Raw genomic sequence first — 115343 nt, 5'->3', positions numbered from 1 at the left:
TCCAGATCTGAACTGCAGTAGAGAGAAAACGGTGATGGCGGCAGTACCGATTATGGCCAGTGTTATCAATGCCCAAAGCCGGTGGGTGATATTCAGGCGGCGTAAGATGTTCATGGACGCTCCTTCTGACTACTGTTCCAGAACTCCCCGTTGTGGGGTGGTTAAAGCTACACGATTGCAGCCCCGGGATCTAAGATCCTAGGACTGTGTCGACTGGCTTTCGCGGAACTTGAGCGAAAAATGATACGCCGCAGCAAAAAGTTCTCAGGACTCCTTTTTACCTGTTCTGGGCAAAATCGAGCATGCGCTGAATCGGCTTGACCGCCTGTTCCCGGATGTCCGGGTCGATCAAAATTTCATTGTTCTGATTTTCCAGAACTTCGGCCAGATTCTGCAGTGCATTCATTCCCATCCAGGGGCAGTGAGCACAGCTCTCGCAAGTGGCCCCTTCACCGGCTGTGGGCGCCGCAATCAGTTTCTTGTTGGGCGCCAGCTGTTTCATCTTGTGGAAGATGCCGCCATCGGTGGCGACGATAAACTCGCTGTTCTCCATCTCCACAACCGCATTGATCAATGCCGTGGTTGAACCCACAACATCGGCCTGCTCGATCACATCTTCCGGGGACTCCGGGTGCACCAGCACGGCTGCATCCGGGTGCAGGCGGCGAATCCGTTCCAGTGCCACGGACTTGAACTCTTCGTGGACTACGCAGGAGCCATTCCAGAGCAGCATGTCGGCGCCGGTCATCCTCTGTACGTAATGCCCCAGGTGTTTGTCCGGTGCCCAGAGGATCTTTTCTCCCCGGGCCGCGAGGTGCTCGATAATCGGCAACGCAATGCCGGAGGTGACCACCCAGTCAGAGCGAGCCTTTACCCGGGCGCTGGTATTGGCGTATACCACCACCGTGTGGTCAGGGTGCTGATCACAGAATTCGCTGAATTCATCGGCCGGGCAGCCTTCGTCCAGGGAGCAGGTGGCATTCAGATCCGGCATCAGGATGCGTTTTTCGGGATTGAGTATCTTGGCGGTTTCGCCCATGAACCGGACACCGCAGACCACCAGGGTCTGGGCCTCCTGGCGGCTGCCAAAGCGGGCCATCTCCAGCGAGTCGGCCACGCAGCCGCCGGTCTCTTCCGCCAGTTCCTGGAGATCGCCGTCGGTGTAGTAATGGGCCACAAGTACCGCATTGCGCTGTTTCAGTAGTGCTTTGATCCGCTCTTTCAAGGCCTGCTTCTGTTCGGCGCTGAGCGCGGGCCAGTGAGGATGGGCAGGGACAACGACGGGGTGTGGCTTGATCTCTACGGGGGTGATTGTCTGCGTCATGATAGTTTCTCTATGGTTTATCCGGCTCAGCGTATGATGTGGACCCGGTCGGGGTCGGTCAGTCGGTAAATCTTAGCGGGTCGGTGGTTGCCGTTTCTGCGTTTCCCGCCGGTCTCTTCCAGCAGTTGGAGGGACAGGACCCATTTTCGAAAATTCCGTTTATCCAGTTTTTCATTACGCAGAATTTCATACACGGTTTGCAGTTCGCTCAGGGTGAAGGTCTCCGGCATGAGCTGAAAGGCAATCGTCGAGTAGTGTGTCTTGGCTGCGAGTCGCTCCCGGGCCAGCAGAATAATCTCTGCATGATCGAAGGCCAGATCTGGAAGCGCCTGCAGTGGAAACCAGGATGCCTCCGCTGCGTCGCTGCCGGCGGACAGGTTGAGCTTATCCGCAGGCACCAGGGCGTAATAGGTGACACTGATGACCCGCTCCCGGGGGTCCCGGTCAGGACGGCCAAAGGTGTACAGCTGTTCCAGATAAAGATCGTCAACGCCGGTCTCCTCTTTCAGCTCCCGCTTGGCGCAACTGTCCAGATCCTCATCGATCTCCAGAAAACCGCCTGGCAGCGCCCAGTGTCCCTTATAGGGTTCCTCCCCCCGGCGTATCAACAGCAGTTGCAGTTGTTGATCCAGCAGGGTAAACACGGCTACGTCCGTAGTCACCGCCGGGTGGGGGTATTGATATTCAAAAGTCACTGACTATCCGCTACTAAGTGTGATTTGTACACTATATTGATCATTGCGCTGCAGCATGTCAAGTCGTCTATGGGATGGGAGATAGACAATCCGGAGCTTATTGGAGACAAGGGATAAAACTCTGCTAGGTTATGAAGGGTGAATAAAAACCGGAGAAACTATGGATAGGGATAGAAGCACTGCCTTGCATGACAAGCTCCAGGTCAGGTACTTACCGCCCCTCTCGCCGACGGCGGCACAGTTACTGGAAGCGCTCTCCGATGAAGATGTCGATCTGAAGGCCCTGTCTGCCATTATCAAGCGGGATCCGGGCTTGGCCGCCCGCATAGTGGGGTTGGCCAACTCGGCCTATTTTGCCCAACCCTCGCCTGTCTACAGTGTGGAGGAGGCGATTATCCGCGTACTGGGGCTTGATCTGGTAAAAAGTCTGGCGCTGGGCATCAGTGTGGCCGGTGTTTTCAATCTGGAAAAGTGTCCGGCATTTGATCTGGGGGGATACTGGTTTAAAGCGCTGGCCTGCAGTCAGTTAATTGTTGATCTGGCGGACCTGGTTCCTGCGGGGCAGCGGCCGGATCTTTCCGGGCTGCATCTGGGGGCCCTGCTGCACAATCTTGGCGGGTTGCTGTTGGGGCATGCTCTCGGTGAAGCGTACCAGGAGGTGTTGGTAAGCGCGGGGCAGGAATCGAATGCCCGGCTTCTGGAGATCGAGCGGGAAAAGCTGGGGTTTGATCATCAGGAGGCGGGGCTCCTGCTGGCTGGACGTTGGCACCTGCCGGCCCTCATTGTCACTATGATGGGCCAGTTGGGCAGGAATGATTATCGCGGGACTTACCAGACGGAGGTGATCCTGTTGAACTGCAGCGTTGAACGGGTGGACAGCATCCGTGCAGGGAGTGCTCAGCCGTTGGATGGGTGTCCCTGGCTGCAGCGGATTGACGGTTTTGAGCGGCAACGGATTCCCGAGGTGGAGTTGGCATTTCTGCAACAGGTGGACGATCTGGAACTGGTTGCCAGGCAGTTCGCTTGAGTTGCTGACTCAACGGACATTCGGACTGATCTTGGGGTAGGGGCCACGGACCTGGCGACTAGCCTGACCCGTCTCGGTAGCCGCCGCGTTTTTTAGTTCCCGGTACCCGGGATCCGGGTACCAGGGGAATTCTGATCAGCTGCTGGCGGGATCGGGGTTTGGCACAGTCTCACTATCCGTAACAGTTGTACTGGCCAGTTCTGGCTGGTTTTCCAACTGTACCGCGGCGTCCCCCGACGGATTGGTAAAACGATCGTTGAGGGTCTGTACATAGTTGTCCGCATCTTCCTTGACCTGGGCGAGTCGTTTTCTGGCTCCCCGTCCCCAGCCTGCCGGTGAGCTGCTGAAGATACTGCGCCAGGGCTTGGTGTTGCGCAGGAAAGCGTTTGCCAGATTGCCCCGGATGGCCAGTTTCTCTCCCTGGTTTTTCAGTTGCCGCAGCAGGCTGCGGGCCGCCAGGGAGCGTATCAGGAAGTGCAGGCCCAGCACCACCGCTACCGCTGTGCCGGCCAGTCCGAACTGCAACGCCGGACTGTTGATTACTGACTCCAGCCAGGGTGGCGCAAAATGGAATCCCTGCCAGTAGCCCTGTTTCAGAGTGATGCTGAACAGTCCGGCCAACAGTAGTCCAAAAGCCAGGGCGTCACCCCAGAGGACGCGCCGTTTCCAGCGTCCTACAGCCTCCCTGATGGCGGGGATGGCCCGTTCCTCGATGTCCCGGGCGGTGCGCTCCAGTACCCCGACAATACGATAGGCCCGCTCCACCTCCACTTCGTGCATGCGGTTATGGATCTCTTCCAGATCGGCGTCCCGCTTGCGTTCAAAACGCTCCCGCAGATTTTCGTCATCAATGGGCAGGGCTACATCGGGATTATAAATGGTGTAGAAACGGCCGGCAGTCAGGCCCCGTTCTCCCAACGCCCGTTGCCAGGCGGCTACCACCTCTTCCGGATTGTCCTCCCGGGCGGCGGAGTCGATCTGGTTGAGGATATAGAGAAACTTGCCCGCGTCATTGCGACTGATGGTGTTGCTCACCAGGTGGTCGAGGGTGTCTTTCATCGCCCCCGGCTCCGGGTGGCGGGCATCGAAGAAGACCAACACCAGGTCAGACAGATCAATAATGTGATCGGTAATACGCAGGGTTGAGGTGCGCTGGGCATCAGCATCGAATCCCGGAGAGTCGATCAGGATCTTGCCGCGCAATCGTTCGCTGGGGCAGGTCTTCAGTTGCAGATAGGAGTCTATCCGGTCGCCCTCGCCCTTGGCGACCCGTTCGATATCCTCGCTCATCTGGTAGAACGGAAAACGCGGATCCGAGTCCAGAGCGACGCCGGGCAGGGCATGGGCACTCTTCTCCCGGCTGTAGCAGGTGACCGTGAATTTGTCATCGACTGCCTGATTGCCGGTACGCTGCAACTTATAGTTGAGATAGTGATTGATGAAGGTGGATTTGCCGGATGAGAAAGTGCCGAGCACGGCGATCAATGGCCACCAGGGGATCTGGGTGGCGTAGGACTCATCCGTATCAAGCAGGCCTGTCCGGTAGGCGATGCGATCCAGTTTCTTGAAGCTCTGCACCGTTTTCAGCAGTACGGGATTCTCTTGTTCGAGATGGGCTTCAAGATGCTTCAGGCGTCCTTCGATGAGTCTTCCTGCCGTGTTCATTTACAACTCCTGATATGGAATAGGGAATTTTTGCCCGATGGCTGTTTTTATTTGTTTCTGATCACTGTTACCCTAAATTTGTCTCCCGGACATACTAACGCGACGAACCGCTTGGTGGTAGTCTGGAGGAGTGGGCAGTGGAGCTGGACGGCGACAGAAAGATAAAAATTACTAATTTGCCCAAATACTTATGGTCGAAATGATTGCCCTTGTTTATGCTATGGGTATTGCATTATATTAGTATATAAGAGAAAATTAATATGTTTTGTCGCCGATAACCGGCCAGTCGGTTTTCATCGGATACTGGATCAAGTTACTAAGAGTTACTAAGGGAGTGAGGATATGTCTGAGCTATTTTCAGAAGCGTGGATGCAGAGTTTCATGGAACAGTGGAATGCGGAGTCCGAATTAGTGGATGCGCTGGCGCAGATCGGATTCAGCAGTGTGATCGGCTACGGATTTGAGGGGGAGGAACAACCCCGCGGAGTGATCAGTGTGGAAAACGGCCAGGCTACTGCGGCCGGCTCTTTCAGCGGACAGGCGCTGAACTGGGATATCCGCTGCAGCGAGGCGCAGTGGAAGAAGTGGATTGCCAAGCCGCCCGGCATGATGGGGCTTGGTATGGCGTTTACCTCGGGAAAAATGAAATTCAAGGTAGGCGATTACGCCTCCATGCTGAAAGACCCCCGAATGGCGGCTCCCTTTATAAAAAGTTTTTCTGTCATGGGTAAGGCCTGAGGTTGCCAGTCCGGCAGACTTCGGGTCTGCCGGATGACCAGCAAGGAGCATGTTTTACGGCCCCTGATTATAGCGATCCAGGGGGCGGTTTGCTGCGGTTGGACTCGATCTGTTTCAGACGTTTTGCGGTGAAAAACGTCTGTATATTAGGAAGTACCCCGGGCTTTGCCGGCGTGGTAAAGTCAATGGGGTGGTATATCAATAGCAGTTCTAGATCAGCGGGATAACTATAACAATGGAAATACAGATCCATGCGGTTGTGCTGGCTGCGGCCTTGGCTGTCGCGGCAGGTCTGCCTCTACAGGGTGTGGCACAGGAGGGTGGCGAGTACTTCGTCGTTCAGCAGGCTCAGGGCGCTTCAACAGTCTCGTTGGGCGGGACCGTTATACCCTATAAAGAGGTAACCCTTTCGGCACAACTTCCCGGACGGGTAAAACACCTTGCCGGTATCGAAGGCGATACTTTCGAGAAGGGCACGCTGCTGGTTGCCCTGGATGATTCGGAACTCCTGGCCAAACGCAATGCGGCCCTGGCCCAACTGGCCAATGCGGATGCACAGTTGCGCGCAGCGGGTGTGCAGTACAATCGGGAGCTCTGGTCGCCGCAGTCGAAACAGACCATGGGTGGTATGGGGTTACCCAACCTGTTTGACCAGATGTTCACCCGCCCCATGGAGGGCATGGCCGGTACGCGTAACCAGAATGTGGAGCGGCGGGCTGATCTCTATGCGTCCGGCGTGCAGATCACCCAGGCCCAGAACGCCATCCTGTCAGCCCAGTCCCAGATCCAGGCGATCGATGCCAAACTGCGGGATGCCATCAGTCTGGCACCCTTCGATGGCGTGATTCTGAAAAAGTTTGTCGAGGTGGGGGATACCATGCAACCGGGTCAGCCCTTGCTGGTCTATGCCGACGTGGAGTATCTGCAGATCATGGTGGATGTACCGGCCAGGCTGCGCCCCGCCCTCTACGAGCAGATGATGTTGCAGGCGGAACTGGACGTGACCGGACAGGTGGTGCCGGTACGGGTAGCGCAGATATTTCCGACGGCCGATTCGCAGCGCCATACCGTCAAGGTGAAGTTTGACCTGCCCCAGGGCGTCTCCGCACCCGGTATGTATGTCAAGGTCCGGGTGCCGGATCTCACCGCACCGGTGCGCAATCAACCGGTGATCCCCTCCACGGCCATACGCTACAACGGCAGTCTGCCGGGCGTCTATGTCGAGGGTAAGGGTGGACGACCGGAGTTACGACTGATTCGAGTTGGCGAAAGTCTGGATAACGGTTACGTCAGCGTACTGTCCGGGTTGAGTTCGGGGGAACGCATTTTGCGCAATCCCAGCAACGGAATCGCTTCCGGTTGGATCAGGCGGGCAGAGGAGCGTTGAAACGCGCTGCTTTGTCCAGCCATATCCGTGATTACCCATCACTCCCGTCAGACCGCTGCAACCAAGTGTGAAAACGATGAATCAGGAAGATGCCAATAAAACCGGATTGAAGGATGCGCCACTGACCGACGAGCAATTGGGGCTTGCCGGGCGTACCGCGAGATTCTTCATCAACTCACCGCTCTCACCGCTGTTTTTTATCTCCATGATGTTGATGGGGCTGCTGGGCTTGATGATGACGCCCCGGCAGGAGGATCCCCAGATCTCCGTGCCGATGGTGGATATCTTCGTCCAGTACACTGGTGCTTCTGCCGACCAGGTATCCAATCTCGCCATCGAACCGCTGGAGCGGATTATGAGTGAGATCGATGGGGTTAAGCATGTCTACTCTGCCTCGCAACGGGGCATGGGCATGGTCACCATCGAATTTGACGTGGGCGAGCAGATGGGCCCGTCTCTGGTCAAGGTAAACGACAAACTCGACTCCAACATGGACAAGATTCCGCCGGGAGTGTCGCCACCCCTGGTGAAGGCGAAGGGGATCGACGACGTGCCGGTGGTCAATATCACCCTCTGGTCGAAGGATCTGGACGGTAACGGCGCCCCGGACGTGGATGATGGTCAGTTGCGCATGCTGGCCCACGATGTTCTGCAGAGTATCAAGGAGATCCCGGATACCGGGAACGGCTTCGTGGTGGGCGGACGTGCCGAGCAGGTCACTATCGAGGTATCACCGGAACGGCTGTCCGGCTATGGCATCAGCCTGGATCAGGTGGCCAACCGTATCCAGACCTCCAACAGTGAACAGCAGGCGGGTGGGGTGGAATCGGGCAACACCCGATTCACGGTAATGACCGGCGCCTTTCTCAAGACCACTGACGACATCAGCCAGTTAGTGATCGGCACCCACAATGACGTGCCGGTCTATGTACATGATGTGGCCCGGGTAGTACAGGGGCCGGAGGATGCCAAGCAGCTGGTGGCTTACTACACGGGGCCGGCCGGCGATCATGAACAGCCGGCCAGCGGCATCCCCGCCGTGACCATTGCGGTGGCGAAAAAACCGGGCGTCAACGGGGTTACCGTGGCCAGCGCCATAATTGAGCGGGTGGAGCATCTGAAAGGACTGCGTATCCCCTCCAATGTGGGCGTCAGTATTACCCGCAACTATGGTGAAACGGCTGAGGACAAGGTCAACGAACTGATCTTCAAACTGTTCGTCGCTACCGGGTTTGTATTCCTGTTGGTGCTGTTCGCCTTCCGCGCCCTGCGCCCGGCCATGGTGGTGGTGCTGGTGATCCCGGTGGTGCTGTTGATGACCATCTTCTACGCCTGGGTCACCGGCTACACTATTGACCGGGTCAGCCTGTTTGCCCTGATATTCTCCATCGGTATCCTGGTGGATGACGCGATTGTGGTGGTGGAAAACATCTACCGGCGCTGGCTGGAAACCGGTTCCACCGATGCCCACACCGCGGTCGACGCGGTGCGGGAAGTGGGCAATCCCACCATCCTGGCTACCTTCACGGTCATCGCCGCGCTGCTGCCGATGGGTTTTGTCACCGGCATGATGGGACCCTACATGGAGCCGATTCCCGCGCTCGGCTCGGCGGCCATGCTGATCTCCCTGTTTGCCGCATTCGTGTTTACCCCCTGGCTGGCCATTTCCCGCTGGCTGCGCCCCAGCATGAACTATCTGGAAGTGGCCGAAGAGCGGGAAAGAGTGGGCACGGAGCGGCTGGCGCGCTTTTACGAAAGGGTCCTCACGCCGCTGATCCGCTCCCGTAAAAAGCGCATCATTTTCCGCATCATATTGTGGGGCGCTTTCTTCTTTGCCTGCTCCATGTTCTATACCAAGTGGGTGGCGGTGAAGATGTTGCCGCTGGACAACAAACCGGAGTTTTCGGTAGTTCTGGATATGCCGGAGGGTACGGCGTTGCCGGTCACTGCCAACCTGGCTCACCAGATTGCCGACAGCCTGCGCCAGATGCCTGAAGTCACGGCCCTGCAGGTGTACGCCGGTACTGCCCGACCATTCGATTTCAACGGCATGGTCCGGCACTACTATCTGCGTCAGGATCCCTGGCAGGCGGAGATTCAGGTACAACTGCTGCACAAGAGCAAACGGGATCGCAGCAGTCATGAGCTGGCAGTCGCTGCCCGTGAAATGGTCAAGGAGATCACCCGGGAATCCGGTGCCAAGTTTGCCGTGGTGGAGATGCCGCCCGGCCCGCCAGTGTTGCAGTCCGTGGTGGCTGAAGTGCATGGGCCCGGACCTGAAGTACGGCGCCAGCTGGCGGCGGATCTGACCGATATATTCGAGCAGACCGAGAGCCTGGTGGATGTGGATAACTATCTCCGGGGCAGCTATGACTACTGGCTGTTCAAGGTGGATACGGAGAAGGCGGTCCGACGCGGAGTCTCGGTGGACACCATCAACCGGAATCTCTCCATGGCACTTGGCGGCATGCGCCTGGGTGATGTGAAGCAGAAGGCCGGGCATGAACCGATCAATATTGTCATCCAGGTACCCCTGGCAGAGCGTTCCCAGATAAATCGGCTGGGGGATCTGCCGATCCAGTCCACCAGTGGGGTGGTACTGCCACTGCGTGAGCTGGGTTCTTTCGAGATGATGCAGGAAGAGCCCATCATCTATCACAAGGATTTGCGGCCGGTGGAGTATGTGGTGGCTGATGTGGGTGGTGAACTGGCTGCCCCGGTGTACGGCATGTTCCAGGTGCAGGATCTGCTGGAGGATTACACTGCTCCGGACGGATCGAAAGTGGACGCCTTCTGGTTCAAGCCGCCGGCAGATGATACGCGCTCCAGTATCCAGTGGACCGGTGAATGGACCGTCACTTTTGAGACCTTCCGAGACATGGGTGCGGCCTTCATGGTGGCGCTGGTGCTGATCTATATCCTGGTGGTGTGGGAGTTCGGCAACTTCCGTATCCCGGCACTGATCATGGCGCCTATCCCCCTGACCCTGCTGGGCATCATTCCCATGCACGCCATTATGGGGGCGGAGTTTACCGCCACCTCCATGATCGGCTGGATCGCCCTGGCCGGTATTATTGTGCGTAACTCGATCCTGTTGGTGGACTTCTCCATTCATGAGATCCAGCGGGGTGTGCCGGTGGAGCAGGCGGTGGTGCGTGCCTGTACCACCCGTACCCGGCCCATCATGATTACCGCACTGGCCCTGGTATGTGGCTCCAGTGTGATCTTCACTGATCCGATCTTCCAGGGCATGGCTATTTCACTGGCTTCGGGGGTAATGGTCTCCACTATCCTGACCCTGATCGTGATCCCGCTGGGATGTATGAAGGCCAGCGCGGCGCTATGTGAGGTGGCGGCCGCCGGCTATGACGATGGCACTACGCTGTTGCCGGAAGCGTCCGAGACACCGCCTGCGGCTGTCAAGGGATCTGCACCCCGCCAGTCGTTCCTGATGATGTTATGGGGCAAGATTGCGGCACTGCTATTGGGACTCTTTTATGCGGTGCGGGGGATTTTCCTCCTGCTCGGGCAGTTGATCCCCAGGCAGAAAGCGCCCCCCCCAACTCCTGTTGTTGCGCCGTCGGCAACGGCGGCTGCCGCACCCGGGCAAGCCGGCGGCGGGACAGGGGCAGCTTCATCCGTAGCGGATGAGCAGTCGCCGGATGGCGGCACTGTTTCCAGTCCGGCACCTGCCGCCCGGATGCAACCGCAGGCGTCGGACAAGTCGGTTGAACAGATCACGAGCGTCCCGCCAGTTGTCACGGATAGCGAACCGGAAACCCGGACCCCGGATCTGCCGGTCGGGGAGAAGCCGGCGGCGGCCAAACCGGCAGCCAGGAAGAAATCGGCCCGGAAGAAGAAGGCGCCGGTGAAAAAGGCGGCCACCCGGACAAAGGGCGGCGTCAGGAAAAAAGCTGTCAAGCGCGCCGATCCAGCCGGCGCGAAAACTGAAACTGCCGCTCCGGCGCAGACCAAAGCGACAACGGCGAAAGGTGGGGGAAAGCCTGCTGCCGGGCGCAAAGGGGGGCGGCGTGGTATTCGGCTGAAACTTGATAACGACAATGGCATCGAGTGATCCGGAGGGCATCATGATCAAACGACTGTCAGGTGTGATCTTTGTACTGATGATCTCTCACCTGGCAATGGCTGAAGAATCGGGGGCATTTTATGGCAAGTTTCGTCCGCTGGATCGAGCATCCGATGCCTCGTCAAACAGTATGAGCAAGGGCCGATATTCCGGTGCGGCTGGTTATTACCCGCCGCAATCCCGTTCCGGTTCCGCGGTGATGGGCCCCGGCTACCCGGCAGCCGGTTATTCCGCTGACTCGTCGCAACAGCAACGCTGGCAGAAGCCGCGATTCAGACCCGATACACGGTATCGCAAAGGTCCGGCGGCGGCGCAGCACTATCGTCCGCACTCCGGTCAGACGGATCCCGGCTATCGTTTTCGTCCCCAGGGGGGTGGCAATCGGGGCTACGGCAGGTTTCCCGGCGAAACCCACATAATAAAACGACAACCCTCATGACTGTTGATCAGTTGGCAGGAGTTGGAAGGAGAGCGCCGCTCCGGGAGTCAGCCGGGTGTGGTGATGAGGAGGTGAAGATGTCAATCCGCGGTCAAATCCTGGTCTTGGGCCTCTGCCTGTTGTTGACCGGGATACCCCAGGTCCGGGCGGCCTCGCCGGCGGCAGTGGAGTTTTCTGCCGATACCGTTCAGACTGATCCGCAGAAGAATCAGCGGGTCGGCCACATCTTCGTCGGCAAGAACAGGGTGCGCAGCGAGTCGGAGCAGAATGGCCAGCCGGTGGTCAGTATTGTCGATACCGACAGTGGAGTGACCTGGGTGCTCTATCCCCGGCAGGGCAGCTATATTGAATACCGTATGGGTTCCGGGCAACCCGTGGCGGAAGCGGGTAGTCCCTGCGCAGGTGTACCGGGTGCCCGGTGCAAAAAACTGGGTGATGAAACCCTGCATGGCCGGCCGGCCACCAAATGGCAGGTGAGCATGCCGTCGCAAAAGGGGGCCGTTCAGAGTACCCAGTGGATCGGCAAACAGCATTCGATCCTGTTGCGACAGGAGGTCAAGGATGGCCCGGTTATGGAGCAGCGCATGCTGCAGGTAGAGCAGTTCGACGGGCGCACAGTAGAGAAGTGGGAGATGACTGTCAGCCAGGGCGATCAGCCGGTACAGCGCTCTCTGCGCTGGTTTGATCCGCAGCTTAACCTGGCCATCAGGGAGGAGAGCCCGCTCGGTTATGTGCGGGAATTGCGTAATATTACCATTGCGCCGCAGAACCCCGGTCTGTTCCAGGTGCCTGCGGAGTTCAGGAAAATCGTACCCCAGCAGCAGAGCCAGAAGAGATAGTCGGTGGTCTGTTGCGGGTAAATATACTGAATGATCAGATGATCATGGGGTGAAACTAATGAAGATCAGACTCAGATGGATTTTAACGGCACCGTCCGTTCTGCTGCTTGTTTCGGCAGCAGGCGCTGTGTTCGCCTCACCGGTTGGCGTGCCGCAACAGATGATGCCCAACTATGTGCCGGCATCGCCTTCACAGGGAGTAGCCAGTTTCAGACCCCATTTCCGAGCCCAGCCGCTCCGGCCAGCGGCCCGATTCGCTCCTCCGGGGCGTGTTCCGCCAGCCCATGCACCGGTACGGCGCGCGGGTAACTGGCCATTGCCGGTCAGCTATCGTCCCATGCTGCCGCCAGCCCCCCGTTATGCACCACCCTATGGTTATCGTGGACCGGCGCCACGCTGGGCCGGTTACCGACCCCCAATGCGCAATTATGCTGTGCCGGCCGCACCCCGTATGGTTTACGGTTACCCCGCCCGACCTCCGGTTGGCGTGCAGGGTTATCCCCAGGTTCGACAATACCGACCCCGGCTTCCCTATCCGCCCATGGTCCCGGTGCGATACCGTCAGCCGAACTGGACAGTGCCGGGACGTGCATCCATGCCGCGAGCCTATCACGGCTATCCCCAACGACAGGCCTATCCGGCTGGACCAATACCGGGGCCCCGGGCGCTGCCGGGGCGGTTTGCCGGTCGTTACCAACCCTACTCAAGGGTGCCGACCGGACGGTCGAACTACCAATTCCGACCCATGCCGCGACCGGCCGCTTACCGGGGATACCCGATGCCGCAACGTTATGGTGCGGCACCGTTTGCAGCGCCGAACTATCGGTCCCGGCCTGACCCCCGCCAGGCTGGGCAGGTGAGGCGTCCCATGGGCTCTTATCAGGCGCAACAAATGCGGGACCGGCCCATGAGCCGGGGCGAGTTACTGGCCTGGCGCAATACGGCCCAGCGCTTTCCCGGGTCGGTCTACTAGGAGCGGCGGCTTTTCCGGTTTCCAGGTATCTGAATTTAGCGCAAAGGTACGGGTATGATCACTGTTGTGGGTAGTCTGAAAGGCGGGTCAGGGAAGAGTACCGTGACCTTCAATCTGGCCATCTGGCTGGCAATGGCGGATACAGATGTGCAGCTGATAGATCTGGATCCCCAGGCGACGCTGCGGGATGTGGCGGAAGTGCGTGATGAAGAGGGTTATCGGCCGCAAATCACCGTGCAGGACAAAAAACAGTTGGATAGTGATGAACTTCGGCAGTGCGATGAGGTGTTGATCGATATCGGCACGGCGGATCTGGAGATGATGAAACGTGCTATCCGACTGGCTGATCGCATACTGGTGCCGGTGCCTCCCTCCCAGGCGGATATCTGGTCGACCCAGCGATTCATTCAGTTTGTCAATGCCACCACCGAAGGTGATGTCCCTGAGATCATCGGTTTTATCAATCGGGGGGATACCCATCACGCGGTACGGGAGACGGATGAAGCGGCTGCGGCACTGGTCTCCCTGCCCGGGATCAGGTTCATCAAACCGCGACTGTCACAACGTACTATTTTTCGCCGCTCTTTCAGTGAAGGACTGGCGGTGTTTGAACTGAATCCGAAAGGCAAGGGTAGCAAGGAGTTAAATGCACTCTGCGCCAAACTATATCCCGACGTATTGAAGTGACGACTGCGAGCCGGCACGGCGGTTCGGCAACAGGGATTTGACAACTCCGGTTAACCCCATGGGACCGGAATACCAGGAGGGTGCAATATGCGTGTGATCAAAAATCTCTTTACCCTGATCGGTTTTCTGACCGTACTCGCCGCTGGTGTGCTGGTCTACAAGGTTTACCCGATAGTGGATGGTTTTGACCCGGATGCTCCAGGGGTCTATGGGGAGCTGCTTGAAAAGGTGCTCGACACCCGCAACGCCGCGGACGCAGTAGTCTGGAAGATGCCGGTGGAGGAGGGGCTGACTGCAGAAGATGTGGAGCAATCGATGAAGCTGGTCGCCAATGAGCTCAACATTTCGAACGTGGGTGAGCTGCCTCTCTCCAAGGATGTGGCGGCGAAAAGCGGGAAACCGTACCGGTTTGTCAAGATCTACATGTTCTGTAACTCCCTGACTGCGGCACAAATGCTCGATTACAGTGATGCATTCTCCGCCTACCTGCCGTGCCGGATAACCCTGGTCGAGGACAAGCAGGGTAAGCTCTGGCTCTATACCCTGAACATGGACCTGATGATCCATGGTGGTGAACCGCTGCCACCAGCCCTGAAGGAGGAGGCGTTGCATGTGAAGCGGGTGATTCTGGAGATCATGCAGCGTGGTGCCGCGGGCGATTTCTGACCGGGGTGGGGGAGATGGATATAAATCCCTGCTATGCCCCCTATAAATAAAAAAACGACATTGGTCGGATTGCTTCTGTGTTAAGATATATTAGATAATTAAAATATTAGCAATAAATTAATTAGCTATGTGAACAGGCATGGTTTCGAGGATAGGGTAGATGGTCCAGGAAAAAGAGCGTGTGGATCAGAAGCAGACTCCAGATGAGGGGCAGGGTGACTCCATGGATCGTCTTTCAGAAGCGTTTGAGACCAGTGCCCGGCGCTGGGAGCTGATTGTCTATCCATCCCTGTTCGCGTTCATTATCCTGGCTGCCTATGGTTTTTTTCTGGTCTACAGCCTGGCCAGGGATGTGCATTATCTGGCTGTGAGTGTTGATTCCAATATGACGGTGCTGGCGGATAACATGCGCTCTGTGTCGGATAACATGAACAACATGACGGCCAATATCAGAACCATGTCCGGTTATATGTCCGAAATAAACGACAAGGTCAGTGCCCTGGAGCCCATGCTGGAAACCATTGGCTCCATGGACAAGTCGATCCAGTCCATGACCGTCTCCACCTATATCATGCGCCAGGATATGTCCCGCATGAATCAAAGTATCTCCCGCCCCATGACTTTTATGAATGGCTTTATGCCCTGGTAGGGTATGCCGTCGCAGTGCCCTGGCTGGTCGGTTTCATCGGCCACCGCCCCTGTCACGGGGGCGTTTCCGACCGGCAAGTGATCATCCGCTCCGGTGTTGCTGAAGCTGTAGCTGAACTGCTCCGCCCTTATCGCTATACGTCCCATCGCCTCTTTTGAACCTGTTGGATTGGTTTCCCCGGGTGACCCCGTTTTAGCGTTTCGCGTTACCGATCTACACACCGTCTGTTACCGCTGCCTGTGTGTTTCGGTAACACCGCTTGCGTGATCTGCTCCTAGACGCTTGATTCTAGGCGTTGTGGTTGTCGGCACGGTATTTGCTCCTGGTTTGTGGTCGGGGATAGCTTCGGCACACCGAATGCTGCTAAAGCAGGGGCAGACAGTTTTTGTTAGAAAACCGAATAAAAGAAGAAAAGAGTGATCCCTGCTGTTAGTTAATTGATTGGCTGTTCATTGCAATGTTTCGCCAGCTGGAAACGATGAATCGAGACCGGTCGTATTCGGTTGCCGCTATCCCGGCACTCAGTCAGTTTTACAAAAGACGCACTGGGAGCCATTCAGCACCTGTTGCACGTGCATAATAATCGGGCATGCAGCTCGAAATGGAGAGAGGAAAAATAGTAATGAGTGATGACAAGTCCAAGACCAGCGAACTTTCCCGTCGTGGTTTTATCAAGGTAGGTGCAGCGGCTATGACCGCGGCCAATATGCCCATGTTCTTCGTCAAGGATGCCTGGGCAGCCAAGGATTTCCGCAACAACCCGGGTAACGCCGGTTCCGTCAAGTTCGGTTTCAACGTTCCCCAGACCGGCGCCTATGCCGATGAGGGTGCGGATGAGCTGCGTGCCTACAAGCTGGCGGTAAAACACATCAATGGTGAAGGTGACGGCGGTATGCTGAACACCATGAAACCGCTTTCACTGAAAGGTAACGGTATCCTCGGCAAGAAGGTCGAGTATGTGACCGGTGACACCCAGACCAAGTCCGATGCCGCTCGTGCTTCCGCCAAACGTATGATTGAGAAGGATGGCGTGATCATGGTAACCGGTGGTTCCTCCTCCGGTGTGGCGGTGGCTGTCCAGGGTCTGTGTCAGGAGATGGGCGTCATCTTCATGGCGGGTCTGACCCACTCCAATGACACCACCGGTAAGGACAAACGTCGTTACGGCTTCCGTCATTTCTTTAACGCCTACATGTCCGGTGCTGCGCTGGGCCCGGTGCTGAAGGATGAGATGGGCACCGAGCGTAAAGCCTACCATCTGACCGCTGACTACACCTGGGGTTGGACCCAGGAAGAGTCGATCAAAAACACCACCGAAGCCCTGGGCTGGCAGACGGTTGCGACCGTCAAGACCCCGGTGGGTGCCGGTGACTTCTCCCAGTACATCACCCCGGTGCTGAACTCCGGAGCAGACGTGTTGATCCTGAACCACTACGGTAAGGATATGATCAACTCCCTGACCCAGGCGGTTCAGTTCGGACTGCGCGACAAGCAGGTCAACGGCAAGAACTTCGAGATCGTGGTGCCGCTGTTCTCCCGTCTGATGGCACAGGGTGCCGGTGAGAACATCAAAGGTATCCTGGGAACCACCAACTGGAACTGGTCGCTGCAGGATGAAGGCTCCAAGGCCTTTGTTAAGTCTTTCGGCCAGGAGTATGGCTTCCCGCCCTCAATGGCGGCTCACACCACCTACGTTCAGGCCCTGCTGTACGCCAACGCGGTAGAGTCTGCCGGCACCTTCTATCCGCCTGAGGTGATCAAGCAGCTGGAAGGGTTCCAGTTCGATGGCATGGGTAACGGTCCGACCGAATACCGTGCAGAGGATCACCAGTGCTTCAAGGATGTACTGGTGGTGCGTGGGAATCAGAACCCGACCTCTCAGTTTGACCTGTTGACGGTTCAGCAGGTTGTGCCGCGTGCACAGGTTGAGTACGACGCCAAGATCTTTGGTGGCGAACTCGGTCCCTACGAGGTCTGATCCACTCTAGCCTGTCTGCCGGCTGCCTTCGGGCAGCCGGCGCCTGTTTTTATCTAATTTCAGTGGTGTGTAGACAGTAATGGATGCGATCCTTCTTCAGATCTTAAACGGCCTTGATAAGGGCGGTGCCTACGCACTGATTGCCCTCGGCCTGACACTCGTGTTCGGAACCCTGGGCGTGGTGAATTTCGCCCACGGCGCCTTGTTTATGCTGGGTGCGTTCTGCGCGGTTACGGTAGAAAAAATATTGACGCTCTCCGTGAAGGTAAAGGACGAAAGCATTACCTTCTTTGACGCCTACAAAGAGCAAGCCTATCTGGAAATCTGGTTTGGCGACTTCGGTAAAACCATTATCGATTGGTCGGTACCCATATCGATCCTGCTGGCCATACCGGTGATGTTGCTGATCGGCCTGATCATGGAACGAGGCTTGATCAAGCATTTTTATAAACGTTCACATGCGGAGCAGATCCTGGTCACCTTCGGCCTGGCGATTGTGTTGCAGGAGATCGTTAAATCCTTCTTTGGGGCTAACCCGATCCCTTCACCCGCTCCGGAGATCGTTGCCGGTAGTGCACCTATCGGTGTTCTGTTCGGGTTGGGCGAGTCCGTGGTTTACCCCTGGTGGCGATTGATCTACCTGCTATTCTCGGGCATTGTCATTTTTGCTGTGTTCGCGTTCCTGCAGTTCACCACGTTCGGTATGGTGGTGCGGGCCGGTATGCATGACCGGGAGACGGTGGGCCTGTTGGGTATCAATGTGGAGCACCGCTTTACTATTGTATTCGGCATTGCTGCCGTGGTGGCCGGTCTGGCCGGTGTCATGTACGCGCCGATTCTACCGCCTGATTACCACATGGGGATGGACTTCCTGGTGCTCTCCTTCGTGGTGGTGGTTGTAGGAGGTATGGGGTCGCTGGGCGGCGCCGTGGCAGCGGGCTTCCTGCTGGGAATTCTGCAATCCTTCGCCTCCATGAATGAAGTGAAAAACATCATTCCTGGTATTGATCAGATCATCATCTATCTGGTCGCTGTAGTCATTATCCTGGTCAGGCCCCGTGGTCTGATGGGACGCAAAGGCGTGATGGAGGATTGATATGAATATGCCATTGTTACGAAATGACTGGGTTGTCATGGCCATATTCACTTTGGTCGTCCTGACAGCACCGGTCTGGTTGACCCCGGTTGGTGCAGGTTATCCTGACCTGCTGCAGAAGTTTGCGATCTTTGGGATTTTTGCCATCGGCTTCAACCTGCTGTTCGGCCTGACCGGGTATCTCTCCTTTGGTCATGCCGTGTTCCTGGGGGTCGGTTCCTATACGGCGGTCTGGTCATTCAAGCTGTTGACCATGAACGTGATACCGGCAGTGATCTTTTCCGTTCTGGTGGCCGGTCTGTTTGCTGTCGTGATCGGGTTTCTCAGTCTGCGGCGCTCGGGTATCTACTTCTCGATCCTGACCCTGGCTTTTGCCCAGATGTCCTACAACCTGGCCTACTCCGTACTGACACCATTGACCAACGGTGAGACCGGTCTGCAGTTGACCATGAATGATCCACGGGTTCTGGATGGTCCGGTCGGTGAGGGATTGCCCTCCACTCAGCTGTTCGGTCTGGAGATGAGCGGCTACAGCGGATTCTACTTTTGTGCGGTGATGCTGATTATCGGCTTCTTTATCTCGCTGCGCATCTTCCGTTCGCCGTTCGGCCTCAAGCTGTTGGCCATCAAGTCCAACCAGACTCGTATGAAGTACACCGGTTTCAATACCCGGCCCTACCTGCTAACGGCATTTGTCATCTCCGGCATGTACGCCGGGCTGGCCGGTTCACTGATGGCGGTGACCGATCCGCTGGCGGGTGCCGAACGCATGCAGTGGACCGCGTCTGGCGAGGTGGTATTGATGACCATCCTGGGTGGTGCCGGAACCCTGCTTGGCCCGCTGTTTGGCGCCGGCATTATCAAGTATTTCGAAAACATCTTCTCTGCCATGAACGATATGCGACTGCATGAGATTTTTGCCTTCCTGCCTGATTGGCTGGAGAACATCGTGGTCGCCATCACCAGCGAGTTCGTGGGCGAAGGTTGGCACCTGACCCTCGGCTTGTTGTTCATGATCGTGGTGATCTTCCTGCCGGGTGGCGTAATGGAAGGTATTCGCCACGCCAATACCTATATACGGCGGCTTTTCAGCATGATCGGAAACCGCGATGTTGCCGTGCCGGCAGAGAAGGAGTGATGTGATGAGTATTGTTTTAAGCATCAAGAATGTGGATAAAACCTTCGGCGGTCTGCACGCGTTGGGTGACATCAACCTGGATATTGAAGAGGGTAAGACTCACGCCATTATCGGCCCCAACGGGGCTGGTAAATCCACGCTGCTCAACTGCTGTATCGGACGCCTGATTCCGGACAGCGGAACGGTGGAGTTCGATGGCAAGAATATGATCGGGCTGCAGCCGCACGAGATCAATCACGCCGGGATGGTGCGGGTGTTCCAGACGCCGGAGATCTTTCCCGATCTCACCGTCTTGCAGAATGTGATGATTCCGGCACTGGCGAAACGGGATGGCACGTTCAAGTTCAATGCCTTCAGCAGTCTCGCCTCAGAGCGGGAGATTGAGGCCGATGCCGTGCATATCCTGGAAGATATGGGACTGGGCGAGCACATCCACAAACACTCCGGCAGTATGTCCCGGGGTGACAAGCGACGTCTGGAACTGGCAATGGGTCTGGTGCAGCATCCGCGACTGCTGCTGCTGGATGAACCCACTGCCGGTATGGCGCGACATGACACCAACCGGACCATCGATCTGCTGAAGCGAATTAAAGAGCGGGGCATGACCAAGATCATTATTGAACACGATATGCACGTGGTGTTCAGTCTGGCTGATACCATCAGTGTATTGGCTCAGGGTCGGATTATTGCCACCGGTACACCGGATGAGATCCGCGGCAATCCTAAGGTTCAGGAAGCTTACCTGGGAGGGGCTGAACTATGAGCAAGAAGAGTGCAACCCAGCGCGTCACGCCGGTCAACCGGGCCGGTTCCGATCCAGCGTTTTTCTCCTGTTGGGATATCCACTCCTATTACGGGGAGAGCTATATCGTACAGGGGGTCAGTTTCGATATCCGTGAGGGTGAGGTACTGGCTCTGTTGGGGCGAAATGGTGCCGGTAAAACCTCCACCTTGCGATCCATCGCCCGGGTGGACAGCCCCCAGGTGACCCATGGCGAGATCTGGCTGGATCATAAACCGCTGCACAGTATGAAGTCCCATGAGGCGGCTCAGAACGGCGTGGCACTGGTGCCGGAGGATCGGCGTATCATCGCCGGTATGACGGTGGAGGAGAACCTCATCCTGTCCCAGATTGCGCCGCCCATCGGTTGGAGTATTGAGCGTATTTACGAGCACTTCCCCCGACTGGCGGAACGTCGTGACCAGGAGGCGACCACCCTGTCCGGTGGTGAGCAGCAGATGCTGGCGGTAGCCCGGGCACTGGCCAGGGATATCAAACTGTTGCTGCTGGATGAGCCCTATGAGGGATTAGCACCGGTGATTGTGCATGAGATCGAACGGATCGTGGACGGCATCAAGAAGCTCGGTATCACAACCATTATCGTGGAGCAGAATGCGGTGGCGGCACTGCGGCTTGCAGATCGGGCTATTATCCTCGATATGGGACAGGTGGTGTTTGATGGGCTGGCCCAGGAAGTGCTGGATAACGAGGAGTTGCGCCAGCAGTACCTGGCTATCTGAACCACTACCATCGGTACTACAGGGCCCGTGATATCCGATCGGACATCACGGGCTTTTTTTTCAGACGCCTTTATACGCCGTTTGTGGTTACCTCCCGGACGATCCGAAAACCGACCCGAAGATAGTGATAGTCCGGTCTCAGTTTGTTGCGGGATGCGCTGCGTAATCCACTCGGTACATTGTGCCAGGAACCGCCCCGTACCACCCGTTCCCGGTGGTCCTCATAGTCGAAACCGGCATCCTGAAGTTCCAGGCCGCTGTAGGTCTCGTCGTAGATCGACGCACACCATTCCCACACATTGCCATGCATGTCATGCAGTCCCCAGGGATTGGCAGGGAATTGATCTACCGGTGTGGTCTGGCCGCGGGAGAGCCCCTTCTCACTGCCGCCATAGGTGTAGTTACCGTCAAAATTTGCTTGATCCGGCGAGATAGATTGACCGGTCCAGAACGGTGTATCAGTGCCCGCGCGACAGGCATATTCCCACTCCGCCTCGGTGGGCAGGCGGATTGGGGCATCAATTTTTTCACCGAGCCATTGGCAGTACTCCAGGGCAGACCAATAGCTGACATTGATGACTGGCCGATTGCCCCGGCCCCAGGTTTCATCACCCGGGAAAGAGCTTTGTATCGCTTTACAGTAGATGTCGAACATGGCAAAGGTGACCGGCGTCTTGAGTATTTCAAACTGTTTCACCTCTACCTCATGTTGACGTTCATTTTCGAAGCGATTTTTTTCCCCGGACGGAGAACCCATCAGGAAGCTGCCACCGGCAATGCTTATCCAGTCGTTCTCCCTAAGCCCGTACTTGAGCAACCTGGCGGCCTGGTGCGCTTTTTCCCGCTGGATTTTCCGCTCTACGGTGCGTTTTGCCTGCGCCTGTTCAACATGGTGTCGGACTTCCGCTTGAACCCCTCCCCGGAATGGGGTGGCTGGCGGGGAGATGACCTTGAGGGATTCCATGATGGGCATGGAAGGGGTCGTTGGTTCGACTGCTACCGGTGCGCCACAGCGATCGCAGAAGTTGGCGTTGGGCTGCAAACGTTTTCCACAGCAGCAGCAATGTCCTTCAATGCAGAGGGACTGCCCGCACTGGGCACAGAAGAGCGCTTCCGGGTCTTCAATCTGATGATGACAGTTGCTGCACTGCATGCGCGCGTGGTAACTCCGGTGATCCGTGCCAAAGTGTGGGTGCATGATATGGGAAAAACCTTCTCCGGGTCTTTGTCCTGCTGTCAAAAATGGTGTGCAGATGTCCCGACCTAAGGTGGTCCGGGGCTTCAGTAATCAGGTTGGACGGGGAAACAGTGCCGCCCCGAAAACCGCTTGCGGCTTCCGGGGAGCGGGTTGGGCGATCACTATGCGGAGCTGAACTCATAGGAGATGTTTTCAGATGGTTCCTGAAGAAAATAGCCCTGAATGTAGTTAACCCCGACAGTCCAGAGAATCGCCAGGCTATTGGCATCTTCCACACCCATGGCCACTGTCTTGATATTGTGTTCCTTGGCCAGGGCATTCAGCTCGTTCAAGTGGTCCTGTTGCTCCTGGTTGGACGCCAGGTCCTGCATCAGTTCGAAATCGAACTTGACGAAATCCACCGGCAGATGTTTCAGCAGTGTGTCCGCTTTCGGGTTAGAGCCGAACTGGTCAATAGCCAACTGGCATTTGATCTTCTTCAGGCCTTCGATCAGTTTCTTGGCGTTCTGAATATGGTTGCGCAGATCCTTGTCCTGAATCTGGAAAGTGATCCAGGGACCCTTGGCGCTGTATTTGCGCAGGCAGTCGCAGATCCAGAGCAGCATGCCCTCATCTTCCAGTCCGGAGCTTGAGATGCTGATAAAGAAGTTGACCTTTTTACCCTCTTTACGCTGTTCGGAGAGCTCTTCAATGGCCTTGTCGATTACCCAGCGGTCCACTTTGGCCATCTGCTCACCCTGCTTGGCGTAGCGGATAAAGTGGTCGGGGAGAATCTCTTCATTGTTGTTGTCCAGCAGCCGGGTTAACACCGCATAGTGTTCCCGGCTATCGCCCTGCAGGCTGACGATCGGCTGGTAGACCAGCCGGAAGCGGTCATGTTCCAGGGCGTGCTCAATCAGTTCGTTGATCCGCGCTTCGTCACCAGTGTTATCTTCACCGTAGCTGGCCTGCATCTCACTGGCGTCGTAACAGGAGTAGCGATTGCCACCGCCATTACGGGCCGCCTCGTAGGCATGGTAGGCGCGATTGATGAAATCCTGACTTCCCGGGCTGTCGGGATCGAACAGACTGACACCGATGCTGCAGGTGACGTTGATCTCCTGGTAGATATACTCTTCCACCAGCAGGCGCAGTCGCTCCGCCATAGTCTCCACATCGATGCTATTATGCTTGGGGCTCAGGATGGTAAATGAGTGATCGCCGAAACGGGCCAGCAGCTCCTCTTTATCGATATTTTCGCTGAGCAGGTCGGCCAGCTCCTTGAGCAGGTTGTCACTCGCGGTGATGCCGATGTGGCTCCTGATTTCCCGGAAGTCATCGATGACTATGTAGAACAGGGAGCAGCCGGTGTCAGTTTCACTCGACGTGGCAATCTGCTGCTCCATTTTCGCCATGAAATATTGACGATTGGCCAGGCCGGTTTGGGCATCCTGGTTGCTCAGCAGTTCGATGGTCTGCTCAAGCTCCTTGTTCTGTGCTTCATTGCGGATGATCAACTGGGTGCATGGCTCGCCGTCAAAGGTGGCCGGCGAGAACTCCAACTTGGCATCAAAAACCTCCCCGGCACTGTTCTGGCAGGCGATGTTGAGCTCGGTATGCTCCCGGCCCAGGGTCCTGAGAAAGGATTTGATCGTTTTGTGATCCTTGGCCGGGATCAGGTCAAGGATAGGCAAACCTTCCAGCTCATCCATATCCACAAAACCGAACATCTCCAGATAGGCCGGGTTGGCCTGCATGTGCATCCCTTCATGGATGTAGGCAATGGCGTCCTGGGAGCTTTCGATGAGGGTGCTGCAGAGGGCTTCCGCCTCTTTTAACTTTTCCCGGGTCTCTGCCAGCTCTTTGCGCAGGTAGATCTCCTCGGACTCCCGCATGACAACCAGCTGCAGATGGTCCGGGTCGTTTGCACAGACCACATCCCGGGCGCCATCGCGCATGGTTTGAATCAGGGTGGCGGGATCGGTTGCCGGATCCTTATAGATAATGACGTAGGGTGTGTCAGCAAAGGCCGCCTTACAGAGCTTGAGAATGGCCGTCAGTTTGTCCAACGGTTCCGGCAGGGAAAGCAGTATCAGTTCGGGTTTTTCATCATCGGCGATATCCAGTAACGCCTCATCATCCACGGCAACGGTCGGATGAATTATCAGGCCGGCGTTGCGTAACGTACTGATATGGGCCTCTGCCTCATTGAGGGACGACTCTATTACCAGAAGCCTGATTGAAATATCAGTTTCGGGATTTCCATTCATGGCTGGCAGTTGTCCAGTGTCATTGAAATACCTGTTTGGAATAACATTAATTCTGCATCATTACAGCATGGGCCAGATGTTGTCAAAATCGGCAGGGTCTTCGTTGGAGTGACTCTCCCTGTCGCCTGTCTGTCCATCCAGATAGGTAAACTGGAAGCGGGCAAAAGCGCCGGTTGTTTCCATCAGTTGGGTCAGTTTGGCCTTCCTCTCCATGCCGTTGTGCTCAATCATAATGGCATCGCCGGGCTTGAACGGCAGGGTCGGTAGAATCAGGCTGGCCGGAAGTTCAGATGCCTTCAGTTCCGGCAGCAGCAGGCACTGTTTGGGATGGCTGGTAGGGTTGTTGGTCTCCAGGTCGTGAACCGTTACAGCGGTCGCGTTTGGAGCAATCATCTGCATGCCCAGTTGCAAGCCCTGGCCGGGCAGGTTTTTCATCCAGCGGCTGATGCCAATGGCAAACTGATTCTTGACGGTGGCCGACTGTATGCCGATCACTTCGCCGATTTTTACCTTGGGCGCATTGGCTCCCTGCCAGTTGATGCAGTAGCCGCCGGCACTCTCGTTGTCTGTTTTGCAGGCGAAGGTTTCGTATTGTTTATCAGTCGAGTGGCTGGCCCAGATCGGGGTGCCGTCCTCTCTGCAGCCGGATTCGCCAAAGCCACTGGCGAGAATAGTCTCGTGTATGGCGTCATCCTCGCCCTCCAGGGTCAACTTGTTGCCGGACAGGGTGTAGAGGGATTGGTCGGGTGTGCTGTCGGATGATTGGTCACCCCAGCTCCCACCGCGCGATGCGCCGGTGTCACGGGCATCGCTCCCCTGTGTCTGGAGACTGTAGATAGCATTGATGCCCACGGCCACTTTCAGTTCGAAATTGAGCCTGGTGCGTACGAACTCCCGCTTCGGTTCGGAGCTCAGGACCTGGACCAGCTGCCGCAGCAACTGCTTTGAGAGTTTCTGACCTGTTTGTGCTCCTTCGCTGTTGCCACTGTCCTGGGGTAGCTGATCGAAGGTTTCCCGTAACATCTTCACCAGCGGTTGGGTGTTGAGTACCCGGCGCAGCCTATTCTCCTGCCCGGTTTCCAGCGAGCTGTGGCGCGGTGGCAGGTCGCTGGCCAGGTTGACGACAAAGTCAAACTGGCCCGGAGCTCCTCCGGTGCTCATATTCAGGGTGGTGAGCAGGCTCCACTGTTCCAGAGACTGCATGACGTTTTCAATTTTACGGGGCCGCAGTCGATAGGGTGAGCAGATGGAGAACAGCAGTATCTGTTTATACAGGGATCCGATGCTGCTGACCGAATCGCTCTTCTTGCCATCTTTCACTGCCAACTCTTCGATACCGTTCTGCTCGGCATAGGCGTACAGCAGGTGGATCTCTTTCCAGACCTTGGGTGGCACCGGGTCATAGACGAGGGCAGATTGATAGATCACCGTGGAGAGAAAACGCATCGCCCGGTGAATGGCAATGATCAGCATTTTTCGATCAAACTTGCCACTTTCCCCGGTGAGCATGGTCTCGATAAAGATCTTGTAGGAGAGGGCCAGCTCGGTATACAGCTCCCGGTTGAGTACGGCGATTTTTCGGTTCTTGGCCGACAGGGGGAAAGGGGAGTCGTAGTAGTACTTTCGCAGGTTGTCGGAGATGTAGCCGATCGGGCGGCGCAGCAGTTCAGCGATCTTTATTCGATCGAGATGGGGGATGTTAATCCTGTTGAACTCAACAAGGGTTTTAAATACCTGCCGCGAGGTCTCTCCCACGTTGGCCATAGGTAAACCACTCACCCAGGACGAAACTTCCTTGGGATTCAGGAGCATTGAATCGGTGGGCGCATTGGAGCGCTCAGGCGTAGTAAAACCGAGTGTTTTCTGTATCTCCATGAAATCTTTACTATTTTGGTTAGTGAGATTCATTGGCCGCCTGGCCGTACGTAGTTTACAGTGTTTTATCGGCAGGTTCAGGTTCTACTGCAATAAAAATTTAGCATCTACCGGGTGATGGTATCGCCCTCCGGCCCCTCCGGGGCCACCGTTGGTCAGATTACCGGTTGTTTGGCGGGGGCACCGGCGACTTCCCTGACCACTCGTGGCATCAGATACCCTGGCAGACGGGCCCGCAGCTCATCCTGTAGTTGCCGAATCCGTTCAGCCTTGACCTCAAAGTGAGCTGCTCCGGCCACCCGGTCCAGTAGATGGAGATAGTAGGGGAGAATGCCGGCTTCGAACAGTCCTGAACTCAAGGCGACCAGGGTATCTGCGTTGTCGTTGACCCCCTTCAGCAGCACCGACTGGTTGAGCAGGCTGATACCGGCCCGTTTCATTGGCTGCAGCCCCTCCACCAGCCCGGGTGATAGTTCCCGTGGGTGATTTATATGTAATACCAGCACGGATTGCAGCCGACCGCTACCCAACAGAGCGGTCAGTTCGTTGGTCAGCCGTGAGGGGATCACCACCGGCAGCCGGGTGTGTATCCGCAGCCGTTTCAGGTGGGGGATCCCTTCCAGCCGGCTGATCAGGGCGGCGAGTTTACTGTCGGTCAGGGTCAGCGGATCACCACCACTCAGAATGATCTCCTCAATATCCCCATGCTGATGAATATGTTCCACTGCCTGGGTCCAGCCGTGCCGGTAGGCGGCCGCCTCCTGATAGGGGTAGTGGCGCCGGAAACAGTAGCGGCAGTTGACGGCGCAGCTGCCACTGGCAATCAGCAGTAACCGTCCCTGGTATTTATGCAGCATGCCGGGGCCGACCGCTTTGTCCAGATCGCCCACCGGATCAGGGCCGAAGCCGGCCGAAGGCAACTGTTCAGCCCCGATCGGCAGCACCTGCCGCAGCAGCGGATCATCCGGGTCTCCGGGCGTGATCAGCTCGGCGAACTCCCTGGGGACTTTCAGGCCAAACTGTCTGGCTGCGGTACGTGCTGCGGGTAACAGGGCCCGGTCCAGTTGCAGGTATCGGAGAAACGCTTCGGGTTCCCGAAAGGCGCCGGCGAGAGACTGCTGCCATGGGGGAGTCTGACATGCAGGCTCTATTCGATGTATCATGCGCGTTTTCAAGTCGGTTGTTTGGTGAGGACAAGATGGCAACTTATAGTACCAATGAGTTTAAGGGTGGTCTAAAAATAATGCTGGATGGTGACCCTTGCTCCATTATTGAGAACGAATTTGTGAAGCCAGGCAAAGGCCAGGCGTTTAATCGGGTCAAAATCCGCAACTTGAAGACCGGGCGTGTCATAGAACGCACCTTTAAATCGGGTGAGAGCGTAGTAGCCGCTGACGTCATGGAGATGGAGCTGCAGTACCTCTATTCGGACGGTGAGTTCTGGCACTTTATGGACCCGGACAGCTTCGAGCAGGTGAGCGCTGATGCGGCTGCCGTGGGTGATTCAGTGAAGTGGCTGAAAGATCAGGATATGTGTACGGTTACCCTGTGGAACGGCGCGCCGATCATTGTGGAAGCCCCCAACTTTGTCAATCTGACCATCACCGAGACCGACCCCGGCCTTAAAGGCGATACCTCCGGTGGTGGCGGTAAACCGGCCACACTGGAGACGGGTGCCGTGGTCCGGGTGCCCCTGTTTGTGCAGACCGGCGAGCTGATCAAGGTCGACACCCGTTCCGGCGAGTACGTGTCGCGGGCCAAGGAAGAGTGAGCTGGTCGAGCTGTTGAATCCTGGTCAGAATTTGGGCGGGGCTTTCCCCGCCGCCTCCATGGAGACTCTCAGGATGCGTGCCCGGATGATGGCGCGGATCCGGGAGTTTTTTCAACAGCAGGGGGTGATGGAGGTGGAGACGCCGATCTGTTCCCGCCATGCCACCACCGATCCCTCGATCCACTCCCTGGTGACCTGTTACACCGGTCCGGGAGCCCCCGACGGTGTGCCGCTCTACCTGCATACCTCGCCCGAGTTTCCCATGAAGCGGTTGCTGGCCGCCGGATCGGGATCGATCTACCAGCTCTGCAAGGTGTTCCGGGATGGTGAGTCGGGCCGTCTGCATAACCCGGAATTTACCCTGCTGGAGTGGTACCGTCCCGGTTTTGATCACCACCGCCTGATGGAGGAAGTGGAACAACTGGTGCAGCGGGTGCTGCCGGAACCCGGGCCTGTGCGCCGTATCAGTTACCGGACGCTGTTTGAGCAGCTACTGGGAGTGGACCCCCATCGGGCCACTGCCGGACAATTGCGCCAGCTGGCACTGCAGAAAGGTGTGCCGGGAATTGAGCAGCTGGATCTGCCACACCGGGATGCCTGGCTGGATCTGCTGATGACACACTGCATTGAGCCGGCCATGGGGGCAGGGCTCTGTTTCGTCTATGACTATCCGGCCAGCCAGGCTGCCTTGGCACGGGTACGGCCGGATGATCCCCCGGTTGCAGAACGGTTTGAGCTCTACATAGATGGAGTGGAGGTGGCCAACGGTTTCCATGAACTGGCCGACGCCGCTGAACAGCGCCGCCGTTTCGAACAGGATCTGCAGGCGCGCTCCAATGCCAACCTGCCGCTGCCGCCCATGGATGAGTGGTTGCTCGAAGCACTGGCCCGGGGATTACCGGACTGTGCGGGGGTGGCACTGGGTGTCGATCGTCTGTTTATGCGCTCGATCGGGGCTGATCACATCGACCGGGTTATAGCTTTTCCTCTGGAGCGGGCGTGACCTCATTCGGGCTGGTCAGGGTGGCGATCCGCTGGCCCATCTGAACCTGGCTGCCGGCTGACAGTGTCTCATCCCACCGGATGCTGTTTTTCGGAAACAGCAGCACCACGGTAGATCCCATGTTGAATCGTCCCATCTCTTCACCCTTCTCCAGGGTGATGGGTTGATCCGGTTGCTGCGGGCCGTAGTGCCACTGGCTGATGCGTCGCGTGGCGGGCGCCACCGTGCCGGCCCAGACCGTATCCATGCTGGCCACGAAAATAGCACCCACCATGACCACCGCCATGGGCCCTTGCCCGGTTTCAAACAGGTTGACCAGGCGTTCGTTGCGACTGAACAGACGGGGCACCACCCGGGTGGTTGAAGGGCTGACACTGAACAGCCGGCCGGGGATGTGCAGCATCTTTTTCAGTTCCCCTCCCTGCGGCATATGGATTCGGTGGTAGTCCCTCGGGGAGAGGTAGAGAGTAGCGAAATAGCCGTCTGCAAACTGCGCACAGTCGGCTTCGTCACCGCCCAGCAGTTCCTCCACTGTATAGCTCTGTCCCTTGGCCTGAAAAATACGGCCGTTCTCTATGGTACCGATCTGACTGATGGTGCCATCAACCGGTGAGACAATAGCGGCCGGATCATTCGCCAGCGGGCGGGCATCGGCGCGCAGCGCCCGGGTAAAGAAAGCGTTGAAACTGCTGTAAGCCGTGGGGTTCTGTTCAACCGCAACGCGCATATCGATCCTGTAGAGTCGGATGGCGCCCCGGATCAGACGATCCTTCAGCGGCGGCCACTCAATACGGGTCAACCAGTGCATGGCCTGGGAGAGCAGATGGTGGGGCAGCAGGTAAAGCAGCAGGGCGAACAGCTTGTCGGCCAGTCCGGCTTCCCTGGCCGGGCTCTCGGAATTGTGATGGTTCATGTACAGCGGTTCCGTTGAATGGCGGGTGATGGATGGATACTACCGGTATCCACCCATCAGGTAAACGCAGCGTATCAGGCGATTGGTGTATCTGGTCGATTGCCCCAGTCGGACCAGGAGCCCGGGTAGCCCTTTACCCTAGGGAAGCCCAACGATTTCAGCATGATATAGCTGAGGGATGAACGATGATGGGTGTGGCAGTAGGTGATCACCTGCTGACTATCCCTGATACCCAGATGATCCAGCAGTTGCCTGAGCTGGTCGGCGGGTTTCAGACGCAGGTTATGCTGCGGGTCGAGCGCCAGCAGCCAATCCATGTTGATCGCCCCGGGGATATGTCCGGCTTTTTCCGCAAAGCGTTTCACGCCGTTGTACTCCTCCCGGCTGCGGGCGTCGAGCAGGGCATAACCCTCCTCTCCCAGGTGCTGCCTGATATAGTCAGTATCAGCCACCGGGGTATCAGTCGGTTGGGCGTGGAACTGCCTGGGGGTCGGGTTGTTCACCGTCTGCTCCATGGGGTGGCCCTCGTTGGCCCAGGCGTGCAGACCGCCGTTCAGTAGCGAGAAACGATCATGTCCCATCGCTTCCAGGGTCCAGAGCAGTCGGCTGGCCTTGCCGCCGCCCTCATCATCATAGGCTATAACGTGAACCTTGTTGTCGATGCCAAGGGAGGAAAAGCACTGTTCCAGTGCGCCGGATTTCGGTAGCAGACCCATGGCGGGTGGACGCGCAGTGACGATCTGGTCGTAATCCAGGAAGACCGCGCCCGGGATGTGATATTGGGCGTAGCTGGCGGGTTTGGTCAGATCCACCAATAGCAGGTCACTGTCACCCAACAGGGGCTCAAGCGCGTCGGGTTCAATAATCAAGGGTATATCGGATGTAGTCATGGTCGCTCGTCAGGTCATCGACTTCCAGAGCCGGATAGTGGTGGCAGATCGGCAACTTTCAAGCTCTGCTTGCACGGGTACCGGATGGGACGTCGTAAGGAAGATACACAGCAGTCTAACGTTTTTTCGTCCCCTCCGTTTGCCGGCCCTGTAACCAAGCATAGTCTCCGTGACGCACTATGCAGGACCGAAGTGATATCTTCAGGATTCCACCCCTATGACCGATATGAAATTAAGACGAAGCGTCGGGTTGTTATGCCATGGCCGCGGCGTTTGCGGGCGTAAGGCGTATCAACCTGTTCAGAAGCCCGTGGATTGATCGGGTGAGTAAAACCACAACGAATTGCCGTTAATAGGAAAAGGGTAACCGCCCTGAGTCGGGAGCGGTGGTGCTGCTGCCCCGGGCAACTGGACCGGCTTCTCATTTAATAGGGGCTAATATGGCCATATGCCAATATTGTGACTATGGTTAAGCTATTTCAGTGAGGATTTTTCAGGGGGGAGATCTATACAAATGTTGACTGTCCTGGGGCAAGACAAAATTGTCCCACAAATAATAAGAGAAAAACTCCGCATTATGAGCCACGGGATAAATCTGCATAGGTGGCCGGAACGATGCGAAAAACAGTGGAGGTATGGAGATGAGAACAACGGGATCCCGTTGCAGGTTTGTTTTGTATACATTTCTGATTTTGTTGAGCGTGGCTTCCAGCGGAATCGCAGCTGAGAAGCTCAAGCCCTATATTCTGGCCACCGGTTCGACGAGTGATTTTCCAACCACCGTTGAGCAGGTAAAACAGGCCCTGCAAAGGCAGCAGTTCAGAGTCATCGGAGAATATACGCCTTATGAACAGGCCCATATTATCGTAGTGACCAACGATGACCTGATTGCGCTGGCTGAGCGAGAACCCAATGCCGCATACCTGTCGGCCCAGCGTGTCTCCGTTACCCAGACCCGGTCCGGTCTGCAGGTCGCCTACACCAACCCGCTCTACTATGCCCATGCTTACCGGGTATCGGGTGACGTACAGTCTGTTAGCGAAAAATTGGCGGCCGCCCTGGGGGCCGTGGAGTCTTTCGGATCGAAGGGGATGACGCCGGATAAACTGCGTAAATATCACTACAGTTTCGGTATGGAGTACTTCGATGATCCACTGGAACTGGCACGTTACAACAGTCACCAGGAGGCGCTCCGCGCGGTCACCGGTTCCCTTGCTGAAGGGCGCGGTGGTACCGGCAAGGTCTATCGGATTGATATACCCCGTGCGGATATTGCGGTATTTGGCGTCGCGTTGTCTGACGGGATGGCAAATGACAAGCGGGTAATGGACGTGATTGATCACAAGGAGCTTAAGCAGACGCCCCATCTGCCTTATGAACTGCTGGTGGTAGGCCGGAAAGTGGTGGCACTGGCGCCGCGATTCCGTATCGCGATTGATTTTCCTGATCTGAGAATGATGGGCGAGAATGGCTTCACCCAGATTATGGCCACACCGGAGGCGATCCAGAAATCGCTGGTTCTGGCTGCGGGTGGCGAGTGGAAGGATCCCAGTTTCGCCGCGATGAATCCGGATCGCTGAGGCAACCGCTCTACCGATTCCCAGGCGGTTGTCCCGCCTGGGAATACTTTTTTACGGATGTCAGGTTGCGGAAAAACCGCTGCTGGCCTGTCCTGTCCTGCTTGTTATCACCCTTTTAACAGACAGAATATCGGTGTTAATATGTGATCGACTTCACAAAAAAACAGGGAGTATGAAGAGTGATGTGGCTCAGAAGTAGGCGAGTGGCCGCTTTTTTAGTTGTGCTGTTTATACCCCTGTGTGCTTCCGCTGCCGGCAAGATTGTAGTGGGAAGCGGGATCAGTCCTCCACTGGTAGCTACCGATTACTCCCCTGGTTTCATTGAATCCCTTGTCACTGAGGCGTTTGCCCGTCTTGGTATTGAGTTCGAAGTCATCAATCTACCCGCAGAGCGTGCCCTGGTGAATGCTAATAGAGGCATTGAGGACGGTAATCTGCTGCGCATCGCTGGCCTGGAAAAATACTACCCGAATCTGATGCGTGTGCCCGAGAAGTTAATGGACACCGAATTTGTCGGCTACTCCATGAAGGATATCCCCGCCGGAGAGGGCTGGCAGCGGCTGCAATGTTGTACGGTGGCTTATGTTACGGGCTGGAAAATATTCGAAAACAATACCCGGAGCGCCGCTGCAGTCAGCGTGGTGGGGGAACCTACGCAACTGTTTCGCCTGATAAAAGAGGGCCGGGTGGACGTCGGGTTGTACGAAAAGTGGCAGGGAATACTGCTGGCTAGAAAAGTGGGGTTGAAAAACTACCATGTACTGGAGCCGCCATTTACCACCAAAGAGCAGTTTATGTATCTGCACAAAAAACATGCGGCGCTGGTGCCGGAGGTGGCACGGGTTCTGCGCGAGATGAAGCAGGATGGTACTTACCAGAAAATCTTCGACCAGACCTTGGGCATACTTCAACCCTAAAGCGGTATGACTGTGGAATCGGGGCAGGTCACAAAAGTAGCACGGAGTCCGCTGGCCCGGCGATTGGTTGTTGCGATTGTACTGTTCAGTTCCATCATCACCCTGGTGATTACGGCCATCCAGATCCGCGTCGATTATGAACAGGAACTGTCCGACATTGATGCCGAGTTTGAGCAGATTCGTCACAGCAGCCTGCATAGTGTGTCACAGAGTGTCTGGGTTCTGGATGAGCTGCAGGTGAGAAATCAACTGAAAGGATTGACAAAGCTTTCCAGTATTGAGTTTGCCGCTGTCAACGTGGAGGGGAAGCAGCGCTGGGCGGTCGGCCAACAGCCGGACCGTGATCAAGTATCGGCCCGATTCCCACTCACCTATCAACACCGAGGAGAGACGCTGGAGATCGGGGAGCTGGTTATTATCGGGACACTGGACAATGTTTATCACCGTCTCATGGATCGGGTCCTGTTTATCCTGTTTGGTAACGGTTTAAAGACCTCCCTGGTGGCGCTGTTCAGCCTGTTTCTTTTTTATCATCTGTTGGGGCGATACATACTGGATCTGAAGCAGTTTGCTGACCGGTTCGGTGAGGAACAGGATCTTCCGCTTTTCAGCCTGAATCGAAAGCGCTCGGCCAGGCATCAACCAGATGAGCTGGACAGCCTGGCGGCATCGATCAACCACATGGTTAAAACGCTGCGGAACCGGGAGGATGATCTGCGGGTTTTTGCGACGACAGTGGAACAGAGCCCGAGTTCAGTGCTGCTCACCGATGCGGATGGCAATATCGTATATGTCAATCCAACGTTTACCGAAATATCCGGCTACACCCTTGATGACGTGTATGGCAAAAAACCGGCTCAGCTTACGGCTGGCCTGACTGCGGATGAGGTGAGTGAACAGATCTGGGAAACCATCCGTAGCGGCGGCGTCTGGGCGGGGGAGTTAAAAAGCAGAAGCAAGTCCGGCACCATCTATTGGGAGAGCGTAAAGATCGGTCCGGTGCTGGATAAAAACGGGGAGATTATTCGCTATATCCTGGTCAATGAGGATATTACGCTCAGAAAATCCTATGAAGAGCAACTGCTGCATCAGGCCAACTATGATGGCCTGACCAATCTCCCCAATCGCCTGTTGGCCTTTGATCGCATAGCACAAGCGATGGTAACCGCCCAGCGGGAAAAGTGCCACGTCGTGGTGATGTTCCTGGATCTGGACCGGTTTAAGAATGTCAACGATACCCTGGGACATGCCCTCGGCGATGAGTTGCTGGTCGAAGCGGCCAAGCGTCTCAGGAGCTGTATTCGGGTGGAGGATACCGTCGCCCGGCTGGGTGGCGATGAGTTTCTGATTATTCTGCCCGGTATCCAGAAGACACAGAATGCTGAACTGATAGCCCGGAAGGTGCTACAAGCCATGGCGGCGCCGTTTTTTCTGAATGGCCGGGAGCTCTATATCACCGCCAGTATCGGCATCACCATCTATCCGGAGGACAGTGACAGCCCGGAGATTTTGCTGCGGAACGCTGATGTGGCCATGTATCAGGCGAAAGCACAAGGCAGCAACAGCTTCTGCTTTTTCACCCAGACCATGAATAACCAGGCCAGGGCGCGGCTGGAGATCGAGTCCGAACTGCGGCATGCCCAGGAGAACCGTGAACTGGAGCTCCACTTCCAACCGATCGTGGATGCCCGCTCAGGACAGATCGTGGCCGCAGAGGGTTTGCTGCGCTGGAATAATCCGACGCTCGGTCGTGTATCGCCTGATACTTTTGTTCCGCTGGCGGAGGATATCGGGCTGATCCTGCCGATTGGTGACTGGGTGCTGCGGACCGCCTGTCATACCGCAATGACCTGGCAGCAGAGTGGCAGAACACCAGTCCGGGTTTGTGTCAACGCCTCAGTGCGTCAATTCAGAAACGGTAATATTGTTCAAACCATCGCTTCCGTACTCGAAGAGAGTGGCCTTCCCGCGCATTGCCTGGAAGTGGAGATAACCGAGGGGCTGTTACTGGACGATGCGCCCGAGATTCAGGAGATACTGAATAAACTGCACCGGATGGGAGTTCGTATCAGTATTGATGATTTTGGTACTGGCTACTCATCTCTCTGCTACCTGAAAAAATTTCCCTTTGATGTGCTGAAGATTGACCAGTCATTTGTACGTGATGTGATCAATGATCCTGACGATGCTGCGCTGGCCGCCGCCATTATTCATATGGCCCACCAGTTGAAGCTGGAAGTGGTGGGTGAGGGAGTGGAGACCACCGCACAACTGCACTACCTACAGGATAACGGTCTCGATATGGTACAGGGCTACCTGTTTAGCAAGCCGGTAACAGCAGAGGGATTTAAGCGATTGCTGGACCAGAAAAAGTCTCATGGATCGTTATCGGGCGTGGTTAAAAAAACAGATAGTCATACCCTGACTGAGCATTGATCACAGGCGGTTCCCGATTATTCATTACGCGGCCTCGGAGTGTGTAACGTCAACTTCCTGCCGGTGGAGTGGAACATCTTTTTTTCGATCACTCCTGACGGGTCGATGCCAGCCGGCGGCCACCTACCTGCTATCAGGAAAGTGCGTCTCTTCATCTGTAACATCAGCGTCACTGTTCAGGCAGACTGTCATGTAACTAGAGCAACATGTTCGTTACTGCGGTGCACAATGCTGCAACTGCAAAAACACGTCATATAGCCCGAATTATCAGTGATTCATGTAATTGAAAAAATAATTGTGCATACCCCTTCTCGTTGGCATGGATTCTGCCTCCGTGCATAGCGCGCTTGCAACGGCACGACGATCGTAGTGTAGTGGGCCGGCGTGAGCTGACAGTGTCCATATGATCGCTCTGCTGCCGTTCCGTAGCCTGATTTGGACTAAATAGATTAAAAGCATTTTTTGTGTACCTGGTTCGGCAAGGTGATAAGCCAGTGCCGGTAGGTCATGCACAAAACTGGCTGGAGATGGCAACATGCTTTCCAATCACAGCAGGTCAGGAACGGAGTTCGGATATCCTCAGGATCTGGAATCGATCCTGGAACGGGTGCAGGAGATTGCAAAAGATGTGGTGGCGCCGAATGCGTCGGCTGTTGATCAGGAAGGGCGTTGGCCGGAATCGGGTGTTCGCGCTTTACTGGATGCCGGCCTCGGCGGGCTGACGGTACCCCAGGAGCTGGGTGGTCTGGGCCAGGGATCGTTCGGCGTCGCCCAGGTCTGTGAAATCCTGGGTCAGGCGTGTGCCTCCACAGCCATGTGTTTCGGTATGCACTGCGTGGGATCGGCGGTGTTGTCGGCCAAGGCGACCCCCGATCAACGGGAGCGTTACCTGCTGCCGATTATCGAGGGACGGCATCTCACCACTTTGTCGTTGAGTGAGGCCGGCACCGGCTCCCACTTTTATATCCCCAATACCAAACTTGAAGCGGTGTCGCCGGATTTTTATCGGGTGACGGGCAAGAAGACCTTCGTTACCAACGCAGCCTATGCGGACTCCTATGTGATTTCCACCGTGGCGGCTGATCCGGACGCCCCCACCGGGCAGTTCTCCTGCATTGTGATCCGTAATCATGCGGAGGGCCTCCGTTGGGGGCCGCCCTGGGACGGGTTGGGCATGCGTGGAAACTCGTCCCGGGCGCTGCATCTGGATCAGGTGATGGTGCCCCGCAATGACCTGCTGGGGGAAGAGGGCGATCAGATCTGGTATGTGTTCCAGGTGGTGGCGCCCTATTTCCTGATGGCCATGTCCGGTACCTACCTGGGAATCGCCAGTGCCGCGCTGGAGATAGCGCGCAATCACCTGATCAAACGGCACTATTCAGAAAGTGGTTCCAGCCTGGCGGAGTTGCCGGTCCTGCAACATCGCCTGGGGACTTTGTGGGGCATGCTGGAACGCACCCGGCGACTGGCCTATCACGCCGCGGCCAGTTTTGATGCCGGTGATCCGGACGCCCTGCCGGCGGTGTTCACCACCAAAGCTGAGGTGGCCGAATGCGCGGTTGAAATGGTCAATGAAGTGATGACCCTGACCGGTGGCATGGCCTATCGGGAGGGATCCAAGTTGCATCAGCTGCTGCGCGATGCCCGCGCCGCCCATGTGATGGCACCAACCACCGACCTGTTGCGTGTATGGACCGGGCGTACGTTGCTGGGTCGACCGATACTGGGAGCCTGATGTGACAGGGAAAAACCCAACCGGAAAGCTTTCGTCAGTCCAGTCAACTGGTGCAGAGGCGGTCGATCCCGCTGTGTCGATGTCCGGCGCCGGTCGTGTCATTTTGCTGAACGTCGACCTCAACGTGAGGCATCTGTTATCCGACAAGGGTGGTGAACAGCTCTGCTTCGATGACATGGCCAGCGCCGGCCAGTTGTTCGTTGAACTGGAGCAGATGAATTATCAGGTCGATGCCATGCTGCTCGGCGTACAGTTGAAAGAGCCGGTACGTATCGCGCAGCGCATCCACTCCATGGGCAGGGATATCCCCCTGTTGATACTGACGGAACCGGCGCGCTACGAACAGCTCCGGCAGGCGCTCAAGTTTGCCCCTTTTCTTGGTAATCATGTGGTGCCCTGGTCCACCGGGGAACTGGGGAAGTTGCCTGGCATACTGATAGAGACGGTGATCCGGACGCAAAAGCGTCGTGCCTACCGTGGTTCGATTGCCGCGGCGCAAAAACGCCTGGGCGACGTGCAGCGGGAACGGCCTCAGGTCACCCACTATCTCGATCGACTGCTGGATCATGCCCCGATTGGTGTGCTCAATGTTGATATCCAGGGCGCGGTTTTGGGCCTCAACCGACGGGCAAGCCAGATCCTCCGGCTGACCGAACGGGAGGCATTGGGAACCTCACTGTTTGATTTTTTCCCGGAGCCGGATCGGGAGAAGCTGCGCAACATGATCGCCCAATGTGTGGCACCGACCCGGATGCGGCGGCCAAAAGTGTTCGACATCAGCAGCAGTGTGGGCACGGTCTGTTTTATCGAAGTGATGGCCTCTTCCCTGGTAGACCGTTCCGGCCAACTGGGTGCCACAGTGATTCTTCAGGATGTGAGCGGACGGGTACGGGCCGAGCAGGAGCGGCGTGAGGCGGAGGAGGCCTTGCGAATCAGCGAGCGGCGTTACCGGGAGCTGGTACAGACCATGAGCGAGGCGTTGGCCCTGACCGATGAGCAGCATTTTATTACCTATGTCAACGAGAGCTTCTGTGACATGTTCGGTTATTCAAGTGACGAGGTGATTGGTAAAAACCTGCTCAATTTTGTTCATCAGGATGACTACGACATCATGCGTCAACGCATGTCCAAGCCGGTTCGGATCAGCGGCGTACAGCGCTATGAAACCGCCTGGGTCACCAAGCAGGGGGAGAAGATTTATACCCTCACCTCACCGAAACGGATCTTTGATACCGACAACCAATATGTGGGTTGCCTGGGGGTGTTTACTGATATTACGGAACGGAAGCAGGTGGAGGAGCGTGAAAAGAAACACATGGTGGAACTGGCCCATGTGTCCCGGGTAACCACCATTGGTGAAATGAGTAGTCAGATCGCCCATGAACTGGCCCAGCCCCTGACTGCGATTGCCGGCTTGAGCACCGGTTGTGTAAAGATGTTGCGTGCCGGAACCGGTGACCGGGAAGAGATACTGGAGTCACTTACCGATATCAACCAACAGGCCAACCGCGCCCGGGAGATTGTGGTTCGCCTGCGTAACTTCGTGCGTAATGAGGAGATGCGTTATGCACCTATTGAACTGAATGAACTGGTACGAACAGTTGTAAACCTGGTGGAGGTGGAGGCGCGCTGGAACCAGTTACCGGTCAGTCTGCAACTATCGGAGCCCCTGTCCGCTACCTGTGGTGACCGGATACTGATCGAGCAAGTGGTGCTGAATCTGGTACGTAACGGTATAGAGGCGATGCACCACACCGAGAAAGAGCGGCGTCGTTTAACCATACGCACTTCACAGCCGCAAGCAGACAAACTTTTAGTTGAGGTGATTGATACCGGTAGTGGTATTACAGAGGAGAATCTGAAGCAGATATTCGAGCCCTTTTTTACCACTAAATCTGATGGCATGGGCATGGGGCTCGTGATCTCCCGTTCCATTATTGACGCCCACGGTGGCTGCCTGTCGGCCCGATCGAACAAGCAGGGCGGTGCCACCTTCAGTTTTACTTTACCGACGGGGGGTAGTGATTCAGACCATGCAATCGGTTGAACAGACTGTTTATATCGTTGATGACGAAGAGCCGGTGCGTAAGGCGCTGCGCTTTCTTACCAAGTCGGACGGCATCAGGTCCGAAAGCTTTGCAACCGGCCAGGCGTTTCTGGATTCGCTTGATCGAATCGGACCGGGCTGCCTGCTACTGGATGTCTGTATGCCGGATATGAGCGGGTTGGAGTTGCAGGAAGCCCTGCGAGAACGGGACTTTGAAATACCGGTAATTGTGCTCACCGGGCATGCCGATGTGCCCACGGCGGTCAGGGCTATGAAAGGGGGTGCCAGCGACTTTGTCGAAAAACCGTTTGACGGTGAAGAACTGCTGGCGCGTATTCACCAGTGTCTGAGCGGCGAAGCCAAGCGACGACGCACCATCGAATGGCGTAAACAGGCGGCCGAACGTCTGGCGCGCCTGACGCGCCGTGAGCGTGAGGTGATGGAAGGGCTGGTGGCGGGCAAACGCAACAAGCAGATTGCGGAAGAGCTGTTTATCAGTTTTCGTACCGTGGAATTACATCGTTCCAGCATCATGGCAAAGTTCGAGGCAAATTCCCTGTCGGACGTGGTGCGAATAGCGCTCCTTGCGGAGTCTGATGAGGAGTTCGTATCCCCCCCTGGTGCGGGAAATTGATACACTCTCCAGTGTCGATAGATCCGGTCACGATGAGTGGCATCTATGCGGGTCGTTGGCCATTAAGCAGAGCCTTTTCACCTGTAGCGGGGAAGCTTTGATTCCCCGCCGTTGATAACAAAGTGGCAGTTCCCTATCTCTCCCCGGATCGCTCTTTTTATCGCCTCAGTTTTCATCTTTCAACATCCTGACGGCAGGCGTGTTAATCACTTTCCTGATCCCCTTTTTGAGCGCAGCTCAATTCACGTAGTTATGCGTATTTACCACCCCCGGCAGGGGCTGTAATTTAAATTTCACTGACAGAAAAACTGATCTGCTGGCCAGCCAGACTGGTGGAGGCCAGTGTAGGTAATCAGGCGGTCGGTGTGTCACTGCGGCCGGGCATGAGGATCTAAATCGCCAATCAATGTCACGGCCTTTAATCATCAGAGTGGGAGGAGATAATAATGTCAAATACTCAAGCAAGCCTGTACGAACGTCTTGGCGGCCAGAGCGGAATCGCCGCCATTGTGGAGGATATCTGGGCCAACCACACCAGCAATCCGGTAGTTAAGCAGCGTTATATCGACTCCGATCCGGAGAACGTCAAACGACTGGTGCGGGAGATGTTCTGCGCCGGCACCGGTGGACCTGAGACCTATACCGGCCGGGATATGTTGAGCGCGCACCGTGGCATGAATATCAATGATCAGGAGTTTAACTCGGTTATTGATGATGTGCTGGATGCCATGACTAAAAATGATGCTGGTCAGCAGGAGAAGGATGAGGTGCTGGCTATTCTCTACTCGCTGAAAGGCGAGATCGTACACGTCTGATTAATCTTCTAACCCGCTATTGCGCAGCGTCAGACGAGATCTGGCAACAACAGGAGAGATGCATATGAGCAGAGTGACATGGGATGCGGAGGTTTGTACTCACGCAGGAAAGTGCGTAGCGGGTTTGCCGCAGGTATTCAAGATCGAAGACGGCAGTTTCGTCATAAATGAGCAGGCGGCAAGTGAAGAAGAGATTAAGCGTGTTGCAGCTCAATGCCCTTCCGGTGCACTGCGATATCAGGAGTAGGGCCAAGCGCGATCTGTAAAAAAATAATATTGGAGGATTGAGTATGTCTGTAGGCGATCATCTGAGTAGCAAAATGAAACTGTATGGTGTTCCTTCTGACCCCGATACCTTGAAGTGTCTGATGGCGGCGGGTGAGAAAGGTGTGGATATTGACAGTATCGCAGTAAGCGACACTGCCACCCAGGAGATCAGCAGCATGTCTCCCTTTGGCACCATCCCCTGTCTGCGCGATGTGGACTTTACCCTGTGCGGTACACCGGCCATCATGTCCTACCTGGACGACAAAGGATTTGGCCCCTCACTGGTGCCGCGTAATGGTGTGGTGCGGGCGCTGCATTATCAATGTATCCATATTGCCAACGAAACGGTGGCGCCGGCGGTTAACCAACTGCTGACCAACGAAGGTGTCGATGATGCGGTAGCCACTCTGAATGCGGCATTCGATGTAATGGAGAATACCCTGAAGAGCAAGAAGCATCGTGGCGACTTCCTGGTTGGCGAGTTTTCCATGGCGGATCTGCACTGGGCGCCCTATGTGCATGCCTGCATGATCACCGGCCATGGGGATCTGATCCAATCACGAGAGGCGGTGTTGACCTGGTGGGAAAAAATCAAGGCGCACAAGAGTACCAGTAAGGAGAACTTCATCGCTTCCACTATTCTGCCCAGTATGGATGAGATTAAAAATAATCGGCTGAAATCCGTCACCATCAATGTCTGAATGTGACTGGAATAGTGCGGTTTTAACGCAACTCTGAGTGGTGGTTGGTAATCATGTTTGGTTTTCTGAAAAAGAAGCAGCAGGACTTCACGGCGGAGGTTCTCCCGGCTGGAGAAAGGGTACAGATCAAGGCGGGAGATAATCTCCTCAAAGCGGCATTGGCCGCCGGCCTGAACTGGCCCCATGATTGCCGGGTCGGAAGTTGCGGCTCCTGCCGCTGCCAGCTGAAACAGGGCAAAATCAAGGAGCTGTCTGATTTCTCCTATGTCCTGGATGGGGATCAACTCAGGGAAGGGATGATCCTGGCCTGTCAGACGCAGCTCAAAAGTGATGTGATTGTGGAGGTGGCGCTGGCCTCCAATCAGGATGCCGGGGGCGCAGTCTCATCGGTTACGGGTGTGCTGGCAGGTACACGTCTGCTTACCCATGACATTATGGAGTTGACCATCAAGCTCGACGGGCCGTTTCCACATGCTGCCGAGCCCGGTGGTGATGGATATGGTTACCGGGCCGGCCAGTACGCCGATATCTCCTTTCCGGGCATTGAAAAACCCCGATCTTACTCATTTGCCCGGGCACCGGAGAATGAGCGGGAGAATGAACTCACCTTCTTTGTTCGTAAAGTCCCCAACGGTGAGTTAACCGGCTGGCTGTTCGCCGAGAACCGGGTGGGAAGCCGGGTCACGGTGGAGGGGCCGTACGGTTCATTCTGGATGCGGGAGGGTGAAGGACCGGTTATCTGCATTGCCGGTGGTAGCGGCATGAGTTCGATCATGGCCCTGCTGGAACAGGCCAACAACAGTGGTAGCCAACGTGAGACCGTCTATCTGTTCGGTGCCCGAACCCAGCAGGATCTCTACTGTCTGGACGAACTGAAGGCACTGGAGGCGGCGCGCAACGGCAGTGGCAGTTTGCGTTTCCTGCCGGTGCTGTCCGAAGAGCCCGAGCATAGTGACTGGACCGGCTTGCGCGGGATGGTGACTGATGAGGTTGCCAGTCAGTCCCTCGACTGGGTCAACACCCAGGCCTACCTATGTGGGCCGCCGCCAATGATTGATGCGGCCATAGAGGTGCTCAAGCAACAAGGTGTTGATGAATCCAATATCTATTTCGACAAATTCCTTGACGCCAGCAGTATGCCGGGTGGGCGTGCCTGATATAGATCCGCTGATGCATTTTTATTAGCACAAAACAGCGCTATTTTTTTCCTCCATCGGGGCATCCGTCGAAACCATGTTTCGACAGATGCCCTTTGCTTATTAACCGCATGATAGAAATTCTCCGGAAATGATAATTTTTTAAATAAATCATGTGGTATTACGTATAGGTATGACCGCCATCCTCTTGTAACTTTTTAGATGCCAATAAATATAGAGGAGGTGGATAAATGAAAAAATTCTTCGTCAATCTAAGATACTTTATGACGCCGGCGCTGATTATCGGCGCCATGCTCGGTATCGTAGCTGGCGGTACCTGGGTGTGGCTCGGCGTAGCCATGTTTGGTGCTGCGATAATTCTCGACTGGCTGCTCAGTGTATTACCGGTGCATGCGGAACCGGCTGGGGTGGATGAGAATGGCGAGCTGAATGGTATACCCTGGTTGCTGAACACCATGATGTACGCCCAGTATCCGGTGTTTGTGCTGTTACAAGTGTCACTGGTGTGGCGAGTCTACGAGTACGTTTCCGGTGTACCGTTCGGTACCATGGAAGTGATGGGGCTTACCATCCAGACCGGCATCAGCGGCGTCAACCTGATTGGTGCGTCAATCTCCGCCGGTATGTTCCTGGGCCTGGGTATCATGTTCGGTCATGAGCTGTCCCATACCAAGGGGCCGACCTTTATCCTGTCGCGTTGGATGATGGCCCTCAGCGGGATTGCCCACTTCTGCTATGCCCATGTCTACAACCATCATCTGGAACTGGCACATGAGGATGACCCCGCAACCTGCCCGCGGGGACGTAACATCTACAAGCATTACCTGTTGTCCCACTTTGGTCAGTCGCGCTTCCTGTTCAAGATGGAACAGCAGCGTCTGCAGCGTCGTGGTATTCCCTTTATCTCACCGCAGAATCGCTGGATCCGCGGTTACATGATGAGCCTGCCAACGGTGTTCATGTTCTGGTATGCCGGTGGCTGGACCGGCCTGGGCATCATGGCCATCACCTGGATCATCTCAGGCTTTGAACTTGAGGTGCTGAACTTCCTGGAGCACTACGGCCTGATCCGTGAAAAAGGTCAACCGATCGAGTACCGCCACTCCTGGGATGTGGGTGAGTCACCGTTCACCCAGTTCGGTTTCATCGAAATCGGTCGCCAGGGTGATCACCATGATCGGGGAGAGACCCACTTCTGGGAACTGGAAGAGGTGGGCGCGCCAGATACCGGCATCGGTTACTTTGCCATGTTCTCCATGTTGTTGGTGCCGCCCATGTGGGAAGCATTCATCAAGCCGAAACTGGCGAAATGGGATGAGGAGATGGCCAGTGAAGGCGAACGTCGCATTGCTGAGCGGATGAACCGTAAAGCCGGCTGGGTGGATATGCCAACCGCCGCCCAGACTGCGTAACGGCAATGGGTAATGGCGAGGGTGCAGGGATGCATGGGCCGGCCAGGATGGCCCCATCGCCGCAGATCAGAAAAGAGGAGAGAGAGATGAGTTCATTCAAAGGTATTCTGGCGGTAGCCATACTGACTGCAATCGTGGCCTGGGGTGCGCTGGAGCTTAATGTCGGGGAGTACCACCGGGATCCACTCTGGGCACTGGGTACTTCAGTAGCTTTCCTGACGCTGCTGATCACCGATGTCTGGCTGTTTTTTGCCATCGCAAAAGACGAACCCTTTAAGTGGGAATAGACAGGTGCCGTGACGAACCCGACCAGTAAGTCGGGTTCGTCGTATAGCGACAGATCAGATAATGAGAGAGAGACAGAAAGAGGTCCGGAGTCAGGGTTAATGCAGTAACCAACCTCCGAACTGTGCACATGATTATAAAGAGGTGAGGAAATGTTTTTTTTCGGAAAGAAAAAAAAGGCCAACAGACAAACACGTATGCAGTTGCGTGGCTTTCCCGGTGATATCAACACCGACCAGTGTCTGCTGATGGCCGCGGAGAAGGGGATACAGCTTGATGTGGAGCTGCTGGACGTGATGGATGGTGCCTGCGACCAGCAGGACTACCGCTCCATCTCACCATTCGGCAAGTGTCCCTGTCTGAAGGAGGGCGGATTCGTAACTTCCGGTGCGCCAGCCGTCCTGGCTTACCTGGACATTCGTGGCCAGGGTGGTTCCCTGAACCCCAAGAAAGCAGCGTTCCTCGGTGAGCAGAATCACTGGGTGCAGGTCGCGGAGGAGATCGCGGGGCCGGCGGTGAATGTACTGATGCAGGAGAAGGTGTGTGGTCCCATGAACAGCAGCGGCTTTAGTGCCGATGCCGGGCGAGTCTACGCTGCCCGCACAACCCTGTCAGAGACTATGGAGGTACTGGACAGGCAGTTGGCCGGGAAAAACTTTATCGTCCGGGATTACTCCTTTGCCGATATCTACTGGACCGCTATTGCCCATCTCTGCATGCTGATGGATGAGGGAGCACTGATCGAATCCCATTCCAATCTCAAGGCATGGTACGGAAGGATGCAGGCGCGCAACAGCTTTGCCAGTCTGCCGTCACTGGACGACGTCAAACAGAAGCAGCTCAAGTCGGTTGCCTGAATAGAGAATCCGGGAGGAATAACAGCATGACAGATCTATTTGCCTTCGGGTCCGGCGCCACCAACCTGGACTCCGATCAGCGTTACGGCAGTACCGGCGATATGAAAAAGACCCAATACGTGATGCAGTTGCTCGGGTTCCCCGGCGATGCGGATACGCTCAAGTGCCTGCTGGTTGCTGCGGAGAAGGGTATCGAGGTGGAGAGTGGCGTACTGGATATTACCGAGGCCCAGCAGAAGAGTGAGGCGTATCGCAAGCTCTCCCCACTGGGCATTATTCCGGCATTGAAAGAGGCGCACTACACCGTGACCGGCGACCTGGGGATTGTCACCTTTATCGAGGGTCGTGGGCTGGGTAATCGTCTCGCCCCACGCAATGCCGCCAGACTGGCGGAGCAGACCTACTGGATCGACATAGCCCGTTCCAATGTGGCACCCCATGTTGAGCTGCTGATGCAGGAACAGGTGCTCGGTCCGATGGCTAATACCGCCTATGGCACGGACCGAGCAGCGGTGGAGGCTGCACGGGAAGCGCTTCGCGGCCCACTGGATGCCATTGATGCGCAACTCGATGGCAAGACGTTTGTAGTCGGTGACTACTCCTACGCGGATATCCACTGGACCGCTTACATACACCTGTTGACCCTGTTGGGAGAAGCAGACCTGGTTGAGCAGCGGCCGAATCTGAACGCCTGGTTTGAGCGGATCAAGACCCATAAGAGCTTCTCCGGGCAGAACGTGGTGGCCTACGAGTTGATGCCCACACTGGAGGACATCCGGGGCAAGCGGCTGAAAGACGTGGTAATCACCGACTATTAATCAGCGTACCTCGGGGAGGAGATGGGATGACGTCCACCAGTACTGAATTGGTTCACCTTATGCAGGATATGCACTTGAACGAGGCGGATGTGGCACGACACCTGGATGTACCACTGGACGTCGTCAATCGCTGGATGATGGCCACGGCTGACCAGCCAGACAGCTGCATGCCCGAATCTGAATTGCGCTTGTTGAAGTTTGCCCTGATGAGCGACAACAAGCGCGCGCACCTGTTTTAGGGATGCCTTTGGGTGTTTCAGGCTCGGGGCTTGAAATCAGGCCTGTTATCTGAAAATGAAAAAGGCCCGACAGCCTGGTTTAATACCGGCTGTCGGTCTTGGTCTAGATTGTTGTATACCCGGCAGGTATCTCGGTGGGTTGGGTAAAGGATATCACCGAAGCCCTGTGGACTACTTAAGGCTGGCAGTTACAGGACTGTCAACAACACTAACGGTAATGCTTAGACTCTCATGGCTAGTCAACAAAGGCACATGATCCCCATTCACAACTAATTATCTTTAAGCCGTTTTGACAGTTAGCGCTGTAAAAGTCTTTTGTAGAATCCTTAACCATAAAATCCACAGGAGTACATTCTCTATCCACAGCAAGCTGCTCTGCTTGATAGAGATGTTTACCTGATTCTTTTGGCGTGTCTTTTTTAGCGGTAGTATCAATTGCTTTCTGCATGAGCGGATAGTCTGCAGAATTGCTATAGGTGGACTCAGTGTGAGACATATACTTCTCTTCACTTTGGTCGTTTCCGATACGATCAAGAATGTTTTTCTTTTTAATTATATATTCTTCTTTTGACAGTACTCCGGATTTATATAACGAGTTAAGTTGCCGTAACTGGTTAGCAACCTCTAAGTCTGCTCCATCAGCCCTCCCCGTTTTACTTGATCCTGCTATGTTGTCGCGGCAGCCTTGTTGTACTTCTAGTAGTGTTAAGTGTTCAATTCTACCTTCAGCTGCTTTTATGGCGCTTGAGTAGTTCGATTGCTTGGCAATAACGTTGAATGGAAACCATAAAAGACCATCAATTACATCATCACCCGTCATATCCTCTTTATCTTGTTCTACTCCACGGATAACAATCCGGGCTTTTCGTATTTCTCTGTCTATTTCCCGACATGTAAGGTATTCATCTCCAGCTTTCTCCTTTTTCATCACTTGATGACTAGCACTGTTTGCGCAACCGTAAAGCGTCAATACTGACATTGCGTAAAAGGAAATTTTAAATAAGGGTTGGCTGAACATATTATTAAGTCTGTATTTCACTGGTTGAATTCCTGATTTATTGATTATCTATTCAATACAAAGGCAAGTCGTTTGATGCACGCAGATCAACTATTTGTAATCAGGCTGGGTTAATATTCAGTGCGACGGAAATATTAACTAGTCCCTAGGCCTTCTAACGTTATTATTCCTGATCTTTATAGACGGCCGCTCGATTGGTGTCTGATTAAGTTGGCTAGTCAGGTTCAATTGAGGCTGGCTGGTTGCAGATCTGCTTTAGGCGTCTGTCTAAATCTTTCTCTGCTTTCTTCAGAGTATCTATAGGGGAGCATCGTTAGCACTTTCCTTGTCCTAATATGGTGTAGTTATTGTGGGATGTAGATTACATTAACCTCAACATTATAATCAAATTGTTCCTTTTAGTGGTTACAGAAAGAAGTTTATTGTCATAAAGGTAACCATCACGAGAAAAGATACAGGAGATGGGTGGGTTAGTGTCGAAGCTATCCCTTCAGGAAAAGGGAAGTGGGAGGAATTTAACAGCCTAGACTACTGCTTCAGCTGAGGTAATGTTCGAAATGATTGATCAAGTGAAGAAGTGGAGCTAAGTCAGGTGGTAGTGGTGGGGAGCAGGGTTGAATCCAGAGTAAGCATGATTTATCGACCTGCTTGCAACTGTTAGGCAGATGCATAGCGGATGACAACAATAAACAGCGTGTACCACAAGCGTATAAAAATCCGCTAAATCTCAATGGTTTAGCGGATTTTTCATGATTGGTACCGAGGGTCGGACTCGAACCGACAAGGGGTTGCCCCCGGGGGATTTTGAATCCCCTGTGTCTACCAATTTCACCACCCCGGCAGATCAAAGACCGGTAGTATAATCGTTTCATGGGGCAGTGCAATCCCCAGGGGTGACAGAACGCTTTGCGCTTTGCCAGTCTATGTTAAGATGCGCCCCCCATGCAGAGAAGCGACTTCCATTACGATCTCCCCGAAGAGCTGATTGCCCAGTTTCCCACCGGAAACCGGCGGGACAGCCGTTTGCTCCACCTGCCGGCTGGCGATGCGTCTCCGATGGACCGGTTGTTTGTTGATCTGCCCTCGTTGCTTAATCCAGGCGATCTGCTGGTCTTCAACGATACCCGGGTGATGCGGGCCCGACTGTTTGGTGCCAAGGAGAGCGGCGGCAAGGTTGAACTGTTGATTGAACGGGTGCTGGAGCCGAACCGGGGTCTGGCCCATATCCGGGCCAGCAAGTCACCCAGGGCGGGTAGCCGCATACTGCTGGAAGGTGGCGGTGTGCTGGAGATCCTGGGGCGTCAGGATGATCTGTTTATTATCTCCTCCGGTGACGTGGAGTTGCCGGATCTGATGCGCCAGGCTGGGCATATACCGTTGCCCCCCTATATCAGTCGCGCCGATCAGGCGATAGATGAGGAGCGTTATCAGACGGTCTACTCCCGGCAGGAGGGGGCGGTGGCCGCGCCCACCGCAGGCCTGCATTTCGATCAGGCCATGCTGGCCCGGCTCGACGCCATGGGAATCCAGCGCGCCTGTGTCACCCTGCATGTGGGAGCGGGTACTTTTCGGCCGGTCCGGGTTGATCGTCTGGAAGATCACGTGATGCATAGTGAGTATGCGGAAGTGAGCGAGGCGGTATGCAACCAGGTGCGGGCGACCCGGGAGCGGGGTGGACGGGTGGTTGCTGTGGGTACCACCAGTGTGCGCAGCCTGGAGTCCGCCTCCCGGAACGGGGCGATTGAGCCATTCCGTGGCGACACACGGCTGTTTATCACCCCCGGCTACCGCTTCCGCAGCGTGGATGCCCTGCTAACCAATTTCCATCTGCCGGAATCCACCCTGCTGATGCTGGTGGCGGCCTTCTCCGGCTATGAGCGGATTATGGCGGCTTACCGTCATGCGGTGGATCAACGCTACCGTTTTTTCAGTTATGGAGACGCGATGTTTCTGGAGCGCCCGGAAGATTCGTGAGCCGTTTGGTTGATTGACCATTTATTCCGGGCAAAAAAAACGCGGCAAGTGGATTGCCGCGTAAATTGATCCACCAAAGGAGGATGGAGGAGTGTGTACTGCTTGTGTTTCAGTACTTGCGTAGTTTCTAATATATGCTGCGGTGTGTCAAGAAATTAAAAACCATTTATGTTGATATAAATCATGCTTTTTGAAGTCTCAAAGATCGATGGTATTGCCCGCCGGGGGCAACTCACTTTCCCCCGGGGAACCATACAGACACCCGCTTTCATGCCGGTGGGGACCTATGGCACCGTGAAGGCGATGACGCCGGAGGAACTGGATGCCTGCGGCGCTGAAATCATCCTGGGCAATACCTTCCATCTCATGTTGCGGCCGGGTACCGAGATAATCTCGGCCCATGGCGATCTGCATGATTTTATGCACTGGGAGCGCCCCATCCTGACCGATTCCGGTGGTTTCCAGGTGTTCAGTCTGGGGGCGATGCGCAAGATTACCGAGGCCGGGGTCCATTTTCGCTCGCCCATCGATGGCAGCCGTATCTTCATGGGGCCGGAGGAGTCGATGGCGGTGCAGCGCCAGCTCGGCTCGGATATCGTGATGATCTTCGATGAGTGCACGCCCTATCCGGCCACGGAAGCGGAGGCCCGGGCCTCCATGGAGCTCTCCCTGCGCTGGGCGGAACGTAGTCGCCAGGCGCATGGGGATAACCCGTCGGCCCTGTTTGGTATTGTTCAGGGTGGCGTCTATGAATCCCTGCGTGGACGGTCCCTGGAAGGGCTGATGGAGATCGGTTTCGATGGTTACGCCGTGGGTGGGCTCTCGGTGGGGGAGCCGCCCGCCGACCGCTGGCGGGTGCTGGATTACCTCGCCTCCCGGTTACCGGCGGATAAGCCCCACTACCTGATGGGGGTGGGTACGCCGGAAGATATCGTGGAGGCTGTGCGGCGTGGCATCGATATGTTCGACTGCGTCATGCCCACCCGCAATGCGCGCAATGGCCACCTGTTCACCCATGAAGGTGTGGTGCGCATCCGTAACGCGGTACACGCGCATGATACCGGTCCCCTGGATCCCCATTGTGACTGCTACACCTGCCAGAATTACAGTCGTAGCTACCTGCGCCATCTGGCCCGCTGCAATGAAATTCTCGGCGCCCGATTGAATACTATCCACAACCTTCATTATTACCAGTCGTTGATGCGGGATATACGTCAGGCCATTTCTGAAGGCCGATTTGAGGCGTTCGCGCAGGATTTTTACGCCATGCGCAGTTGAAATCCCTGTTGCCGGGCCTCAGGTAGTGGTCTTGGCATCAACTCTGGTAGGCAGGTGTGGCGCCATAAATTCTTTAATCCCAACAAGTGTGGCATAATGCCCGGCTTGTGATTCCTGTACAGGCCCGGTTTGTACGGAGTCGATACATTTTTGACCATTATTAATAAGGTAAGAAAACCATGAGTTTCTTTATTTCAGATGCCATGGCTCAGGCTGCTGGCGACGGTGCGGGCGCACCTGGATTGGAAGGCCTGATCCTGCCGGTCGGCCTGATCATCATGCTCTATTTTCTGATGATCCGTCCCCAGATGAAGCGTCAGAAAGAGCACAAGAAGCTGATCGAGGCCCTGGCCAAAGGGGATGAAGTGCAGACCGAAGGCGGATTGATGGGGCGGATTTCAGATCTGGGTGAGAACTTCGTCAAAGTTGAGATCGCCGAAGGTGTCGAGGTCAAGATTCGCCGACAGGCGGTGGCCGCCATCATGCCGAAAGGCACCCTGAAAGAGCTTTAATCACTGGCCGGCCCTTGTGGCCGGCTGTTTTATCGGTGACGCCAGCCATTCCTGGTCCACCCCGTAGCGCTTACACAACAACAAGCAACGATGAACCGATATCCTCTCTGGAAGAACATCCTCGTAGTGGTGCTGGTACTGTTAGGTCTGGTCTATGCCTTGCCGAACGTGTTTGATCAGGACCCCTCCCTGGAAATCAGCGGCAGTCGCCGGGCAGTGGTTGATTCAACAACCGAGCAGGCCGTTCGTGAAGCCCTTGATAAGGCAAATGTCGAAATAAAGTCGATGGAAGCCGGCAAGGATCGGTTACTGGTCAGGTTTCCTGACTCAGAAAGCCAGCTGAAGGCCAAAGAGGTCCTGGCGACGGCGCTTGGCGCTGATTATCCCCAGGCCCTGACGCTCTCTACTGACGTGCCGGGCTGGCTGCAGAGCATGGGCGCTCTGCCCATGTACCTGGGTCTGGATCTGCGGGGCGGTATCCACGTGCTGATCGATGTGGATATGGATGCGGCGGTGGCACAGGCGATCGAGCGCTATAACGGTGATATCCGTACCCTGCTCCGGAATGAGAAGCTCCGTTACAGCCGGGTGATCAACCGGGCGGATGCCATCCTGGTGACCTTTAAGGATGCAGCCCTGCGTGATCAGGCACTGGAGGCGATCGGTGATGAGTATCGCGATCTGCAGCTAACGGCCCTGGACGAGGGGGGTGAATTCCTGGTCCAGGCCAAGATGAGTGCCACCGAGCAGCGTGCGGTGAAGAAGTTCGCCCTGGACCAGAATATCACCACGCTGCGGAACCGGGTCAATGCACTGGGTGTTTCTGAACCGGTGATTCAACAGCAGGGCGAGCGGCGCATCGTGGTACAACTGCCCGGTGTACAGGATCCTTCCAAACTGAAAGAGCTGCTGGGTGCTACTGCAACCCTGGAGTACCGGCTGCAGGATACGGAACACAGTGTGGAGGATGCCCTTGCCGGGCGTGTGCCAGCTGGATCCAAGCTCTACTACACCCGGGACGGACAACCCATTCTGCTGAAGAAGCGCGTGATCGTCACCGGCAACCAGATCACCGATGCTTCATCCGGATTCGATTCCCGCAATGGCAGCCCGATGGTGTCGGTGAGCCTGGACAGCCAGGGTGCCCGGCGCATGCGCAACGTGACCACGGAGAACGTGAACAAGCCGATGGCGGTGGTCTTTATCGAGTCCCGTAAAGAGACCCGCATGGTGGATGGCAAACCGGTCACCCGCAAGGTTCAGGTGGAGGAGGTGATCAGCGTCGCCAATATCCTCGAACCCTTTGGTCGTCGCTTCCAGACCACCGGTCTGGACTCCCCGGAGGAGGCCCATGATCTGGCCTTGCTGTTGCGAGCGGGCGCACTGGCCGCGCCAATCGATATTGTGGAGGAACGTACTATCGGCCCGAGCCTGGGGCAGGATAATATCGACCAGGGTTTTGCCTCGGTCGTGATTGGCCTGGCTGTAGTGATGGTCTTCATGGTGGTTTATTACAAGGTATTTGGCCTGGTGGCGAATCTGGCCCTGTTGATGAACCTGGTCTTTATCGTGGCGATACTCTCCATGCTGCAGGCGACCCTGACCCTGCCGGGTATCGCCGGTATCGTACTCACGGTAGGTATGGCCGTGGATGCCAATGTACTGATCTTTGAACGTATCCGGGAGGAGGTTCGCAACGGCAGTACGCCCCAGGCGAGCATCTTTGCCGGTTATGAGAAGGCGCTGTCAACTATCGTGGACGCCAATATCACCACACTGATCGCTGCGGTGGTGCTGTTCAGTTTCGGTACCGGGCCCATCAAAGGCTTTGCCGTGACCCTGTTTATCGGCATTCTCACCTCCATGTTTACCGCGATTGTGGGAACCCGTGCCGTGGTCAATCTGATCTATGGCGGCAAGCGTGTCGCTAAACTCAGTATCTGATTTGGATGACTCTGATGCAGATTTTTAAGAGAAAAAGCGAAATCGACTTCATGGGCAAGCGCAAGCTGGCCGTAATCCTGTCGGTGGCTCTGGTGCTGATCGCTATCGGTTCGATTTTGGTTAGGGGCTTGAGTCTTGGTATCGACTTTACCGGCGGTACCCTGGTTGAGGTTGGTTATCAGGATGCCGTGGAGCTCTCCAAGGTTCGTGATGTGTTGACTGCGGACGGCTTTGGTGATGCCCAGGTGCAGCACTTTGGTACTTCAAAGGATGTGTTGATTCGGTTGGCGCCTAATGCGGAAGAGGACAGCGCCAAGATGAGTGACCGCGCCTTTGCTGCCCTCAAAAAGGCCGATGCCGGTGAGGCGACGCTGCGCCGGGTTGAGTTTGTGGGCCCCCAGGTGGGTGATGAGCTGACCGAGGATGGTGGTCTGGCGATGCTCTATGCGCTGATTGGGATTCTGGTCTATGTGGCGCTGCGTTTCGAATACCGTTTCGCCCTCGGCTCGGTTATCGCTTTGGTGCATGACGTGCTTATTACCCTGGGTATCTTTTCCATTTTCCAGATCGAGTTTGATCTCACTGTGATGGCGGCGGTGCTGGCGGTGATCGGCTACTCGCTGAACGACACCATTGTTGTTTTCGACCGTATTCGTGAAAACTTCCGCAAGATGCGCAAGGGTACAGCAGTGGAGATTGTTAACAGCTCCCTGAACCAGACCTTGTCACGTACCTTGATGACCTCGCTCACCACCTTGCTGGTGCTGACGGCACTGTTTGTGTTTGGTGGGGAGATTATTCACGGATTCGCCTTTGCCTTGATTGTCGGGGTTCTGGTGGGCACCTACTCCTCGATTTATGTAGCCAGTACTGCCGCTTTGATGCTCGGTATCAGCAAGGCGGATCTGATGCCGGTGGTGAAAGAGGGGGCAAATGTAGACGCGGAGCCCTGATTTCCGTAGGCGATCGACTGAACGAAAAAAAGCCCACTGGACCAATGATTCCAGCGGGCTTTTTTTGTATTCTGGCGTTTGACTCAGCCGCAGGCCCGCCGCTGGTCAGGGAAGTCGATGATGGTGGCGTCGCCCACGCTCGCATCGTGCTCTTCATGCCAGTATGGATGGTAGGCCGGATGACGGATCTCCAGGATGTCGAGTCCGTCGATGTCGGCGCAGAGCGAGGATTCCAGGGAGAGTTCCAACAGTCCGTCCAGCACGTCGCGCATGATCATCTCCAGTGCGCCTTCACCGACGTTGGTGGTTGTAGCTGAATTGTCCTTCATGCCGCTGGATCTCCGGATTCCACAATAAAGAGGGCGTCCTCATTGACTTAATCCGGTTATCGGTCGGTTGGGAGAATACTTGAGGCTGCGGGAGAGTGGGTTCTCTCTCCCGCAGTGGCGGCACTCAGCCGCGCAGATGGTCGGTAAGGTGGGGGCGGATGACGCTGGCCATGGCGGAATGGAGGCGCAGGCCACCGGCGATGATGTTACCGGTCTCGAAGAAGCGTCCACCACCATTGATATCCGATACGGTACCGCCGGCCTCTTTGACCAGCAGTGCGCCGGCGGCGAAATCCCACTCCGAGAGACCCAGTTCCCAGAACCCGTCCAGGCGTCCCGCGGCGACGTAAGCCAGGTCCAGTGCTGCAGAGCCGGGTCGGCGGATACCGGCGGTATCCTTGATCAGGGCCCGGAACATGCCCAGGTAGGCGTCCAGGTGGGACTGGTCCCGATAGGGGAAGCCGGTGCCGAGCAGGGCGCCGTCCAGGCTTTTTCGGTTGGTGACGCGGATTCGGCGGTCGTTCAACAGGGCCCCTTCACCACGACTGGCGGTGAAAATCTCATCCCGCAGCGGATCATAGACCAGGCCATGCTCCAGTACACCCCGGTGTTTCAGGGCGATAGAGATGGAAAACTGGGGGAATCCGTGCAGATAATTGGTGGTGCCGTCGAGGGGATCAATAATCCACTGATAGTCGTTACCACTCTTGTTACCGCTCTCCTCCGCCAGGATGGCGTGATTGGGATAAGAGCTCCGCAAGGTGTCGATTATGGCCTGCTCGGAGGCGCGATCCACCTCCGATACAAAATCGTTCAGCCCCTTCTGGGTAACCTTCAGGGTATCTGTTCGCTCGTAATATCGGAGGAGTATGTTACCGGCGCTGCGGGCGGCGCGGACAGCAATATTCATCATCGGGTGCATGGGCGAGGAAGATACATCAACCAGCGCATCTAATAAAGAGAAATCAGCATTTTCAATGCACAATTTCTTGCTGTTTTATCTGAAATCGGGCTGAGAAAAGGTGCCGAATCGGGTACGCTTTGCGGCTATGTTGAAGAATATCAAGATTGTGCTTATCGGGACGACCCATCCGGGTAATATCGGTGCCGCCGCCCGGGCCATGAAAAATATGGCTCTGTCGCAACTCTGTCTGGTCGCGCCCCGTACCTATCCCAGTGCGGAGGCGACTGCCAGGGCTGCCGGGGCGGACAGTATCCTGGAGCAGTGTCAAGTGTATGAAACTCTGGATGAAGCGTTGCAGGGGTGCCGGCTGGTCGTCGGTGCCAGCGCCCGACTGCGAACCGTGCATTGGCCGCAACTGCTGCCGCGCGCCTGCGCCGAACAGGTGTGGCGGGAATCGGCTGAAGGGGAGGTGGCAATCCTGTTCGGGCGGGAGAGTTCCGGTCTGCGTAATAGTGAACTGGATCGCTGTCACTACCTGGTGCATATTCCGGCCAATCCGGAATACAGTTCGCTCAATATCGCCCAGGCCCTGCAGGTGATCGCCTACGAGATCTACATCCAGTCCCTGTCGGATAACGGTCCGGCAGACAGGGGTGAGCTTGAGGCTGTCGCATCCATGGAGACGCTGGAAGGTTTTTTTCAGCATCTTCAGCAGGCGATGCTGGATATCGGTTTCAGCAACCCCCGCCAGTCAGAGAAGTTACAGCGCCGGCTGCGCCGTCTGTTTTTACGGGCCCGACCCGACCCGGAAGAGGTCAATATCCTGCGCGGTATCCTCAGTGCGGCTCAGGGTCGCAAATCCATGCGGCGGCAGTAGTTTCAGTAACCCGCTTTTCTATCAGGCGGCAAAGGGCCCACTGGCCAGTCGGCAAAATAATCGAGTAGAATAGTCGGGAATAGTTCTCCACTGATATTCTAACTCTAATAGCGTTAACGGAAGCCCGGAATGTTCACCCGTCTCAAAGAAGATATGGCCAGTGTGTTTGAGCGTGACCCCGCGGCGCGCAATGCTTTTGAAGTATTGACCACCTATCCGGGTCTGCACGCATTACTGCTCTACCGGGTCAATCACTGGTTATGGAATATCGGGCTCTGCTGGCTGGCCAGGTTGTTGTCAACTTTTGCTCGCTGGATTACCGGTATTGAGATCCATCCCGGTGCCACCATCGGGCGTCGTTTCTTTATTGATCATGGCATGGGTGTGGTTATTGGTGAGACGGCGGTGATCGGGGACGATTGTACCCTCTACCATGGCGTGACATTGGGGGGGACCAGTTGGCAGAAGGGAAAGCGACATCCGACGTTGGGCAATAACGTGGTGGTGGGTGCCGGTGCCAAGGTGCTGGGGCCGATCGACATCGGGGATGACGCCAGAATCGGTTCGAATGCGGTTGTTCTGAAGTCGGTACCGGCCGGCACTACCGTGGTCGGTGTTCCGGCGCGTCTGGTCGAGGCCTCTTCCGAGGCGCTGTCCAGGCGCTCTGCAACGGCGGAAAAGATGGGGTTTGATGCCTACGGGGCGACCGCTGACGCCCCTGATCCGGTGGCTCATGCCATCAACTGCATGCTCGACCATATTCATGTTATGGATCAGCGCATGCAGACCATGTGCGAAATCCTGCGGCGTGTCAGCGAGGAGCAGCCGGATCTCGAAGTGCCCGAAATTGATTCCTGCGAGATTGCCTCCACAGCTGAAGAATTGCTTAAAATTCAAGGTACTGAGGATTCGCCTCGGGCAGAGCATGCCAAGGAAAGTAATAGTCCAGAATAGTTGATCAAATCACTCAAGTATTATATATTAGCGTCATCCAATATTTTAGGAGAGCTGCTGTGAGGTTAACTACTAAAGGACGTTATGCAGTAACCGCCATGCTGGATCTGGCCTTTCATCAAGGGCAGGGGCCAATTACCCTGGCGGATATTGCTGAGCGGCAAGGAATCTCCCTCTCGTACCTCGAGCAGCTGTTCTCTCGACTACGGAAAAAACTGCTGGTGGCCAGTGTTCGCGGTCCGGGCGGCGGTTATGTGCTGGGTAAGGAAGCGGATGAGATATTTATCGCTTCGGTGATTACCGCTGTGGATGAGAAAGTCGATACCACCCGCTGTGGTGGTAACCATAACTGCCAGGACAATGAGCGTTGTCTGACCCACGATCTCTGGCACGATCTCAGTGATCAGATTTATGATTATCTTAATCGGATCAGTCTGCATGATCTGATGGAGAGGCGTGGGGTTAAGCAGGTGGCCCAGCGCCAGGATAAAGAGTTGACCGAGACCGTTGATAAGGCTGCCTCGTCAGCAGATGTAAAGTTCGGATCCACCGTGGTGGGTACGGGCGTGAGAGCCTGATATTTACCAATAACATTTTGGAGTGATGATGAAATTACCCATCTATATGGACTACTCGGCAACCACGCCTGTTGATCCGCGGGTTGCGGAGAAAATGTGCCAGTATCTGACGCCGGATGGTGTGTTCGGCAACCCTGCGTCCCGGTCCCATACCTTTGGTTGGGCGGCAGATGATGCGGTAGAGCAGGCGAGGTGTGACGTTGCTGCCCTGCTGAATGCCGATCCGAAGGAGATCGTCTGGACATCCGGTGCGACGGAATCGGATAACCTGGCCATCAAAGGTGCTGCCCACTTCTACCAGAAGCAGGGTAAACATATCATCACCAGCAAGACTGAACACAAGGCGGTCCTGGATACCTGTCGTCAACTGGAACGGGAAGGGTTTGAAGTAACCTATCTTGACCCGGAGCCCAATGGCTTGATTGATCTGGGTAAGCTCGAAGCCGCGATGCGCGATGACACCATTCTGGTCTCCATCATGCATGTGAACAATGAAATCGGTGTGATCCAGGATATCGAGGCGATCGGCGAAATGACCCGGCCTCGCAAGATCCTGCTTCATGTGGATGCCGCCCAGAGTGCCGGCAAAGTGCCGCTGGATATGGAGCGCATGAAGGTCGACCTGTTGTCGCTCTCTGCGCACAAGGTGTATGGGCCGAAGGGTATTGGGGCGCTGTATGTGCGGCGTAAGCCACGGGTACGTATCGAAGCCCAGATGCACGGCGGCGGCCATGAGCGGGGTATGCGCTCCGGCACCCTGGCAACTCACCAGATTGTCGGTATGGGAGAGGCCTTCCGTCTTGCCAAAGAAGAGATGGCGCAGGAGAACGAACGTATTATCCAGTTGCGCGACCGGCTCTGGAATGGCATCAAGGAGATGGACGAGATCTATCTCAATGGTGACCTGGAGCGTCGCGTGGCCGGCAACCTGAATGTCAGTTTCGCCTATGTCGAGGGTGAGTCCCTGATCATGGCTCTGAAGGATATTGCCGTTTCGTCCGGTTCGGCCTGTACCTCGGCCAGCCTGGAGCCCAGCTACGTGCTGCGAGCCCTGGGGCGACCGGACGAACTGGCACACAGCTCCATCCGATTCACGATTGGTCGTTTCACCACGGCGGAAGAGATCGACTACGTGATCAGCCTGATCAGTCAGCAGGTTAACCGCCTGCGCGAACTCTCACCATTGTGGGATATGTTCAAGGAAGGAGTTGACCTGAATTCAGTCCAGTGGGCAGCACATTAGCAGTACGCCGCTGTCTCAACAGATAACAAGGTCAGTTTAATTTACAGCTTTCGTATGTTACCGGCCTGAATCGGGCCGGGCATTGAATCCGGAGAATCGAGTATGTCATACAGTGAGAAGGTCTTGGATCATTATGAGAACCCCCGCAATGTGGGTGTGATGGATAAGGATGCCAAGAATGTTGGTACCGGGATGGTCGGGGCACCTGCTTGCGGTGACGTGATGCGGTTGCAGATTCAGGTCAACGAACAGGGTGTGATCGAAGACGCCAAGTTCAAAACCTACGGCTGTGGTTCGGCTATTGCTTCCAGCAGCCTGTTGACCGAATGGGTCAAGGGCAAGACCCTGGAAGAGGCCCAACAGATCAAGAACACCCAGATTGCCGAAGAGTTGGCGCTACCGCCGGTGAAAGTACACTGTTCGGTGCTGGCGGAAGATGCTATCAAGGCTGCCGTGCAGGATTACGCCGCCAAGAATGCAAAAGAGTAGCTGATCCGGCATTATATTGCCTCTGATGTTGATGTGGATCGGGGCCGTGCTGGATCCCGGAGTGAGACGATATGAGTATTACCATTACTGAAGCGGCCGCCAGGCACGTACGTAACTATCTGGAGAACCGCGGGTCCGGTCTGGGTATCAGGCTGGGTGTACGCACCTCCGGTTGCTCCGGCATGGCCTATGTGCTGGAGTTTGCAGACGACAGTGAAGCGGATGACCAGATTTTTGAACAGCACGGAGTCAAGGTGCTGGTCGATCCGAAGAGCCTGCTCTATCTGGATGGTACGGAACTGGACTACACCAAAGAGGGACTCAACGAAGGGTTTAAATTTAATAACCCCAATGTCAAGGACGCTTGCGGTTGTGGCGAAAGCTTCAACGTCTGACCGGTCATTTGGGGGCCGCCGCAGAGCCCCCGTTACCCAACAACTGTAAATAGAAAGCGATGCTGGATTTCTCGAAGAACTACTTTGAGTTGTTTGGTTTGCCGGTGGATTACATAGTAGACGCTGATCACCTTTCAACTCATTATCGTGAGTTACAGAAAGCAGTTCATCCAGACCGGTTCGCCAACTCAACTGAACAGGAGCGCCGCATTTCAATGCAGGGGGCGGTGCATATTAATGAGGCCTACGAGACACTGAAGGATCCGGTCCGGCGCGCCCGTTATCTGCTTGATCTGAAAGGTGTGGATATGGGTAATGGCCAGGAGACCACCCGGGATACCCTGTTCCTCATGGAGCAGATGGAACTTCGGGAAACGCTGGAAGAGGCGCCCAATAAACCGGACCCCTACGCGGTGATCGCCGATTTCATGGCTGACATACAGCAGCGTATCGATGTGCTGGTTGATGAGATGGCGGTCCAGTTCAAGGGGTCGACGCCGGAGCAGCTTGAGGCGGCCAAAGAGAATCTGCTCAAGATGCAATTTCTGAAAAAACTTGGTAATGATGCTGAATCCCTCGAAGCCGAGCTGGATGACGCCCTGTGATGAGTCGCCCCGATTATGGCCTTACTGCAACTCTCTGAACCCGGACAGTCCGCCGCACCCCACCAGCATCGGTTGGCGGCGGGAATTGATCTGGGGACCACTAATTCCCTGGTTGCTGCTGTGCGCAGTGGAAAAGCGGTTACCCTGCCGGATGAGGCGGGCGAGCACCTGCTCCCCTCCGTGGTGCGTTACACCAAGACCGGTATCGAAGTGGGTGAGCACGCCAAGCAGATGGCTGCCAGCGATCCCCTGAATACCATTATTTCTGTCAAGCGACTGATCGGTCGCGGCGTCGAGGATCTGAAGTCACTCGGGAATGAGCTGCCTTATCAGTTCCTGTCCGGTGATGCTGCCGTTCCCCGCATCCACACAGTACGGGGTGATGTCAGTTCAGTGGAGGTTTCGGCGGAGATTCTGAAGGCCCTGGTCAAACGGGCGGAACAGTCGTTGGGTGGCGAGTTGGAGGGGATCGTTATTACTGTCCCTGCCTATTTTGATGATGCCCAGCGCCAGGCCACCAAGGATGCGGCGACCATCGCCGGCCTCAAGGTCCTGCGGCTGCTGAATGAGCCCACTGCCGCAGCGGTTGCCTATGGCCTGGATACCGGCTCCGATGGTGTGCATGCGATTTATGACCTGGGTGGCGGTACATTCGATATCTCCATCCTGCGTCTCAATAAGGGCGTGTTTGAAGTCCTCTCCACGGGCGGTGATTCCGCACTTGGCGGTGATGATCTGGATCATGCGGTCGCCGAGTGGATCATGGCCCAGGCCGGTATTGACCGGGATGCGGATCGTTCTGTCCTGCGCCAGTTGCTGCAGGTCGCCTGCCGGGCGAAAGAGCAGCTCACCGAGGCCGACAGTGCGCCGATTACGGTTGCCCTGGCTGACGGTACCCGTTGGCAGGGTGAGTTGAGTCTGGAGCAGTTCAACAGTCTGGTTGACCCCCTGATCCGTAAAACCCTGGGCCCTTGTCGTCGGGCATTGCGTGACGCCGGTCTGAAGCCCGAGGATATCGAGGATGTGGTGATGGTGGGAGGTTCCACCCGGGTGCCGCGGGTGCGGGAACTGGTGGGGGAGTTTTTCCGTACCGAACCGCTGGTTGATATTGATCCTGACCGGGTAGTGGCGATCGGTGCCGCAATCCAGGCCGATATTCTGGTGGGTAATAAATCCGATAACGAGATGTTGTTGCTGGATGTCAATCCGCTTTCGCTCGGTATCGAGACCATGGGTGGCCTGGTGGAGAAACTGATTCCCCGAAACACCACCATTCCGGTAGCCCGGGCCCAGGAGTTCACCACTTTCAAGGATGGTCAGACCGCCATGGCCGTACATGTGCTGCAGGGTGAGCGGGAACTGGTGGCGGATAACCGGTCGCTGGCCCGTTTCGAGTTGCGCGGGATTCCCCCCATGGTGGCCGGTGCGGCCCGCATCCGGGTGACCTTTTCAGTGGATGCGGATGGTCTGCTCAGTGTCGAAGCCCAGGAGCAGAGCAGTGGCGTGAAGGCCAGTGTTGAGGTCAAACCCTCCTATGGATTGACTGATGGGGAAATCGAGTCGATGCTGCGGGAATCCTTCGACCACGCCAAAGAGGATATGGAGGCGCGCAAGCTGCGGGAGCAGCAGGTTGAGGCGGAGCGGGTGATTGAGGCGTTAACCGCCGCCCTGGCGGATGACGGCGATGCACTGTTGAGCGCCGATGAGCGGGGCACGGTGGAGTCTGCTCTGCAGACCCTGGCGGAGACCAATCGGAATGGCGATTACGGGGCGATCAAAGCGGCCGTGGAGGCGCTGGAAAAAACCTGCGAGTTTTATGTGGAACGGCGTATGAACGCCAGTGTGCGCAAGGCCATGTCAGGCCACAGTGTTGAAGAATTCGAATAACCGAAGTAGCCATCAGGATTGATCATGACGCAACTAATTTTTCTTCCCCATGAAGAGATCTGCCCGGAAGGGGCGGTGATCGAGGTGGAGCCGGGCATCTCAATATGCGATGCCGCCAATCAGAATGGCATAGAGATAGAGCACGCCTGCGAGAAATCCTGTGCCTGCACCACCTGCCATGTGATCCTCCGCGAAGGGGGCGATTCACTGAATGAGGCCGACGAGGTGGAGGAAGACATGCTGGACAAGGCCTGGGGCCTGGAGCCGGACTCCCGGCTCAGTTGTCAGGCGATCGTGGGTGATAAGGATCTGGTGATCGAGATACCCAAATACACTATCAACATGGTCTCTGAAAACCACTGAGGGTGAACAGTTATGGGTTTGAAATGGACCGATACGCTCGATATAGCGATCGAACTGGATGAGACATATCCCGATGTTGACCCTAATCATGTCAACTTCGTGGACCTGAATCGCTGGGTCATGGAGCTGCCGGATTTTGATGATGATCCGCAGCGTACCGGTGAGCGGATTCTGGAAGCGATCCAGATGGCCTGGATCGAAGAGCGGGAATAACCCGGGATCAGACGGAACGATCAGCGTTCTTCTGATTTAATGTCGTGATAAACCTTTCTGTCTGGACAGCAGGGGAACGCTTTGGAACAATGCGCGCTGAATCGGGCTGCCGTTCCATGCGTATTCTTTGAGGACAATTATGTCGCTGATCAGAGCGTTCCCCGGGCTCCGGCCCGCCGACGGGCGTGCCGAGGATGTTGCCGCTCCGCCCTATGATGTACTGAGTGAGGCGGAAGCCAGGGAGATGGTGAAAAACCGACCCTGGAGTTTCCTGCATATCTCCCGTCCTGAAGTAGACCTGCCTGCCGGTATCGACCCCCATGCCCCGGAAGTTTACGCCAAAGCGGCGGAAAATCTGGCCGCCATGCGGCGTGAAGGCGTACTTACCACCGACAGTCGTGACTGTTACTACGTCTATCGACTCACCATGGGTGCCCATACGCAGCTGGGTGTGGTGGCGGCGGCTTCCGTGGACGCCTATGACAGTGGCCGGATCAAGCGGCATGAACTGACCCGCCCGGACAAGGAGCTGGATCGGGTCAAGCAGATATCTGCTCTGAACGCACAGACCGGTCCGGTATTTCTGGTCTATCCCAGCGATGAACGGATCGATGATCTGCTCAGGGGGGCGGCCGAGGGCGAGCCGGCCATGGACGTGACCGCCAGCGATTCGGTAAGACACCAGATATGGGTGTTGTCAGACAGGACACGCATTACCGCGCTGACCCTGCTGTTCGATGAACTGCCGGCCCTGTATATCGCTGACGGGCACCATCGCTCAGCAGCGGCATCCCGGGTAGCGGCACAACGGAAGCTGGCCAACCCGCAGCATACGGGTAATGAACCCTATAACTATTTTCTGTCGGTGATTTTCCCCCATAAGCAGACCCAGATTCTGGACTACAATCGAGTGGTCCGGGACTTAAATGGGATGACCGTAAGCCAGTTTCTTCAGGCGATAGGTGAGCGTTTCCAGGTAGAGTCCGTGGACGAACCGGTCAAACCGGAGCAGACGGGACATTTTGGTATGTACCTGGATGGCAGCTGGTATCGACTGGTACTGCCGGAATCCCGCATACCGTCCCTGGATCCGGTGGCGAGTCTGGATGTGAGCCTGCTGAGCCATGAAATACTGGAGCCGGTGCTGGGAATTTCCGATCAACGGACCGACAGCCGGATCGATTTTGTCGGTGGTATCCGGGGGCTCAAGGCGCTGGAGCAGCGGGTCGACAGTGGCGAATGGGCGGTTGCGTTTGCCCTTTATCCCACCAGCATGAATGGGTTGATGGCGGTTGCCGACGCAGGCCAGATCATGCCGCCAAAGTCCACCTGGTTTGAGCCGAAACTGGCAGACGGACTGGTCAGCCACCTGCTTGAATGATCCGTGTTACCTGTTTATTCCTGTGGTTAATGGTTTTATAACTGAGTAGTCGATCCAGAAAAGCAGCGGTTCTCCGAGAGTGCCGGGCGTGTGGTTTGACGGGGCTGTTTTAGCAGTGAACCAGTTGGTTTTTCCCGTGTCTGTTACAGACTGTAAAGCCAAACTGGGGTCTGGTGAGGCGGTTTGGCATTGGTTCCGTTTTCCTGAATAATGCGCCCTGATTTCACCGGAATCCCATGTGGTTATTTCAAGCCAAGCCATACCCGCGCATGGACAGAGGACCATTTCGATGACCGTTTTCCAATATGAAATTGCGTTGTGGCGGCATGTTCAGGCACGGGGCTTTACCATGATTGGCACGGCTTTGATAGATATTTTTATAAGGACTTCAGATGGTTAGCATTACCACCAACCTTCCTGAAAGCAATGCGCTGGATGAACGGGATATACGGGTATGGCTGGCGGGGCTGGCTGTCAAACGCAGTGCAGAGGAGATGGAAAAGCTGCACGAGGCGTGTGACCTGGCATTTGAGATCCATCGAGAGGGTGTTGAAGTCACCGGGGAAACCACCCTGCGCCACGCTCTGGCCGTGGCGGAAATTCTCGCCGGCATGGATCTGGACTGGGAAACCCTGGCGGCCGCTATTCTGCATGACGTGTTGCCTGGCGACCAGGTAAATCCGGAGGTTCTGGAGAAGAAATTCGGCCCGGCTGTTGCCCGCATGGTGCATGACATGGCACGCATCGGCTTCGTCTCCCGGGATCGGGCTGTCAGTCAGCATGACAAGGAGTTGGCACATACGGAGAATCTGCGCCGCATGCTGCTCAGTATTGCCGATGACATCCGGGTGGTGCTGATTGTGCTGGCGGAGCGGCTGCACACCATGCGTATTCTCAAATCGCTGCCGGAAGCGATGCGGGTCAAGGAGGCGCGGGAAACCCAGCAGATATACGCCCCCCTGGCCAACCGGCTCGGTATCTGGCAGATAAAGTGGGAATTGGAAGATCTCTGTCTCCGCTACCTGGAGCCGGATACCTACAAGGACCTGGCCAAAAAGCTGGATGGTCGGCGGACGGACCGGGAGGAGTATATTGATCAGGTGATCGATATTCTGGAGGCGAAGTTCGCCGAAATGCATATTGATGCCGAGATCACCGGGCGACCGAAACATATCTACAGCATCTGGAAGAAGATGGTGCGGAAGTCGGTGCCGTTCGAGCAGATATTCGATCTGCGGGCCGTTCGGGTGCTGGTGGACAGTGTGGCGGACTGCTATGCCGCTATCGGTGTGGTACATGGGTTGTGGCGCCACATACCGGGTGAGTTCGACGATTACATCGCAACCCCCAAGGCGAACATGTACCGGTCCATTCATACGGCGGTGATTGGTCCCGAAGACAAGACCCTGGAGATCCAGATCCGTACCCACGACATGCATGAACATGCTGAACTCGGTGTGGCTGCCCACTGGCGCTATAAAGAGGGTGGCAGTAAAGGGGATGCGGAGTTTGAACGGCGTATCTCCCTGATGCGCAACTGGATTGAGGTGAAGGATGACCCGGCCGGTTCGGAAGATTTTGTCGACAATCTGAAGAATGAATTTGAATCCCGGCAGATTTACGTCCTGACCCCACAGGGCAAGGTGGTAGAGCTGCCCAAGGGTGCCACGGCAGTCGATTTTGCCTACGCCATACACTCGGACGTGGGGCATCGCTGCCGTGGCGCCAAGATCGATGGAAAGATCCGTCCGCTTACCCGGCCGTTGGAGAGTGGACAGCTGGTGGAGATTCTGACTGTCAAGGAGGGCGGTCCGAGCCGCGACTGGCTCAGCCCCCACCTGGGCTACCTGAAAACCAGTCGGGCGCGCAACCGGGTTCGGCAATGGTTCAAACAGCAGGATTATGAGCAGCATCTGCACGCCGGCAAAATCAGCCTGGAACGGGAAGTTGCCCGGCTGGGCGTGCCAAAGCCGGATCTGTCCGCTGCGGTAAAACGGTTCAATTTCAAGAAGAGTGATGACGTGCTGGCGGCCATTGGACGGGGTGAGGTATCCCCTATCCAGGTGGCGGGGATGGGCGTTCCGCATGATCTGCCGAGCCGCAAAAGCACCCAGGTCGAGCAGGCTCCAGCCCCACATCGCAAGACCTCCAAGTCGAAGAAGGCCGGGCGCAGCGAAGTGATCGTTGAGGGTGTGGATGACCTGATGACCCACATAGCGCGCTGTTGCAAGCCGGTACCCAATGACGACATCCTCGGTTTTATCACCCGTGGCCGGGGAGTCACCGTGCATCGCCGGGACTGCGGCATGATTACGCACCTGGATGAGAGTGACCGGGAACGGCTGGTGGATGTGGCCTGGGCGGGTGAAGGGGGCAGCAGTTCCTATCAGGTGGATATCAAGATCACCGCTACTGATCGCAAAGGGTTGTTGCGGGATATATCCGCTATCCTCACCAATGAAGAGGTGGATGTGCTCGGAGTGAATACCCAGTCGAACCGCAAGATGGACCAGGCCAATATGCGTTTTACTGTTGAGATCGGCAACATGCGACAGCTCAGTCGGCTGCTGGACAAAATCGCCCAGTTGCCCGATGTATTGTCGGCCAGGCGGGCTGTTTGAGGCGGCCCGGGTTGGGGGTGCTGGAATCATAAATTGCCTGTTTCCCCCGCTGCAAGGTAAACTAAGCGCTGATTTTGTAAACAGAAAACAGATTCTCTCGGACCCATTCGGTTTAACGGTGCGATTTTTTTCAGGCGACTGCCGGTCAGGGATTCGCATGCGGTCGTTTCAGAGAGCTGAATTCACATTTCTTGCGTAGCCTGTTGGCTGGGCATGGTTTTTTTATTGTTTGAATTTATTGGAGTTTTTGATGGCGATCGAGCGTACTTTCTCAATTGTGAAACCGGATGCGGTGGCGAAGAACATTATCGGCAAGATCTACAGCAGATTTGAAGAAGCGGGCCTTAAAATCGTCGCTGCAAAGATGTTGCAGCTGACCCGGGAACAGGCCGGTGAGTTCTACGCGGTGCACAAGGAGCGCCCCTTCTATAACGATCTGATCGATTTCATGACTTCAGGTCCGGTTATGGTACAGGTTCTGGAGGGTGAGAATGCCATCGCCAAGAATCGCGAGGTAATGGGTGCCACCAATCCCCAGGAGGCCGCGCCCGGCACCATTCGTGCGGACTTCGCTGAAACCGTCGATGAGAATGCCGTCCACGGTTCGGACGCACCGGAAACCGCAGCGGCTGAGATTGCCTTCTTCTTTCCCGAAGGTGTCTGCGAAAGGTTGCGTTGAGGTCATACCTTGAGCAATCTGCATTGCCTCAGTCTGAGCACTGATTGCCGGGCCACCCCTGGTTGCAGGGGTGGGGGCAATCTCTTTAATTTACCGTGTGGAGTGATGGGGTAATGCAGAGCACTGAACAGAAAGTCAACCTGCTGAATCTTGACCGCCAGGGGCTGGAGTCCTTCATTGAAGGATTGGGCGCCAAGGCGTTCAATGGTCGCAATGTGCTGAAGTGGATTCACAAACACGGCGTGACCGATTTCGACGCCATGACCGACTTGTCGAAGAAGCTGCGTGAGCAGCTCAAGCAGGTGGCTGAAGTCCGGGTGCCGGAAGTGGTGTTTGATCAGCCGGCACTGGATGGTACCCACAAGTGGGTACTCGAACTGGACTGTAATAATCGTATCGAATCGGTCTACATCCCTGAACCCAATCGCGCCACCCTCTGTATCTCTTCCCAGGTCGGTTGTGCGCTGGATTGCAGTTTCTGTTCCACGGCCCAGCAAGGGTTCAATCGCAACCTGACTACGGCGGAGATTATCGGTCAGTTATGGGTGGCGGAACATGAGCTTGGCAAACGCCTTACCAATGTGGTGTTCATGGGGATGGGGGAGCCATTGGCCAACTTTGATCCGGTGGTCACCGCAACCCGTATCATGCAGGACGATCTGGCCTACATGCTGTCGAAGTACCGGGTTACCATCAGTACCTCGGGTATCGTGCCCGCCCTCAGGCAGCTGACTGAACTGTCCGAAGTGAGCCTGGCGGTTTCGCTCCATGCGCCGACCAATGAATTGCGTGACCAACTGGTCCCGATCAACCAGAAATATCCCCTGGAACAGTTGATTCCCGCCTGTCGGGAGTACCTCAGGGGTGATAAACGCCGTAAGGTGACCTGGGAATATGTGATGCTGGACGGCATCAATGATAGTGATAAACAGGCCAAACAGCTGATCAGACTGCTGGAAGGCACCCCCTCGAAGATCAATCTTATTCCGTTCAATCCGTTTCCCGGAACCCGCTACCAGTGCTCGTCCCCGGAGCGGATCGATGCCTTCCGCCAGCGCCTGGTCAAGTCCGGTATTGTGACCACCACTCGTAAAACCCGTGGTGACGATATCGACGCGGCCTGTGGACAGCTGGTTGGGCGAGTGAAGGATCGCAGTCGTCGTGAATTGAAACATGCAGGAGGAGTTGTACGTTGAAAGTGCGTCGGGTCTCTATCTTGGGAGTGTTGTCACTGTTGTTTTTAGCTGGATGCCAACAGGCTGGGGTGCGTCCGGACGGCAGTTCGCCGGATATGGTGGACAATACCGGCCGTTTCGGTCAGAGCAGCCGAACCGGTGCGGGCGACGTGTATGTGAAGCTGGCGGTTGCCTATATGCGGGAGGGTCATCTTGATGTCGCCCTGCAGAAGGTCAAACAGGCGTTGGCAGTGGAGCCGACGAATGCCGAGGCTCATAACGTGATCGCGTTGTTGTATGAACGTCTGGATGAGCCTGATCTGGCGGAGAAACATTTTAATCGCAGCCTGAAACTGGACCCGAAAAACTCCTATGTATTAAACGCCTATGCTTCATACCTGTGTAAACAGCAGCGTTTTGAAGAGGCGGATAAAACTTTTCTGAAGGCGCTGGATAACCCGCTTTACCAGACCCCCGAAGTGGCGTTGACCAACGCCGGCATCTGCGCCTCGCGCAACAATGATTTGGAAAAGGCCGAGAGCTATCTGCGTCGTGCCCTGACGCACAACGGGAATTTTCCGCTGGCGCTGATACAGATGGCGCAATTGAGTTTTCAGATCGGCGAGAACCTCTCTTCCCGGGCCTATCTACAGCGTTTCCTGGAGCGATCCAAACCAACTGCGGCGTCACTCTGGCTGGGTATTCAGAATGAACGGGTGCTGGGTGATCGGAATGCCGTGTCCAGTTATTCGCTGATGTTAAAGAACAACTTCCCCGATTCCCGGGAAGTGCAGCTATTGAGAGAACTGGAACGACAATGAATGCCGCCGAAAATACCGAAGAGGCACCTGATACCCCGGTTATCCAGGGCCCTGGAAAACAGTTGCGGGATGTTCGCGTCGCCAAAGAGATGGACGTCAACCGGGTGGCCAGTCTGCTGCATCTGAACGTCTCCATGCTGGAAGCGCTGGAAGCGGATGATTTCAGCAAATTACCCAGCGCTGTGTTCGTGCAGGGTTATCTGCGTAACTATGCCCGTCTGCTGGATGTGCCGGTGGGCCCCATCCTGGATGCCTTTCATCTCTATCGACCTGCAGAAGAAGAGAACGCCAATCTGCAACCGGCAGAGATCAAGCGGGAGGTGCGCAGCAGTCATACCTTGATTCGACTGATTACCTGGTTGATTGTGATCGCCATAATCGGCCTGGTGGTGACCTGGTGGTATGGCTATCTGCAGTGGCCGCTTGGCGGCAGTGCCGGCAGCGATACCCAGGCGATAGAGCAGCAGGTTGATCAATCCCTGGCGGAACCGGGTGGCCCTCTGGTGGCAGAGGATGGGAGCGTTACGTTACCGGCACTGCTGGATAAACCGGAGATCCTCGATGCGCCCGTTACCGAGCCGGAGGAATCCAGCGTCACGACGAGCAGTGAGGGTCCGGAAGCCGGGACGATGGTCCCGGGTGAGATATCTTCTGAGCCGACTGAAGATAGTGCGGAGGGGATGGTGGAAGCCCCTCTGGCTGAGAGTCTGGCGCCCACTGCAGCAACTGACCAGGCCGACCTGTCAGCGGTGGTCAGCGTCAGCTTCTCCGATGCCTGTTGGACCGACATCAAGGATGCTTCGGGCAATTTTCGGGTGATCGGTAATAAAGTCGCTGGTGATCGCCTGGTGCTTGGCGGCGAAGCGCCCTATCAGATGGTATTCGGCAACGCGTCGGCGGTGAGGGTTACGGTACGTGGAGAACCTTATGATCTGGCTCCCCATATCCGCGGCAACGTTGCCAAATTGACCCTCCGAATTGAGTGAGAGAGGACGGAACAGGTTACCCTGGTCAACCAAAACCGCACGCCTGTTTGTACCGGTCGTGCAACCTGCAGCGAGACCAATTCTTCTGCAGGCCGGATTGATACGGCCTGAATTGACGGGACAGCCTGAAAGCCCGGAAACAGTTAAGTAATGGTATAGAAAGAGTAATGGCAAAAAACATACAGGCCATTCGTGGCATGCACGATATCCTGCCCGACCAGACACCCATCTGGCATTTCCTGGAACAGCAAGTGCGCACGGTACTGGACAGTTACGGTTACCGGGAACTGCGCACGCCGGTGGTGGAGATGACGGATCTGTTCAAACGATCCATTGGCGAAGTGACCGATATCGTTGAGAAGGAGATGTACACCTTCGAGGACCGCAATGGCGACAGTCTGACCCTGCGACCGGAGTGCACCGCCAGCTGTGTCCGGGCCGGTATTGAAAATGGGCTGTTTCATAACCAGGTGCAGCGCATCTGGTACTACGGCCCTATGTTCAGGCATGAACGTCCCCAGAAAGGGCGCTATCGCCAGTTCTACCAGATCGGTGCCGAGGCTTACGGACTCAGCGGTCCGGATATCGATATCGAGATGATTCTGCTGACCCGGCGTTTCTGGGAGTCGCTTGGTCTGGATGGCCTGGAACTGCAGATCAACACCCTGGGTACTCCCGATGAACGGGCGGTGTATCGTGAAAAACTGGTCGCCTATCTGACCGAACATCAGACGCAGCTGGATGAAGACAGTCTGCGCCGTCTGCAGAGTAATCCCCTGCGGGTGCTGGACTCCAAAAATCCGGCCATGCGTGAGCTGATTGCAGCGGCTCCCTCGCTTCTGGATTACCTGGGCGACGAGTCAAAAGCCCATTTTCAGACCCTCTGCGAGGGGCTGGACGCCGCCGGTGTGCCCTATGTGGTGAATACCCGCCTGGTGCGTGGACTCGATTACTATGCCCGTACTGTGTTCGAGTGGGTGACCGATCGACTGGGTGCTCAGGGCACCGTCTGTGCCGGTGGACGGTATGACGGGCTGGTGGAGCAACTGGGTGGTAAACCGACCCCCGGCATCGGATTTGCGATGGGGGTGGAGCGGCTGATTGTGTTACTGCAGGAGCGGGACAACCCGTTGCAGTTGCAGACCCTGGATGCCTATCTGGTACTGGTGGGTGATACGCCGCAGAAACAGGGGGTGCTGCTGGCGGACCGGTTGCGGCGGGAACTGCCTGAACTGCGCCTGCTCTGTCACTGTGGTGGTGGCAGTTTCAAAAGCCAGTTCAAAAAAGCGGATCGGAGCGGCGCCCGTTTCGCGCTGGTGTTGGGTGAGGACGAATTAACCCAGGGGGTTATCGGCGTCAAGCATCTACGCGAGGAGCGGGAACAGGAGCAGGTGGCGCTGGACAGCCTGGCAGACTACCTGCGGGACATGATTTGACCGCGGTCGGTCGGGATTTTCAGACGGGCTGCCCTATGCGCGAGTCGTCTGGAGTAGTATCGGGCGGACGCATGGCGATACCGGTAACAAATTATTTATCCGCTGGCGGCGGAAAGGGAGGACAACATGGTTGATGTGAATCTGTCCGAAGAGGAACAGGTAGAGGCACTTAAAAACTGGTGGAAAGAGAACGGCAAGTCGGTTATCGCCGGTATTGTTCTCGGCCTGGGTGGTGTGTTTGGCTGGCAATACTGGAGCCAGCATCAGCAGCAGGTCACTGAGCAGGCTTCACAGCAGTTTGAGCTGTTGAGCAACAGTGTGGCGACCAATTCGCCAGCTGTGGTTAGCCAGGCAGAGGCCATCGTGACCCAGTACGGGCAGACCCCCTACGCGGTGTTTGCCGCCCTGGATCTGGCTAAAGTGAAATTCCAACAGGGTGATGTGGATGGGGCGAAGACGCAGTTGCAGTGGGTCATTGCCGAGGCGGGCGACCCCTCCCTGCAGCAGATTGCCCGTCTGCGTCTGGCCCGACTGCTGTTGGATCAGGGGGCTCTGGATGAGGCTTCCGCATTGGTGGCGCAGGCCCCGGCAGACAGCTTCAGGGGCGACTTCGCCGAACTGAAAGGTGATATTGCCCTGCAGCAGGGAAACCCGGCGGCGGCGCGCCAGGCCTATAAGGAGGCGCTGGAATACGATGTGAGCAACAGCGCCCTGGTGCAGATGAAGTTCGATGATCTTGCCGCAGCTGAATAACCCCGAGGATTGCCCATGACGCGCTATCTGTTGAGTTTGCCGCTGGTGCTCCTGCTGGCTGGTTGCAGTTCCATGAATCCGCTTAACTGGCTGTCCGATGAGGACAATTCAGAGCCGCCTGCGGAACTGGTGGAGATGGCCAGTTCCGTCCCTGCCCGGGTGATCTGGTCGGCTTCGATCGGCGATGGTGCGGATGAACAGCGGGTCAAGCTGGTTCCCTTTGTGGCGGGGGATCGGATCTACGGTGCCAGTCGAAGTGGCACGGTGCGTGCCCTGGAAGCGGCCACCGGTCGACCTGTCTGGTCGGTCGATACTGAACTGGAGATCTCCGGCGGACCCGGTGCCGGCGAAGGTTTGGTGCTGTTCGGCACCAGTAATGCCGAAGTGGTTGCCCTGGAACAGGATACCGGGCAGGAGAAATGGCGGGCCCAGGTGAGCAGTGAAGTGCTGTCAGTACCCAAGGCCGGCCGAGGTGTGGTGGTGGTGCATACCATCGACGGCAAGCTGTTTGGGCTGGATGCGGAAAACGGCGCTGAGAAGTGGGTATATGACCGATCCATCCCGGTACTGACGCTGCATGGCAGCAGTTCCCCGGTGATCGTGGATGGTTATGTGATCTGTGGTTTCGCCAGCGGTAAGTTGGTGATGCTGGATCTGCAGAAAGGCGATCTGCTCTGGGAGATCACGGTGTCAGCGCCCAGCGGACGCTCTGAACTGGAGCGAATGGTGGATATCGACGGCGATCCACTGGTAATTGGCGACGTGGTCTATGCCGTTACCTATCAGGGTGAAATGACCGCTGTATCGATCCAGACCGGTATCGTGCTGTGGCGGCGTAAGCTCTCATCCTATGCCGGTATGGGGGCTGATTACGGCCAGATCTATGTCTCTGACGAGGCCGACCATGTGGTGTCGGTGGATCCCGGTAATGGCTCCGCGCTTTGGAAGAACAAAGCGCTTCAGTATCGCAAGCTGACGGCTCCGATGGTGTTGGGTGAGCATGTACTGGTGGGTGATTTTGAAGGTTATCTGCACTTCCTGTCCCGTGTTGACGGTCGCCTGGAAGGACGTGTGCGGATTGCAAAGTCCGCCATTTCAACGCCACCGTTGGTCATTGATGGTGTCGTCTATATTTATGCGGATGGTGGCGAGATGGCTGCCGTGACGATTTCCGATAGCTGATCATCGAGTATAAATGTGCCAAACATGCTGCCCGTAATTGCCCTGGTAGGCCGACCCAATGTGGGCAAGTCGACCCTGTTTAACCGGTTGACCCGAAGTCGTGATGCGCTGGTGGCGGATCAGCCGGGATTGACCCGCGATCGTCAGTATGGGGTTGGTAAGCTGGGCGACCGTCCCTACGTGGTAGTGGATACCGGCGGCCTGAGTGGCGAGGAGAGCGGGGTCGATCAGCTGATGGAACAGCAGGTGCAGGCGGCCATTGCAGAAGCCGACCATATTCTCTTTCTGCTGGATGCCCGGGCCGGCTGCACGCCCGCGGATGCCGTCATCGCAAGCCAACTCCGCCGTACCGGCAAGCCGGTCAGCGCGGTGGTGAACAAGAGTGAAAACCTGGATGGGGCGATGGCCGGTGCGGATTTTTTCTCCCTGGGGCTGGGTGAGCCCTTACCCATTTCCGCCGCCCATGGCCGTGGCGTGCGCTCTCTGATCAATGACGTGCTGGACGCGTTCCCCGAACCGGACGGGCTGGCGCCGGAGCAGGATACCGGCACCCTGATCGCCGTGGTGGGTCGCCCCAATGTGGGAAAATCCACCCTGGTTAATCGGATGCTCGGCGAGGAGCGGGTGGTCGCTTTTGACCAGCCGGGTACCACCCGGGACAGCGTTTTCATCACCTACACCCATGATGACAAACCCTACACGCTGATCGATACGGCCGGTGTCCGGCGTCGCGCCCGGGTCAGTGAAATGATCGAGAAGTTCAGCGTCATCAAGACGTTGCAGGCGATTGAACGGGCCAATGTGGTGATGCTGGTGCTGGATGCACAGCAAGGTGTTGGTGAACAGGATGCGACCCTGGCGGGGCACATTCTGGAGAGCGGTCGTGCCCTGGTGGTGGTGATCAATAAATGGGATGGCCTGCAACCGGACCAACGGGATCGGGTCAAGGATGATATCGACCGGAAACTGCCATTTCTCGATTTTGCCGCCAAGCGTTTCATCTCCGCACTGCACGGTTCCGGTGTGGGCAAACTCTACCAGGCGCTGGATTCAGCCTATGCCAATGCCACCCGCAAACTGGCCACCCCGGAGTTGACCCGCATCCTTGAATGGACAGTGCAGGAGCACCAACCACCTATGGTGCATGGACGTCGGATCAAACTGCGCTATGCTCACCAGGGTGGGCAGAATCCACCGATTATCGTGATTCATGGCAATCAGACCGATGCGGTACCAACCACCTATAAACGTTATCTGGTGAACCGTTTCCGGGAGGTACTGAAACTGACCGGCACGCCGATCCGCATCGAGTTCAAATCGGGTGACAACCCTTTCAAGGATCGCAAGAACAAGCTGACCCAGCGCCAGGTGCAGAAGCGTCAGCGACTTAAATCCCATAGTAAGCGCAAGTAGCCTGAGCCGTTCACCAATCCGGTCTGCTGTTATGCGGCGCTGGCCGGCTCCTCTTCGCCATCCTGATCATCATCTTCGTTTTGCCGATTGATCCGCTGCAGCCGGCGGAAACTGATCAGAGTGAGCGTGCCCATCAGGGCGATGGAGAAGGACATGGTGAGTGGAGAGCCATCATGATAGTGCCCTACCAGTACACCCACGCCGGCAGCGAACGACATCTGGATAAAACCGAGTAATGCCGATGCGGCACCCGCCATGTGCGGGAACGGGGCCAGGGCGCCTGCCATGGATTGCGGCATGACAATGCCGACGCCAACCATATAGACCATATGGGGCACCACCACCGCAGCCACATGATGCACTTCGGCCAGGGCCAGGATCAGCATACTGATGCCGCCGGTGGCGGCGATCAGCGAACCATAACCGAGCAGCCGGTTGATACCGATGCGGCGTACCAGGCGACCGGCGATCTGGGTGCCGAGCATGAAACCGATCACCACCAGGGCAAAAAAGAGCCCGAACTGCTCCTCCTTGTAACCGAGAAACTCAATGATGATAAAAGATGAACCGGACAGAAAAGAGAACAGCCCGGCAAAGACAAAGCTGCAAGTGAGCGTGTACCAGCGCCAGGTCGGGTGTTTCAGCAGAATACCGTAGTTTTTCAGCAGACTGCTGACGGACATAACGTGGTGGCTGCCAGGCGGTGCGGTTTCCGGGATGCGTATCCCCAGTAGCAGGAGACCGATAGCGCCGTAGACGGCAAGAAACAGGAAGATGGAGTGCCAGCCAAACCAGACCAACAGGTAACCGCCGATAATGGGCGCAGCAGCCGGGGCCACTGCCATGGCGGTACTGATGTAGGAGAGCAGGCGAGCCGATTCCGTGGGGCCGTAAATGTCCCGCACCATGGCGCGCCCCAGCACCGGCCCGGCGCTGCCACCGATGGCCTGCAACAGGCGCAGCGCTGAGAGGGTGCTGATGGAGTCGGTAAAGACAATCGCCAGGCTGCTCAGGGCAAACAGCAGTAATCCGCCCATCAACACCGGCTTTCGGCCGAACCGGTCGGACAACGGGCCGTAGATCAGCTGGGCCAGGGCGAAGCCGATCAGAAATATACTCAGGGTATTCTGCACCTGGTTGATATCGGCATCGAAGCTCTGCATCAGCATGGGAAAGGCCGGCAGATACATGTCGGTGGAGAGCGGGCCAATGGCTACCAGAGAGGCAATGATGGCTGCGGTGAGAAGGGATTTTGGTGAGATCATAGCGCATTCATAACGGGTTTCTGTTTTGGGCGCAATAGTTACACATGAAACAGAGAATCCATCTATTTGTGTGGTATTTGTTTCGTATCGTACGCAACCTGTCGCCAATGGGATGGACAGGACGACGCTTTTTCGTCGTCTGACCGCCCCGGATTGTGCCATCGGTATCAGGGGAAAATCTGTCAAATATCGGGGTCGTACAGCGGCAATTTGTTTGCTTGTTAATTGCTGTCGATACGGCTAACCACCGAGATGAGGGTTCCATCCATGACCCGGGTCTCCAGTTCGTCACCGGGCTGCACCTGGCTGGCCTGTTGCAACAGCTCATGGCTCGGCAGTACCCGGGTGATGGAGTAGCCGCGATGGAGTGTGGCGAGCGGGCTCAGGGTGTCCAGTTTTCCGATGGCCGATTCGAGGGATTGACGTTTGATGCGCAAGTTGGCGGCGGCGGCCAGGATAAGCCGATGACTGAGTCCGTCGAACTGTTCCCGTTGTCGCCGGATCTGGTGAGTCGGGATAACTCCCTGCAGCCGACTTTCCAGTAACCCGATGGTCGCCAGGCGCCGGTCCAGTTGACTCCGGATACCGCGCGCCAGGCGTAGGCTCAGGTCATCCAGGTACTGTAGCTGCTGCTGCAACCGGTTACCCGGATGGCCCCGCTCCAACCGCTTGGTGAGGTTCTCCAGGCTCCTGCGGCTATCGGTAAGATGGCGGATCGTTGCCAGGCGGATACGCCGTTGCAGGGAGTTGATCCGGTCCAGCACTTCCTCTCTGTCCGGAGTGGCCAGCTCCGCCGCCACTGACGGGGTCGGGGCGCGCCGGTCGGCGACGAAATCGGCAATGGTGAAATCCACCTCGTGACCCACTGCGGAGATCAGCGGGATGGTGAGATCGTGGATGACCCGGGCTACCGCCTCATCGTTGAACGCCATCAGGTCTTCCAGGGAGCCGCCACCCCGGGTCAGGATCAGCAGATCGCAATCCTGGCGTTGTTCGGCCAACCGCAGGGCGTTGACCAGGGAGCGTGGGGCCTCCTCTCCCTGGACCTGGGTCGGGTAGATCAGAATTGGCACGGCAGGCAGTCGTCGCTGCAGTACGCTCAGCACGTCCCGGATGGCGGCGCCACTGGGGGAGGTGATCAGCCCGATCCGTTTCGGCAGCAGGGGCAGGGGCAGTTTATGGCTGCTGTCGAAAAGCCCCTCCTGCTGCAGCTTCAGTTTCAGGGCGTCAAAGGCCTGTTGCAGATCCCCTTCGCCTGCCAGCTCCATGTGCTCCGCCACCAGCTGGAACTCGCCACGGCCCTCGTACAGGCCCACCCGGGCCCGGATCAGTACCTTGAGGCCGTTTTCCGGCTGGAAGCGCAGTCGCTGGCGCTTCATGCGGAACATGGCACAGCGCACCTGGGCCTGGGGATCTTTCAGGGTGAAATAGATATGGCCCGAGGCGGGGCGCGCCAGGTTGGAGATCTCCCCCTCTACCCAGAGCAGCGGAAAGCTGCCCTCCAGCACGGCCCGGACCTCGCTGTTGAGGCGGGAGACACTGTAGATATCCCGCTGGAAATTAAGTTCTGTATCACTGGGGGGCATAAAGGGGCCACGCTGGCGTTGACTCGGTTTTAGAAATAAATATTGATTTTGAGTTTACCTTGAATCATCAAGATTTTATAATACTCGGTTTACTGAAACACCTTTCACTTGGGAACCCATTATGCGCCTCGTTCAGGAAGCCCTTACCTTTGATGATGTCCTGCTTCTGCCCGCCCACTCCAGCGTATTGCCCAAGGATGTGGACCTGAGCACCCAGTTCACCCGCGAAATCCGGTTAAATATACCCCTGGTTTCCGCTGCCATGGACACGGTGACCGAATCCCGCCTGGCGATAGCGATGGCTTTGGAAGGCGGCATCGGCATCATGCACAAAAATATGACAGCTGAACAGCAGGCTGCCGAAGTTCGCGCAGTCAAGCGCTACGAGAGCGGTGTCATTATCGACCCGATCACCGTGGGGCCCTCCATGACGATTGGCGAGTTGGTCAAGATCACCCAGGCGAACAAGATCTCCGGGGTGCCGGTGGTTGATGGGGACGATCTGGTGGGCATCGTTACCAACCGGGATGTGCGTTTTGAGACCCGTATGAATGAGCCGGTCTCGGCCATTATGACCCCCAAGGAGCGCCTGATCACGGTCAAGGAGGGCGCGGATCGGGACGAGGTGATGTCCAAGCTGCGAGCCAACCGTATCGAGAAGATTCTGCTGGTCAACGACGCCTTCCAGCTACGCGGCATGATCACGGTGAAGGACATCCAGAAGGCCAAGGATTACCCCTTCGCCTGTCGTGACGACCAGGAACGGCTGCGGGTCGGCGCCGCCGTCGGGGTCGGCGAGGGAACCGAGGAGCGCGTCGAGGCCCTGGTGGCAGCCGGAGTTGACGTAATCGTGGTGGATACCGCCCACGGTCACTCCAAGGGCGTGCTGGATCGGGTGGCCTGGGTTAAGCAGACTTTTCCTCAGGTGCAGGTGATCGGCGGCAATATTGCGACCGCAGCAGCAGCCCGGGCTCTGGTGGAGGCGGGTGCGGATGCGGTCAAGGTCGGTATCGGTCCCGGATCGATCTGTACCACCCGCATCGTCGCCGGCGTCGGGGTTCCCCAGATTACCGCCGTGGCCAACGTGGCCGAGGCGCTGGAAGGCACCGGCGTACCGCTGATCGCCGATGGTGGTCTGCGTTTCTCCGGTGATATCGCCAAGGTCCTGGCCGCCGGCGCCTACACCGTGATGATTGGTGGATTGCTGGCCGGTACCGAGGAAGCGCCGGGCGAGGTGGAGATTTACCAGGGTCGTTCCTACAAGGCCTATCGGGGCATGGGCAGCCTGGGCGCGATGCAGGCGCGGCACGGCTCTGCTGATCGCTATTTTCAGGAAGATACCCAGGACTCCGACAAGCTGGTGCCTGAAGGTATCGAGGGCCGCGTGCCCTATAAAGGTCCGCTGGTGAATGTGATCACCCAGCTGATCGGTGGCGTACGGGCCAGCATGGGTTACACTGGCTGTGCCAACATCGACGAAATGCGCACCAAGCCGGAGTTCGTCCGGGTGACCAACGCCGGTATGCGCGAGTCGCACGTACATGATGTGGCCATCACCAAAGAGGCGCCCAACTATCGCCAGAGTTGATCGCCACGTTGTAACTGTCCGGAAGCCGCAGACCGGTGGTGAGTAGTCACTACCTCTCTGCGGTTCTTTTGTTTCAACATGATTGGAATGCAGACCTATGACTAATCAGGATATCCACGCTCACCGCATACTCATCCTCGATTTCGGTTCCCAGTACACCCAGCTGATTGCCCGGCGGGTGCGCGAGGCCGGGGTCTATTGTGAGATCTGGCCCTACGACAACTGCGAAGCCGCCATCCGGGAACAGCAGCCGGCCGGCATCATCCTGTCGGGTGGTCCGGAATCGGTGACGGGTGAGGATACCCCGCGTGTGCCGGAGCTGGTGTTTGAGCTGGGTGTGCCGGTGCTCGGCATCTGCTACGGCATGCAGACCATGGCGGCCCAACTGGGTGGCAAGGTGGCCGGCTCCGACGCCCACGAATATGGCTATGCCCAGGTGCGGGCCCGCGGGCATTCCAGATTGTTACGGGATATCGAGGACCACACCAACGAAGAGGGCTACGGCCTGCTGGATGTCTGGATGAGCCATGGCGACCGGGTGGAGGAGCTGCCGGAAGGTTTCACCGTGATCGCCGAAACCGCCAATGCGCCACTGGCCGGTATGGCGGATGAAACCCGCGGCTTCTACGGTATCCAGTTCCATCCGGAAGTGACCCACACCCGCCAGGGTGGCCGGATTCTGGAGCGCTTCCTGTTCGAAATCTGTGGCTGCGAGGCACTGTGGAACCCGGCCAGTATCATCCAGGACAGTATCGAGCAGGTCCGGGAGACGGTAGGTAGCCAAGGCAAGGTGCTGTTGGGCCTCTCCGGCGGTGTTGACTCTTCTGTGGTGGCGGCTATGCTGCACAAGGCGATCGGTGACCGCCTCACCTGTATCTTTGTCGACAACGGCCTGTTGCGACTGCATGAAGGTGACCAGGTGATGGCGACCTTCGCTGAACACATGGGCGTGAAAGTGATCCGGGTCGACGCCGAAGAGCGTTTCCTGGCGGCATTGGCCGGCGAGGCCGACCCGGAGAAGAAACGTAAGATCATCGGCAACCTGTTTATCGACATCTTCGAGGAAGAGGCGGCCAAGATCGAGGGCGTGGAGTTCCTGGCCCAGGGCACCATCTATCCGGACGTGATCGAATCCGCCGGTGCCAAGTCGGGCAAGGCCCATGTCATCAAGTCCCACCACAATGTGGGTGGCCTGCCGGACTACATGAAGCTGAAACTGGTTGAGCCGCTGCGTGAACTGTTCAAGGACGAAGTGCGGAAGATCGGCGTCGAACTGGGCCTGCCTTCCGAGATGGTCTACCGTCACCCGTTCCCGGGTCCCGGGCTGGGCGTGCGTATCCTGGGCGAAGTGAAAAAAGCCTACGCCGATCTGCTGCGCCAGGCCGACCACATCTTTATTCAGGAGCTGCGCAATCACGATCTCTATGACCAGGTGAGCCAGGCGTTTGCCGTGTTCCTGCCGGTAAAATCGGTGGGCGTAGTGGGCGATGCCCGGCGCTACGAGTACGTGGTCTCCCTGCGCGCCGTGGAGACGGTGGATTTCATGACCGCCCGTTTCGCCCATCTGCCGTTCGAGTTCCTGGAACTGGTCTCCCGGCGCATCATCAACGAAGTGAGCGGTATCTCACGGGTGGCCTACGATATCTCCAGCAAGCCGCCGGCGACTATTGAGTGGGAATAGACAGTTCCAGCATCTGCTGAGTTCTTAAGCTCGTTAGAAACAGCCCAATCCGTCTGATAGCGGGTTGGGCTGTTTTCTATTGCCGGGTGTCGTTGTGGCAGGTCGATTCTTGAAGGCCGGCTTTTAGCCGGAGGGTTTGTTTCTGGTGCAGGGGGGAGTAAGGTACTGAACTGATACCGGATCTTGCCTTGGTGCCTGATGGAGGAGTTATGGGTACAAAACAGAACACCCAGAGCATGGCTCTGTACTGTGACTTTGAAAATGTCGCGCTCGGTGTGCGGGACGCAAAATATGCCGCTTTCGATATTCAGAAGGTGCTGGAGCGGCTGCTGCTCAAGGGCAATATCGTGGTCAAGAAGGCCTATTGCGACTGGGAACGCTACAAAGAGTTCAAGGTCGCGATGCATGAGGCCTCTTTTGAGATGATAGAGATCCCCCACGTGCGCCAGTCAGGCAAGAACTCGGCAGATATCCGCATGGTGGTGGACGCGCTGGATCTCTGTTACACCAAGTCCCATGTGGATACCTTCGTTATTATCAGCGGTGACTCGGACTTTTCCGCCCTGGTCAGCAAACTGAGAGAAAATAACAAGGTGGTCATTGGCGTCGGCGTGAAGAACTCCACTTCGGATCTGCTGACTTCCAACTGCGATGAGTTCATCTACTACGATGACCTGGTGCGGGAGACGGACAAAACGCACAAGGCGAAGCGCAAGCCGAGCACTAAAACCAAGACCAAAACCAGTGATCCGACCGGAGAAGAGAAAAAACAGAGTGCCATCGACCAGATGATGGAGACCCTGGGGGACCTGTTCGAGGAGCGCGGTGACGAGGAGAAGGTCTGGGGCTCCATGGTCAAGCAGGCGCTGAAACGTCGCAAGCCCGGCTTCAGTGAGCGTTACCACGGTTTTCGCAACTTTGGTGAACTGCTGGAGGAGGCGCAGAAGCGCAAGTTGATCGAACTGGAGCTCGACGATAAGTCCGGTGGTTATATCATCAAGAGCTACGCCCACGAAGCGTAGCGGTGCCGGCGACGGCTGTATAATGCCGTTTTGGCTTTGCCAGGGATGCTGTTGCCAAACCCAAGGTAAAAATCCCTGCCAACCCTCCTGGTTATCCTGATCTGTCGCGGCTGAATGGTGGCAATGTTCGGTAACGGACTGGGCCGGCAGTACAAACGACCAGGCTTGTAATCGGGTTACAGAACAGGAGTTTGAGATAAATTAGGAGGCCCTAGCCGGCAGTTGGAAATAACTCAGGGGCGCCCGGTCCCGTGTCGATTCACGAAGCTTTGACAATGAAGGTCACCCTGCTTCTTCACCTGCTTGGTCAATTTACAGGCTCGGGTAAGCAAAATACCGGGTCAGGGGGTTACTCAATGACCGTTGTTACCGGTCTCAGGGTTAAGTCCCACTTCTCCACATCACGTTACATTTATCATTGACCGCTGCCTTGAGCAACTCAATCAACGGCAGAGCGCGCTGGGCGAGGCTGATAACCGGCTCTTCGTCATCCTCTCCGGCAGGTTTGGCAGTCCCTTTTTCAGACTGTCTCTCGACTTCAATGGCTGCCTCCAGCCGCGCCAGTGCCGCCGGAACATCATCGGCAAGCAGTGCACTGGGTACGGCGCCGCTGTGCCCCATCATTTTCAGAAGGCGCAGGGCGACATCGCCAAACAGGGTAATATCCGCATAGGCGGGACAGCTGAAGGTTACTAACATAATTATCACCTCTATTTAGGTGTTGTGCTGAACGGGAGAGAGTGATCAGCATAATCCGGGTGTCATTCATCCACCCGGATCTGAATAAACGCTTTTCCTCTACCTGTATAGCATGGATTTGTCATTGAGTGTCGTCTGTACCTTGCCACATAAAGGATCCCTCAGGATGGCAAGGGAGTGAATGTTCTCCAGCCAGGCGCTAGTGATAAAAAATTATACCAGGGGCGCACATCCAGCACGCCCTGTTCTGACGCGGTTTGCTGAAAAATGTCCCTTACAGCATCTGGCGTACGGCCTTACCTGTCCCCGCCGGATCGCTGTTGGAGTGCTCTGCTGACCACCGGGGTGGTGCCGGAATTCACTTCATGGTGCCCTGTCGCAGGTAGCGAACATGCCAGGCCAGGGCCTCTTCCAGAATGTGTGGGGTCTGCTTCCCGTGGGCGCGCACCAGGGCGTCCTGGTAGTAGTCCCTGAGGGCATCCCTGTAATCGGGATGGGCGCACTTGTCGATGGTCACCTTGGCGCGCTGTTTCGGCGACAGACCGCGCAGATCGGCCAGCCCCTGTTCGGTGACCAGGACCTGTACATCGTGCTTGGTGTGATCCACGTGGGAGACCATCGGCACCAGGCAGGAGATGGCGCCATCTTTCGCCACCGAGGGGGTCATGAAGATGGAGATGTAGGCGTTGCGGGCGAAGTCACCCGAGCCGCCAATACCGTTCATGATCTGGCTGCCCATCAGGTGGGTGGAGTTGACGTTACCGTAGATGTCGGCTTCCAGCATGCCGTTCATGGCAATCACGCCCAGGCGGCGGATCACCTCCGGATGGTTGCTGATCTCCTGTGGACGCAGGATGATGCGGTCGCGGTAGCGGGCCAGGTCGGCGTTGAGTTCGGTCAGCGCGTCCGGGCTGAGCGAAAAGGCGGTGGCCGAGGCGCAGCTGAGTTTGCCGGACTTGATCAGGTCGAGCATGCCGTCCTGCAGCACCTCGGTGTAGGCAGTCAGCCCTTCGAAGGGGCCGTCGTTGAGACCGCTGAGCACGGCGTTGGCGATGTTACCCACCCCGGACTGCAGGGGCAGTAGATTTTTCGGCAGGCGACCTTTGTGCACCTCGTGTTCGAGAAACTCCAGGATATGGCCGGCGATCCGGCAGGACGCCTCATCCGGCGGGGTAAAGGCGGAGTTGCGGTCGGAGGCATGGGTCTCCACCAACGCCGCCACTTTAGCCGGGTCGATACGGAAGTAGGGCTCACCGATACGGTCGGTGGTGCGCACCAGCGGGATCGGCTTGCGGTTGGGCGGCAGGTCGGTGCCGTAGTAGATATCGTGCATACCCTCCAGCGCTTCGCTCTGCCAGCTGTTGACCTCGAGGATCACCCGGTCGGCCTGTTCGATCCAGGTTTTGTTGTTGCCCACCGAGGAGGAGGGGATCAGCCGTCCATCTTCGGTGATACCCGCCACTTCCACCACGGCCACGTCGAGCTTGCCGAGGAATCCGGACCACACGGTCTGGGCCACGTGGGAGAGGTGGATGTCCATGTACTCCATCTCGCCGGCGTTGATACGCTTGCGGCAGGTGGGATCGGACTGGTAGGGCAGGCGCATATGGACGCCGTCCACCTCGGCCAGCGCGCCGTCCAGCTCGGGGGCGGTGGAGGCGCCGGTCCACACGCCGATACGGAAACGCTGGCCGGCTGCGTTGGCTGTCTCAATGCGGCGCGCCAGGGCGCTGGGCACGGCCTTGGGATAGCCGGCTCCGGTGAAGCCGCTCATACCCACGTTCTCACCCGAGGCAATGAGCGCGGCGGCCTCGTCGGCCGACATGATTTTACTGCGGAATGTCGCACTTCGGATGCGATCAGATGAGGTCATTCGCTGTTCTCCCACTCATGGCGTGAGGTTCGCACTCGGCAAGTGGGTGGTGCACCCCCGCGCCGCGCATCAGCGATACTCGGTACGGGGCCGGAAACAGGCACCCGCCGGGACCGAACCGGGCCCGTCGATTTCAGATGTGTAATGTATTGGGTTCCGCGCTGCTCTGCGTTGGCGGGTCACCGTGGCGCCTACTTGCGACCCTGCGGTAAGGATTCAAATAGTAAGACAAATACCCGGTATGCGCCAGCCATATGGGACCGCCGTTCATATTTATCTATAGCAGACATTTTTGCCGAATAGCGTTGGGATGGAGGCAGGTTTCCATAATTAATCCACAGTCACTCCTTATTGGCCTTGCATACTTCATGCGTAAGAGCAGAACGAAGCAGGAGATAACGATGTCACTCAATCGGAACAGATTCAGGCGGTCCACGGCTCCGTCTGCCGTCTCCCTGGTGCCGGTGTGGGCCGGCGTTATCCTGATCCCGCTGATGGCCGGTTGTGCTGCGCCACGTGTTGCCACGCCGAGCCTGCCGGCGGCGGCCGACACCGCCGAAGTGGTTGCCTATCCATTGCGGGGTCAGAGCGAGCGCCAGATCCGACAGGATCGGTATGAGTGCTACCTGTGGGCGGTACGCCAGAGCGGTTATGACCCGGCTGCGCAGGGCGAGAACATGCACACCGGGACCCAGGTTGTACCCGACCCGCCTGCCGGCGCCGCGACAGTCACTGGCGCGGTGACCGGCGCTGCGGTCGGCGCATTGGTCACCGGGCCGCGTCATGGTGGCGCCGGAGCGGCAGTCGGTGCAGTGGTGGGTGCGCTGGCTGGTGCCAACGTAGACGCGGAACACCAGGCCCGGGCCGATGCGGCCCAGGCCCGGTACGACGCCAGCGTCATCGAGGCGGAGAACCGCCGCGTGGAGGCTTACCGGCGCGCCCTGTCGGCCTGTCTGGATGCACGGGGCTATAGCGTACGCTGAACTGGAGGTGATTATGAAACAGCCAATTCGATATGTGGCCATGGGGACTGCGTTACTGTTGGGCAGCCTGCTGGCATTACCGACTCAGTCTGCTCCGGGACGGGATCCGGGTGGCCCCCGGCATGATAGCTTCCGCTATCCGTCCCGGGGAGCAGTAGTCGACCGGGTGCCACGGGGGCACCGGGTGTTTAATTATCGTGGCCGCCCCTACCATTTTCACGACGGTATCTGGTATCGGCCGCTGGGTAGTCGATTCATGGTAGTGGCACCGCCGGTCGGACTGGTGGTGCCGGTTCTGCCGAAAGGTGCGGTGTTACTCACCATTGGTGGTGTGCCTTACTACCGCTATGGCACTGTCTACTACGCCCATGAGCGGGATGGTTACCGGGTGGTGGAGCCACCGGCCGAGGCACCGGTGGTGGCTGACCCCGCATCGGATGAGCTGTTCGTCTACCCACGCCAGTCACAAAGCGCAGAGCAGCAGGCTAATGACCGTTTTGAATGCCACGAGTGGGCAAGTGACCAGACCGGCTATGATCCGACCCGCAATGGTGGCGGGGTCAGCGGGGACCAGCGCGCTGAACGGCGCAGCGATTACCTGCGGGCCATGACCGCCTGTCTGGAGGCGCGCGGTTATAGCGTGCGCTGAACGTGATCTTTTCGCCCCGCTTCACCGGCCGGTGGGGTGGGCGAATAATTCAGGTCGGGCGCCTGATGCTTGTCCAGGGCGTTCCGGCACACGTCGAGAGTACAACAAAACAGGAGTTCAAGATGTCAGTCAATTGGCACACCCACAGACTGTTAACGGCACTTTTTGTCGCCTCCCTGGTATCAGGCCTGGCGTCCTGCGGGGCAGGACCGCAAAAGCGGGGTGAACGGCCCCAGCAACCGCCACCCGAGGCGATTGCGGCATGCGAAGAGCTTTCAGAGGGTGATGCGTGCAGTTTCACCGGGCCACGCAATGATGAAGTAAAAGGTATCTGCACGGTGCTGAAGAGTGATCAGGAGACGTTGGCCTGTGCCCCTGAAGGCGGCCCTTCTGGCAAGGGCGGACGGCGACGTCGCTAAACCGGTCCGTTATCCGGTCGGGGAATCGAATGGGTGTCGATCAAGGTTGAATCAACAGAGCGGTTCTGCAATCGGCTCCGATGCTGATCCGGAGCAATCACTGATGCCGGCCCCCCCTGTTAAGCTTGGGCACAGACCAGGCATAAACCAGAAGGATATAAACGATGACTACTTCTGACACCATGAAAGCACTTGTCTACCACGGCCCCGGCACCAAATCGCTCGACAGTGTGCCCAAACCGACGGTTCTGCAACCGACCGACGCCGTGGTCCGTATTACCAAGACCACTATCTGTGGTACCGATCTCCACATCCTCAAGGGTGATGTTCCCGCCGTGACCGAAGGAAGGATTCTCGGTCACGAAGGGGTGGGGGTTGTGGAAGCGGTCGGCGATGGGGTGAGCAACTTCAAGCCGGGTGACCGGGTGCTGATCTCCTGTATCACCTCCTGCGGTAAATGTGAGTATTGTAAGCAGCAGATGTATGCGCACTGCGAAGATGGCGGCTGGATCCTGGGGCACCTGATCGACGGCACCCAGGCCGAATATGTGCGTATTCCCCATGCCGATAACAGTCTCTACCCGATTCCGGACGGTGCCGATGAAGAGGCACTGGTGATGCTCAGTGATATACTGCCTACCGGCTTCGAAATCGGTGTGCTGTATGGTGCGGTTAAGCCCGGTGATACGGTGGCCATCGTGGGTGCCGGGCCGGTCGGAATGGCGGCCCTGCTGACCGCGCAATTCTTCTCGCCGGGTCGGATCATCATGGTCGATCTTGATGATGCAAGGCTGGAAATGGCGCGGAAGTTTGGTGCTACCGACCTGATCAACAGCGGCGGCGCCGATACCCTTGATGCGATCCTGGCGCTGACCAGGGATGGTGTTGATGTGGCCATTGAGGCGGTTGGTATTCCCCAGACCTTCGATGTCTGTCAGCGTATCGTGAGGCCCGGTGGGCACATCGCCAATGTGGGCGTACACGGCACCAGCGTCGATCTGCAGATTCAGGATCTGTGGATAAAAAACATCACCCTCACTACCGGGTTGGTCAACACCAATACCACTCCCATGCTGTTGAAAACCGTGCAGTCCGGTACGTTGCAGCCTGCCCGGCTGATCACCCACCATTTCTCCCTTGACGAGATGCTCAAGGCATATGAAGTGTTCGGAAATGCGGCCCAGGAGCAGGCTCTGAAAGTGATTGTCGACGCCTGAGTTATCCGGGGGAGGTGTTCGCCTCCCCCTTATCCCGGACCGTTCAGAGTCTGTGCATGGTTATGATTGATTGGATCGGGTCGTCCCCGCTGTCAGGCGCGAATATCCACCAACCCCCCTTCGGGCATGGTCTGTTGAAAAATATCCTTGATGGCATCCAGCGTAGTGGCCTTCTCGGCATCTGTCAGATCACCATCGTAATACTCGGTTAACAGCTGGTTGAGTTGTTGCAGCATATCCTCACTGATGTTCAGGGTGGCTACCCCCTCTCCGCCGCGCGGTGGTGGCGGTCCGTCGGGACGGTCTGATGTGACACCGGCCAGCTCCCCAACGGCTCTGGCATCGAAACCGTAGCTGGCCATGGTTTCCGCCAGGCCGCGTCCCTCGGCTATCCCCGCTTCGCTGAATGTATTGACAATCTCCTGGGCGTCCGCCTCGGTCAGGTTGTCCGGGTCATAGTTGGAGAGGGTGTCTGCAATCAGTTGAAGTTGATCCTGTGTTAAGGAGGTGTTTTGTCCGGAGGACTGGGTGGGGTAATAACCCGATGTTCCGATACCTGGGGTTTGCATACTCATTGTTACTGCACCTCCGTTTTTTGGATGGATTCCGTTGTAGTATGGAAAGTGAAGTGGCAAACAATGTGCAGAAATCGTGAACGTTGTTCCGATAGGCGGTAATCTCGGAAAGGTTTGAGGCGGGATAGGGACTCTTCCCGCTGGTTTTAAAAGGGGGAGCAGGGATGTCCTTTTTTTTTGCCAAATTGGATGCATACTATTGACTCTGCATCTCACCATGATCACCACCACTGTGCCCGACAATGACCATTACCCGAAAATTCTTTTTCATCCAGTTGTTGATCGCCCTGATCCTTGTGACCGGGATGTACCTGTTTGTGCAGTGGTCATTCGACCGTGGTTTTATTCGCTATATCGATGAGCACGAGAACCAGTTGGCGGAGAGTCTGGTCATTGAGTTGAGCGCCATTTATGCTGAGGATGGAGGCTGGGACAAATTGGCCGCGTTTCCCGAACGCTGGCTGCAACTGGTGACTTCATCAGTCGGTTTGCCACTGACCGGGGATCGTCTGAGACATCGGGCCGAGCGTCTGATGGAGAATGGCTGGCCCCCCAGGCACCTGCCACATCCTCCCGCCGGTTTGCCACAACCGTTTGAATGGCGAACCCGCCTGTTGGATGCCGAGCAGCGGATGATATACGGTCCAAGGGATCAGCCTCTGAGAGAGCTTGAGCTTCGTCCGATCAAAAATCCCGATGGCAAGGTGGTTGGCTATCTGGGTGTGGAGCGAGAGAGCGCGATGTTTTCGGCGGCCCGGGACCTGCAGTTCTCCCGGCAGCAGAACAAAGCCTATTTCGTCATCGCTGTGATCATGCTGTTGATCTCGGCCGGTATTGCCATGCCCCTGGCCCAGCGCTTTGTCGATCCGATCAAAAAACTGACGCTGGCGACACGTAAACTGGCATCCGGTGACTACAGCCCCCGTATCGATCACCAGACCAATGATGAACTGGGTCAGTTGGCCAGGGACTTCAATGAACTTGCCCTGACCCTCAGCCAGAACGAGTCATTGCGTCGTCGCTGGGTGGCAGATATTTCCCACGAGTTGCGTACGCCACTGACGGTGCTGCTGGGTGAAATCGATGCCCTTCGGGATGGGGTCTATGAACTGGACCGGAACTCATTGAACTCCCTGCACCAGGAGGCGCAACTGCTGTCCCGGTTGGTGAACGATCTGTATGAATTGTCGATGTCCGATATCGGTGCTCTCGACTATCACAAGGTCCCGGTGGATCTGGGGGCGGCCGCCAGGGATGTCCTGGAGGGCCTGACCCAGGCGTTCGAGGACAAATCCATACAGATGGAAACGGCGGGTCTGGATGAGTCCCGGACGATCGTCTACGCCGATCCTGATCGCATCGATCAGCTGCTCTCCAACCTGTTGCAAAACACCCTCCGTTATACTGACGATGGAGGTCGGGTCAGGCTGACCCTGGCCCGCAAGGGTGACCTTGTTCGGCTACAGTTGGAAGATTCGGCCCCCGGTGTTACCCCGGCGGAGTTGCCGAAACTGTTCGACCGGCTCTATCGGGCCGATTCCTCGCGCAATCGAAAGAGCGGCGGCACCGGTCTTGGTCTGGCTATTTGTAAAAATATTGCGGAAGCTCACGGGGGGGCATTAAAGGCGGAATCTTCTGCCCTGGGTGGTTTGAGTCTCACCTTTGAGCTGCCGTTGATGAAGGAGACCCCGGCATGAATGGGACCATCCTAGTGGTGGAGGATGAAGAAAAACTGGCGCGGCTGCTCACCAGCTATCTGAAACAGTCGGGCTACGCAGTTCAGTGTCTGTATGAAGGAGACGGCGTGAGTGCCTGGATCCGTCAGCATCAGCCGGATCTGGTTCTGCTGGATCTGATGCTGCCGGGCACGGATGGGTTGGATATCTGTCGTGATGTACGCACATTCAGCACCGTACCGATTATCATGGTGACCGCCCGGGTAGAGGAGATCGATCGCTTGCTGGGCCTGGAGCTTGGCGCCGATGACTATATCTGCAAACCCTACAGCCCCCGTGAAGTGGTGGCGCGGGTCCGGGCCGTATTACGCCGGGTGAACCAGTCCGTGTTATCCGGTGATGGGCCACTGTTGGAGCTGCATGAGGAGCAGTTGCGAGTGGTTGCCGGTAATAAATCGCTGGAACTTACCGCAGTGGAGTTCCATCTCCTGCAGACCCTGATCCAGTCAGTTGGCCGGATCTACTCCCGGGATCAGTTGATGGACCGTATCTATGTGGACAGACGCATTGTCAGTGAACGCACGATCGACAGTCATATCAAGAAGTTGCGTCGCAAGCTGGCCGCCCTGCTGCCCGGACAGGAGGTGATCCAGTCGGTCTATGGCGTGGGGTATAAATACGACCCGAACGGTTGAACGGCAATGGGTCTGACGATTACATGATTGCTGCAGAATTATTGCACATTGGTACTTCAGAATAGCCTCTGTATAAAGAAAACCGCCTGACAACGGGAGCCCTGGTATCCAGAGCCGGGGGGGTAGGATAAGGTCATGCCGCTTAAAAACAGTCAACGAAACTATGGATTGATCGCCCGGTCACTGCATTGGCTGACGGCCGCTCTGTTTCTGGCCGCCTATTGCGCTGTCTATTATCGGCACTGGTTTACCGAAAGCCGGACAACCGAGAATATGATCGCTTTTCAGCTGCACCTGTCATTCGGCATCACTATCGGCGTTGTGGTGCTGCTGAGGCTGTTGTGGCGCCTGTATGACAGTGCCCCCGAGTCTGAAGCAACCAGTTGGTGGGCCAATAGTCTCGCCCGTATCGGGCACCTGGCGCTGTACGCCGTGATGATCATTATGCCGCTCACCGGCTATCTGGGTACCGGTGGCAACACCAACTATTTCTTTCTGTTCGAGATCCCCCGATTTCAGGATACGGCGCTTTTCTCCTGGCTGGTCACCGGTGGCCTGGGCATGACGTTTGAGCAGTTCGAAGCGCCGGTTGATTTTATCCATAAGCAACTCCTGGGGCAGTGGCTCGCCTGGTTGCTGATAGCCGGGCACGCCCTGGCGGCACTCTACCATCACTACATATTGCAGGACCGTACGTTGAAAAGAATGACTTCCGGCTGAAAGTGGTGCGCCCCAACTCCCCGTTTCCCCAATTTTTGCGCATTTGATACGCAATCCTCCCGTACAATCCTAACTCCGACGATTTTTTCCGTGGTTTAGCCAACAGCAACTATTCAGCGATGAGTCAGGATCAATATTACCGCCGTATCTTCTCTTTCAGGCGACTTAAAGGCTTGCTGATGATTGCCCTGTTGCCCCTGGTCGGCTGTACGACCTTGTCCGGTGATCCGGTTACCCCCGTGGAGCCGATCGGACAGTTCTCCCGATCCGGCCAGGTTCCCCCGGCGGCCCGCTGGTGGGAGGCGTTGCCCGATGAGCAGTTGCAGATCCTGGAACAGGCCGCACTGGCGGACAATCCGGACCTGCTGGCCACCCGGGCCCGTCTGGACCAGGCGGCAGCACTAGCCCGCAAGACCGGTGCCCAACTGTTACCCCAGGTAGAGGCTGGATTGTCCCGCAAAGAGAGTGATGGCACGCGCAGCTATGTCGGCACTCTGGCGGCCAGTTATGAACTGGATCTCTGGGGTGGTCTCCAGGCGGAAACCGAATCGGCCCGTCAATCCTGGCTGGCAAGCCGGGAAGCCCTGGATGCGGCGGCTGTCTCCCTGACGGCGGAGGTGGCGGACACCTGGTATCAGCTCATCGAGCAGGCTGGCCAGATCCAATTACTGCAGGAGCAGCAGCAGACCAATCAGCAGATGCTGGAACTGGTGGAGTTGCGTTTTGATCGCGGCAAGGTACAGGCTACCGATGTTTTACAGCAGCGCCAGTTGATCGAGTCATTCGAGGTGCAGCTGGCCGATGCCCGCGCCCAGCAGGCGGTGCTCAGGCACCAGCTCAAGGCGTTGCTGGGGAAATCACCGACAGACCCGGATGTTACCCTGCCGGTTGGTGAATTGATTGCACTGCCGCCGCTGCCGGCGACCGGTCTGCCGGCCCAACTGGTGCAGCAGCGCCCGGACGTGCGGGAGGCGTTCCACACCCTGCGCGGCGCCGAAGCGGACATCGCCACAGCGGTGGCCGATCGCTTCCCCAGTATCACCCTGGGTGCCACCCTGTCCAGCACCGCGGGTGGCCTGAGCAACCTGTTCAACGACTGGGTTACCCTGCTCGCCGCCGAGCTGCTGGGGCCGGTTTTTGATGGCGGGCAGCGCCGCGCTGAGGTGGACCGGAGCAAAGCCGCAGCACGGGCAGCGTTGCACGATTACAGCAGTACCGTCATCGATGCTCTCACCGAAGTGGAAGACGCCCTGGTGCGGGAGCGGCAGCAATCGCTACTGTTGCAGAGCCTGGATCGTCAGTTGGCACTCACCCAGGAAGTGGTTGAACGTGCCCGTTACAACTACACCAAGGGAAGTGTCGATTACCTTACCGTCCTGGATGCGTTGCGCACCCATCAGGGGCTGCAACGGGACCAGCTCACCGCCCGTCGCCAGTTGCTCTCCTATCGCATCGCCTTACATCGTGCCCTCTCCGGGGGCTGGCTGGCGGACTCTCTTGAACAGGACGTTGCAGCACTACCATCCAATGATTGAGATAGCAGATTTATGAGTCAGACCACAGTGAACATGGAGCCAGACAGCGCCGGGCAAAACCCGCCGGGAATCGGCCGACGCCTTTTGCGCTGGCTGGTACCGCTTATGATTATCGGTGCAGGCGTCGTCGTCGGTATGCTGTTGCTCAACAGCGGACCCAAGGCGCGTATGGCTCCCCAACCCCCCCAGTCCCGACTGGTTGAATTCACCACCTTCACCCCCGCCAGACAGATACCGCTGTTTGAGGCCATGGGGACGGTGATGGCTTCCCAGGAGAGTACGCTCTACCCCATGGTAAGCGGCACGGTGGTGGCTCTCAGTGACCAGTTGGTGCCGGGCGGCCAGTTCGCGTCCGGTGAAGAGATGTTGCGAATTGATGATACCGACTATCAACTCGCCCTGCGCCAGCAGGAGGCGTCGGTTGCCGAGGCGCAGGCTGCGTTGCAGGAGGAGTTGGGGGAGCAGGCTGTCGCCAAACGGGAGTATGAACTGCTGGGGCGGGAGCTGGAGGCGGCAGATAAGGCGCTGGTATTACGCGAGCCACAGCTGGCCAGTGCCCGGGCCACCCTGGCGAGTGCCCGGGCCGGGCTTGATCAGGCCAGGCTGGATCTGGCCCGCACCCGGGTGATCGCCCCGTTTGACGGCATGGTGCTGTCACGCAGTGTGGATCTGGGTACCCGGGTGACCACCAGTACCGCCCTGCTGACCCTGGTGAATGTGGATACTTTCTGGATTGAGGCCAGTATTCCTGTCAGCGATCTTGCCCGGATCGCCATTCCCCGCAAGGCGGGTGACACGGGAGCCGAGGTGGAGATCTATCAGATCGCCCGGAACGAGGTGCAGATGCGGCACGGCCGGGTATTGCGACTGATACCGGAACTGGACAGCGACAGCCGCATGGCGCGCCTGTTGATCGAAGTGGATGATCCGCTCGCCCTGGGCGAGGAGCATGCCGGTCTTCCTCTCCTGATGGTCAACGATTACGTCCGGGTGCGTATTGCCGGTGAGCCGATCCCGGGGGTTGTGAAGCTCCCCCGGAGCCTGCTCCATGATGATGACACCGTCTGGATCATATCACCCGAAGACAAGCTGGAGATACGTCCGGTAGAGGTGGTGCACCGTGCCGGCGATCATGTGCTGGTGAAGTCCGGCATCGACAGCAGTGACAGAATCGTAACTGTGGAATTGAGTACACCGGTGGCCGGCATGCCGCTGCGGCTGCAGAGCGATCAAGCCGATCCCCATCCGGCGACCGCCGGCCAGCCGCCGCTATCCGGACGGGGGGCAGGCTCGTGAGCATGCCCGGCGGTTCACAGGGGCAGGCCCGTGGTCCGATCGCCTGGATGGCGCACAACCGGGTTACGCCCAACCTGTTGATGCTGGTGCTGCTGTTTGGCGGACTGTTCACCTCCTGGACCATCAAGGAGGAGGTGTTCCCCGACTTCACGCTGGACCAAGTGGATATCAATGTGGAGTATTCCGGCGCCAGCCCTGAAGAGGTGGAGCAGGGTATTGTGCTGGCTATTGAAGAGGCGATTCGCGGCGTCGAAGGCATTGAGGAGATCACCGCGACCGCTGGTGAAGGGAGCGCCTCGGTCAGCGCCGAACTCAGTAGCGACGCCGATGTGATGCGTGTCTACCAGGATATTCAGCAGGAGGTGGATGCCATCACCACTTTTCCGGAAGACGCGGAGGAGCCCCAGGTCTCCCTCGCCAGCCGTCAGCGGGAGGTGCTGGGTGTGGCGGTTGCCGGCCCGGTGAGCGACTGGATCCTGCGGGAGGTTGCCGAGACCGTCCGGGAGCGACTGCTGCTGCAACCGGACATTACCCAGCTGGAGATGCGTGGCGAACGTGATTACGAAGTTCAGGTTGAGATCGACCGGGATACCCTGCGCCGTTACAACCTGACCCTGGCCGATATAGCCATCACGATTGATAACAGCTCCGTGGAACTGCCCGGCGGCAGCCTGGAAACCCGCGGCGGCGAGATCCTGTTGCGGGTAAAGCAGCGCCGCGACTGGGCAGCGGAGTTTGCCCGTATCCCCATAGTAACCACCGATAGCGGGGGTTACCTGACCCTGGATCAGATCGCCACCGTCAGGGATGGTTTTGAGGATGATGACAGCTCGCAGAAATTCAATGGCAGCCCGAGTATCATCCTGGATGTCTACCGGGTCGGTGAACAGACCCCCAGCCAGGTAGCATCGGCTACCCGGACCGTGATTGCCGATATCACTCCCGAACTTCCCCCCGGGGTATCCCTGACGATTGAGCACGATATGTCCGAGGTGTACCAGCAGCGTCTTGAACTGCTGTTAAAGAACGCCTTCCTGGGTCTGGCGTTGGTGCTGATCGTGTTGGGGGCGTTCCTGGAGTTCAAGCTCGCTTTCTGGGTCACCCTGGGTATTCCGACCAGTTTCCTCGGCGCCTTCCTGTTTCTGCCAAGCATGGATGTGTCGCTGAACATGATCTCCATGTTTGCCTTCATCGTCGCCCTCGGTATCGTGGTGGATGATGCCATTATCGCCGGTGAGAATATCTACGAGCGACGACAGCAGGGCATGGGTAACCTGGCTGCGGCGATTGCCGGAGCGCGGGAGGTGTCCATGCCGATCGCGTTCAGCATTCTGACCAACCTGGTTGCCTTTATGCCGCTCTATTTTATACCCGGCACCATGGGCAAGGTGTTCCAGGTGATACCGGTTGTGGTCTCGGCCGTGTTCCTGATCTCCTGGGTCGAGGCGCTGGTGATTCTGCCGGCCCACCTAGGCCACTCACGCCCCGGTCATTACAATCCGCTAGCCCGTTGGCTGCATGACCGGCAACAGTATGTTGCCAACGGTTTGAATCGCTTTGTCGAACGATACTACCGACCACTGCTGGTGGTGAGTCTGCGTAACCGGTATCTCACGGTAGCTATCGGTATCGCGGTCCTGAGCGTGGTACTCGGTTACGCCTTGAGTGGGCGTATGGGCTTTACGCTCATGCCCCGGGTTGAGTCGGACCGGGCCATAGTTACGGCGACGCTGCCCTATGGCTCTCCCCTGGAGAAGGTGCAGCAGGTCGAAACCAGACTGGTGAACGCCATCGAGCAGGTTGCTGCCGAAGTGGGGCGTGATCAGCTGCTGAAAAGTATCGACACCAACATCGCGGAAAACGTCAGCAGCATACGCCTGACCCTGCACGATGAGGGTATCCGGCCGATTGAAGCGGGTGAGGTGACACGACGCTGGCGCGCTGCGGTCGGCCCCCTGCCGGAGGTGGAGTCGCTGCGTTTTGAGTCGGATCTGGGTGGGCCGGGACGTGGCGCAGCCCTGACCGTGGAGTTGAGCCACAACAATATCGATACGCTGGATGAGGCCAGTGCCAGCCTGGCTCAGAAGCTGGCGGAACTGCCTTTGGTGACCGACATCAAGGATGGGTTCTCGCCGGGCAAGCGACAGCTGGATTTTGCCCTGCTGCCGGAAGGCCGCAGTCTGGGTCTGACTGCCGAAGATGTTGCCCGCCAGGTGCGCAACGCCTTCTACGGTGCCGAGGCGCTCCGCCAACAGCGGGGCCGGAACGAGGTCAAGGTACAGGTGCGCCTGCCCGAAGCACAACGGATCAGCGAATATGATATCGAACAGTTCCGCCTGAAAACCCCGGATGGGGGTTGGGTGCCTCTGGTGGAGGTGGCCCGCATTAAACAGGGCCATGCCTACACCAGTATTGAACGCCGTGATGCCCGGCGTATCGTCAATGTTACCGCCAATGTCGAACCGGTGGACCAGACCAATCAGGTGGTGGCCACCTTGCGCAGCCAGATACTTCCCGATCTGCTGGAGCAGTATCCGGGCCTGAGCTACAGCTTCCAGGGCAGGCAGGCCGATACCAGTGACAGTGTAACCAGCCTGCGCAACAGTGCGCTGGCGGCGTTGTTGATTATCTACACCATGCTGGCCATTCCGTTCCGCAGCTACACTCAGCCGATTCTGGTCATGGTGGCCATTCCGTTTGGTGCCGTGGGCGCTCTGCTCGGTCACCTGTTGATGGGGTTCAGCCTGAGCGTGGTGAGCCTGATGGGGATCATCGCCCTGTCCGGTGTGGTGGTGAACGACAGCCTGGTATTGATCGACTATGCCAACCGGCAACGTGGTGACGGACAGGATCCCCTGCATGCCATTATCGCTGCGGGTACGCGGCGTTTCCGGCCTATCCTGCTCACCACCCTGACCACATTCGGTGGTCTGGCGCCGATGATCTTCGAAACCAGCGTGCAGGCCAAGATGATGATCCCGATGGCCATCTCTCTCGGCTACGGGATTCTGTTTGCCACCGTGATCTCCCTGCTGCTGGTGCCCAGTCTCTACCTGATCCTGGATGATCTCACCGTGCGACGGGAGATGCCGGACGAGATTAATCCTGCGCCTGCGCTGGAAGAGCAGTCCTGAGAGTAAGTACGGCCGGCCCGGTGGCCGGTCTGCATCGGGCTCTGTTCTGTATGATCTGCCTCCACCATGTGCAGAATGCAGCCGGCGCACTGAAACGCTGGCGGTCAGGGTAACGGAGACAATCGGTCAGTGGAAAAAGTTAAGCAGCCGTCATGGCTGCTTAACGGTTGCATCTCCCCGGTCTGTCCGGGGGAGATATCAGGCAAATTCAGGCCACTTATCGAAGTGCTGCTTTGCCAGTTTCATTTCACCCTGTTCATCTTTATAAATGTGGATCCAGGCCTGCCAGTTTTCGGTATCAATGTCGGGACAATCCAACCGGTAATGGCTGCAGCGGCTTTCGGTGCGCATCAGGGATGCCTTCAGTTTCATCTCCGCCGTCATGATCATGTTCATGGTTTCATGGGCGAGGCGTAAATGGTGCCGGTCCGATGCCATTAACATGGGGCCATGATGCTCTTTCAGCTCCTCGACATAGGCCAGCGCCGCCTGCATCATGCGCTCTTTCTTGATGTACAGAACAAAGTTGGGAATCATCACGCTCTGTAATATCTGGGTTACCCAGGCCGGACTGTAGCCCGATTGCCGTTTTAGCGGCGCGAGAATCTCCGCTTTGGCCTGCGCCACTCTTTCCCCGGATAGGGAAATCCGGGTTACGCCCTGGCTGGCTTTTGCGGCAGCCTCCCCGGCCAGTGCCCCCTGTATCGCAGAACCCGCCATGGAACTGCCGATCTGGGTATAGATGCCTCCGGACATATGGGATCCAAGCGCATCCCCCGCCGCCCACAGGCCGGGAATGGAGCTCAGTCCGGTCTCGTCAATGGGTACCAGGCCTTCCGACTTATGTATGGCCATGCCGGCTGTTGATCCCCCTACCGACTCCCCCCCCATCCCCGGAGGGCCCTGGTGTTGCGGTTTGCTGAACAGTCCAAGCAGGCCCGGCTTTTCAGCAGGTGGTTGCGGCGGCGGACCAGCCTGCCGGAATGCTTCCGGCACATAGGGGCCCGGGGGCAGGGTTGGGTCGTTCACGTTATCTGTTTTTTCGCCACCCGGTCCCATGCTGACCGGACCACCCTGGACGTAGGCGGTGTAGTTCATATCAACCCCGAGATGGTGATTTATCTGTTCTGTGGTCGTGCTGGGTCGCTCCTCGATCTGGCCATGCCAGTTGTCGTAACAGGAGCCTGAGTTTGTTGCGGAAGCCGGGTGGCCGTCATTCCACTCCTTGCCGGTGATCCGGGCGCCAATGTTGTAGGCCATTATGGTGCCGTCGTGGGTCAGGTCACATAACGGGAAGCCACTCGCCTTGAAGCCACCGGAGCCGGTGCAGAGAATGATCGTTCTGGCGGAAAAGTTGTACAGGGTATTGTGATCCAGGCTGAAGCCTGAAGCGCCCACTACCCGACCCTGATCCTTGTGGAGATGGGTCATCATGATGCGCTCCATGATGGGGATTTTCCGTTCACGCATGGGTTTGGAAAAACTTTCAAAACACAATGGAGAGTCGAAGAAACCCCACTCCCTTAATTCAGCGACCCGGTCCGCTGAATGCTCAAGGAGCTGGCGAGTGAATACGGGATTGTTGGTTCCAATGGCGGACTCGGCAATTTTCGCCATGTATTCGTCCGGGGTCATCCGGGCACGCTTCTTGTCGTAGCTGAAGATACCTTTTCCAAACGGCGTCAGGCCGGAACTTCCCAGCCGGCCTTTTGAAACCATCACTACCTTGGCACCTGCATCGTGGGCCTTGACGGCAGCAAACAGTCCGGCAATACCGCTGCCAATCACCAGTACGTCTGTCTCTATCAACTCATCCCGGAAACTCTTCGCATCAATGGTGGGCTTGTTTCTGGTTGGTGGTTGTTCCATGGGTGGCATGGCAGGCATTTTGGCGGCAAGAGCGGTTGCACCGATGGCAGTGCCGGCGATACCGATAAAGGTTCGCCTTGAGAGTTTGGTTTTATCCGACATGGGATTATCTCCAGGAAACTACTACGGGAATCGATTTCTCCGGCGTAATGCTGATGGCATTCACCGGGCAATAGAGTCGACAGAGGTGACAGATCTGACAATCTTCCGGGTAGGCGATATAGGCGACGTGCTTGTCATGGTCGAACTGTATGACGTCGGTCGGGCAGGTCTTTACACAGGTTTCGCAGCCTATGCAGCCGGCAATTTCACTAATTGGCATTTTATGTTCCTGTTCAGTCCGTGGTTAGAACGACAGTTGTTCATAATGAATATTTGCAGCGGGTATATTCAACAACCTGAGGTTTCTGTTGACGGCTGTAATCATTGCTTCCGGGCCGCAGAGGTAGACACTCCAGGCACCTGGGCTTTGCCCTTGAATCACCTGCTCAATGCAGGTTTTATCGATTACACCCTGATAGATCTCATCCTGATCAGTGGCTGTCGCACAGACCAGTTGCTGCTTGAAATCGGGCATGGTCTTTTCAAGTTCCTTGATCTCTTTCTGCAGCACCATTTGATCCAGGTCGTTGTTACCGTAGATCAGCCGGATTGGCCGGGGATCCCCGTTCTGGGCCAAACTACGCAGCAGGCTCAGCATGGGGCCGATACCTGCTCCGCCGGCGATGAGGAGAGTGGCATCAGACTGGCTCGAGTCCGCCAGACTGATGCTGCCGTAGGGGCCGTCCACATAGACCGGTTGTCCAATCTTAAGTGTGTTCAGCCTGGACGTGTAATCGCCCAGGTTGCGGATAATGAATGAGATCCTGGGCAGGTCAGCCTGACAGGAGGCGATGGAGAACGGATGCTCCCTGACGCCGCCACTTCGCTTGCTGGTGTTCAACCAGACAAACTGGCCGGGCTGAAAGTCAAAGTCGGATGATGCATCTTTCTCGATGGTTACCTGCCAGTCCGTACGACTGACCTGTGATACATCGACCAGCCGGAACGGGTGGGATCTGAGTGTAAAAGGCTTGACGATATAGTTGTACAGAACCATGGAGACGGATAAGTAGCCCAGTGCCCACCAGATCAGATTATAGGTTTCTCCATACTGGCCATGACTTCCCACGGACATGACGTGCAGTGTGGCCAGGATTGCAATGGCCACAAACCCGAGCATGTGGGTAAAGCGCCAGACTTCATAACTCAACTTGAGTTGCTGCCTGAAAATGGCGGCAAGGATCCAGAGTATCAGGCCGACCCAGGCGATGATGCCGGTAAGCATCTGTGGAGCGGTAAGAACCGTTATCAGACTGTGCATGCCGTCCTCGAAGGAGACCATGAACCGGGGTGCCAGGATAAGGATCGGATGCAGCAGTATGGTGATCCCAATCCACTGGCCGATCTTTTTATGGTGGGTGATGTTCCAGTCGATATTGGCGAATAGCGGGATGCGTTTCAGGCGACTTCCCAGTGGGAACTGCAGATAGAACGCCATCATGGCCAGGGTGTTTATGGCGGTCAGCAGACCGGCATAAAGTCCCTTGTCTGCCATATCCAGTGTAAAAGTGAGCAGGTATGGCAGTGGCAGGAGACAGAGGTAGCCCAGCATCAGGCTCCTCCGGCCCGGCCCGGCAGGAAGGAAATAATTTGATTTAGCAGTAACTGTAGCGTGAGTCATCGTAGTGGTGTGACATTTCTTAAGAATCAAAACTGAAGCGGTTAACTGCTGTTGATCAGCGCCGTAGTACTAATGTTGCCGACGCGCTTGCTACGGCCTGACCAGCAGCCCGCTGAGCTGAAGGGTCCAGAGCCGGTGAGCCAACCATTCAGCGATTGACAGAGCACCCGTCGTGACCGGACGGGTACTGTTACAAATTATCGGTCTACCCTCAGCCGGGTTTTGGGGCATTTTCGGGTGAACAGACAAGCCGCTCATCGGGACCGGACTCGCAGGTGCCTCGCAGCGTTTCGCCGTCTCGCCCGGAAAACTGGCAACTCTCTCCGGCATCTGCTGAAGCGCAGGCTTCGATCGCCTCCGGCGGCGGACCCTGGCGGCCGGGACCTGGTGGTCGCTGGGCCATGGCAAAAGATGAAAAAAGCAGACCCAGTGTCGTGGTAATAACCAATAGGTGGTGCATGACTATTCTCCGGTAAACTGATGTGACTGCGGTTGGCAGTCTGCTGATTGCTGAACTCATTGGCTCAACGGTTGTTGGTGCTGTTGAATGGCTCCAACCCAAAGGCGAGATTACCGGGCTAACTGGCAGTGAGTGTGCAAGAACTGAGGAAAGGCCGGTCTGTCCCGGATCGAAGCGCGCCAGGACGGCGTCAGACTGCCGGAAATATCCTCGTTTCCTCCTCAATTCCTCCCTGTTTGATGGCCACTATTTCCGCTGTATTGATGCTAGTCGGCATCTCGTAATCTGAGGAGTAGGGACTATGTGCCATAGAGTTATCCGTCAGTTGTTTGTCATACCAGCTTCTCTGGGAGCCTCCCTCTGTTGGGCGGTGCCGTACGATACGCCGTTACCAGAGTCAGACTATTCCGTGGTACCCAGTGTGCGGGTGGAAGAGGAAGAAAACCGCAACCCCGCACTCCCGGAATCCGGGTTGTCGGTGATTGCCGCTGCCACCAGTACGGCACAGCTGGAACAACTTCGCGATACCGGTAAGCAACAGGCTGCCGAGGCCGCCTACAAGCTGGCGTTGCAGTTTGTGAATAACAATAATAAGGGCACCGCAATCGAGCTGATCCGGGAGGCCGCATTCCTGCAACCGGATAATGCCCGCTACATACATCTGGCATCACGCCTGGCGTTTGAACTGAAGGATTACCCGGCAACCGAGACTTACCTGTTCCGGCTGCTCGCTATCTATCGCTCACAGGCAACGCCGGATGCCCTGAAAGAGATCACACTGTTTGACGAATTGGTGACGCTGTATGTTGCCTGGGGCCAGAAAGATGCGGCCCGTTCCGCATTGATGAAGGGGCTGGTCATCAAGAAAGCGACCTTTGGCGAAGATCATCCATACATTATTGATGACATCTACAGACTGGCGGAGCTGGAACTGAATGCCGGTAATGTGGGTGAGTCAAAACGCCAACTCGAACGAGCCTTCGCGCTGCTGGAAAATTCATCGGCTGCTATTGATGACCGGGATGTGGCTACCGCTTTTCACAATATTGGTGAGCTGTATCGGGTGAGTGGGCAATGGACTGATGCTGAACGTGCTTATCTGAAAGCCCTGACGTTCTGGAACAAGGCGCCAATGATGAACCAACAGGAGATTCAAACAACGGCAAGGCGTTTGGCACAGACCCGGGCGATGCAGTCGGCGTCGGTGACAGACACCCCACTCTCCACCGGGCAGGGGCGCAAAATGTTGACTGTCGAGCCACGGCAGCCGGCGGAACTGCCGGAGAAGATGTAATGATGGAATGGGTCTGTGGGCATTACTGTCCTGATTCAGGATACGAGAGCGACTAACGATAACAGGTGCTATGGGATGAAACAGATTCAGCTTGTGGAACAGCTGGTCGACCGGCTGACAACATTTCACTGGTGCAGTTGTGGTGGTGTGGGGAGCGGCAACCTGCCCCCCGGCCGATGGCATAGCGAGCGATCACCCGGTTCGGTCTCGTTTACCGCGGATAAGTCAGGACGCATCAGGCTCTGCAGTTGCGGTGCGGCCGTGGGGGATAGGCAAACCGGTGAAGTGCGGCGCCCGACTAGCCAGAGTAAAACGGCAAGCTAGTGGAGTTGGGTTTTCGCTCTACCACACGGCTGTTCCATCCCCCCCGGTCGGTTATCCCCTGGCCGGGCAAGGGGCACCTTGTCCGGCAGAGAAACAGCAGCAGCGCCCCACTCAACGGAAAGTGTGCACGTAGTTCAGGCTCCAGTTGATCTGGCTGTGCGCACTGGTCACCGGTACGCCGGGGCCCCCGCCGTTGGGGTTGACCGCGGTCACTTCGGGGGCGTAGGTGAGGGCAAAGCCGATGTTGTCGCTGTCGCTCATCCGGTAGCCGAAGCCTGCCGTGATGTGGTGCTCCACAATGGCAGGAAACAGCGGGTTCAGATAGGTATCCGGTACCGGGTTGGAGGCGTGATTGTAACCGAAGCGCAACGCGAGTCTGTCGTTGTACTGGTATTGCACGCCCAGGGCGATCACGTGCTGATCTTCCCAATATTGGGGCATGGCGACATCCATGGCGCCCAGGGTGGGCTCGATGAAGGTCATCCTGAACGCCTGCATGACTTCAGACCAGTTGATGCGCTTGTAGTCGGCGGCGAACAGCCAGCGATCGTTGGGCTGGTAAGCGATACCAAGACCGTATGTGGCGGGCCACTGAAAGTCCCGCACCTTGATGGTGCCGGTGATGCTACCACCGGTGTCCGTACTCAGGGTGGCTCCGTCGGTCTCCAGGTCAGAGATAGCTGTTTCCGTATGGTAGGTGGCTCCGATGGTCAGGGTATCGGTCATCTTGTAAGTGAAGCCGAGCTTGCCGGCCACCCCATAACCACGCGCCTTGCCGGTGTAGTCGTTGCCATTGGAGAAGTCGAACCGACCCCAGGTTGCACCACCGAATCCGGTCGTGACCGCTGGTGTCCAGCCGGCGTCGTAGCTGCGAATCATCCCGGCCAGGTTGGCACTGGGCACTGCCATCTTCAGGTCCATACCTGCCCAGACGATATCGAAGCTGCCGCCGATATTGAGGCGTTCATTGACATCATAGGCCAGGGGCAGCATGACACGCCCGACCCCCACTTCCGAGCGTACCTCCTGACCAGAGCCGGCCGCCAGAAAGGAGTTGGCGCTGTAATCGGTGCCCATGCCGCCCTGGGCCAGCACGGCTGCGCCATAGGTGAATTTGCCGCCCCGGCGCATATAGGAGATGGAGGGCATATAGTAGGCGGTACCATCCGAATCCGCCTGAGTGCCGGGCATGGATGCACTGACATCGGGTCCCAGCATGCGTACACCCAGACCGAACCGTGCGGTTCCTTCCTGAACCATGGCCAGTGTGGCGGGATTGTTCATCACGGCAGAGTTACCGGTGTCAAAGGCCATGCCGGCTCCCCCCATGGCACTGGACCTGGCTCCGTAACCCTCCAGGTTCATGCCGTTGGTTGCCCAGGTGAGGGAACTGAAGAGGGTTGATAGGACGACAGCCAGCAGTTGCTTCTGATACTTCATAATTATTTTATTCCATTAAGTTTGAATTCGCCCCGACGGTTTAAGACCCGATGCGTTCTCTCTCCGATCGCAGGGAGGCCTGGCAGGCGGCCACTGTAAAAGTGGGTTGATGATTCTCGGGTATCGGTGGCAACGGGGCAATCAAGATGCTTTGCTGACGGATAATGTGACTCTATGATTTATTAGGGAAATTACCCGGGTAAAGCGGGAATCCGGGATGTTTTTGGCAGGTTTAGCGGGGCTGATAAGCGATAGCGTTATCGCTTATAAATAATACGAATCAGCTTTTTGCCCGAATCTGTTCACCTGTGTTGTGGATTTTGACACCGGAATGGCCGTTGATTTGGTAAAGTAGCCGGATCAGTTTGTACCGTTGATACGTCCTGCCGTTGGCTTACCGAAGCGCGGCAATGCCCGGCTCCTGACCCGGTAGCATCCTGGGATGTTCGCGAATTCTGCACAATCGAGTGATCATGAATCAGAATCAGACCCCGCTGTCGGCGGATGAGATGTATATGCGCCACGCCATGACCCTGGCCCGACGGGCGGAGGCGGAAGGGGAGGTGCCGGTGGGAGCGGTGCTGGTCAAGGATGGTGAAGTGGTGGGTGAGGGCTGGAACCGGCCTATCGCCGCCAGCGATCCGACCGCCCATGCAGAGATCATGGCGCTGCGGGATGCCGGGCTGCGGCTGAACAACTACCGGCTGCCCGGTACCACCCTCTACGTCACCCTGGAACCCTGTCCCATGTGTGCCGGGGCCATTGTCCATTCCCGGGTCAGCCGGGTGGTATTCGGTGCGGCGGACCCCAAGGGTGGGGCCGCCGGCAGCGTGTTCCGTCTGCTGCCATCAGACGAAAGGTTCAACCATCATGTGCAGGCCGAAGGTGGGATGCTGGCGGAGGAGTGCGCGGAGATGTTGCGGGCCTTTTTTCGTGCGCGTCGCTGAACACAGCCGGGACGGCAGGCGCGTTACAGGGCGGCCGGCAGGGTCTCGATCACTGCGTGGGTTGTCTTCTTCTTCTGCTTGCGGTTGTGCCACACCAGTAAATCGTAATAACTGCGGATGTTATCCACGTAATGAACCGGCTCCTTGCCGCGGGCATAGCCGTGCTTGACGGTCTTGTAGTACTTCTTCTGGGCCAGTAGCGGCAGATACTGTTTTACATCCGCCCACTTGTCCGGGTCACCACCGCCCCGCTGGGTGAGGATGCGGGCATCTTCCAGGTGACCGAAGCCGACGTTATAACCGGCCAGAGCCATCCAGGTCCGGTCCGGTTCCTGAATCCGCTCCGGGAGTTTTTTCTCTATCCGTCGCAGGTAACGGGCGCCGCCGCTGATACTCTGTGCTGTGTCGGTACGATCCTCCACACCCATCTGCTTGGCGGTGGCATTGGTCAGCATCATGATCCCTTTGACGCCGGTGGGGGAGACCGCTTCGGGATTCCAGTGGGACTCCTGATAGCCGATGGCTGCGAGCAGTTGCCAGTCCATATCGTTCTCTTCCGCAGCCTGTTTGAACAGGGGGATCAGAGGCGGCAGACGCTGTACCATGTGTCGGGCAAAAGTGCGATTGTCCACAAAACCCAGTTTCTCCACATAACCGTAGTAGCGCTCCAGCAGCTGTTCCAGGGAGCCGTCTTCCTTGATTCGTCTGATATAGGCCTTGGCGGCCTTATACAGGCTGTTGTCCTCGGCATGGGGGAAGGCCCAGGCCAGGGGCATCTCGTCGCCCAGCTCGAAGGCGACCCGAAGTTCGGGATGAAAACGTCGGGCCAGGGCCACTTCGTTGGAGTTGGCAATGGTGTAGTCGATTAACCCCTCATAGACCAGGTTGAGCAGTTCCGTGCTTTCAACCCCGCGCTGTGCGGTCCAACTCAGTTCCGGGTACTCGAGCAGCAGCTGTTCCAACTGCTCTTCGTGGCTGCTGCCTGCGACTACCTCCAGCACACCGTCGACCGTATCAGTGATGGCCTTGGGACGCGGATTGCCGCCCTTGTAGACCAGTTGGGCAGTCACCGTCTGGTATTCAGGGGTAAACCGGACAGCCAGTTCCCGGCTGCTGGTGACGGTCAGGCCAGCGGCGGCGAAGTGGGCATCACCCCTCACAATAGCCGGCAGAATCTCATCAAAGCTGTCCAGGATCACATACTTGACCGTGACCCCTAACTCTGCGGCAAATCCCTCCACCAGTTCATACTCCAGACCCTGGATAGTATCCCCTTCCTTAATATAGGTGGTGGGGTTATTGCGGGTGATCACCACAAGCTGTCCCTCCTCCTTGATGCGCTCGATCAGGGGTTTAGGGATGCTGCAACTGGAGAGCAGCAGGCTTGCAAGCAGAATCCAGAGAATACGCATGCTGGACAGGGTACCTTTTTTCGCCTTGGCGAGGTTAACGGCTGAATGAATTCGTGTACAATCGACCGGCTATTTTAGAGTAGGTTCCAGCATAACGCTAAATCGGCTCCCGGGCAGCGTTTGCCATGTGGCCGGTGTGTGGGGATAATAGCCACCCCTCTGCTGCCATTGCCCGGATGGTTCAGTTAAAGTAGCGGGCCTGACTCGGCGGTGCGCAGCACCGTTAAAAAAGCAGCAAAGAATTTGGAGAGGTGCCAGAGTGGCCGCAAAAATCGCCGGGAGCGATTTTAACGCCCGCAGGGCGGCCCGAAGGGCGTAGGGCAGGATGCCCGGAGTCATGGGCTTGACTCGACGGTGCGCAGCACCGTTAAAAAAGCAGCAAAGAATTTGGAGAGGTGCCAGAGTGGCCGAATGGGCTTGACTCGAAATCAAGTGACCCCTTGCGGGGTCCGTGGGTTCGACTCCCACCCTCTCCGCCAAATTAACTACAAAGTCTTTAATCCGCAGCCGGTCAGTGGCTGTTCTCTCACCATATATGGCTCAATTGAGCCTGGCCGTCACTTCCCCTGGCCAGCTTGGTTGATCGTCATACCCAGTCCGCTTACCCAAACCGGACCAGCCCTCTGGCTCCGATGCCCCACTCTCCGATCGGGCAGAAAAAGAGTCGTAGAACCCTATCGATGATATGTCACTCCCCGGCCTGTGGCCTGTCCAAGAGATGAGGGCGATCCAAACAACACTTGATTGACAATTATCAAGAGACTCACGCTTATTGACTGGTGAATAATCAGCTGATCAATATATAATTTGATGCCGACATAAATCAGCGATATCGGATTGTTTCCACCGTCCGGGATTAGGTTGGCGAGTCGCTGTAATCGGTTGGGTTAATAGAGATTACTCCCAAAGTTCACATCTTCTCTCGAATTGGTCTGCCTGCTTCAGGGAAAAAGGCATCGCAGATTCTATGCCGATCGATTGTCGATGAGATTTAATTTGTTTACCGGAATAAAATATGCCCAATTACCGAATCCTGCTTATTGATGATGATGCGCTGTTGGTTCAGTCACTCTCAGGACAACTGGAGCGCGAACGTTATATCGTGGTGACGGAAGCTACCGCTGAAAAGGGGTTGGAACGGGCTAAAAGTGAGTCATTCGATGCCATTTGCCTCGACGTCGGCCTGCCGGATGGCAATGGAATCGATGTCTGTTCTTCCCTGCGGCGAAGTGGCGTGAATACGCCAATTATCATGTTGACGGGTTTCGATTCCGATCAGGATACCATACTGGGTCTCAGCGCCGGGGCGAGCGACTACATCGCTAAACCGTTTCGCTTCAGTGTATTGCTGGCCCGGATACGCGCCCAGGTTCGTCAGCATCACCAGTATGATGATGTAGCCATAAATATGGGGCCCTATACATTTCGCCCGGCTGATAAATACCTGACAGTCGGTGATGGTCGACGAATACGTTTAACCGATAAGGAAGTGGCCATCCTGAAGCATCTTTGTCGCACGGAAGGTGTTGTCAGTCGCGAGGAACTCCTGGATGTTGTTTGGGGGTTCGATGCGGGAATTTCAACGCATACGCTGGAAACCCATATTTATCGCTTGCGGCAGAAAATCGACCCGCTCAAGGATGGTCGCCGGATGCTAATAACGGAACCGGGTGGTTATCGACTGAATGATGGTGAAAACCATATGTCATGTCGGGGTGAATGACCGCCACCCCGGCCTGTGTCGTCAGTTACTTCCGGTTTATTAACCTGTAAACCGTTAACTTGCCGGCTCAGGGAGTGGTGCACTCTATCTGCCAAGCATGCAAGGTCCATTGTCAGCGTTCTCAGGCTGGTCCGTGTAAGCGCTATTCCCAACCCATATTAATACCCTTGCTAAGGCTTGGCCCAGCAGGTCGCATCAACTGCCAACAATAGCTGGTTGGATTTCAAAACGGCGACACGGGCCGATATGAATTGCCGTTCCGGTTTTAACAAGCATTATACGTAAACAGATATCTTCATATCTGATCACTGGTTACACCGCTAACCAGACTAATTCTATGATGTGGCAGGGCCTTAATAGTGCCTTTGGTAGATCAGCTATCCATACGAAAGGATAGGCTTCACTGTAGAAATAGCGGTTTGGAAATGAAGATTTCAGCTATGCCGATATTGCCCGGCTGAAAGTCAGTCAGGGGGCTCTGATACCGAACAGATGGTTTGAACGCTAGTGGTTTCCAGTGGCAAATGCTGGTCATCGATCTAACTAGTGTGTAAGGTTAGCCCTCTTCTGAATTGGCAGTTGTCTTTAATGTGGAAAAGTAGATTAATTATTTTTCCATATTCGAATATTGTAATTAAATTATGCTTCTAACAGAACGTTTGGTTGCAGGTTTTTGTCATATTCTGTAAAGCGTCGATGTACACGATTAATGAGAACTTGGTGTGAGGTATTTTAATGCGGTATCCGTTGCTTAGTATCAGGCATAAGGAGGCGCTTGGTAGTCTTAATCACTATCTGATAGGTATCGCGCTGGTGATAGGTGCGATTGTACTGCGTCTTATAATCACTTCGCACACCTCTGCAAGTGCACCTTTCATCACCTTTTTCCCGGCTACGGCCCTGGCCGCACTCATAGGTGGACTTGGACCGGGGCTTATGGTGGCTGGACTTGGAGGGGTACTCGCTTCAATGTTTTTCTTCCCACACCCTATCAGCGAATTTGTCACTGAGGATTGGGTGCTGCTGGTTTTTTATTTCATTACTGAAATTGTGATCTGCCTGGTTATTGATGCGATGCATTCTGCGAATAACCGATACCTGGTACTGGTAGAGGAGATAGAGTCGAAAACCAAATCACATGACTAGTCAGTAAAAGCTTAATCAGATGTTAATAATCCGCGGGAATCGGTAGGTGTACACTGAATACCGTTCTGCCTGGTTCTGATACGACAATCGAAATTGTACCGCCATGTGCTGAAACCACATCTTTGGCGATTGACAATCCGAGTCCGCTATTTCCTGCTTTTGTCGAAGATATAAAGGGCTTGAATATCTGGGATTTAAGCTTCTCAGGTATCCCCGTTCCGTTGTCTGTAATATCAATTTCCACCCTATCCTGCCGAATGACGGCCGATACGATGATCTTACTGGAATCCGCTTCCAGCGCATTTAGTATCAGATTGCCGATCACACGGCGGAGTTGGGCCTTGTCACCTACCATTACCAATGCCGGTGGAACTTGATTAATGAGCGCTACTTTTCTGCCCGAGTTGCACTCCTTGAACAACTCCTCGATGAAGGTAAACAGGTTGAATTTTTCCAACTCGAGTCGGAGGGGGCCTTCTGTCGCGAAGTTTAAGCTGCTGTGGCACAACTCCACCGCCCGGTCGATCGCGGTTATCAGCCCGGGGAATATCCTTCGAACCTCAGGATCCCGGCTTGTCTCCAGGGTATCTGAGACAACCATAACGGATGAGAGTAAACCCTTTAGATCATGCTGGATTTTTGTTACCGCCATTCCTATAGCGGCTAAACGGGTGCGCAGTACCAGTGTGGCGCGAATATCGTTCTGCATCTGTTGGAAAGCTTCCTCTGCGATACCAATCTCATCAATGCGACCACTAACTAGATTAGTTCTGGAAACATCATTCGGGTCAGCACGAAAGGCAAGGATACCGCTAGTCAGATGTTGAAGTGGTAGCACAACTGAAATCTGGAGAAATCCATAAAAAAAGATCGACATCAGGAGCGCCGTTAGTAGAGCAGTGCCGAGCGCCCGCTTGGTACTATCCATTGCCTGTAAAAACAGCTCGTGGCAACCGATATCAATCTCCACCAGTGCCCTGACTGCACCGGGTGCGTTATCGGTGATATGGATTATCTTCTGGCCGCCACCCATGGTCGCTTTCAACAGGAGTGACAGAGTGGATTGCATGGTGGAATAGCGCAGATCATGGTGATAATCGAAAACCAACGGCATATCGGGGCCGAGCATAAAAGTCTGGTTATCGGCTTTTCGAATGGTGATGCCTAATACGTTGGCCTGTGTTAACAGGCGTTGCTCCAGGTTTCGGTTAACAGATCCTTCTGAAGAAGATTCCGTTGCCAGTGATATCAGGTATGCGGCAGCCACCCGGTTCTTTAACCAATTGTCACTGTAGTGTGCCACCAGGGGGAATGCCATTAGCGAGGTAACCAGTACCGTCACAAGTAATGAATAGACGATGACGCGAGCGGACAAGCTGTTCTGAAGTAGCAGGGAATTATTTTTGGATTCCATCACTATCGGGTCACCCTGTAGTCTTGTAACGGTCTGTAGCAAGCACAGCGGTCTGCCGTGTGCACCATTTCAGTGCGCACTGGGCGGTTGTTTGGTTGATTATCTGGAGATATCTAAAACTTCTGGCTACCCGGAAGGCACTATGGTTCGGTCCGGCTATCGATGTCTGTCTGATTGCCAGTAGCCGGTTATTCTGACTCCGTCTACTACGCCCACAACCGCCACCTATCCCGATGACCGGATAAGTATGCGCAAAAAAAGCTTTGCTGTGCATGAATTCCCTCGTTGTTGGTAGACACGTTGACTATACGGAGTCCCTGCGCTACGTGCAGTAGTAAGCTGACTACTCTGTGATGGAGATCAGTAGTCCAGTTACTCGGGCCATAGGTTGGATTAGATGACGACTGGTAGTAGGGGTTGTCTGGAACCAGATATATTCGGGCCTTTCCAGAACCCCGGCTCGCTGATGCTGGACTATCCAGTCGTTTTAATCACCTGGCCCACCGTTAACCTATCGTCCTAATCGTTGTTCAACTCGTCTCTGAGAGATCGACAACACAGGCACGCCTGTCGTGCAATGCAAACCCGCCTGTTGAGAGGTGGGAATTTCTGTGCTTCGGCTGCATTTCGCATCGGTCCAACCGGCTAACCGGAAGTTAATCGTTGAATGCCTCTCTTGGCAACCTTCAAAAGGGGCTTGTCTCACTGAAGCATGACTGTCGCAAAAATGATCCGGCAATTTAAAACTCTGTCTAAATAACCAGGCCGACGCTCCTCGCCATATCCGGGCGGGGGCATGATAACAGAAAGATTCCTTAGTCCACAGATCATTTGGAATGGAGTTCAGTTTGATTGCTGGAGCATTCTTTGGTCATCGGTAGGTATGGTTTATGAGGATATTCTAATGGTGTCAATTGGCCTGTTATTAGCGCCAATATCTATTCCACATCAGGCCGACCTCCTTTTCTGTAAGCGTGCGTTTCATAAATAATTTTTCCGTTCCTTCATGCCATGTGACACAGAGATGTAATCAGGCCAGCAGTCTTTTTTACTCAGTCTATAAATACCGATCAATTAACTACGAAAATTCACGAGTTCGAGAGCTCACGGTTTTGTGATTGGCCAGCAGATTGAATGGCGCACACACTACGCACGTAATTTCTGAAACGCATCGTGGATAGGTTGTTCGTCAGGTATCGGCCGTTTCGATTGTAGCGTGGAGACATCAGATTCCTTTGCCAATTACCTGTTGAGAGTCGGAGAAGTTTTTAATCATTGGGAACGGGTCCTTTAGCACTGATCAATAAAGCAGGTTCGTTTTAGGCGAGATTGTTATTGGTAATTAGTTTGGCGGTATTCGGGCGGGTGTTAGCACTACTCGTACGGGTAAAAATGTGACATTGGGAGAATTAATAATGAGTAAGTACGGTTCGACACGTCGCGGTTTCTTGAAAACCATGGGGCATGTATCCATAGGCATGCTGGCGAGTGGGTCAGTGGTCATGCGAACTCTCGCACAGACCAAAGATCCGATGATGCAGCATGAGTATTCCGGGTGGGAAAATTATCATCGTGAGCAGTGGTCATGGGATAAGAAAACGCGCGGCACACATCTTCTGAACTGCACCGGTTCCTGCCCGCATTTCGTATACACCAAGAATGGCGTGGTGATGCGGGAAGAGCAGTCGAAAGATATCCCAAAGCTGACCGGTGTTCCTGAATACAACCCCCGTGGTTGCAACAAGGGCGAATGTGCCGTTGATTATCAATACGGTCCGCACCGCATCAAGTATCCACTCATTCGTGTCGGCGAGCGGGGCGAAGGCAAATGGCGTCGCGTCTCCTGGGACGAAGCGCTGGAATATATTGCAAATGGGATCGTTGACACTATTAAAGAAGAAGCGTCTGACTGTATCAGTGTCTTTACTCCGGTACCTGCTGTTGCACCGGTATCATTTGCTGCAGGTCACCGTTTCGCCTCCCTTATTGGTGGCCACACACACACCTTCTTTGATTGGTATGGTGATCATCCGACCGGACAGACCCAGGTGCAGGGGCTCCAGGGTGATACCTGCGAAACAGCGGACTGGTTCAACGGCCGGACCATCCTGATGTGGGGTGCAAACAGCGCCCAGACCCGTATTCCGGATGCGCACTTCCTTCAGGAAGCTGTCCTTAATGGCAGCAAGATGTACGTTATCTCTCCTGACTTCAACGCCACTGCCACCAAGGCGGACGTGTTCGTCGGTATAAAACCGGGCACAGATGCGGCCCTGGCCTTGGGCATGGTCAACGTGATTGTCAATGAGAATCTCCACGATATTCACAACCTTAAGGAGCAGACAGATCTGCCCTTCCTGGTTCGCAAAGATACCAAGATGTACCTGCGGGAATCGGACGTGGTGGAAGGTGGTTCTGATGCGAAATTCTATACCTGGGACACCAAGACCAAAAAGCCGGTGCTGATGAAAGGTAGTTGGGGTGAAGAGCCGGAGAAAAAGGCAAAACTCCAACCAGGCTTCATGGGGCGCAATACCTTTACTTTCCCGGATGGCTATCTTGATCTTGGCGATCTGGATCCCGCCCTGGAAGGCACTTATAAAGTGAAACTGGCTAATGGCGAGACGGTAAAGGTACAGCCGGTATTTGAGGTATATAAACCGAAGCTGAAAGAGTATACCCCTGAAAAGGTTTCAAAGATTACGGGTGTGGCTCCAAGCGTCATTACTCAAATGGCCCGTGATTTTGCCAAGAACAAACCTTCGATGATTATCACCGGTGGTGGCACGAATCACTGGTACTGGAGTGATACAGTACTGCGTACGTTTATATTGCTCTGTGCGGTGACCGGTAACGAAGGCTACAACGGCACCGGTGTCAACCACTATGTGGGACAATGGAAGCCTACGCCACTGTTGGGTGTTGTCAAACTCTCCTTCCCGTACAGTCCGAAAAAACATCGTTTCTGTCAGACCACGCTGTGGACCTATTACCACGGTAATGTCTACGACGCGATGGAGAATGAAGGTATTGATACAGCGAAGTATCTTCGGGAATCCATCGAAAGTGGCCAGATGCCGCTCTATCCACAAAATGGCCGGGATCCAAAAGTGTTCATCTGCTATCGCGGAAACTGGCTGAACAATGCCAAGGGTCTCGACTACGTGCTTCGGAACCTGTGGCCGAAAATGAATCTGACCGTTGACATGAACTTCCGGATGGATTCGACGGCGCTCTATTCAGATGTCGTTCTGCCCAGTGCACATTGGTATGAAAAAACAGATCTGAGTATGACGGAGGAGCACTC

Annotated in this window: 100 protein-coding genes and 2 tRNA genes (2 of these 102 cut by a window edge); 77 read left to right on the top strand and 25 right to left on the bottom strand. The window is 56.4% G+C overall.

What is annotated here, in order from left to right; genetic code table 11:
- The 3 genes from AAY24_RS08915 to AAY24_RS08905 form a co-directional block, all read right to left on the bottom strand.
- Positions 1-114, bottom strand: partial view of a methyl-accepting chemotaxis protein gene (locus AAY24_RS08915; protein WP_046859387.1) — the 5' portion only. 1521 nt of this gene lie to the left of the window's left edge; only the first 114 of its 1635 coding nucleotides appear in the window; the start codon lies at positions 112-114; its stop codon lies off the left edge, out of view.
- Positions 115-277: 163 nt separating this feature from the next.
- Positions 278-1324, bottom strand: coding sequence for a quinolinate synthase NadA (gene nadA / locus AAY24_RS08910; protein WP_046859386.1), 1047 nt, complete (start codon positions 1322-1324; stop codon positions 278-280).
- A gap of 26 nt (positions 1325-1350) precedes the next feature.
- The gene (locus tag AAY24_RS08905) at positions 1351-2019 is read right to left on the bottom strand and encodes an NUDIX hydrolase (protein WP_046859385.1); all 669 of its coding nucleotides are present in this window, start codon (positions 2017-2019) and stop codon (positions 1351-1353) included.
- A gap of 160 nt (positions 2020-2179) precedes the next feature.
- On the opposite strand from AAY24_RS08905, the gene AAY24_RS08900 reads away from it, so the two are divergent.
- Complete coding sequence (locus AAY24_RS08900) at positions 2180-3046, top strand: HDOD domain-containing protein (RefSeq protein ID WP_046859384.1); 867 nt, start codon at positions 2180-2182, stop codon at positions 3044-3046.
- A 135-nt stretch (positions 3047-3181) separates the two neighbouring features.
- Here AAY24_RS08900 and AAY24_RS08895 read toward each other — a convergent pair whose 3' ends face one another.
- On the bottom strand, positions 3182-4711 hold the full coding sequence (locus AAY24_RS08895) for a dynamin family protein (RefSeq protein ID WP_046859383.1): 1530 nt from the start codon (positions 4709-4711) through the stop codon (positions 3182-3184).
- 342 nt (positions 4712-5053) lie between these two features.
- Between AAY24_RS08895 and AAY24_RS08890 the strand changes: the two genes are divergently transcribed.
- The 14 genes from AAY24_RS08890 to AAY24_RS08830 all read left to right on the top strand — a co-directional run bounded on the left by AAY24_RS08890 (position 5054) and on the right by AAY24_RS08830 (position 20909).
- On the top strand, positions 5054-5449 hold the full coding sequence (locus AAY24_RS08890) for a hypothetical protein (RefSeq protein ID WP_046859382.1): 396 nt from the start codon (positions 5054-5056) through the stop codon (positions 5447-5449).
- Between the two features lie 235 nt (positions 5450-5684).
- Positions 5685-6836 (top strand): efflux RND transporter periplasmic adaptor subunit, encoded by a 1152-nt coding sequence (locus tag AAY24_RS08885; RefSeq protein WP_046859381.1) that lies wholly within the window; start codon positions 5685-5687, stop codon positions 6834-6836.
- A 76-nt stretch (positions 6837-6912) separates the two neighbouring features.
- Positions 6913-10911: an efflux RND transporter permease subunit gene (locus tag AAY24_RS08880; protein ID WP_046859380.1), complete on the top strand. Its 3999-nt coding sequence runs from the start codon at positions 6913-6915 to the stop codon at positions 10909-10911.
- 13 nt (positions 10912-10924) lie between these two features.
- Positions 10925-11362 carry a hypothetical protein gene (locus AAY24_RS08875; RefSeq protein ID WP_199930547.1) on the top strand — a complete coding sequence of 146 codons (438 nt, stop codon included), beginning with the start codon at positions 10925-10927 and terminating at the stop codon, positions 11360-11362.
- Between the two features lie 77 nt (positions 11363-11439).
- Entirely contained in the window at positions 11440-12201 is a 762-nt protein-coding gene (locus tag AAY24_RS08870) for a hypothetical protein (protein WP_046859378.1), read from the top strand.
- Positions 12202-12259: 58 nt separating this feature from the next.
- The gene (locus tag AAY24_RS18895; protein ID WP_199930546.1) at positions 12260-13174 is read left to right on the top strand and encodes a YML083C domain-containing protein; all 915 of its coding nucleotides are present in this window, start codon (positions 12260-12262) and stop codon (positions 13172-13174) included.
- A gap of 54 nt (positions 13175-13228) precedes the next feature.
- Positions 13229-13861 carry a nucleotide-binding protein gene (locus AAY24_RS08865; RefSeq protein ID WP_046859377.1) on the top strand — a complete coding sequence of 211 codons (633 nt, stop codon included), beginning with the start codon at positions 13229-13231 and terminating at the stop codon, positions 13859-13861.
- Between the two features lie 87 nt (positions 13862-13948).
- Complete coding sequence (locus AAY24_RS08860) at positions 13949-14527, top strand: DUF302 domain-containing protein (RefSeq protein WP_046859376.1); 579 nt, start codon at positions 13949-13951, stop codon at positions 14525-14527.
- 160 nt (positions 14528-14687) lie between these two features.
- On the top strand, positions 14688-15176 hold the full coding sequence (locus tag AAY24_RS08855; protein WP_046859375.1) for a hypothetical protein: 489 nt from the start codon (positions 14688-14690) through the stop codon (positions 15174-15176).
- 622 nt (positions 15177-15798) lie between these two features.
- A complete protein-coding gene (locus AAY24_RS08850) occupies positions 15799-17154 on the top strand; it encodes a substrate-binding protein (protein WP_082117091.1) in 1356 nt (451 codons plus the stop codon).
- A 79-nt stretch (positions 17155-17233) separates the two neighbouring features.
- Entirely contained in the window at positions 17234-18250 is a 1017-nt protein-coding gene (locus AAY24_RS08845) for a branched-chain amino acid ABC transporter permease (RefSeq protein WP_046859374.1), read from the top strand.
- 1 nt (position 18251) lies between these two features.
- Positions 18252-19388 (top strand): branched-chain amino acid ABC transporter permease, encoded by a 1137-nt coding sequence (locus tag AAY24_RS08840; RefSeq protein WP_046859373.1) that lies wholly within the window; start codon positions 18252-18254, stop codon positions 19386-19388.
- A 4-nt stretch (positions 19389-19392) separates the two neighbouring features.
- Positions 19393-20151 carry an ABC transporter ATP-binding protein gene (locus AAY24_RS08835; RefSeq protein WP_046859372.1) on the top strand — a complete coding sequence of 253 codons (759 nt, stop codon included), beginning with the start codon at positions 19393-19395 and terminating at the stop codon, positions 20149-20151.
- Positions 20148-20909, top strand: coding sequence for an ABC transporter ATP-binding protein (locus tag AAY24_RS08830; RefSeq protein WP_046859371.1), 762 nt, complete (start codon positions 20148-20150; stop codon positions 20907-20909). The genes AAY24_RS08835 and AAY24_RS08830 overlap by 4 nt, the downstream gene beginning before the upstream one ends.
- 70 nt (positions 20910-20979) lie before the next feature.
- Here the strand turns inward: AAY24_RS08830 and AAY24_RS08825 are convergent, their stop codons facing one another.
- Positions 20980-21666 (bottom strand): formylglycine-generating enzyme family protein, encoded by a 687-nt coding sequence (locus tag AAY24_RS08825; protein ID WP_234422286.1) that lies wholly within the window; start codon positions 21664-21666, stop codon positions 20980-20982.
- Between AAY24_RS08825 and AAY24_RS19420 the strand changes: the two genes are divergently transcribed.
- Complete coding sequence (locus AAY24_RS19420; RefSeq protein ID WP_234422309.1) at positions 21616-22176, top strand: hypothetical protein; 561 nt, start codon at positions 21616-21618, stop codon at positions 22174-22176. The genes AAY24_RS08825 and AAY24_RS19420 overlap by 51 nt on opposite strands.
- A 92-nt stretch (positions 22177-22268) precedes the next feature.
- Here AAY24_RS19420 and AAY24_RS08815 read toward each other — a convergent pair whose 3' ends face one another.
- The 3 genes from AAY24_RS08815 to epmB form a co-directional block, all read right to left on the bottom strand.
- Positions 22269-24356, bottom strand: a complete 2088-nt coding sequence (locus AAY24_RS08815; protein ID WP_046859369.1) for an EAL domain-containing protein — start codon at positions 24354-24356, stop codon at positions 22269-22271.
- A 60-nt stretch (positions 24357-24416) separates the two neighbouring features.
- Positions 24417-26231 carry a hypothetical protein gene (locus AAY24_RS08810; RefSeq protein WP_199930543.1) on the bottom strand — a complete coding sequence of 605 codons (1815 nt, stop codon included), beginning with the start codon at positions 26229-26231 and terminating at the stop codon, positions 24417-24419.
- A 155-nt stretch (positions 26232-26386) separates the two neighbouring features.
- A complete protein-coding gene (epmB, locus tag AAY24_RS08805) occupies positions 26387-27394 on the bottom strand; it encodes an EF-P beta-lysylation protein EpmB (RefSeq protein ID WP_046859367.1) in 1008 nt (335 codons plus the stop codon).
- Positions 27395-27429: 35 nt separating this feature from the next.
- Between epmB and efp the strand changes: the two genes are divergently transcribed.
- Complete coding sequence (efp, locus tag AAY24_RS08800; RefSeq protein ID WP_046861154.1) at positions 27430-28002, top strand: elongation factor P; 573 nt, start codon at positions 27430-27432, stop codon at positions 28000-28002.
- An 85-nt stretch (positions 28003-28087) separates the two neighbouring features.
- Positions 28088-29005: an EF-P lysine aminoacylase EpmA gene (gene epmA, locus AAY24_RS08795; protein ID WP_234422265.1), complete on the top strand. Its 918-nt coding sequence runs from the start codon at positions 28088-28090 to the stop codon at positions 29003-29005.
- Here the strand turns inward: epmA and asd are convergent.
- Together asd and AAY24_RS08785 are read right to left on the bottom strand one after the other, a co-directional pair.
- Positions 28977-29918 carry an archaetidylserine decarboxylase gene (gene asd, locus AAY24_RS08790; RefSeq protein ID WP_335337230.1) on the bottom strand — a complete coding sequence of 314 codons (942 nt, stop codon included), beginning with the start codon at positions 29916-29918 and terminating at the stop codon, positions 28977-28979. The genes epmA and asd overlap by 29 nt on opposite strands.
- A gap of 74 nt (positions 29919-29992) precedes the next feature.
- Positions 29993-30808 (bottom strand): sulfurtransferase, encoded by an 816-nt coding sequence (locus AAY24_RS08785; protein ID WP_046859365.1) that lies wholly within the window; start codon positions 30806-30808, stop codon positions 29993-29995.
- 674 nt (positions 30809-31482) lie between these two features.
- Here AAY24_RS08785 and AAY24_RS08780 point away from each other — a divergent pair.
- From AAY24_RS08780 to AAY24_RS08710, 15 genes are all read left to right on the top strand, one after another.
- Positions 31483-32388, top strand: coding sequence for a hypothetical protein (locus AAY24_RS08780; protein ID WP_052761153.1), 906 nt, complete (start codon positions 31483-31485; stop codon positions 32386-32388).
- A gap of 182 nt (positions 32389-32570) precedes the next feature.
- A complete protein-coding gene (locus tag AAY24_RS08775; RefSeq protein WP_046859364.1) occupies positions 32571-33305 on the top strand; it encodes a substrate-binding periplasmic protein in 735 nt (244 codons plus the stop codon).
- A gap of 63 nt (positions 33306-33368) precedes the next feature.
- On the top strand, positions 33369-35741 hold the full coding sequence (locus AAY24_RS08770) for a bifunctional diguanylate cyclase/phosphodiesterase (RefSeq protein ID WP_199930542.1): 2373 nt from the start codon (positions 33369-33371) through the stop codon (positions 35739-35741).
- Between the two features lie 535 nt (positions 35742-36276).
- Positions 36277-37476 (top strand): acyl-CoA dehydrogenase family protein, encoded by a 1200-nt coding sequence (locus AAY24_RS08765; RefSeq protein WP_082117089.1) that lies wholly within the window; start codon positions 36277-36279, stop codon positions 37474-37476.
- Position 37477: 1 nt separating this feature from the next.
- Positions 37478-39523: a PAS domain-containing sensor histidine kinase gene (locus AAY24_RS08760; RefSeq protein ID WP_199930541.1), complete on the top strand. Its 2046-nt coding sequence runs from the start codon at positions 37478-37480 to the stop codon at positions 39521-39523.
- Complete coding sequence (locus AAY24_RS08755) at positions 39510-40157, top strand: response regulator transcription factor (RefSeq protein ID WP_046859361.1); 648 nt, start codon at positions 39510-39512, stop codon at positions 40155-40157. Before AAY24_RS08760 ends, AAY24_RS08755 begins: the two co-directional genes overlap by 14 nt.
- Before the next feature lie 446 nt (positions 40158-40603).
- Positions 40604-40972, top strand: coding sequence for a group I truncated hemoglobin (locus AAY24_RS08750; protein ID WP_046859360.1), 369 nt, complete (start codon positions 40604-40606; stop codon positions 40970-40972).
- A gap of 64 nt (positions 40973-41036) precedes the next feature.
- Positions 41037-41219 (top strand): (4Fe-4S)-binding protein, encoded by a 183-nt coding sequence (locus tag AAY24_RS08745; RefSeq protein WP_046859359.1) that lies wholly within the window; start codon positions 41037-41039, stop codon positions 41217-41219.
- Positions 41220-41262: 43 nt separating this feature from the next.
- Positions 41263-41940, top strand: a complete 678-nt coding sequence (locus AAY24_RS08740) for a glutathione S-transferase family protein (RefSeq protein ID WP_046859358.1) — start codon at positions 41263-41265, stop codon at positions 41938-41940.
- Positions 41941-41993: 53 nt separating this feature from the next.
- On the top strand, positions 41994-43097 hold the full coding sequence (locus tag AAY24_RS08735; protein ID WP_046861150.1) for a 2Fe-2S iron-sulfur cluster-binding protein: 1104 nt from the start codon (positions 41994-41996) through the stop codon (positions 43095-43097).
- Between the two features lie 230 nt (positions 43098-43327).
- The gene (locus tag AAY24_RS08730; RefSeq protein WP_199930540.1) at positions 43328-44509 is read left to right on the top strand and encodes a fatty acid desaturase; all 1182 of its coding nucleotides are present in this window, start codon (positions 43328-43330) and stop codon (positions 44507-44509) included.
- 86 nt (positions 44510-44595) lie between these two features.
- Positions 44596-44796, top strand: a complete 201-nt coding sequence (locus tag AAY24_RS08725; protein ID WP_046859357.1) for a hypothetical protein — start codon at positions 44596-44598, stop codon at positions 44794-44796.
- Positions 44797-44946: 150 nt separating this feature from the next.
- The gene (locus AAY24_RS08720) at positions 44947-45651 is read left to right on the top strand and encodes a glutathione S-transferase family protein (RefSeq protein ID WP_046859356.1); all 705 of its coding nucleotides are present in this window, start codon (positions 44947-44949) and stop codon (positions 45649-45651) included.
- Positions 45652-45677: 26 nt separating this feature from the next.
- Positions 45678-46469: a glutathione S-transferase family protein gene (locus AAY24_RS08715; protein WP_046859355.1), complete on the top strand. Its 792-nt coding sequence runs from the start codon at positions 45678-45680 to the stop codon at positions 46467-46469.
- Positions 46470-46495: 26 nt separating this feature from the next.
- On the top strand, positions 46496-46708 hold the full coding sequence (locus tag AAY24_RS08710; protein ID WP_199930539.1) for a hypothetical protein: 213 nt from the start codon (positions 46496-46498) through the stop codon (positions 46706-46708).
- A 235-nt stretch (positions 46709-46943) separates the two neighbouring features.
- Here AAY24_RS08710 and AAY24_RS08705 read toward each other — a convergent pair whose 3' ends face one another.
- Positions 46944-47747 (bottom strand): SHOCT domain-containing protein, encoded by an 804-nt coding sequence (locus tag AAY24_RS08705; RefSeq protein WP_199930538.1) that lies wholly within the window; start codon positions 47745-47747, stop codon positions 46944-46946.
- Between the two features lie 733 nt (positions 47748-48480).
- A tRNA-Leu gene (locus tag AAY24_RS08700) sits at positions 48481-48567 on the bottom strand.
- 101 nt (positions 48568-48668) lie between these two features.
- On the opposite strand from AAY24_RS08700, the gene queA reads away from it, so the two are divergent.
- From queA to secF, 5 genes are all read left to right on the top strand, one after another.
- A complete protein-coding gene (gene queA / locus AAY24_RS08695) occupies positions 48669-49700 on the top strand; it encodes a tRNA preQ1(34) S-adenosylmethionine ribosyltransferase-isomerase QueA (RefSeq protein ID WP_046859352.1) in 1032 nt (343 codons plus the stop codon).
- A 183-nt stretch (positions 49701-49883) separates the two neighbouring features.
- A complete protein-coding gene (gene tgt, locus AAY24_RS08690; RefSeq protein ID WP_046859351.1) occupies positions 49884-50978 on the top strand; it encodes a tRNA guanosine(34) transglycosylase Tgt in 1095 nt (364 codons plus the stop codon).
- A gap of 179 nt (positions 50979-51157) precedes the next feature.
- Positions 51158-51490 (top strand): preprotein translocase subunit YajC, encoded by a 333-nt coding sequence (gene yajC, locus AAY24_RS08685; protein WP_046859350.1) that lies wholly within the window; start codon positions 51158-51160, stop codon positions 51488-51490.
- Positions 51491-51580: 90 nt separating this feature from the next.
- Positions 51581-53434, top strand: coding sequence for a protein translocase subunit SecD (gene secD, locus AAY24_RS08680; protein ID WP_046859349.1), 1854 nt, complete (start codon positions 51581-51583; stop codon positions 53432-53434).
- A 14-nt stretch (positions 53435-53448) separates the two neighbouring features.
- Positions 53449-54387 (top strand): protein translocase subunit SecF, encoded by a 939-nt coding sequence (secF, locus tag AAY24_RS08675; protein ID WP_046861148.1) that lies wholly within the window; start codon positions 53449-53451, stop codon positions 54385-54387.
- Positions 54388-54470: 83 nt separating this feature from the next.
- Here the strand turns inward: secF and AAY24_RS08670 are convergent, their stop codons facing one another.
- Positions 54471-54716, bottom strand: coding sequence for a hypothetical protein (locus AAY24_RS08670; protein WP_046859348.1), 246 nt, complete (start codon positions 54714-54716; stop codon positions 54471-54473).
- A gap of 124 nt (positions 54717-54840) precedes the next feature.
- Positions 54841-55638: an inositol-1-monophosphatase gene (suhB, locus tag AAY24_RS08665; protein WP_046859347.1), complete on the bottom strand. Its 798-nt coding sequence runs from the start codon at positions 55636-55638 to the stop codon at positions 54841-54843.
- A gap of 127 nt (positions 55639-55765) precedes the next feature.
- On the opposite strand from suhB, the gene AAY24_RS08660 reads away from it, so the two are divergent.
- From AAY24_RS08660 to der, 20 genes are all read left to right on the top strand, one after another.
- The gene (locus AAY24_RS08660; protein ID WP_046859346.1) at positions 55766-56497 is read left to right on the top strand and encodes an RNA methyltransferase; all 732 of its coding nucleotides are present in this window, start codon (positions 55766-55768) and stop codon (positions 56495-56497) included.
- A gap of 129 nt (positions 56498-56626) precedes the next feature.
- Entirely contained in the window at positions 56627-57451 is an 825-nt protein-coding gene (gene cysE, locus AAY24_RS08655) for a serine O-acetyltransferase (RefSeq protein ID WP_046859345.1), read from the top strand.
- 59 nt (positions 57452-57510) lie between these two features.
- Positions 57511-58029: a Fe-S cluster assembly transcriptional regulator IscR gene (iscR, locus tag AAY24_RS08650; protein ID WP_046859344.1), complete on the top strand. Its 519-nt coding sequence runs from the start codon at positions 57511-57513 to the stop codon at positions 58027-58029.
- Positions 58030-58057: 28 nt separating this feature from the next.
- Positions 58058-59272 (top strand): IscS subfamily cysteine desulfurase, encoded by a 1215-nt coding sequence (locus tag AAY24_RS08645; RefSeq protein WP_046861147.1) that lies wholly within the window; start codon positions 58058-58060, stop codon positions 59270-59272.
- A 102-nt stretch (positions 59273-59374) separates the two neighbouring features.
- Complete coding sequence (gene iscU / locus AAY24_RS08640; protein WP_046859343.1) at positions 59375-59761, top strand: Fe-S cluster assembly scaffold IscU; 387 nt, start codon at positions 59375-59377, stop codon at positions 59759-59761.
- A 71-nt stretch (positions 59762-59832) separates the two neighbouring features.
- Entirely contained in the window at positions 59833-60156 is a 324-nt protein-coding gene (iscA, locus tag AAY24_RS08635; protein ID WP_046859342.1) for an iron-sulfur cluster assembly protein IscA, read from the top strand.
- A 59-nt stretch (positions 60157-60215) separates the two neighbouring features.
- Complete coding sequence (gene hscB, locus AAY24_RS08630; RefSeq protein ID WP_046859341.1) at positions 60216-60761, top strand: co-chaperone HscB; 546 nt, start codon at positions 60216-60218, stop codon at positions 60759-60761.
- Positions 60762-60776: 15 nt separating this feature from the next.
- A complete protein-coding gene (gene hscA, locus AAY24_RS08625) occupies positions 60777-62648 on the top strand; it encodes a Fe-S protein assembly chaperone HscA (RefSeq protein ID WP_046859340.1) in 1872 nt (623 codons plus the stop codon).
- Positions 62649-62672: 24 nt separating this feature from the next.
- Complete coding sequence (fdx, locus tag AAY24_RS08620) at positions 62673-63011, top strand: ISC system 2Fe-2S type ferredoxin (protein ID WP_046859339.1); 339 nt, start codon at positions 62673-62675, stop codon at positions 63009-63011.
- Positions 63012-63029: 18 nt separating this feature from the next.
- Positions 63030-63224, top strand: a complete 195-nt coding sequence (iscX, locus tag AAY24_RS08615; protein ID WP_335337239.1) for a Fe-S cluster assembly protein IscX — start codon at positions 63030-63032, stop codon at positions 63222-63224.
- A gap of 139 nt (positions 63225-63363) precedes the next feature.
- The gene (locus AAY24_RS08610; RefSeq protein WP_046859337.1) at positions 63364-64605 is read left to right on the top strand and encodes a DUF1015 domain-containing protein; all 1242 of its coding nucleotides are present in this window, start codon (positions 63364-63366) and stop codon (positions 64603-64605) included.
- A gap of 392 nt (positions 64606-64997) precedes the next feature.
- Entirely contained in the window at positions 64998-67226 is a 2229-nt protein-coding gene (relA, locus tag AAY24_RS08605; RefSeq protein ID WP_046859336.1) for a GTP diphosphokinase, read from the top strand.
- Between the two features lie 250 nt (positions 67227-67476).
- On the top strand, positions 67477-67905 hold the full coding sequence (ndk, locus tag AAY24_RS08600) for a nucleoside-diphosphate kinase (protein ID WP_046859335.1): 429 nt from the start codon (positions 67477-67479) through the stop codon (positions 67903-67905).
- Between the two features lie 113 nt (positions 67906-68018).
- Complete coding sequence (rlmN, locus tag AAY24_RS08595) at positions 68019-69101, top strand: dual-specificity RNA methyltransferase RlmN (protein ID WP_046859334.1); 1083 nt, start codon at positions 68019-68021, stop codon at positions 69099-69101.
- A 2-nt stretch (positions 69102-69103) separates the two neighbouring features.
- Positions 69104-69901, top strand: a complete 798-nt coding sequence (gene pilW, locus AAY24_RS08590; protein WP_335337238.1) for a type IV pilus biogenesis/stability protein PilW — start codon at positions 69104-69106, stop codon at positions 69899-69901.
- The gene (locus tag AAY24_RS08585; RefSeq protein WP_046859332.1) at positions 69898-70887 is read left to right on the top strand and encodes a RodZ domain-containing protein; all 990 of its coding nucleotides are present in this window, start codon (positions 69898-69900) and stop codon (positions 70885-70887) included. The genes pilW and AAY24_RS08585 overlap by 4 nt, the downstream gene beginning before the upstream one ends.
- A gap of 167 nt (positions 70888-71054) precedes the next feature.
- Positions 71055-72323 carry a histidine--tRNA ligase gene (gene hisS / locus AAY24_RS08580; RefSeq protein ID WP_046859331.1) on the top strand — a complete coding sequence of 423 codons (1269 nt, stop codon included), beginning with the start codon at positions 71055-71057 and terminating at the stop codon, positions 72321-72323.
- A 126-nt stretch (positions 72324-72449) separates the two neighbouring features.
- On the top strand, positions 72450-73076 hold the full coding sequence (locus AAY24_RS08575) for a YfgM family protein (RefSeq protein ID WP_046859330.1): 627 nt from the start codon (positions 72450-72452) through the stop codon (positions 73074-73076).
- A gap of 15 nt (positions 73077-73091) precedes the next feature.
- A complete protein-coding gene (gene bamB, locus AAY24_RS08570; protein WP_052761150.1) occupies positions 73092-74258 on the top strand; it encodes an outer membrane protein assembly factor BamB in 1167 nt (388 codons plus the stop codon).
- Positions 74259-74282: 24 nt separating this feature from the next.
- Entirely contained in the window at positions 74283-75671 is a 1389-nt protein-coding gene (gene der, locus AAY24_RS08565) for a ribosome biogenesis GTPase Der (protein ID WP_046859329.1), read from the top strand.
- A 29-nt stretch (positions 75672-75700) separates the two neighbouring features.
- On the opposite strand, the gene AAY24_RS08560 is transcribed toward der, so the two are convergent.
- Together AAY24_RS08560 and xseA are read right to left on the bottom strand one after the other, a co-directional pair.
- Positions 75701-76936, bottom strand: coding sequence for a Bcr/CflA family multidrug efflux MFS transporter (locus tag AAY24_RS08560; RefSeq protein ID WP_046859328.1), 1236 nt, complete (start codon positions 76934-76936; stop codon positions 75701-75703).
- 221 nt (positions 76937-77157) lie between these two features.
- Positions 77158-78522, bottom strand: coding sequence for an exodeoxyribonuclease VII large subunit (xseA, locus tag AAY24_RS08555; protein WP_046859327.1), 1365 nt, complete (start codon positions 78520-78522; stop codon positions 77158-77160).
- A gap of 121 nt (positions 78523-78643) precedes the next feature.
- Here xseA and guaB point away from each other — a divergent pair, with 121 nt between their 5' ends.
- From guaB to AAY24_RS08540, 3 genes are all read left to right on the top strand, one after another.
- Entirely contained in the window at positions 78644-80110 is a 1467-nt protein-coding gene (guaB, locus tag AAY24_RS08550; RefSeq protein ID WP_046859326.1) for an IMP dehydrogenase, read from the top strand.
- Between the two features lie 97 nt (positions 80111-80207).
- Positions 80208-81791, top strand: a complete 1584-nt coding sequence (guaA, locus tag AAY24_RS08545; protein WP_046859325.1) for a glutamine-hydrolyzing GMP synthase — start codon at positions 80208-80210, stop codon at positions 81789-81791.
- A 209-nt stretch (positions 81792-82000) separates the two neighbouring features.
- A complete protein-coding gene (locus tag AAY24_RS08540) occupies positions 82001-82813 on the top strand; it encodes an NYN domain-containing protein (protein WP_046859324.1) in 813 nt (270 codons plus the stop codon).
- A 381-nt stretch (positions 82814-83194) separates the two neighbouring features.
- On the opposite strand, the gene AAY24_RS08535 is transcribed toward AAY24_RS08540, so the two are convergent.
- Positions 83195-83512: a DUF1840 domain-containing protein gene (locus AAY24_RS08535; protein ID WP_046859323.1), complete on the bottom strand. Its 318-nt coding sequence runs from the start codon at positions 83510-83512 to the stop codon at positions 83195-83197.
- 358 nt (positions 83513-83870) lie between these two features.
- On the bottom strand, positions 83871-85385 hold the full coding sequence (locus AAY24_RS08530; protein ID WP_046859322.1) for an acetyl-CoA hydrolase/transferase family protein: 1515 nt from the start codon (positions 85383-85385) through the stop codon (positions 83871-83873).
- 401 nt (positions 85386-85786) lie between these two features.
- On the opposite strand from AAY24_RS08530, the gene AAY24_RS19415 reads away from it, so the two are divergent.
- The 4 genes from AAY24_RS19415 (at position 85787) to AAY24_RS08510 (ending at position 88653) form a co-directional block, all read left to right on the top strand.
- The gene (locus AAY24_RS19415) at positions 85787-86368 is read left to right on the top strand and encodes a hypothetical protein (RefSeq protein WP_052761149.1); all 582 of its coding nucleotides are present in this window, start codon (positions 85787-85789) and stop codon (positions 86366-86368) included.
- Positions 86369-86381: 13 nt separating this feature from the next.
- Positions 86382-87017 carry a DUF6515 family protein gene (locus AAY24_RS08520; protein WP_052761148.1) on the top strand — a complete coding sequence of 212 codons (636 nt, stop codon included), beginning with the start codon at positions 86382-86384 and terminating at the stop codon, positions 87015-87017.
- A gap of 122 nt (positions 87018-87139) precedes the next feature.
- Complete coding sequence (locus AAY24_RS19160) at positions 87140-87436, top strand: hypothetical protein (protein WP_199930536.1); 297 nt, start codon at positions 87140-87142, stop codon at positions 87434-87436.
- Between the two features lie 164 nt (positions 87437-87600).
- Entirely contained in the window at positions 87601-88653 is a 1053-nt protein-coding gene (locus AAY24_RS08510) for a zinc-dependent alcohol dehydrogenase family protein (protein WP_335337228.1), read from the top strand.
- Between the two features lie 92 nt (positions 88654-88745).
- On the opposite strand, the gene AAY24_RS08505 is transcribed toward AAY24_RS08510, so the two are convergent.
- Entirely contained in the window at positions 88746-89228 is a 483-nt protein-coding gene (locus AAY24_RS08505; protein ID WP_052761147.1) for a hypothetical protein, read from the bottom strand.
- Between the two features lie 242 nt (positions 89229-89470).
- Between AAY24_RS08505 and AAY24_RS08500 the strand changes: the two genes are divergently transcribed.
- The 6 genes from AAY24_RS08500 (at position 89471) to AAY24_RS08475 (ending at position 98284) form a co-directional block, all read left to right on the top strand.
- The gene (locus tag AAY24_RS08500; RefSeq protein ID WP_046859319.1) at positions 89471-90925 is read left to right on the top strand and encodes an ATP-binding protein; all 1455 of its coding nucleotides are present in this window, start codon (positions 89471-89473) and stop codon (positions 90923-90925) included.
- Complete coding sequence (locus AAY24_RS08495; RefSeq protein WP_046859318.1) at positions 90922-91599, top strand: response regulator; 678 nt, start codon at positions 90922-90924, stop codon at positions 91597-91599. The genes AAY24_RS08500 and AAY24_RS08495 overlap by 4 nt, the downstream gene beginning before the upstream one ends.
- Before the next feature lie 135 nt (positions 91600-91734).
- A complete protein-coding gene (locus tag AAY24_RS08490; protein WP_046859317.1) occupies positions 91735-92319 on the top strand; it encodes a cytochrome b in 585 nt (194 codons plus the stop codon).
- 119 nt (positions 92320-92438) lie between these two features.
- Positions 92439-93854 carry an efflux transporter outer membrane subunit gene (locus tag AAY24_RS08485; RefSeq protein ID WP_052761146.1) on the top strand — a complete coding sequence of 472 codons (1416 nt, stop codon included), beginning with the start codon at positions 92439-92441 and terminating at the stop codon, positions 93852-93854.
- 12 nt (positions 93855-93866) lie between these two features.
- Complete coding sequence (locus AAY24_RS08480) at positions 93867-95150, top strand: efflux RND transporter periplasmic adaptor subunit (protein WP_082117086.1); 1284 nt, start codon at positions 93867-93869, stop codon at positions 95148-95150.
- A 2-nt stretch (positions 95151-95152) separates the two neighbouring features.
- Complete coding sequence (locus tag AAY24_RS08475; RefSeq protein WP_046859316.1) at positions 95153-98284, top strand: efflux RND transporter permease subunit; 3132 nt, start codon at positions 95153-95155, stop codon at positions 98282-98284.
- A 198-nt stretch (positions 98285-98482) separates the two neighbouring features.
- Here the strand turns inward: AAY24_RS08475 and AAY24_RS08470 are convergent, their stop codons facing one another.
- From AAY24_RS08470 to AAY24_RS08465, 3 genes are read right to left on the bottom strand one after another with little or no spacing between them, the layout of a single operon-like run.
- On the bottom strand, positions 98483-100255 hold the full coding sequence (locus AAY24_RS08470; protein WP_046859315.1) for an FAD-dependent oxidoreductase: 1773 nt from the start codon (positions 100253-100255) through the stop codon (positions 98483-98485).
- 4 nt (positions 100256-100259) lie between these two features.
- Positions 100260-100475 carry a 4Fe-4S dicluster domain-containing protein gene (locus AAY24_RS18890; protein WP_082117085.1) on the bottom strand — a complete coding sequence of 72 codons (216 nt, stop codon included), beginning with the start codon at positions 100473-100475 and terminating at the stop codon, positions 100260-100262.
- A 24-nt stretch (positions 100476-100499) separates the two neighbouring features.
- Positions 100500-101807, bottom strand: a complete 1308-nt coding sequence (locus AAY24_RS08465) for a ferredoxin reductase family protein (protein WP_052761144.1) — start codon at positions 101805-101807, stop codon at positions 100500-100502.
- Between the two features lie 830 nt (positions 101808-102637).
- On the opposite strand from AAY24_RS08465, the gene AAY24_RS08460 reads away from it, so the two are divergent.
- Complete coding sequence (locus AAY24_RS08460) at positions 102638-103630, top strand: tetratricopeptide repeat protein (protein ID WP_199930535.1); 993 nt, start codon at positions 102638-102640, stop codon at positions 103628-103630.
- A 435-nt stretch (positions 103631-104065) separates the two neighbouring features.
- Here the strand turns inward: AAY24_RS08460 and AAY24_RS08455 are convergent, their stop codons facing one another.
- On the bottom strand, positions 104066-105394 hold the full coding sequence (locus tag AAY24_RS08455) for an OmpP1/FadL family transporter (RefSeq protein ID WP_046859313.1): 1329 nt from the start codon (positions 105392-105394) through the stop codon (positions 104066-104068).
- 473 nt (positions 105395-105867) lie between these two features.
- Between AAY24_RS08455 and tadA the strand changes: the two genes are divergently transcribed.
- A complete protein-coding gene (tadA, locus tag AAY24_RS08450; protein WP_046859312.1) occupies positions 105868-106341 on the top strand; it encodes a tRNA adenosine(34) deaminase TadA in 474 nt (157 codons plus the stop codon).
- Between the two features lie 23 nt (positions 106342-106364).
- Here the strand turns inward: tadA and mltF are convergent, their stop codons facing one another.
- Positions 106365-107753 carry a membrane-bound lytic murein transglycosylase MltF gene (gene mltF / locus AAY24_RS08445; protein ID WP_046859311.1) on the bottom strand — a complete coding sequence of 463 codons (1389 nt, stop codon included), beginning with the start codon at positions 107751-107753 and terminating at the stop codon, positions 106365-106367.
- Between the two features lie 389 nt (positions 107754-108142).
- On the opposite strand from mltF, the gene AAY24_RS08440 reads away from it, so the two are divergent.
- The 3 genes from AAY24_RS08440 (at position 108143) to AAY24_RS08430 (ending at position 110622) form a co-directional block, all read left to right on the top strand.
- Positions 108143-108232: transfer RNA gene (locus AAY24_RS08440), tRNA-Ser, on the top strand.
- A 536-nt stretch (positions 108233-108768) separates the two neighbouring features.
- Positions 108769-109476, top strand: a complete 708-nt coding sequence (locus AAY24_RS08435) for a response regulator transcription factor (RefSeq protein ID WP_046859310.1) — start codon at positions 108769-108771, stop codon at positions 109474-109476.
- 735 nt (positions 109477-110211) lie between these two features.
- Positions 110212-110622, top strand: coding sequence for a DUF4118 domain-containing protein (locus tag AAY24_RS08430; protein WP_046859309.1), 411 nt, complete (start codon positions 110212-110214; stop codon positions 110620-110622).
- 22 nt (positions 110623-110644) lie between these two features.
- Here AAY24_RS08430 and AAY24_RS08425 read toward each other — a convergent pair whose 3' ends face one another.
- A complete protein-coding gene (locus AAY24_RS08425; protein WP_046859308.1) occupies positions 110645-112036 on the bottom strand; it encodes a sensor histidine kinase in 1392 nt (463 codons plus the stop codon).
- A 1415-nt stretch (positions 112037-113451) separates the two neighbouring features.
- Here AAY24_RS08425 and AAY24_RS08420 point away from each other — a divergent pair.
- On the top strand, positions 113452-115343 hold the 5' portion of the coding sequence (locus AAY24_RS08420) for a molybdopterin-dependent oxidoreductase (protein WP_052761143.1). The gene runs 910 nt beyond the window's last position; the window shows 1892 of its 2802 coding nt (coding positions 1-1892); it begins with the start codon at positions 113452-113454; the stop codon falls past the right edge of the window.

The sequence above is a fragment of the Sedimenticola thiotaurini genome (assembly GCF_001007875.1).
GTDB lineage: Bacteria > Pseudomonadota > Gammaproteobacteria > Chromatiales > Chromatiaceae > Sedimenticola > Sedimenticola thiotaurini.
Note: the sequence above shows the minus strand (reverse complement) of the source record. Positions and strands in the feature narration are given on the sequence as shown.

Coding starts and splice junctions, on each gene's coding strand:
- AAY24_RS08720 (WP_046859356.1), top strand. CDS start 44,947: ATGTTTTTTTTCGGAAAGAAAAAAAAGGCCAACAGACAAACACGTATG.
- AAY24_RS19160 (WP_199930536.1), top strand. CDS start 87,140: ATGTCAGTCAATTGGCACACCCACAGACTGTTAACGGCACTTTTTGTC.
- AAY24_RS08775 (WP_046859364.1), top strand. CDS start 32,571: ATGTGGCTCAGAAGTAGGCGAGTGGCCGCTTTTTTAGTTGTGCTGTTT.
- hscA (WP_046859340.1), top strand. CDS start 60,777: ATGGCCTTACTGCAACTCTCTGAACCCGGACAGTCCGCCGCACCCCAC.
- AAY24_RS08660 (WP_046859346.1), top strand. CDS start 55,766: ATGTTGAAGAATATCAAGATTGTGCTTATCGGGACGACCCATCCGGGT.
- AAY24_RS08460 (WP_199930535.1), top strand. CDS start 102,638: ATGTGCCATAGAGTTATCCGTCAGTTGTTTGTCATACCAGCTTCTCTG.
- AAY24_RS08730 (WP_199930540.1), top strand. CDS start 43,328: ATGAAAAAATTCTTCGTCAATCTAAGATACTTTATGACGCCGGCGCTG.
- AAY24_RS08850 (WP_082117091.1), top strand. CDS start 15,799: ATGAGTGATGACAAGTCCAAGACCAGCGAACTTTCCCGTCGTGGTTTT.
- AAY24_RS18890 (WP_082117085.1), bottom strand. CDS start 100,475: ATGCCAATTAGTGAAATTGCCGGCTGCATAGGCTGCGAAACCTGTGTA.
- AAY24_RS08845 (WP_046859374.1), top strand. CDS start 17,234: ATGGATGCGATCCTTCTTCAGATCTTAAACGGCCTTGATAAGGGCGGT.
- epmB (WP_046859367.1), bottom strand. CDS start 27,394: ATGATACATCGAATAGAGCCTGCATGTCAGACTCCCCCATGGCAGCAG.
- AAY24_RS08670 (WP_046859348.1), bottom strand. CDS start 54,716: ATGAAGGACAATTCAGCTACAACCACCAACGTCGGTGAAGGCGCACTG.
- AAY24_RS08520 (WP_052761148.1), top strand. CDS start 86,382: ATGAAACAGCCAATTCGATATGTGGCCATGGGGACTGCGTTACTGTTG.
- ndk (WP_046859335.1), top strand. CDS start 67,477: ATGGCGATCGAGCGTACTTTCTCAATTGTGAAACCGGATGCGGTGGCG.
- AAY24_RS08470 (WP_046859315.1), bottom strand. CDS start 100,255: ATGTCGGATAAAACCAAACTCTCAAGGCGAACCTTTATCGGTATCGCC.
- AAY24_RS08540 (WP_046859324.1), top strand. CDS start 82,001: ATGGGTACAAAACAGAACACCCAGAGCATGGCTCTGTACTGTGACTTT.
- AAY24_RS08535 (WP_046859323.1), bottom strand. CDS start 83,512: ATGTTAGTAACCTTCAGCTGTCCCGCCTATGCGGATATTACCCTGTTT.
- AAY24_RS19415 (WP_052761149.1), top strand. CDS start 85,787: ATGTCACTCAATCGGAACAGATTCAGGCGGTCCACGGCTCCGTCTGCC.
- AAY24_RS08465 (WP_052761144.1), bottom strand. CDS start 101,807: ATGCTGGGCTACCTCTGTCTCCTGCCACTGCCATACCTGCTCACTTTT.
- AAY24_RS08830 (WP_046859371.1), top strand. CDS start 20,148: ATGAGCAAGAAGAGTGCAACCCAGCGCGTCACGCCGGTCAACCGGGCC.
- AAY24_RS08825 (WP_234422286.1), bottom strand. CDS start 21,666: ATGGGTTCTCCGTCCGGGGAAAAAAATCGCTTCGAAAATGAACGTCAA.
- guaB (WP_046859326.1), top strand. CDS start 78,644: ATGCGCCTCGTTCAGGAAGCCCTTACCTTTGATGATGTCCTGCTTCTG.
- fdx (WP_046859339.1), top strand. CDS start 62,673: ATGACGCAACTAATTTTTCTTCCCCATGAAGAGATCTGCCCGGAAGGG.
- iscU (WP_046859343.1), top strand. CDS start 59,375: ATGTCATACAGTGAGAAGGTCTTGGATCATTATGAGAACCCCCGCAAT.
- AAY24_RS08510 (WP_335337228.1), top strand. CDS start 87,601: ATGACTACTTCTGACACCATGAAAGCACTTGTCTACCACGGCCCCGGC.
- AAY24_RS08860 (WP_046859376.1), top strand. CDS start 13,949: ATGCGTGTGATCAAAAATCTCTTTACCCTGATCGGTTTTCTGACCGTA.
- AAY24_RS08875 (WP_199930547.1), top strand. CDS start 10,925: ATGATCAAACGACTGTCAGGTGTGATCTTTGTACTGATGATCTCTCAC.
- AAY24_RS08900 (WP_046859384.1), top strand. CDS start 2,180: ATGGATAGGGATAGAAGCACTGCCTTGCATGACAAGCTCCAGGTCAGG.
- secD (WP_046859349.1), top strand. CDS start 51,581: ATGAACCGATATCCTCTCTGGAAGAACATCCTCGTAGTGGTGCTGGTA.
- AAY24_RS08575 (WP_046859330.1), top strand. CDS start 72,450: ATGGTTGATGTGAATCTGTCCGAAGAGGAACAGGTAGAGGCACTTAAA.
- AAY24_RS08485 (WP_052761146.1), top strand. CDS start 92,439: ATGAGTCAGGATCAATATTACCGCCGTATCTTCTCTTTCAGGCGACTT.
- AAY24_RS08530 (WP_046859322.1), bottom strand. CDS start 85,385: ATGACCTCATCTGATCGCATCCGAAGTGCGACATTCCGCAGTAAAATC.
- AAY24_RS08815 (WP_046859369.1), bottom strand. CDS start 24,356: ATGAATGGAAATCCCGAAACTGATATTTCAATCAGGCTTCTGGTAATA.
- AAY24_RS08810 (WP_199930543.1), bottom strand. CDS start 26,231: ATGGAGATACAGAAAACACTCGGTTTTACTACGCCTGAGCGCTCCAAT.
- hscB (WP_046859341.1), top strand. CDS start 60,216: ATGCTGGATTTCTCGAAGAACTACTTTGAGTTGTTTGGTTTGCCGGTG.
- AAY24_RS08880 (WP_046859380.1), top strand. CDS start 6,913: ATGAATCAGGAAGATGCCAATAAAACCGGATTGAAGGATGCGCCACTG.
- AAY24_RS08740 (WP_046859358.1), top strand. CDS start 41,263: ATGTCTGTAGGCGATCATCTGAGTAGCAAAATGAAACTGTATGGTGTT.
- AAY24_RS08745 (WP_046859359.1), top strand. CDS start 41,037: ATGAGCAGAGTGACATGGGATGCGGAGGTTTGTACTCACGCAGGAAAG.
- hisS (WP_046859331.1), top strand. CDS start 71,055: ATGGCAAAAAACATACAGGCCATTCGTGGCATGCACGATATCCTGCCC.
- AAY24_RS08585 (WP_046859332.1), top strand. CDS start 69,898: ATGAATGCCGCCGAAAATACCGAAGAGGCACCTGATACCCCGGTTATC.
- AAY24_RS08885 (WP_046859381.1), top strand. CDS start 5,685: ATGGAAATACAGATCCATGCGGTTGTGCTGGCTGCGGCCTTGGCTGTC.
- xseA (WP_046859327.1), bottom strand. CDS start 78,522: ATGCCCCCCAGTGATACAGAACTTAATTTCCAGCGGGATATCTACAGT.
- AAY24_RS08765 (WP_082117089.1), top strand. CDS start 36,277: ATGCTTTCCAATCACAGCAGGTCAGGAACGGAGTTCGGATATCCTCAG.
- AAY24_RS08855 (WP_046859375.1), top strand. CDS start 14,688: ATGGTCCAGGAAAAAGAGCGTGTGGATCAGAAGCAGACTCCAGATGAG.
- AAY24_RS08710 (WP_199930539.1), top strand. CDS start 46,496: ATGACGTCCACCAGTACTGAATTGGTTCACCTTATGCAGGATATGCAC.
- AAY24_RS18895 (WP_199930546.1), top strand. CDS start 12,260: ATGAAGATCAGACTCAGATGGATTTTAACGGCACCGTCCGTTCTGCTG.
- AAY24_RS08455 (WP_046859313.1), bottom strand. CDS start 105,394: ATGAAGTATCAGAAGCAACTGCTGGCTGTCGTCCTATCAACCCTCTTC.
- relA (WP_046859336.1), top strand. CDS start 64,998: ATGGTTAGCATTACCACCAACCTTCCTGAAAGCAATGCGCTGGATGAA.
- AAY24_RS08835 (WP_046859372.1), top strand. CDS start 19,393: ATGAGTATTGTTTTAAGCATCAAGAATGTGGATAAAACCTTCGGCGGT.
- mltF (WP_046859311.1), bottom strand. CDS start 107,753: ATGCGTATTCTCTGGATTCTGCTTGCAAGCCTGCTGCTCTCCAGTTGC.
- AAY24_RS08505 (WP_052761147.1), bottom strand. CDS start 89,228: ATGAGTATGCAAACCCCAGGTATCGGAACATCGGGTTATTACCCCACC.
- AAY24_RS08865 (WP_046859377.1), top strand. CDS start 13,229: ATGATCACTGTTGTGGGTAGTCTGAAAGGCGGGTCAGGGAAGAGTACC.
- AAY24_RS08435 (WP_046859310.1), top strand. CDS start 108,769: ATGCCCAATTACCGAATCCTGCTTATTGATGATGATGCGCTGTTGGTT.
- AAY24_RS08560 (WP_046859328.1), bottom strand. CDS start 76,936: ATGATCTCACCAAAATCCCTTCTCACCGCAGCCATCATTGCCTCTCTG.
- AAY24_RS08735 (WP_046861150.1), top strand. CDS start 41,994: ATGTTTGGTTTTCTGAAAAAGAAGCAGCAGGACTTCACGGCGGAGGTT.
- guaA (WP_046859325.1), top strand. CDS start 80,208: ATGACTAATCAGGATATCCACGCTCACCGCATACTCATCCTCGATTTC.
- suhB (WP_046859347.1), bottom strand. CDS start 55,638: ATGCACCCGATGATGAATATTGCTGTCCGCGCCGCCCGCAGCGCCGGT.
- AAY24_RS08715 (WP_046859355.1), top strand. CDS start 45,678: ATGACAGATCTATTTGCCTTCGGGTCCGGCGCCACCAACCTGGACTCC.
- asd (WP_335337230.1), bottom strand. CDS start 29,918: ATGAACCATCACAATTCCGAGAGCCCGGCCAGGGAAGCCGGACTGGCC.
- AAY24_RS08475 (WP_046859316.1), top strand. CDS start 95,153: ATGCCCGGCGGTTCACAGGGGCAGGCCCGTGGTCCGATCGCCTGGATG.
- AAY24_RS08495 (WP_046859318.1), top strand. CDS start 90,922: ATGAATGGGACCATCCTAGTGGTGGAGGATGAAGAAAAACTGGCGCGG.
- AAY24_RS08425 (WP_046859308.1), bottom strand. CDS start 112,036: ATGGAATCCAAAAATAATTCCCTGCTACTTCAGAACAGCTTGTCCGCT.
- queA (WP_046859352.1), top strand. CDS start 48,669: ATGCAGAGAAGCGACTTCCATTACGATCTCCCCGAAGAGCTGATTGCC.
- tgt (WP_046859351.1), top strand. CDS start 49,884: ATGCTTTTTGAAGTCTCAAAGATCGATGGTATTGCCCGCCGGGGGCAA.
- secF (WP_046861148.1), top strand. CDS start 53,449: ATGCAGATTTTTAAGAGAAAAAGCGAAATCGACTTCATGGGCAAGCGC.
- AAY24_RS08890 (WP_046859382.1), top strand. CDS start 5,054: ATGTCTGAGCTATTTTCAGAAGCGTGGATGCAGAGTTTCATGGAACAG.
- AAY24_RS19420 (WP_234422309.1), top strand. CDS start 21,616: ATGTTGACGTTCATTTTCGAAGCGATTTTTTTCCCCGGACGGAGAACC.
- efp (WP_046861154.1), top strand. CDS start 27,430: ATGGCAACTTATAGTACCAATGAGTTTAAGGGTGGTCTAAAAATAATG.
- AAY24_RS08785 (WP_046859365.1), bottom strand. CDS start 30,808: ATGACTACATCCGATATACCCTTGATTATTGAACCCGACGCGCTTGAG.
- epmA (WP_234422265.1), top strand. CDS start 28,088: ATGATGGCGCGGATCCGGGAGTTTTTTCAACAGCAGGGGGTGATGGAG.
- AAY24_RS08645 (WP_046861147.1), top strand. CDS start 58,058: ATGAAATTACCCATCTATATGGACTACTCGGCAACCACGCCTGTTGAT.
- AAY24_RS08750 (WP_046859360.1), top strand. CDS start 40,604: ATGTCAAATACTCAAGCAAGCCTGTACGAACGTCTTGGCGGCCAGAGC.
- iscA (WP_046859342.1), top strand. CDS start 59,833: ATGAGTATTACCATTACTGAAGCGGCCGCCAGGCACGTACGTAACTAT.
- rlmN (WP_046859334.1), top strand. CDS start 68,019: ATGCAGAGCACTGAACAGAAAGTCAACCTGCTGAATCTTGACCGCCAG.
- AAY24_RS08755 (WP_046859361.1), top strand. CDS start 39,510: ATGCAATCGGTTGAACAGACTGTTTATATCGTTGATGACGAAGAGCCG.
- cysE (WP_046859345.1), top strand. CDS start 56,627: ATGTTCACCCGTCTCAAAGAAGATATGGCCAGTGTGTTTGAGCGTGAC.
- AAY24_RS08610 (WP_046859337.1), top strand. CDS start 63,364: ATGTCGCTGATCAGAGCGTTCCCCGGGCTCCGGCCCGCCGACGGGCGT.
- AAY24_RS08490 (WP_046859317.1), top strand. CDS start 91,735: ATGCCGCTTAAAAACAGTCAACGAAACTATGGATTGATCGCCCGGTCA.
- yajC (WP_046859350.1), top strand. CDS start 51,158: ATGAGTTTCTTTATTTCAGATGCCATGGCTCAGGCTGCTGGCGACGGT.
- AAY24_RS08870 (WP_046859378.1), top strand. CDS start 11,440: ATGTCAATCCGCGGTCAAATCCTGGTCTTGGGCCTCTGCCTGTTGTTG.
- nadA (WP_046859386.1), bottom strand. CDS start 1,324: ATGACGCAGACAATCACCCCCGTAGAGATCAAGCCACACCCCGTCGTT.
- AAY24_RS08895 (WP_046859383.1), bottom strand. CDS start 4,711: ATGAACACGGCAGGAAGACTCATCGAAGGACGCCTGAAGCATCTTGAA.
- AAY24_RS08500 (WP_046859319.1), top strand. CDS start 89,471: ATGACCATTACCCGAAAATTCTTTTTCATCCAGTTGTTGATCGCCCTG.
- AAY24_RS08840 (WP_046859373.1), top strand. CDS start 18,252: ATGAATATGCCATTGTTACGAAATGACTGGGTTGTCATGGCCATATTC.
- bamB (WP_052761150.1), top strand. CDS start 73,092: ATGACGCGCTATCTGTTGAGTTTGCCGCTGGTGCTCCTGCTGGCTGGT.
- AAY24_RS08430 (WP_046859309.1), top strand. CDS start 110,212: ATGCGGTATCCGTTGCTTAGTATCAGGCATAAGGAGGCGCTTGGTAGT.
- AAY24_RS08725 (WP_046859357.1), top strand. CDS start 44,596: ATGAGTTCATTCAAAGGTATTCTGGCGGTAGCCATACTGACTGCAATC.
- AAY24_RS08480 (WP_082117086.1), top strand. CDS start 93,867: ATGAGTCAGACCACAGTGAACATGGAGCCAGACAGCGCCGGGCAAAAC.
- tadA (WP_046859312.1), top strand. CDS start 105,868: ATGAATCAGAATCAGACCCCGCTGTCGGCGGATGAGATGTATATGCGC.
- der (WP_046859329.1), top strand. CDS start 74,283: ATGCTGCCCGTAATTGCCCTGGTAGGCCGACCCAATGTGGGCAAGTCG.